Origin of the sequence: Cohnella terricola (assembly GCF_007786475.1) — a bacterium.
GTDB classification, from domain to species: domain Bacteria; phylum Bacillota; class Bacilli; order Paenibacillales; family Paenibacillaceae; genus Cohnella; species Cohnella terricola.
The window spans coordinates 1-115,343 of record NZ_VNJJ01000002.1 but is presented as its reverse complement, the minus strand read 5'-3'; the positions used below and the strand labels follow the sequence as shown (position 1 = coordinate 115,343).

General features: G+C 53.1%; 101 protein-coding genes and 1 pseudogene (1 of these 102 running past the window's edge). 63 read left to right on the top strand and 39 right to left on the bottom strand.

What is annotated here, in order from left to right; translation table 11 throughout:
• Positions 1–1,249, top strand: the end of a protein-coding gene (locus tag FPZ45_RS03795; RefSeq protein ID WP_186438216.1) for a LamG-like jellyroll fold domain-containing protein. It extends 1,880 nt beyond the left edge of the window; the window shows 1,249 of its 3,129 coding nt (coding positions 1,881–3,129); the start codon falls outside the window, past its left edge; it ends in the stop codon at positions 1,247–1,249.
• A 197-nt stretch (positions 1,250–1,446) separates the two neighbouring features.
• The gene (locus tag FPZ45_RS03790) at positions 1,447–2,688 is read left to right on the top strand and encodes a winged helix-turn-helix domain-containing protein (protein WP_144698605.1); all 1,242 of its coding nucleotides are present in this window, start codon (positions 1,447–1,449) and stop codon (positions 2,686–2,688) included.
• 111 nt (positions 2,689–2,799) lie between these two features.
• Here FPZ45_RS03790 and FPZ45_RS03785 read toward each other — a convergent pair whose 3' ends face one another.
• Positions 2,800–3,789: a zinc-dependent alcohol dehydrogenase family protein gene (locus tag FPZ45_RS03785; protein WP_144698603.1), complete on the bottom strand. Its 990-nt coding sequence runs from the start codon at positions 3,787–3,789 to the stop codon at positions 2,800–2,802.
• 741 nt (positions 3,790–4,530) lie between these two features.
• On the opposite strand from FPZ45_RS03785, the gene FPZ45_RS03780 reads away from it, so the two are divergent.
• The 9 genes from FPZ45_RS03780 to FPZ45_RS03740 all read left to right on the top strand — a co-directional run bounded on the left by FPZ45_RS03780 (position 4,531) and on the right by FPZ45_RS03740 (position 15,903).
• A complete protein-coding gene (locus FPZ45_RS03780; RefSeq protein ID WP_144698601.1) occupies positions 4,531–5,571 on the top strand; it encodes an NAD(P)/FAD-dependent oxidoreductase in 1,041 nt (346 codons plus the stop codon).
• Position 5,572: 1 nt separating this feature from the next.
• Positions 5,573–6,631, top strand: a complete 1,059-nt coding sequence (locus FPZ45_RS03775) for a FecCD family ABC transporter permease (protein WP_425456943.1) — start codon at positions 5,573–5,575, stop codon at positions 6,629–6,631.
• A 1-nt stretch (position 6,632) separates the two neighbouring features.
• Complete coding sequence (locus FPZ45_RS03770; RefSeq protein WP_144698599.1) at positions 6,633–7,664, top strand: FecCD family ABC transporter permease; 1,032 nt, start codon at positions 6,633–6,635, stop codon at positions 7,662–7,664.
• A gap of 93 nt (positions 7,665–7,757) precedes the next feature.
• Positions 7,758–9,128 (top strand): RsmF rRNA methyltransferase first C-terminal domain-containing protein, encoded by a 1,371-nt coding sequence (locus tag FPZ45_RS03765; RefSeq protein ID WP_144698597.1) that lies wholly within the window; start codon positions 7,758–7,760, stop codon positions 9,126–9,128.
• A 137-nt stretch (positions 9,129–9,265) separates the two neighbouring features.
• Positions 9,266–11,047 carry a cache domain-containing sensor histidine kinase gene (locus FPZ45_RS03760; protein ID WP_144698595.1) on the top strand — a complete coding sequence of 594 codons (1,782 nt, stop codon included), beginning with the start codon at positions 9,266–9,268 and terminating at the stop codon, positions 11,045–11,047.
• Positions 11,044–12,612, top strand: coding sequence for a response regulator (locus FPZ45_RS03755; RefSeq protein WP_144698593.1), 1,569 nt, complete (start codon positions 11,044–11,046; stop codon positions 12,610–12,612). The genes FPZ45_RS03760 and FPZ45_RS03755 overlap by 4 nt, the downstream gene beginning before the upstream one ends.
• A gap of 91 nt (positions 12,613–12,703) precedes the next feature.
• Positions 12,704–14,041: an extracellular solute-binding protein gene (locus FPZ45_RS03750; protein WP_144698591.1), complete on the top strand. Its 1,338-nt coding sequence runs from the start codon at positions 12,704–12,706 to the stop codon at positions 14,039–14,041.
• A gap of 99 nt (positions 14,042–14,140) precedes the next feature.
• Complete coding sequence (locus FPZ45_RS03745) at positions 14,141–15,016, top strand: carbohydrate ABC transporter permease (protein WP_144698589.1); 876 nt, start codon at positions 14,141–14,143, stop codon at positions 15,014–15,016.
• A 35-nt stretch (positions 15,017–15,051) separates the two neighbouring features.
• A complete protein-coding gene (locus tag FPZ45_RS03740) occupies positions 15,052–15,903 on the top strand; it encodes a carbohydrate ABC transporter permease (protein ID WP_186438238.1) in 852 nt (283 codons plus the stop codon).
• Between the two features lie 26 nt (positions 15,904–15,929).
• Here the strand turns inward: FPZ45_RS03740 and FPZ45_RS03735 are convergent, their stop codons facing one another.
• Positions 15,930–17,042: a polysaccharide deacetylase family protein gene (locus FPZ45_RS03735; protein ID WP_186438215.1), complete on the bottom strand. Its 1,113-nt coding sequence runs from the start codon at positions 17,040–17,042 to the stop codon at positions 15,930–15,932.
• A gap of 248 nt (positions 17,043–17,290) precedes the next feature.
• Between FPZ45_RS03735 and htpG the strand changes: the two genes are divergently transcribed.
• Positions 17,291–19,171: a molecular chaperone HtpG gene (gene htpG / locus FPZ45_RS03730; protein WP_144698582.1), complete on the top strand. Its 1,881-nt coding sequence runs from the start codon at positions 17,291–17,293 to the stop codon at positions 19,169–19,171.
• Between the two features lie 52 nt (positions 19,172–19,223).
• Here htpG and FPZ45_RS03725 read toward each other — a convergent pair whose 3' ends face one another.
• The gene (locus FPZ45_RS03725; protein ID WP_186438214.1) at positions 19,224–20,693 is read right to left on the bottom strand and encodes a GGDEF domain-containing protein; all 1,470 of its coding nucleotides are present in this window, start codon (positions 20,691–20,693) and stop codon (positions 19,224–19,226) included.
• Positions 20,694–20,962: 269 nt separating this feature from the next.
• Here FPZ45_RS03725 and FPZ45_RS03720 point away from each other — a divergent pair, with 269 nt between their 5' ends.
• On the top strand, positions 20,963–21,370 hold the full coding sequence (locus tag FPZ45_RS03720; RefSeq protein WP_144698577.1) for a DUF6855 family protein: 408 nt from the start codon (positions 20,963–20,965) through the stop codon (positions 21,368–21,370).
• A gap of 137 nt (positions 21,371–21,507) precedes the next feature.
• Positions 21,508–21,864, top strand: coding sequence for a DUF1304 domain-containing protein (locus tag FPZ45_RS03715; protein ID WP_425456942.1), 357 nt, complete (start codon positions 21,508–21,510; stop codon positions 21,862–21,864).
• 52 nt (positions 21,865–21,916) lie between these two features.
• On the opposite strand, the gene lplA is transcribed toward FPZ45_RS03715, so the two are convergent.
• The 4 genes from lplA to FPZ45_RS03695 form a co-directional block, all read right to left on the bottom strand.
• Positions 21,917–22,909 (bottom strand): lipoate--protein ligase, encoded by a 993-nt coding sequence (gene lplA / locus FPZ45_RS03710; RefSeq protein ID WP_144698573.1) that lies wholly within the window; start codon positions 22,907–22,909, stop codon positions 21,917–21,919.
• Positions 22,910–23,391: 482 nt separating this feature from the next.
• Positions 23,392–24,342, bottom strand: coding sequence for a helix-turn-helix transcriptional regulator (locus tag FPZ45_RS03705; RefSeq protein ID WP_144698571.1), 951 nt, complete (start codon positions 24,340–24,342; stop codon positions 23,392–23,394).
• Positions 24,343–24,367: 25 nt separating this feature from the next.
• Positions 24,368–25,126, bottom strand: coding sequence for a sugar phosphate isomerase/epimerase family protein (locus FPZ45_RS03700; RefSeq protein WP_144698569.1), 759 nt, complete (start codon positions 25,124–25,126; stop codon positions 24,368–24,370).
• Positions 25,127–25,159: 33 nt separating this feature from the next.
• Positions 25,160–26,284 (bottom strand): Gfo/Idh/MocA family protein, encoded by a 1,125-nt coding sequence (locus FPZ45_RS03695; RefSeq protein ID WP_144698567.1) that lies wholly within the window; start codon positions 26,282–26,284, stop codon positions 25,160–25,162.
• Between the two features lie 185 nt (positions 26,285–26,469).
• On the opposite strand from FPZ45_RS03695, the gene FPZ45_RS03690 reads away from it, so the two are divergent.
• From FPZ45_RS03690 to lspA, 8 genes are all read left to right on the top strand, one after another.
• Positions 26,470–27,051: an SLOG family protein gene (locus FPZ45_RS03690; protein WP_144698565.1), complete on the top strand. Its 582-nt coding sequence runs from the start codon at positions 26,470–26,472 to the stop codon at positions 27,049–27,051.
• 178 nt (positions 27,052–27,229) lie between these two features.
• Positions 27,230–27,835, top strand: a complete 606-nt coding sequence (locus tag FPZ45_RS03685) for a DUF2087 domain-containing protein (RefSeq protein WP_144698562.1) — start codon at positions 27,230–27,232, stop codon at positions 27,833–27,835.
• Between the two features lie 180 nt (positions 27,836–28,015).
• Positions 28,016–29,794 (top strand): sensor histidine kinase, encoded by a 1,779-nt coding sequence (locus FPZ45_RS03680; RefSeq protein ID WP_186438213.1) that lies wholly within the window; start codon positions 28,016–28,018, stop codon positions 29,792–29,794.
• A gap of 19 nt (positions 29,795–29,813) precedes the next feature.
• Positions 29,814–31,139 carry a response regulator transcription factor gene (locus FPZ45_RS03675; RefSeq protein ID WP_144698558.1) on the top strand — a complete coding sequence of 442 codons (1,326 nt, stop codon included), beginning with the start codon at positions 29,814–29,816 and terminating at the stop codon, positions 31,137–31,139.
• 136 nt (positions 31,140–31,275) lie between these two features.
• Entirely contained in the window at positions 31,276–32,727 is a 1,452-nt protein-coding gene (locus tag FPZ45_RS03670; RefSeq protein WP_246120307.1) for an ABC transporter substrate-binding protein, read from the top strand.
• Positions 32,728–32,804: 77 nt separating this feature from the next.
• Positions 32,805–33,710, top strand: a complete 906-nt coding sequence (locus FPZ45_RS03665) for a carbohydrate ABC transporter permease (RefSeq protein ID WP_144698554.1) — start codon at positions 32,805–32,807, stop codon at positions 33,708–33,710.
• The gene (locus tag FPZ45_RS03660; RefSeq protein WP_144698552.1) at positions 33,707–34,582 is read left to right on the top strand and encodes a carbohydrate ABC transporter permease; all 876 of its coding nucleotides are present in this window, start codon (positions 33,707–33,709) and stop codon (positions 34,580–34,582) included. Before FPZ45_RS03665 ends, FPZ45_RS03660 begins: the two co-directional genes overlap by 4 nt.
• A 98-nt stretch (positions 34,583–34,680) precedes the next feature.
• Positions 34,681–35,130, top strand: coding sequence for a signal peptidase II (lspA, locus tag FPZ45_RS03655; RefSeq protein WP_144698550.1), 450 nt, complete (start codon positions 34,681–34,683; stop codon positions 35,128–35,130).
• Positions 35,131–35,202: 72 nt separating this feature from the next.
• Here the strand turns inward: lspA and FPZ45_RS03650 are convergent, their stop codons facing one another.
• On the bottom strand, positions 35,203–35,550 hold the full coding sequence (locus FPZ45_RS03650) for a VOC family protein (protein ID WP_144698548.1): 348 nt from the start codon (positions 35,548–35,550) through the stop codon (positions 35,203–35,205).
• A 162-nt stretch (positions 35,551–35,712) separates the two neighbouring features.
• Positions 35,713–37,170, bottom strand: coding sequence for a catalase KatA (gene katA, locus FPZ45_RS03645; RefSeq protein WP_144698546.1), 1,458 nt, complete (start codon positions 37,168–37,170; stop codon positions 35,713–35,715).
• A 195-nt stretch (positions 37,171–37,365) separates the two neighbouring features.
• On the opposite strand from katA, the gene FPZ45_RS03640 reads away from it, so the two are divergent.
• The 3 genes from FPZ45_RS03640 to FPZ45_RS03630 all read left to right on the top strand — a co-directional run bounded on the left by FPZ45_RS03640 (position 37,366) and on the right by FPZ45_RS03630 (position 39,005).
• Complete coding sequence (locus FPZ45_RS03640; RefSeq protein ID WP_144698544.1) at positions 37,366–37,950, top strand: P-loop nucleotide/nucleoside kinase family protein; 585 nt, start codon at positions 37,366–37,368, stop codon at positions 37,948–37,950.
• Between the two features lie 179 nt (positions 37,951–38,129).
• Entirely contained in the window at positions 38,130–38,735 is a 606-nt protein-coding gene (locus tag FPZ45_RS03635; protein WP_144698542.1) for a YqaA family protein, read from the top strand.
• 57 nt (positions 38,736–38,792) lie between these two features.
• The gene (locus FPZ45_RS03630) at positions 38,793–39,005 is read left to right on the top strand and encodes a hypothetical protein (protein WP_144698540.1); all 213 of its coding nucleotides are present in this window, start codon (positions 38,793–38,795) and stop codon (positions 39,003–39,005) included.
• A 91-nt stretch (positions 39,006–39,096) separates the two neighbouring features.
• Here the strand turns inward: FPZ45_RS03630 and FPZ45_RS03625 are convergent, their stop codons facing one another.
• Positions 39,097–39,951 carry an aldo/keto reductase gene (locus tag FPZ45_RS03625; RefSeq protein ID WP_144698538.1) on the bottom strand — a complete coding sequence of 285 codons (855 nt, stop codon included), beginning with the start codon at positions 39,949–39,951 and terminating at the stop codon, positions 39,097–39,099.
• Positions 39,952–40,179: 228 nt separating this feature from the next.
• On the opposite strand from FPZ45_RS03625, the gene FPZ45_RS03620 reads away from it, so the two are divergent.
• Positions 40,180–41,124 (top strand): ROK family protein, encoded by a 945-nt coding sequence (locus FPZ45_RS03620; RefSeq protein ID WP_144698536.1) that lies wholly within the window; start codon positions 40,180–40,182, stop codon positions 41,122–41,124.
• A 950-nt stretch (positions 41,125–42,074) separates the two neighbouring features.
• Here the strand turns inward: FPZ45_RS03620 and odhB are convergent.
• Together odhB and FPZ45_RS03610 are read right to left on the bottom strand one after the other, a co-directional pair.
• On the bottom strand, positions 42,075–43,325 hold the full coding sequence (gene odhB / locus FPZ45_RS03615; RefSeq protein WP_144698534.1) for a 2-oxoglutarate dehydrogenase complex dihydrolipoyllysine-residue succinyltransferase: 1,251 nt from the start codon (positions 43,323–43,325) through the stop codon (positions 42,075–42,077).
• Positions 43,326–43,330: 5 nt separating this feature from the next.
• Entirely contained in the window at positions 43,331–46,219 is a 2,889-nt protein-coding gene (locus FPZ45_RS03610) for a 2-oxoglutarate dehydrogenase E1 component (RefSeq protein ID WP_144698533.1), read from the bottom strand.
• 299 nt (positions 46,220–46,518) lie between these two features.
• Here FPZ45_RS03610 and FPZ45_RS03605 point away from each other — a divergent pair, with 299 nt between their 5' ends.
• Positions 46,519–46,800, top strand: a complete 282-nt coding sequence (locus FPZ45_RS03605; RefSeq protein ID WP_144698531.1) for a hypothetical protein — start codon at positions 46,519–46,521, stop codon at positions 46,798–46,800.
• Between the two features lie 11 nt (positions 46,801–46,811).
• Here the strand turns inward: FPZ45_RS03605 and FPZ45_RS03600 are convergent, their stop codons facing one another.
• Together FPZ45_RS03600 and FPZ45_RS03595 are read right to left on the bottom strand one after the other, a co-directional pair.
• The gene (locus FPZ45_RS03600; protein ID WP_144699248.1) at positions 46,812–47,657 is read right to left on the bottom strand and encodes a 1,4-dihydroxy-6-naphtoate synthase; all 846 of its coding nucleotides are present in this window, start codon (positions 47,655–47,657) and stop codon (positions 46,812–46,814) included.
• Positions 47,657–48,310, bottom strand: a complete 654-nt coding sequence (locus tag FPZ45_RS03595) for a futalosine hydrolase (protein ID WP_246120306.1) — start codon at positions 48,308–48,310, stop codon at positions 47,657–47,659. Before FPZ45_RS03595 ends, FPZ45_RS03600 begins: the two co-directional genes overlap by 1 nt.
• A 77-nt stretch (positions 48,311–48,387) precedes the next feature.
• On the opposite strand from FPZ45_RS03595, the gene FPZ45_RS03590 reads away from it, so the two are divergent.
• Positions 48,388–49,035, top strand: coding sequence for a ribonuclease H-like YkuK family protein (locus tag FPZ45_RS03590; RefSeq protein WP_342780019.1), 648 nt, complete (start codon positions 48,388–48,390; stop codon positions 49,033–49,035).
• A gap of 27 nt (positions 49,036–49,062) precedes the next feature.
• Here the strand turns inward: FPZ45_RS03590 and FPZ45_RS03585 are convergent, their stop codons facing one another.
• The gene (locus FPZ45_RS03585) at positions 49,063–49,941 is read right to left on the bottom strand and encodes an AraC family transcriptional regulator (RefSeq protein WP_144698527.1); all 879 of its coding nucleotides are present in this window, start codon (positions 49,939–49,941) and stop codon (positions 49,063–49,065) included.
• 163 nt (positions 49,942–50,104) lie between these two features.
• On the opposite strand from FPZ45_RS03585, the gene FPZ45_RS03580 reads away from it, so the two are divergent.
• Genes FPZ45_RS03580 through FPZ45_RS03570 form a run of 3 tightly spaced genes read left to right on the top strand, consistent with a single transcriptional unit; the run spans position 50,105 to position 52,922 of the window.
• Complete coding sequence (locus FPZ45_RS03580) at positions 50,105–51,166, top strand: Gfo/Idh/MocA family protein (protein ID WP_144698525.1); 1,062 nt, start codon at positions 50,105–50,107, stop codon at positions 51,164–51,166.
• Positions 51,163–52,023, top strand: a complete 861-nt coding sequence (locus FPZ45_RS03575; RefSeq protein ID WP_144698523.1) for a sugar phosphate isomerase/epimerase family protein — start codon at positions 51,163–51,165, stop codon at positions 52,021–52,023. The genes FPZ45_RS03580 and FPZ45_RS03575 overlap by 4 nt, the downstream gene beginning before the upstream one ends.
• 14 nt (positions 52,024–52,037) lie before the next feature.
• Entirely contained in the window at positions 52,038–52,922 is an 885-nt protein-coding gene (locus FPZ45_RS03570; protein WP_144698521.1) for a sugar phosphate isomerase/epimerase family protein, read from the top strand.
• Between the two features lie 72 nt (positions 52,923–52,994).
• On the opposite strand, the gene FPZ45_RS03565 is transcribed toward FPZ45_RS03570, so the two are convergent.
• The 5 genes from FPZ45_RS03565 to FPZ45_RS03545 form a co-directional block, all read right to left on the bottom strand.
• Positions 52,995–53,825 (bottom strand): carbohydrate ABC transporter permease, encoded by an 831-nt coding sequence (locus FPZ45_RS03565; protein WP_246120305.1) that lies wholly within the window; start codon positions 53,823–53,825, stop codon positions 52,995–52,997.
• The gene (locus tag FPZ45_RS03560; RefSeq protein ID WP_144698519.1) at positions 53,822–54,685 is read right to left on the bottom strand and encodes a carbohydrate ABC transporter permease; all 864 of its coding nucleotides are present in this window, start codon (positions 54,683–54,685) and stop codon (positions 53,822–53,824) included. The genes FPZ45_RS03565 and FPZ45_RS03560 overlap by 4 nt, the downstream gene beginning before the upstream one ends.
• A 72-nt stretch (positions 54,686–54,757) precedes the next feature.
• A complete protein-coding gene (locus FPZ45_RS03555; RefSeq protein ID WP_144698517.1) occupies positions 54,758–56,050 on the bottom strand; it encodes an ABC transporter substrate-binding protein in 1,293 nt (430 codons plus the stop codon).
• A 102-nt stretch (positions 56,051–56,152) separates the two neighbouring features.
• Positions 56,153–57,706 carry a response regulator gene (locus tag FPZ45_RS03550; protein WP_144698515.1) on the bottom strand — a complete coding sequence of 518 codons (1,554 nt, stop codon included), beginning with the start codon at positions 57,704–57,706 and terminating at the stop codon, positions 56,153–56,155.
• Entirely contained in the window at positions 57,699–59,462 is a 1,764-nt protein-coding gene (locus tag FPZ45_RS03545; RefSeq protein WP_144698513.1) for a cache domain-containing sensor histidine kinase, read from the bottom strand. Before FPZ45_RS03545 ends, FPZ45_RS03550 begins: the two co-directional genes overlap by 8 nt.
• A 114-nt stretch (positions 59,463–59,576) precedes the next feature.
• Between FPZ45_RS03545 and FPZ45_RS03540 the strand changes: the two genes are divergently transcribed.
• Entirely contained in the window at positions 59,577–60,470 is an 894-nt protein-coding gene (locus FPZ45_RS03540) for an AraC family transcriptional regulator (protein ID WP_144698511.1), read from the top strand.
• Positions 60,471–60,565: 95 nt separating this feature from the next.
• Positions 60,566–62,584, top strand: coding sequence for an alpha-amylase family protein (locus FPZ45_RS03535; protein WP_144698510.1), 2,019 nt, complete (start codon positions 60,566–60,568; stop codon positions 62,582–62,584).
• Positions 62,585–62,674: 90 nt separating this feature from the next.
• Here FPZ45_RS03535 and FPZ45_RS03530 read toward each other — a convergent pair whose 3' ends face one another.
• A complete protein-coding gene (locus FPZ45_RS03530) occupies positions 62,675–64,894 on the bottom strand; it encodes a beta-galactosidase trimerization domain-containing protein (RefSeq protein ID WP_144698508.1) in 2,220 nt (739 codons plus the stop codon).
• Between the two features lie 327 nt (positions 64,895–65,221).
• Between FPZ45_RS03530 and FPZ45_RS03525 the strand changes: the two genes are divergently transcribed.
• The 7 genes from FPZ45_RS03525 (at position 65,222) to FPZ45_RS03495 (ending at position 72,244) form a co-directional block, all read left to right on the top strand.
• On the top strand, positions 65,222–65,488 hold the full coding sequence (locus tag FPZ45_RS03525; RefSeq protein WP_144698506.1) for a hypothetical protein: 267 nt from the start codon (positions 65,222–65,224) through the stop codon (positions 65,486–65,488).
• 21 nt (positions 65,489–65,509) lie between these two features.
• A complete protein-coding gene (locus FPZ45_RS03520) occupies positions 65,510–66,196 on the top strand; it encodes a class F sortase (protein ID WP_246120304.1) in 687 nt (228 codons plus the stop codon).
• A 169-nt stretch (positions 66,197–66,365) separates the two neighbouring features.
• Positions 66,366–66,653 carry a late competence development ComFB family protein gene (locus tag FPZ45_RS03515; RefSeq protein WP_186438212.1) on the top strand — a complete coding sequence of 96 codons (288 nt, stop codon included), beginning with the start codon at positions 66,366–66,368 and terminating at the stop codon, positions 66,651–66,653.
• 146 nt (positions 66,654–66,799) lie between these two features.
• A complete protein-coding gene (locus FPZ45_RS03510) occupies positions 66,800–68,575 on the top strand; it encodes a sensor histidine kinase (protein WP_144698502.1) in 1,776 nt (591 codons plus the stop codon).
• Positions 68,550–69,338 (top strand): response regulator transcription factor, encoded by a 789-nt coding sequence (locus FPZ45_RS03505; RefSeq protein WP_144698500.1) that lies wholly within the window; start codon positions 68,550–68,552, stop codon positions 69,336–69,338. The genes FPZ45_RS03510 and FPZ45_RS03505 overlap by 26 nt, the downstream gene beginning before the upstream one ends.
• A gap of 111 nt (positions 69,339–69,449) precedes the next feature.
• Positions 69,450–70,772 carry an extracellular solute-binding protein gene (locus FPZ45_RS03500; protein ID WP_144698498.1) on the top strand — a complete coding sequence of 441 codons (1,323 nt, stop codon included), beginning with the start codon at positions 69,450–69,452 and terminating at the stop codon, positions 70,770–70,772.
• A 77-nt stretch (positions 70,773–70,849) separates the two neighbouring features.
• The gene (locus FPZ45_RS03495; protein ID WP_144698496.1) at positions 70,850–72,244 is read left to right on the top strand and encodes an MDR family MFS transporter; all 1,395 of its coding nucleotides are present in this window, start codon (positions 70,850–70,852) and stop codon (positions 72,242–72,244) included.
• A gap of 507 nt (positions 72,245–72,751) precedes the next feature.
• On the opposite strand, the gene FPZ45_RS03490 is transcribed toward FPZ45_RS03495, so the two are convergent.
• Positions 72,752–73,336 carry a hypothetical protein gene (locus FPZ45_RS03490; protein WP_144698494.1) on the bottom strand — a complete coding sequence of 195 codons (585 nt, stop codon included), beginning with the start codon at positions 73,334–73,336 and terminating at the stop codon, positions 72,752–72,754.
• 103 nt (positions 73,337–73,439) lie between these two features.
• Positions 73,440–73,802, bottom strand: a complete 363-nt coding sequence (locus FPZ45_RS03485; RefSeq protein ID WP_144698492.1) for a hypothetical protein — start codon at positions 73,800–73,802, stop codon at positions 73,440–73,442.
• Between the two features lie 141 nt (positions 73,803–73,943).
• Here FPZ45_RS03485 and hprK point away from each other — a divergent pair, with 141 nt between their 5' ends.
• Positions 73,944–74,858 (top strand): HPr(Ser) kinase/phosphatase, encoded by a 915-nt coding sequence (gene hprK, locus FPZ45_RS03480; protein WP_144699241.1) that lies wholly within the window; start codon positions 73,944–73,946, stop codon positions 74,856–74,858.
• Positions 74,855–75,898 carry a TraB/GumN family protein gene (locus tag FPZ45_RS03475; RefSeq protein WP_144698490.1) on the top strand — a complete coding sequence of 348 codons (1,044 nt, stop codon included), beginning with the start codon at positions 74,855–74,857 and terminating at the stop codon, positions 75,896–75,898. The genes hprK and FPZ45_RS03475 overlap by 4 nt, the downstream gene beginning before the upstream one ends.
• A gap of 62 nt (positions 75,899–75,960) precedes the next feature.
• Here FPZ45_RS03475 and FPZ45_RS03470 read toward each other — a convergent pair whose 3' ends face one another.
• Together FPZ45_RS03470 and FPZ45_RS03465 are read right to left on the bottom strand one after the other, a co-directional pair.
• On the bottom strand, positions 75,961–77,037 hold the full coding sequence (locus FPZ45_RS03470) for a phosphodiester glycosidase family protein (protein WP_144698488.1): 1,077 nt from the start codon (positions 77,035–77,037) through the stop codon (positions 75,961–75,963).
• Complete coding sequence (locus FPZ45_RS03465) at positions 77,034–77,471, bottom strand: hypothetical protein (RefSeq protein ID WP_144698485.1); 438 nt, start codon at positions 77,469–77,471, stop codon at positions 77,034–77,036. Before FPZ45_RS03465 ends, FPZ45_RS03470 begins: the two co-directional genes overlap by 4 nt.
• A 339-nt stretch (positions 77,472–77,810) precedes the next feature.
• On the opposite strand from FPZ45_RS03465, the gene FPZ45_RS03460 reads away from it, so the two are divergent.
• A complete protein-coding gene (locus tag FPZ45_RS03460) occupies positions 77,811–78,674 on the top strand; it encodes a DUF72 domain-containing protein (protein ID WP_144698483.1) in 864 nt (287 codons plus the stop codon).
• 18 nt (positions 78,675–78,692) lie between these two features.
• The gene (locus FPZ45_RS03455; RefSeq protein WP_144698481.1) at positions 78,693–79,682 is read left to right on the top strand and encodes a Gfo/Idh/MocA family protein; all 990 of its coding nucleotides are present in this window, start codon (positions 78,693–78,695) and stop codon (positions 79,680–79,682) included.
• A gap of 250 nt (positions 79,683–79,932) precedes the next feature.
• Here the strand turns inward: FPZ45_RS03455 and FPZ45_RS03450 are convergent, their stop codons facing one another.
• The 5 genes and pseudogenes from FPZ45_RS03450 to murQ all read right to left on the bottom strand — a co-directional run bounded on the left by FPZ45_RS03450 (position 79,933) and on the right by murQ (position 84,128).
• Complete coding sequence (locus tag FPZ45_RS03450) at positions 79,933–80,415, bottom strand: GNAT family N-acetyltransferase (RefSeq protein WP_144698479.1); 483 nt, start codon at positions 80,413–80,415, stop codon at positions 79,933–79,935.
• A gap of 32 nt (positions 80,416–80,447) precedes the next feature.
• A complete protein-coding gene (gene nagZ / locus FPZ45_RS03445; RefSeq protein ID WP_144698477.1) occupies positions 80,448–82,016 on the bottom strand; it encodes a beta-N-acetylhexosaminidase in 1,569 nt (522 codons plus the stop codon).
• Between the two features lie 12 nt (positions 82,017–82,028).
• Positions 82,029–82,538, bottom strand: a complete 510-nt coding sequence (locus tag FPZ45_RS25935) for a DUF1343 domain-containing protein (RefSeq protein WP_342780024.1) — start codon at positions 82,536–82,538, stop codon at positions 82,029–82,031.
• A 33-nt stretch (positions 82,539–82,571) separates the two neighbouring features.
• Positions 82,572–83,083 (bottom strand): annotated as a pseudogene (locus FPZ45_RS25930) (DUF1343 domain-containing protein); the annotation flags it as partial.
• Between the two features lie 103 nt (positions 83,084–83,186).
• Positions 83,187–84,128, bottom strand: coding sequence for an N-acetylmuramic acid 6-phosphate etherase (gene murQ, locus FPZ45_RS03435; RefSeq protein WP_144698475.1), 942 nt, complete (start codon positions 84,126–84,128; stop codon positions 83,187–83,189).
• Between the two features lie 115 nt (positions 84,129–84,243).
• Here murQ and FPZ45_RS03430 point away from each other — a divergent pair, with 115 nt between their 5' ends.
• On the top strand, positions 84,244–85,113 hold the full coding sequence (locus FPZ45_RS03430) for a MurR/RpiR family transcriptional regulator (protein ID WP_144698473.1): 870 nt from the start codon (positions 84,244–84,246) through the stop codon (positions 85,111–85,113).
• Here the strand turns inward: FPZ45_RS03430 and FPZ45_RS03425 are convergent.
• The 3 genes from FPZ45_RS03425 to FPZ45_RS03415 all read right to left on the bottom strand — a co-directional run bounded on the left by FPZ45_RS03425 (position 85,110) and on the right by FPZ45_RS03415 (position 88,740).
• On the bottom strand, positions 85,110–85,982 hold the full coding sequence (locus tag FPZ45_RS03425) for a carbohydrate ABC transporter permease (RefSeq protein ID WP_144698471.1): 873 nt from the start codon (positions 85,980–85,982) through the stop codon (positions 85,110–85,112). The genes FPZ45_RS03430 and FPZ45_RS03425 overlap by 4 nt on opposite strands.
• A gap of 17 nt (positions 85,983–85,999) precedes the next feature.
• Complete coding sequence (locus tag FPZ45_RS03420) at positions 86,000–86,959, bottom strand: ABC transporter permease (protein ID WP_144698469.1); 960 nt, start codon at positions 86,957–86,959, stop codon at positions 86,000–86,002.
• 167 nt (positions 86,960–87,126) lie between these two features.
• Positions 87,127–88,740 carry an extracellular solute-binding protein gene (locus FPZ45_RS03415; RefSeq protein ID WP_144698467.1) on the bottom strand — a complete coding sequence of 538 codons (1,614 nt, stop codon included), beginning with the start codon at positions 88,738–88,740 and terminating at the stop codon, positions 87,127–87,129.
• A gap of 183 nt (positions 88,741–88,923) precedes the next feature.
• On the opposite strand from FPZ45_RS03415, the gene trhA reads away from it, so the two are divergent.
• From trhA to FPZ45_RS03355, 11 genes are all read left to right on the top strand, one after another.
• Complete coding sequence (trhA, locus tag FPZ45_RS03410) at positions 88,924–89,562, top strand: PAQR family membrane homeostasis protein TrhA (RefSeq protein WP_144698465.1); 639 nt, start codon at positions 88,924–88,926, stop codon at positions 89,560–89,562.
• 14 nt (positions 89,563–89,576) lie between these two features.
• On the top strand, positions 89,577–90,245 hold the full coding sequence (locus FPZ45_RS03405) for a pentapeptide repeat-containing protein (protein ID WP_144698463.1): 669 nt from the start codon (positions 89,577–89,579) through the stop codon (positions 90,243–90,245).
• A gap of 67 nt (positions 90,246–90,312) precedes the next feature.
• Positions 90,313–91,329, top strand: a complete 1,017-nt coding sequence (locus tag FPZ45_RS03400) for an ABC transporter substrate-binding protein (protein WP_144698461.1) — start codon at positions 90,313–90,315, stop codon at positions 91,327–91,329.
• Positions 91,330–91,336: 7 nt separating this feature from the next.
• Positions 91,337–92,116: an ABC transporter ATP-binding protein gene (locus FPZ45_RS03395; RefSeq protein WP_144698459.1), complete on the top strand. Its 780-nt coding sequence runs from the start codon at positions 91,337–91,339 to the stop codon at positions 92,114–92,116.
• Positions 92,097–92,897 carry an ABC transporter permease gene (locus FPZ45_RS03390; RefSeq protein WP_144698457.1) on the top strand — a complete coding sequence of 267 codons (801 nt, stop codon included), beginning with the start codon at positions 92,097–92,099 and terminating at the stop codon, positions 92,895–92,897. Before FPZ45_RS03395 ends, FPZ45_RS03390 begins: the two co-directional genes overlap by 20 nt.
• 365 nt (positions 92,898–93,262) lie before the next feature.
• Complete coding sequence (locus FPZ45_RS03380; RefSeq protein WP_144699239.1) at positions 93,263–94,654, top strand: aldehyde dehydrogenase; 1,392 nt, start codon at positions 93,263–93,265, stop codon at positions 94,652–94,654.
• A gap of 29 nt (positions 94,655–94,683) precedes the next feature.
• Positions 94,684–95,937: a D-arabinono-1,4-lactone oxidase gene (locus tag FPZ45_RS03375; protein WP_144698453.1), complete on the top strand. Its 1,254-nt coding sequence runs from the start codon at positions 94,684–94,686 to the stop codon at positions 95,935–95,937.
• A 20-nt stretch (positions 95,938–95,957) separates the two neighbouring features.
• On the top strand, positions 95,958–96,428 hold the full coding sequence (locus FPZ45_RS03370) for a DUF1904 family protein (RefSeq protein WP_144698451.1): 471 nt from the start codon (positions 95,958–95,960) through the stop codon (positions 96,426–96,428).
• Between the two features lie 22 nt (positions 96,429–96,450).
• The gene (locus FPZ45_RS03365; protein WP_144698449.1) at positions 96,451–97,392 is read left to right on the top strand and encodes a metallophosphoesterase family protein; all 942 of its coding nucleotides are present in this window, start codon (positions 96,451–96,453) and stop codon (positions 97,390–97,392) included.
• A gap of 336 nt (positions 97,393–97,728) precedes the next feature.
• Positions 97,729–99,801, top strand: coding sequence for an Ig-like domain-containing domain (locus tag FPZ45_RS03360; protein WP_144698447.1), 2,073 nt, complete (start codon positions 97,729–97,731; stop codon positions 99,799–99,801).
• 148 nt (positions 99,802–99,949) lie between these two features.
• Entirely contained in the window at positions 99,950–100,210 is a 261-nt protein-coding gene (locus FPZ45_RS03355) for a DUF1294 domain-containing protein (RefSeq protein WP_186438211.1), read from the top strand.
• A 65-nt stretch (positions 100,211–100,275) separates the two neighbouring features.
• Here FPZ45_RS03355 and FPZ45_RS03350 read toward each other — a convergent pair whose 3' ends face one another.
• The 3 genes from FPZ45_RS03350 to FPZ45_RS03340 form a co-directional block, all read right to left on the bottom strand.
• Entirely contained in the window at positions 100,276–101,127 is an 852-nt protein-coding gene (locus FPZ45_RS03350; protein WP_144698445.1) for a J domain-containing protein, read from the bottom strand.
• Positions 101,128–101,207: 80 nt separating this feature from the next.
• Complete coding sequence (locus FPZ45_RS03345) at positions 101,208–101,705, bottom strand: bactofilin family protein (RefSeq protein ID WP_144698443.1); 498 nt, start codon at positions 101,703–101,705, stop codon at positions 101,208–101,210.
• A gap of 2 nt (positions 101,706–101,707) precedes the next feature.
• A complete protein-coding gene (locus tag FPZ45_RS03340; protein ID WP_144698441.1) occupies positions 101,708–102,724 on the bottom strand; it encodes a peptidoglycan DD-metalloendopeptidase family protein in 1,017 nt (338 codons plus the stop codon).
• A gap of 185 nt (positions 102,725–102,909) precedes the next feature.
• Here FPZ45_RS03340 and FPZ45_RS03335 point away from each other — a divergent pair, with 185 nt between their 5' ends.
• From FPZ45_RS03335 to FPZ45_RS03325, 3 genes are all read left to right on the top strand, one after another.
• Complete coding sequence (locus tag FPZ45_RS03335) at positions 102,910–104,004, top strand: ParM/StbA family protein (RefSeq protein ID WP_144698439.1); 1,095 nt, start codon at positions 102,910–102,912, stop codon at positions 104,002–104,004.
• Positions 104,005–104,138: 134 nt separating this feature from the next.
• Positions 104,139–105,236, top strand: coding sequence for an L-threonine 3-dehydrogenase (tdh, locus tag FPZ45_RS03330; protein ID WP_425456940.1), 1,098 nt, complete (start codon positions 104,139–104,141; stop codon positions 105,234–105,236).
• The gene (locus FPZ45_RS03325; protein WP_144698435.1) at positions 105,226–106,398 is read left to right on the top strand and encodes a glycine C-acetyltransferase; all 1,173 of its coding nucleotides are present in this window, start codon (positions 105,226–105,228) and stop codon (positions 106,396–106,398) included. The genes tdh and FPZ45_RS03325 overlap by 11 nt, the downstream gene beginning before the upstream one ends.
• Before the next feature lie 76 nt (positions 106,399–106,474).
• Here FPZ45_RS03325 and nagA read toward each other — a convergent pair whose 3' ends face one another.
• The 3 genes from nagA to FPZ45_RS03310 are packed head-to-tail and all read right to left on the bottom strand — an operon-like array spanning position 106,475 to position 109,247.
• The gene (gene nagA, locus FPZ45_RS03320; RefSeq protein ID WP_144698433.1) at positions 106,475–107,656 is read right to left on the bottom strand and encodes an N-acetylglucosamine-6-phosphate deacetylase; all 1,182 of its coding nucleotides are present in this window, start codon (positions 107,654–107,656) and stop codon (positions 106,475–106,477) included.
• A complete protein-coding gene (gene nagB / locus FPZ45_RS03315; RefSeq protein WP_144698431.1) occupies positions 107,653–108,381 on the bottom strand; it encodes a glucosamine-6-phosphate deaminase in 729 nt (242 codons plus the stop codon). Before nagB ends, nagA begins: the two co-directional genes overlap by 4 nt.
• Positions 108,378–109,247 carry a MurR/RpiR family transcriptional regulator gene (locus FPZ45_RS03310; RefSeq protein WP_144698429.1) on the bottom strand — a complete coding sequence of 290 codons (870 nt, stop codon included), beginning with the start codon at positions 109,245–109,247 and terminating at the stop codon, positions 108,378–108,380. The genes nagB and FPZ45_RS03310 overlap by 4 nt, the downstream gene beginning before the upstream one ends.
• Before the next feature lie 326 nt (positions 109,248–109,573).
• Between FPZ45_RS03310 and FPZ45_RS03305 the strand changes: the two genes are divergently transcribed.
• The 4 genes from FPZ45_RS03305 to FPZ45_RS03290 are packed head-to-tail and all read left to right on the top strand — an operon-like array spanning position 109,574 to position 115,127.
• The gene (locus FPZ45_RS03305; protein ID WP_144698427.1) at positions 109,574–110,281 is read left to right on the top strand and encodes an ABC transporter ATP-binding protein; all 708 of its coding nucleotides are present in this window, start codon (positions 109,574–109,576) and stop codon (positions 110,279–110,281) included.
• Complete coding sequence (locus FPZ45_RS03300; protein ID WP_186438210.1) at positions 110,265–111,287, top strand: efflux RND transporter periplasmic adaptor subunit; 1,023 nt, start codon at positions 110,265–110,267, stop codon at positions 111,285–111,287. The genes FPZ45_RS03305 and FPZ45_RS03300 overlap by 17 nt, the downstream gene beginning before the upstream one ends.
• A gap of 36 nt (positions 111,288–111,323) precedes the next feature.
• Positions 111,324–114,218 carry an ABC transporter permease gene (locus FPZ45_RS03295; protein WP_144698423.1) on the top strand — a complete coding sequence of 965 codons (2,895 nt, stop codon included), beginning with the start codon at positions 111,324–111,326 and terminating at the stop codon, positions 114,216–114,218.
• Positions 114,219–114,221: 3 nt separating this feature from the next.
• Positions 114,222–115,127: an ABC transporter ATP-binding protein gene (locus FPZ45_RS03290; RefSeq protein WP_144698421.1), complete on the top strand. Its 906-nt coding sequence runs from the start codon at positions 114,222–114,224 to the stop codon at positions 115,125–115,127.
• Positions 115,128–115,343: the final 216 nt, after the last annotated feature.

Here is a 115,343-nt window from a genome sequence, read left to right as displayed (position 1 = left end):
CAATGGGAATCATGGTGCATTAATCAATCAACCCGGTTGGGCGAAAGGAGTCCGGGAAGGTGCCGTCAGCTTCAATGGCGCTAATAGCTACATTGAAGTTCCTGACAGCAGCTCCCTGGACGGCATGAACGCTTTGACTGTCTCGGTCTGGGTCAATCTCGCCAAGATTCCTGCACCGGGCAAATCCTATGTCCTTGTCGGTAAAGACGCAAGCTCATCGCAAGCTTCCTATCGACTGGCCATCAATGCCTCAGGCGGCGGTCATTTTGTCGTCAATACGGGCGGCAATTGGTATGGAGCGGGAACGAAAGCCGAATTTACTGGATTGGTGCCGGGTGTTTGGCACCATATTGTCGGTGTTTATGACGGAACCAACGTGAAGGTTTATATCAACGGATCTCTTCAAGGCATCGGCACGCAACCCATCTCCGGAGCTATCGTTAACGGAACCTCGCCTCTGAGACTCGGTTTCTCGGCCGCTTCGTCAGCCGATATTCAAGTTTTGAACGGCAGGATGGATGAGGTGCGAATTTATAATCGGGCGCTGAGTGTTACGGAGATCAACGAGTTGTACGAAATTGCCGGGTGCGGCAGCGATAGTTTAATAGGCCATTGGCGAATGGATGAGGCCAGCGGATCGACTGTGACGGACAGCTCTCCCTGCGGGACGAACAGCGGAATTCTCCGGGGAGGTGCCGGGTGGATGAATGGTAAAAGCGGTTCGGCAGTCAGCCTGAACGGCGTGGACGACTATGCGGAAATCCCGAACCACAATTCGCTTGGTGGCATGAGTGCGTTGACCGTTTCCGCCTGGGTCAAGCTCGACCAACTCCCTTCGTCCGGGAAATATTTCACGGTTGTCGGCAAAGATCAGTCGGGCAGCGAGGCGTCTTACCGGATTGCAATCGGTTCTAACGGCGCCGGACATTTTGTCGTGAGCACAACTGACAACTACTGGTACACTGCGGGGACGCAGGCCAACTTCACGACGGCATTGTCTCCCGGCACCTGGTATTACATCACGGGCACCTATGATGGAACGACAGTGAAAGTTTATATCAACGGTTTACTGCAAGGAAGCGGTTCGCAAGCGATCTCGGGTAGGATTGTGAACGGCACCTCGCCGTTACGAATAGGGTATCCGACTTCCTCGAACATTGGTTATTTCAAAGGCGCAGTCGACGATGTCCGAATTTACGATAAGGCGTTAACCGGAGCGGAGATAACGGCCTCCTATCAATCCTATTAATAATGAACAAGCTCTTGAATTTGTCTACGTGACGGTTCAGGAGCTTTTTCTTCGGCAATGGTAGCCATAAGGGATTTGAATGATGTTAACGGCTCTACTCCTTCCGGAGTTTAGAAAAATAAAGGGATGCAGAGCCAGGATATCGAATTCGATAACATACCGATTTGAAAGAGGAAAAGCTATTCGGAGGCGACGGGATGTCAACGATCCAGACGACGAAAAGAGCGCTGCGGCGCTTTCTGCTAGAGACGCAGCTTTTACTTGGCCCTCGGGAGGAAGTCGCGAATTCCGCGGAGGGGCTGACCCACCTCGTGTTGAGAGTGATCAGGCAGTTGGAATGTGTTCAGGTCGATCCGGTGTCCGTCGTGGGGCCGAATCAGCATCTCGTTCTGGCGGCCAGAATCGCCGGTTACGATCATACGGCGTTAAACGCGCTGTTGCGGGAGTACGCTATTTTCGAATACGTCGCCAATGCGGCCTGCATCATTCCAATGGAGGATTATCCGATCTTCGAACCGATTCGCCAGCGCATGCGGATGCATACGGAAGACGGAATCGAGAAACTTCGTCCGGTCGTGGAAGAAGTGCTGCGAAGATTGGAGAGCGAAGGCCCCCTGCCAGCCAAGTCCTTCGAATCCGAACACAGAGTGCACGGGTACTGGGACAACGTCAACGAGAAGACGAAGACGAAAGCCACGTCACATGCTCTGAACCTGTTAATGGATGCGGCCCTTATTCGAATCGTCGGCAGGGAAGGCAATCAACGTTTATTCGATATCGTTCAGAACAGCGTACCGCTCGATTTGCTGCTAACTGCCGAACGGATCGATGCGGCTGACGCTCTGGATACGATGCTGCAGAAATATTTCCGCGCATACCGGGTATTCGAGCCAAGCGATCCGCGTCTCGGCTGGCAGCGTTTGAGCGCGCAAGAGCGGCGGGAGGCAATCGAGTCCCGCGTTCGATCCGGCGACGTCGTGCCGGTCGAAGTCTCCGGCGTGAAACAGCGGTATTACATATTGGCTTCGGATATGGAGCGGTTCTCCAGGCATGCTGAGGAGGATCACATGCGCTTGTCTGGGGCGGATGCCGAGCTTCCGGTCCGGTTTCTTCCTCCGCTGGACAATTTACTCTGGAGCCGCCGAAGGCTGGAAGATTTATTCGACTTCGAATATCGCTGGGAGATCTACACGCCGGCAGTAAAGCGTAAATTTGGACCTTACGCGATGCCGATTCTGGCTGGGGATCGGTTAATCGGCCGTATGGATTCTCGTCTGGATCGGACCAATAAGCATTTAGCTGTTCAACTATTGCAGATCGATTCGGGCATCGAATATACCGCCAATTTGAAAGAGAACGTGCATCGAGAACTGGAGCGGTTCGCCCATTCTCTTGGCGCCGATACCGTGTCGGTCGAACGAAATTCGATCGGGAAGTGAAGATCACAATATTATCTCAATCCCATTATGCTCATTATCATTGCGAATGCCGCTGAACCGTCAAGTACCGCCACTGGATAGACGCAGACGGGACTGATGTCCGTCGGACGGTTAATCCGTCAGCAAGACTTTGCCCGCGGCTCTGCCCGGAGTTTCCGCGATCCCGACCGCATGCCGGAATTCCGCCAGCGGATAACGGATAACCGAATCCATAAGCGTTAATCTGCCGCCTGCAATCATCTCCAGTACATGGTCGAACGTATCGTGCCAGCTCCGTTCCGTCGCTTCGCCATTCCAAAGGCGCAGATGGAACATTTTATAGAGAGTGGAGGTTCCGCTCCTGATCGCTTCCCCATCCAAGGGCCGACCCGACAGAAGTCCTATCCCAAGAAGGGTTTCATAAGGCTTCAGGCAGAAGGCAAGCTCCGTCCCCGGTGCTCCCCCGATGGAATCGATCGCCGCGTCCGCGCCCCTTCCTTGCGTAAGTTCCATGACCGTATGGCGGACGGAAACGTTTGCCGAATGAATGACATGGGCTGCGCCGAGTCGGAGCAGCTCTCGTTCGTTGTCCGCGTTCCCGGTTACGGCAATGAGCCGGTAACCCGCGATGCGGGATAACTGGGCAATCAGGCGCCCCAGCGACGACCCGCATGCATTGACGACTAACGTATCTCCTGCCTGCAGTTCCAACTTTTCAGTACAAGCCAGCCAGGCCGTAATGGGATTGATATATAATTGCGCGGCTATTCCATCCTCCAGAGACGAGGGGACGCGAACGAGCCATTTTGCAGGGGATATGACGTACTCTTGCCAAGTCCCTTCCCCTCTCAGCGGCAGGACCCGCCTTCCGATCCACTCCCGCGAAACGCCGGGACCGGCGTCGACGACAATACCTACGCCTTCATAACCCGGAACCGACGGCAGCGAGATGCGGTGGGCGTAAGCTCCACGGATCGGGATCAAGTCGGATGGATTAATCGGCCTTGCCGTCATGCGGACCATCACTTCGCCTTGCCCGGGGCTGCCGCGCGGAACGTTCTCCACGCTCAGAACGTCAAGGGGATTGCCGAACCGGTAGTATTTAATCGCTTGAGCGGGCAATGAAAGGACCCCTCCTTTTTTTCTTTAACTATCACCATTCTAGTCTTTGCCCTCCATCGATGGAAGTTTGTTTTGAAGGATAAACTCTAAAGATCAGGTTATTTTCTTGAGCCAATAGTTTCCTGCAGTCGGTGAGGCTAAAAGAGATCGACTGGCGTTACGGACTCAGCAGACGTTATTTGGCGATTTGGAGCTTTTTGGCGAGTCTTACGGACACGAATGCTCTTATTTATCCTCAAAAGCGCCGGTAATGACGGATCAGTTGAAGTTAACGGCTGCTCGGTCCGTTAGGTTCACCGAAAGCGGGGAGAGGGTGCAAATAGCGTCTCCTCAGTCCGTTAGCGATCCCGCCTTACTGGCCGGATGGGGTGGTTAGGCCGAGCCTCGAGTTATCTGTGGACCCAATAACAATAGAAATCATCGCTATTGATCCAAACAGGTGGGAGAGGTGAGCGAAAAGCGATTACAAACATCGTTATTGGTGGGCTCTACGGGTGAGCGAAACAAGTTTCCGGCGATTAACGATAAAGATCATCGCTATTAACGATACATGAAAGGTGAACCGGCGGAATAGCGATGTTAAACATCACTATACTCCCCATCAAATCTGGTAAAGATCGCGAAACTGACGCGATCTTTTTTAGTTGCAATTATCATTAAGATTGTCTAAGATTTATAACGAGAATGATTATCACTATCACTAATATGAAAAATACAGAAGCTAATCCATCGGAGGTTAATATGAACGGAGATTTGGAGCTCTACGATGTCACGATTATCGGCGGGGGCCCGGCAGGGTTATACACCGCATTCTATAGCGGTATGAGGGATCTGAAGACAAAGTTGATTGAAGCTCAGGATCGGTTGGGCGGACGAATGCTGATCTACCCCGAGAAAATGATTTGGGACGTCGGGGGCGTTACACCAACCCGCGGCGAGAAGCTGCTCGAGCAGTTGATTCAGCAAGCAAAGACTTTCGACCCGACCATCTTGTTGGGACAGCAAATCGTCGGTTATGAACGGCAAGAAGACGGCACGTTTATCCTGACGTCGTCGACCGGGGAGCGCCATCTGACGCGAACAGTCATTCTGACGATCGGTTACGGGGTGCGAAAGTTGGCGAAGCTCGAGATCGAAGGGGCAGACCGCTACGAGGTAAGCAATCTCCACTACACCGTGCAAGAGCTTGAAGTTTTCCGCGGCAAAAGAGTGCTGATATCCGGCGGAGGCGATTCCGCGGTCGATTGGGCGAACGAACTTGAACCGATCGCCGCAAGCGTCGCAATCGTACATAGACGCGAAGCGTTCGGGGGACATGAGCGCAACGTGGCGAGAATGAAGGCATCATCGGTCAAAGTTCGAACGCCGTATACGGTGCAAGCGCTACATAGCGACGGCGGAGAGACGATCGACAGAGTCTCGATCGTCCATGCAGAGACGGGAGAGATGGAGACGGTCGATGTAGACGCCGTGATCGTTAATCACGGTATGAAAAGCGAATTCGGCCCGATTCGCGAGTGGGGATTGAACATCGGCGAATGGAACGTAACCGTGGGCGAGAGAATGGCGACCAACATTCCGGGAATATTCGCTGCGGGAGATTTCGTCACCCACGGCAGCAAAGTCGGATTAATCGCCGGCGCTTTCACCGACGGCGTCCTCGCGCTTAATAGCGCCAAGCTGTACATGGACCCCGAAGCGCCCAGGATGGCATACGTTTCTTCCCATAACGAACGATTCAAGGAGAAGAACAGACAGCTGGGCGTCGTTGAGGAGGATTAAGGTGGAAAGTATTAATCAAGAGATCAGCCACAAGCAAGCGCCGACAGCCAAAGTCAAAGTTCATAGCCGCCCTTTGGCGGCTACATTGATCTTGTCCGTCGGACTGGCCATGCTTGTGCTTGGCATCGGCGTATCTGTCTCGTTCGGGGTGGCGGATATCCGGTTCGGCGAAGTCTGGGAAGCCATTTTCCGTTTCAATGGCGATATTACGAATCATCAGATTATTCAAGAGTGGCGGCTTCCTCGCGTGCTCGGCGGGGCCATGGTCGGAGCCAGTCTGGCCGTCGCGGGCGCGCTTATGCAAGGAATGACCCGGAATCCGCTCGCGGATACCGGGTTGCTCGGGATTAATGCCGGCTCCGGATTCATGCTCGCGTTATGTTTTGCGTTCTTTCCGGGTTTGCCTTTCATGTATCTAATTCTGTATTCGTTTCTCGGCGCCGGTCTCGGGGTCGTTTTGGTATACGGGATCGGCTCGATCGCCAAAGGCGGGCTGACGCCGGTTCGCCTCGTCTTGGCCGGCGCGGCGTTAAGCGCGTTGCTTAGCGCGCTGAGCGAGGGCATCGCTTTGTACTTCCGCATCGGCCAAGATCTTGCTTTCTGGTACGCGGGAGGGGTGGCCGGAACGAAATGGTATCAGCTCAAAATCATGATTCCTTGGGTCGCCGTCGCGCTGGCCGGGGCGATCGCCATTTCACGTTCGATTACGATGCTAAGTCTCGGAAGCGATGTCGCTCGCGGCTTGGGGCAACGAACGAAGCTCGTTCAACTGGCGAGCACGGTTATCGTGCTTATCTTGGCAGGCTCCGCCGTATCGATCGTTGGCGCGGTCGGGTTCGTGGGCCTGATCATTCCCCATCTGACGCGAAAACTGGTCGGAGTGGACTACCGGTGGATTATTCCGTGCTCCGCCATTCTAGGCGGCTTATTGGTCATATTAGCCGATCTGGCGGCGAGAATGATCAATCCGCCGTACGAGACTCCGCTGGGGGCGCTTATCGCGCTCATCGGGGTTCCGTTCTTTCTCTATTTAGCGCGCAAAGAAAGGAGAGAGCTATAGCATGGAAAATGCGGTTGATTTTTCAATTGAACGGAAAAGACACAAACGCGCGATTGGCGTTATGATCGTCTTAGGCGTTCTGATTCTGGTCGCGTTCCTGATCAGCATGAACACCGGCTATATTCGTCTCTCTCCGGCGGATGTCGTGCGCACGCTGTTCGGCTTCGGCACGAGCAAGCAGAACTTGATCCTATTCGATTTCCGCTTGCCGAGAATCGTGATCTCGATCTTGATCGGTGCCGGATTGGCCGTGTCCGGCTGCGTCATGCAGGCAATTTCGCGAAACGCCTTGGCGGACCCCGGAATACTCGGCATCAATGCGGGCGCGGGCCTTATGGTCATGCTGTTTATTTCTTATTACCCGTCGACGTCCGCCGCGCCGGTCTATCTTTTGCCGGTATTGGCCTTGTGCGGGGCGGGGTTAACGGCCGCTCTGATCTTTTCGCTGACGTTTAAGCGCTATCGCGGCGTCATGCCGACGCGGTTGCTGCTGACTGGAATCGCCGTGGCCGCCGCTATCAGCGCGGCCACGATCGTGCTTACCCTTCGGTTAAGCCCCGAAAAGTATCAATTCGTCGCGACATGGATGGCCGGCAGCATCTGGGGAACCAATTGGAAATTCGTGCTTTCCCTGATGCCCTGGATCTTCGTACTGATTCCTTTCGTTTTCTATAAAGCCAATGTGATGAACGTTTTGAACCTAGGGGATTTAACCGCTAGAGGATTAGGCACTCCGGTGTCCAGAGAGCAGCTCCTATTGCTCGCGGCGGCGGTAGGACTTGCCGCTTCTTCCGTCGCGGTCAGCGGAGGGATCGGATTCGTGGGATTGATCGGACCTCACTTGGCTCGGCGTTTGGTTGGCCCCAAACATCAGTATTTGCTGCCGGCTTCCGCGCTTGCGGGAATGTTGCTCGTCCTCGTCGCGGATACAATCGGACGCTGGATTCTGCAACCGTCGGAAATTCCTACGGGCATTGTCGTCGCCATCATAGGGGCCCCTTATTTCTTATACTTGCTGGCCAAATCCAAGTAACGAGGGCGGTAACAATTGTGACCGATTCCCGAGTATAGTAAAATGTGTTCATTCAACCTTATCGGTAATCAAGCAGAATCTGAGGGAACGCATATGCAACTGCCGCAAGACTTTCTGGCGAAAATGAACAAGCTGCTCCAATCCGAATACGAGGCTTTCGCCCGGAGCTACGAAGAAGAGAGAGCCCATGGACTAAGAGTCAACACGTTAAAAACGTCCGTGGAACAATTTCTGAAGGTCGCTCCGTTCGGGATGAGGCGAATTCCGTGGGCAGAGGAAGGCTTCTATTACGGCAAGGAAGATCGGCCCGGCAAACATCCTTACCATGAAGCGGGGCTATATTACATCCAGGAACCAAGCGCCATGGCCGTCGGAGAACTGCTCGACCCGCAACCGGGCGATACGGTGCTTGATCTGTGCGCGGCTCCGGGCGGCAAGTCGACCCACCTTGCGGCGAAAATGAAAGGCGCTGGACTGTTGATCGCCAACGAGCCCCATCCCGCGCGGGCCAAAATCCTGTCACAGAACGTTGAACGAATGGGCATACGGAACGCCGTCGTCACGAACGAGATGCCGGACCGCCTTGCGGCCAGATTTCCGGTTTTCTTTGATCGCATTCTCGTTGACGCTCCTTGCTCGGGGGAAGGGATGTTCCGGAAGGACCCCGACGCTTGCGCGGAGTGGAGCCTGAGCCATGTGAACATGTGCGCGGCCCGCCAAGATGAGATCCTACTCCAAGCCGCGAAAATGCTGAAACCGGGCGGACGCCTGGTCTATTCGACGTGCACCTTCTCGCCGGAAGAGAACGAAGGAGCGATCAGCCGATTTGTCGAGTCGCATCCGGAGTTCGTCATCGAGGACGTGCGAGCATACGAAGGATTTGATCGAGGACGTGCGGATTGGGTCGATGACCCAGTGGAGAAGATCGGCAACACGTTCAGGCTCTGGCCTCATCGGCTTCAGGGGGAAGGCCACTACATTGCGGTACTGAGAAAAACGGACGGACAGGAGCAGGCCAAGCGCACGTTTGCCAAGCCAATGGGAGATCGGAAGGCGTTAAAGGATTATTTTGCATTCGCGGAGGAAACGCTGATGGATATCCCGTCAGGAGATTTTACCGTATTCGGCGAACAGCTTTACATTTTGCCGCCGGGAATGCTGACGCTCGACCAACTGAAAGTCGTTCGCCCCGGCTGGCATATCGGAACGCTGAAGAAAAATCGGTTCGAGCCTTCTCATGCTCTTGCGCTGTCGTTAAACGGCGAGCAGGCGCGGAAGCGTTGGAATCTATTGCGGGAAACGGCGGAGATCGCCGCTTACCTAAGGGGCGAGTCTTTGCCTGCGACAGGACCGAAAGGCTGGCATCTGGTCGAAGTAGACGGTTTCCCGATCGGGTGGGGGAAGCTGGCGGACGGAACGTTGAAAAACCATTTTCCGAAAGGGCTTAGATGGACTAACATTTAGTTCTGCGGAGAGCTGATCGGTTACGAACGAAGAATTTACCCTCCATTTACGGAGGGATTTTTTGTCTTCAAGGAATTCCTCGCATTATGTCGAATACTACAGTGCTTTAGAATAATGGCTGTTAAGGGGATGAACCGATGAGGCGCTGGCTTGCCAATTCGCTTAAACGAAAACTAACGTTATTGTTGCTATTCGCCATCTTGCTTCCCTTGTTATTCGCGGGTGTCGTCTCTTACCAGATGGCCGCTTCCGTAACGGAAGAGAAAGCCAAGCAGTCGGGAATGAACACGCTAAATCAAATCAAAGATAAGATTGAATTCGTCGTTCAGGACGTGGAAAACATGTCCATTTTCCTAATCGGGGAGAAGGACATCCAATTATACTTGAATAACGAACGAGAAGATATCGCCCGCTATTCGCTCATTATCGGTACGTTGACGAACTTGGCTTTCTCGAAGAAGTACATCTCGAATATTACGATCAAACCAAAGAACGGTAATCCCGAACTGTCGAATTCGACCATCCTTCAATCCGGGTTGCCCCCTCTTCTCGAGAAGATCAAGATGGATTACCGCAAAACTCCGAAACGTTGGACTTCCCTCTACGAGAATCAAACGACGGAGGGGTTGAAACGGGTGATTTCGCTCGTGCGTCCGGTTCGTAATTTTTACAACTTCAAGGAAATGGGATGGATTTCGGTCAGCCTGGATCAGAAAGAAATCGAACGGTTTATCGACGCTGCCGGATGGGAGAAAAGCGGTTACGTCCTCCTATTGGACAAGGACGGCACAATCATTTCCGGAGGAGACCCGTCATGGCTGACACAGCCGTTGTCCGCCATTTTCCCCGACATGGAGAAGTTGGAGGGAACGAACGGCGTGCTGAAATACGGCAGCGGCAAGGAGCAGAAGACGATTCTCTACAATACGATTCCGAGTCTGGGGTGGGAATTGGTCGGTTTTATTCCTACTCAAGTGTACAGGGCGCAGAACAATTACGTGCTGACTGTAACGGCTTTTGCTACGGGGATCGCCTTGTTGCTTGCCGTCGGCTTGATGCTCTATTTCATTCAATGGGTAACCACGCCGCTGACGAAACTGACGAGATCGTTAAAGGAACTGAATCTCGATGAGAAGATCCCGACCTACACGATCAAGAGCGCCGATGAAATCGGACTGCTCGTCCGAAGCTATAACAAGCTGGGCGAGAAGATCGACAGGTTGAAAACCCAGGTCCAGCTTAATGAGGCGAAGAAGAAGGAGGCGGATATTCAGGCGCTTCAGGCCCAGATTAATCCGCATTTCCTCTACAATACGTTATCTTCGATCCATTGGATCGCACTCATGAACAAAGATCGGCAGATTGCCGAGATGGTCGGAGCGCTTAGCGATTTCATGCGTTTCAGTCTGAACAAAGGCGAAGAGTATTGCCAGGTTCGCCAAGAAATCTCCCATGCGCAGAATTACGCCTATATTCAATCGATTCGTTTTCCCGATCAGTTCACGATGGAATTTTTCGTCGACCCGGACATGATGCCGATGCCGATGCTGAAGTTATTGCTGCAGCCCCTAATCGAGAACAGTCTCATTCATGGCATTCAGAAGAAGAAGGAGAAGGGGCAAGTGTTCGTTCACGGGGAGCTGCAAGGCAGCGAGATGAAGTTCGTGGTGGAAGATACGGGAATCGGGATAGAAGAAGGCAGGCTTCGCGAGATCCGGAGGCAGTTATTATCGGCGGTCGATTCGGAGCCTCAGGCGCTGGACCGCAACGTGCCGAAAAGCGGTAGCTACGGTTTGTTGAATGTCCATCGCCGTCTGAAGCTGCACTATGGCAATGATTCGGGATTAACGATCGACAGCGAAGCGGGAAAAGGGACCCGGATTTCGTTTACTATTCCGCTTAGGGAGGAACGGCCATGAAAATCATGATCGTAGACGACGAGGTGATCATTCGTAACGGGTTATGTACGGTGATCGATTGGAAGGAGCTGGGGCTCGAACTGATTCCTCCCGCCGCTTCGGCCGAAGAAGCATTGGAGAGAATACCGACGGAGAAACCCGATATTCTGTTGACCGATATTCGCATGTCGGGCATGGATGGCATCGAGCTGGCCAAGGAAGTCAAAGAGATGCTGCCGGGCACGGAGGTTCTTATTCTAACCGGCTACGATGATTTTTCTTACGCGCAACAGGCTTTGCGGGGCGGAGTCACGGATTATTTATTGAAAACAAGCCGTCCTGAAGAAATTATTAAAGCGGCGATGAAGGCTAAACAAAATATTGTGGAGCGGCAGGAATGGATCAAACAAGAAATGCTTCAGCAGACCGCGTTGAACAAGCAGGCGCTACTCAATGTTTTAAACGGCGGGCTTGACGATGAACGGGGGGCCGATCTCGACCGTGTTCGGGAATGGTTCCGCAAACAGGGGATGAACAAGCCGGGCGATGATTTATCGTTGCGAGTCATGCTGCTGTCCGCCTCCGGTTGGGGGGAGAAGCCTTTCGACGATCTGCTTCATGGGGCCGTAGACAATATATTGTGCGAATTGCTGCCTTGCATGACGCTCGTGGGAAAAGATCGCTTGGTCTTGGTGGCGAGAGAGGAGACGGGAGTATCAGATCGTCCTGCTCTGGAGCGGATACAGAACCGCGTCGAAGAAATTCTGAAATGCACCGTCTTCTCGGCGCTTGGCAGCTTGGCGACGAGTTACGAGGGACTGAAGCAATCTTATCAGGACGCTTTGGAGGTTTATGCGTATAAGGGGCTGATCGGATCGCGGGGATTGTTCGCGGCGGAAGATATTAAGGGGCGCGCCGGCGGTCGTACCTTGTGCACGGAGAAAGAAGAGGCGGAGCTGTCGGCAATTCTGATGAACAATGACGCCACCGCGCTTAGACATTGGGTGAATCAGACGGTACGGAACCAACTGGAGGACCCGGCGGTTACGCCGGTTACGCTTCGCGCGTTTCTTCATTCGCTGGTCGTCGCGGGTTATCGGTGGGCGGAACGAACCCGAGCCGGCCTTGGCGATCCGTCGCCGAATCTTGCGATCCCAGCCTCGCTTAGCTTCGAATGGGACGCACGCCCCGAAGACGAGGTATTCAAGCAGCTATCGGCGGCAATGGCGGTCTATCATCAGTCGATGGATCAGACCAGGTTCTCTTATATTCATAAAGCGATTGCCTACATCAAGGATCACCTCGATCAACCTCTATCCTTGAATCAAGTCGCCGGGATTGTCCATTCGAACCCGAATCATTTCAGCGAGGTGTTCAAACGGGAAACGGGCATGACTTATCTGGAATTCGTCACCCGCGAGCGGATGCGCAAAGCCGCCGAGATTTTGCAGTGTACCCCGAGCAAGGTCGCTGACGTGGCGAAGCGGGTAGGGTATGTGGATATTAAATATTTCACGCAGCAGTTCAAGAAACATACGGGTAAAACGCCTTCGGAATTTCGTCAGCATCCCAAAGAAGCTGAATAATGACCCCCCTCTCTCCGAAGTTTCTCCCGTTATCCGCAGCGATTTCGCCCTTTATACTGAGAAAGCAAACAGAGACGAGGAGGGCAAACGAATGAAAAAAACTTGGTTAATCGCGTTATTGACGGTCATGACCATATCGATGGTCGCATGCGGCAACAGCGGAAGTAAAGACGCTTCGCAAGAAAACGGCAGCACAGCAGGAACGAAAACCGAGAAAGTGAAGCTGTCTATATGGCATAACTATACGGGGGACGATCTTAGAGCCCAGACGATGAGGGCGACTTTGGAGCAATTCCAGAAAGATAACCCGGATATCCAGCTTGATATTCAGGGAATCCCTCCCGATGGGTATCGGGCACGGCTAAAAACGGTAGCCGCGGCTAACGAAATGCCCGACTTGTTCGTGATGTGGCCGGGGATTATGACGAAAGAATTCGATGGCGGAGGATTGCTCCAACCGATCAACGAACTGCTCGATAGCAAACCTGAATGGAAAGAGGGATTCCTCCCTAACTCCTTCTCCGATTTTACGATCGACGGCAATACCTATGCTGTGCCGATGGCCATGTCGCCAACGTCGATTTTATATTACAACAAAAAAATGTTCTCCGAGAATAATGTGGAGCCTCCGAAAACTTGGGACGATATGATGCATCTCGTCGAGACGTTTAATAAGGCGAAAATTACACCGATCGCACTGGGCAACAAAGCGGCTTGGTTGGCACAGTCCAGCATTCTCAGCTCGCTTGGAGACCGGGTAACGGGAACGGAATGGTTCCTCAAGGCGATTGCCGGAGAAGGTGCGAAATTCACCGATCCCGAGTTCGTGCAAGCGCTTGCGTACTTGAAACAGCTTTCCGATGCTAAGGCGTTCCAAGACGGCTTTAACAGCATCGACAACACGCAGATGGAGCAGATGTTCGCGCAAGGGAAAGCGGCCATGATGATCGACGGCGGTTGGGCGTTGACGAACTTGGCTGCCAACGCTTCGCCCGAAGCGATGGCGGACATGGGAGCAACGGTGCTTCCAACGGTGCCGGGCGGCAAGGGCGATCCGGATTCGCTGTCCGGGGTCGTCGGAACGGGACTCGGTCTCAGCAAAAACGTAGATGGTGCCCGCAGAGACGCCGCGTTTAAGCTGATTTATACGATGGCAAGTCCGGAAGTTCAGAAAAAAACGCTCGAAGGCAATCAGCTTGTCAGTTATAAAGTCGAACTGGATACGTCCAAAGTCAGTCCGATCTTCGCCGAAGTCTACAAGCTTCTCGGCACCGTGCATACTACACCGGTATATGACGGCCGACTCAGCTCCGCCGTTGCGGATGTCATGAACAACGGATTGCAGGAACTGTTGATGGGCGGAAATCCAGAGAACATCGCCAAGAAAATCCAAGATGCGCAGGATAAAGAGTTGGCAGCGAGCAAATAGAGGAGGCAAAGCGATTCCAGTTTCCAGTCAACTATGGGGCTGGAATCGGCTTTTTTACTCGAAGACGGCATTGCCGTTCTACTTGCCAAGGAGGGAACTATGACAACATCGGCGCGAGTGAAAGGATTTATTGTCGCCGGGATACTCCCGGCTTTGATTCTCTATTTGTTTTTCGTCGTCGTTCCGGTTTTCTGGTCCGCTTATTACGGATTTTTCGATTGGAAAGGGATCGGAGCCGCCAAATTTATCGGCTTAGCCAATTATGCGGAAGTCGTTAAGGACCCGATCTTCTGGAAGGGTTTCAAGAATAACATGCTGATCGTTGCCGCTTCGGTCTTCGGACAAGTGCCGATCGCCATGATTCTAGCGCTTCTACTGACGAAGAGCGGTCTGTTTCAACGGCTGATCCGAGCCTCGGTATTCATGCCGATGGTGTTATCTTCCGTAGTCGTCGGGATTATCTGGAGTTACATTTATCATCCGCAGATCGGCGTCCTGAATTTCCTGCTCGATTCCGCGGGATTGGAAAACTTAAAGAGAGCCTGGCTCTCCGAGCCGAGCATATCTATGTATGCGATTATGATCCCGATTATCTGGAATTATATCGGGCCGTATATGATCATTTTTATTGCCGCGCTGCAAAATATCCCGTCCGAGATCAACGATGCCGCCCAGATCGACGGGGTCGGCGCATCACGCAAGCTGTTTACGATCACGTTGCCGATGATCTGGGATACGATCAAGGTCGTCATCGTGTTATGCATCTCGGGAAGTTTGAAAGCATTCGATCTGATCTACGTAATGACCGGAGGAGGTCCCGCCCATACGACGGAGGTGCTTGCCTCATACATGTACAACAGCACCTTTAATGTCTATAGGTTCGGTTACGGAAGCGCGATATCTACGGCGATCATCATTCTCAGCTTGCTGTTAATCTTGGGAAGTCAGTACCTCATGAAAAGGGATTACCGTTAGGAGGCGGGAATATGCAGATGGAACAAAAGCTTCCTATGGCAAAGATTCAGGTGGAGGGCAAAAGCAAACGAGGCTTGGGGAGAGCACTTATCCAGCTCGGATTGACTCTGTACGCACTTGTTACCTTATATCCGTTGTTTTGGCTATTCACCAGCGCTTTTAAGACGAACGAGGAATTCGATTCTCGTCCGTTCTACTTGCCGAAGGTTTGGCACTGGGACAACTTGACCCGCGCTTGGGACGTATCGGCAATGGGCACTTCATTGATCAACTCGACGATCGTGACGGTGACGGCCCTTGCTTTTACTCTTGTGATGGGCGCTTTGGCAGCTTACGTGCTCGCCCGTTTTCAATTCCGGTTCAAAGCGTTTTTTATGGGGTTGTTTCTGCTCGGGATGCTCATCCCGATTCATAGCACATTAGTTCCGCTCTTCATCATGCTCAAGCAAGTTAAGTTGTTGGATACGTATTGGGCGCTTATCTTGCCTTATACGGCTTTCGAACTGCCGCTCGCGATCTTCGTGACGGCGGCGTTCCTGACGGCGATTCCGAAAGAAATCGAGGAAGCCGCGCTGATCGATGGCACTGGTTATTGGGGCATCTTCTTCCGCATGATGCTGCCTCTAAGTCTGCCGGCGCTGTCCACGGTAGCGATCTTGGGTTTTCTGCGGTTCTGGAACGACTTCGCCTTCGCGCTTATTTTTATCAGCAAACCGGCCCTGAAGACGGTCCCGTTAAGCTTATCCGTCTTCGCTACGGGATACTCGACGGACTATAAACTGACGATGGCCGCGATGACGATCGCCGTCATCCCGACGATCATCGCCTTTTTAATGTTCCAAGAGCAGATCATGAAGGGAATGACGGCCGGGGCGGTCAAAGGATAGAGTTCCAATATGGGGTGGCGCAGATTCTAAGCGGCCACCCTTTTTTTGCTTCTGATCAGTCTCCAGCCAGTCCATAACCAGAAAATACCGGTAAGTACGAATAAAACGGAAAGCGCCAGAAAAGCGTATTGACGGGTTTGAGGTTGCTTGAACTCATGATCGGCGAGCCGTGTCTCCGCTTGTTTCATCAGGGCGATCTGAAGATCGGGATTGTTGTCTTCGCCCCCGGCGTTTAACCGGAAGCCGTTCGTTTGACCGGGTGCGTTCAGCCCGCTTTTGACGGTAAACGTAATATCCATGCCCAACTTGCCGGAGATGTTCAGAAGCGAGTCCGAGAAAGCGCCGTAAGGAAACGCGAACGCATAATTCCGAATGCCAATTTCCCGTTCCAGAATTTCGTTGGCTTTTCTCAGATCGGCGGTCACCCGAGTTTCGTATTCCTCTTCCGTCTCTTGGCGCTGCTTGTCCTTTAAGTAGAGCCGCCGGGCGATCATGGACATCGGCTTGCCTCCGGACGCCTCTGTCGGCGCATAACGGTGGGAGTCATACGTATGGTTGAAGAAATCGATGCCGTTCTGATGCATCTCGCGCACTTGGTCCCAGGTCACCCTTGGAAAAGGATCCGAAGGATCTCCCACCGTCTTGACGATCAAGAACGCGGATGCCGGCGCGCCGTATTTCTTGAGCGACGGATAGGCCTGATCGTATAACGACTCGTAACCGTCATCGAACGTAAGCAGCACAGCGTTGTCCGGAACGGGGGCGGAATGAAGAATAAAGTCGCGATATTGCTCCATCGTAATCCAATGAAAATTGTTGGCTTTCATTAACTCTAACTGCTTATCGAAGCTGGCGAGAGGCAGCGATTTATCGTTCTCCGGATTCGGGCTGACGTCATGATACATGAGCACGAGAACATTGTCGCGATAGTAAACGCCGTTCGGCTCGTTCGTAGTCGGAACTAAATTGTCGTACGCAGAAGAGGATTTGTATTCGGCAATCGCGGAGACGATAGACGGGAATGCGGACGCGAGCCGCGGAAAGTGGGACGAATACCAACGGATTCCCAAGGTGCAGAGCGCCAACGCGGCGATCGCCAGAACGAGCGTCGAAAGCGCGAATTTTGTTTTTATATTCATCTTGTTCACTCCATATAACGGCTTGTCGCCGCAAGTCATTTTTATCATATCATGCTTTGAAGCCAATTGCCCGTATGGATAAACGAGCTAAAGGGAACCTTTGGAACTTTTCGCTGCGGTTGTCTTGACATCAAAAAGGGATAATGTGAAAATAATGATGTGTTGGCACTCGGTAACTTAGAGTGCTAATTGTTTTCGACAAACTTCATTTCCTACCATGATCCGATATCCCGAAAGGAGACTCATCCGTGGCCAAAAAACAATTCAAAGCGGAGTCCAAACGCCTGCTCGAAATGATGATCAACTCGATCTACACGCAGCGGGAGATTTTCCTAAGAGAGCTGGTCTCCAATGCCAGCGACGCGGTGGACAAAATCTACTACAAAGCGCTGACCGACGAGAATCTCACGTTCAACAAAGAAGATTACTACATTAAAATCACCGCCGACAAAACGTCTCGCACGCTCACGATAACCGATACCGGCATCGGGATGACGAAGGAAGAACTGGAAAACAACCTCGGCGTCATCGCCAAGAGCGGATCGCTTGCGTTTAAGAAAGAGAACGAAGCGCAAGACGGTCATAACATTATCGGACAGTTCGGCGTCGGTTTCTATTCGGCTTTCATGGTCGCGGACGTCGTAACCGCAACGAGCAAAGCACTCGGCAGCGACGAAGCGTACAAGTGGGAATCCACAGGAGCGGACGGATATACGATCGAACCTGCCGCGAAGGAAACCGTAGGCACGGAGATCGTATTAAAAATTAAGCCGAACACGGACGAAGACCAATACGACGAGTACCTTGAGCCTTATCGCCTGAAAGCGATCATTAAGAAGTATTCCGACTTCATCCGTTATCCGATCAAGATGGATATGACGAGCAGCCGTCCCAAGGAAGGCAGCGACAACGAATTCGAGGAGTTCACCGAAGAGGAAACCGTCAACAGCATGGTGCCGATCTGGCGCAAAAACAAAAACGAGCTGACGGACGCGGATTACGATAATTTCTACAACGAGAAGCGTTACGGCTGGGATAAGCCTCTGAAGCATCTTCATCTCAGCGTCGACGGTGCGGTGCGTTACCAGGCGATTCTATACATTCCGGAAAGCACGCCTTTCGACTATTACACGAAAGAATTCGAGAAGGGACTCGAGCTTTACTCGAACGGCGTGCTCATTATGGAGAAATGCGCCGACTTGCTGCCGGATTATTTCAGCTTCGTGAAGGGTATGGTCGATTCCGAGGACCTGTCGCTGAACATTTCCCGTGAGATGCTGCAGCACGACCGCCAGCTTAAGCAAATCGCGAAGAACATCCAAAGCAAGATCAAAAGCCAGCTCCAAAGTCTGCTCAAGGAAGAGAGAGAGAAGTACGAGAAGTTCTACGAGAGCTTCAGCCGTCAGCTCAAATTCGGCGTCTACAACGACTATGGCGCGAATAAGGAAGTGCTGCAGGATCTGCTTCTGTTCTACTCTTCCAAAGAGAAAAAGCTCGCGACGCTGGACGAATACGTGTCGCGGATGCCGGAAGAGCAGAAGTTCATCTATTATGCGACCGGCGAGTCGAACGAGAGAATCGAGAAGCTGCCGCAGACGGAGCTCGTCGCCGACAAAGGCTACGAAATTCTGTATTTGACAGACGATATCGATGAATTCGCGATCAAGATCATCGCGAAGTATAAGGACAAGGAATTCAAATCCGTCTCGAGCGGCGATCTGGGCATCGAAGCGGACGAGAAGGATAAAGAGACGGAAGCTGAAGCGAACGAGAGCAAAGAGCTGTTTGACGCGATGAAGGAATTCCTCGGCGATAAAGTAATGGGCGTTCGCGCATCGAAACGGCTCAAGAGCCATCCGGTCTGCTTGACGACTGAAGGCGAGCTGACGATCGAGATGGAGAAAGTGCTGAACGCGATGCCGAGCAGCCCGGGTGTCAAAGCCGAGAAAATTCTCGAGATCAACGTCAACCATGCGGTATTCCAATCGCTCAAGGACGCGCAGGCCAAGGACAAAGAGAAGCTGAATCTGTACACGAGCTTGTTGTACAATCAAGCGCTGCTGATCGAAGGTTTGCCGATCTCCGACCCAGTCGAGTTCACGAACGATATTTGCAAAGTGATGGTATAAAAACGAATAAGCTATCCCTACCGCATGAGCAGAAGGGATAGCTTATTTCGTTTCACTCATAGAAACCATAACGGTTCTTTCCTTTTTCCTTCGAACGGTACAGAGCCGCGTCGGCGTTCCTGCACAATGTCTCGGGATCCATTCCGTGTTCGGGGGCAAGCGCGATTCCGATGCTGACCGTCACTTCTTCGTCCAAGGAATCGGTCTCGTTGTCGATGGAGTCGCGGACGGCATTCAGTACGCGGATGGCCATATCTTCCACCGCTTCGCGAGTCGTTGCGGGCATGACGATGACGAATTCGTCGCCACCCAAGCGAATCGTCATATCCGCGTCACCGGCGGCGGAACGAATTCCGTGGGCGACGCTGCGAAGCAGATGATCGCCTTTGCTGTGTCCGAGACGGTCGTTAACGAATTTAAAGTTGTCCAGATCGATCATGAGCAATGCAAGCGTGCCTTTATTGTCTGCAAGCGCGGAAGCGAGCAGTTCGTCGAAAGCCGCCCGATTTTTTAACCCCGTAAGGCTGTCGTGGAAAGCCATATGCATGGGTTTGGCGGCCCATCTCGTGATCACGAGGGACAGCCCGGCGGCAATAATCAGAATCGCAATCAATTGAATGAGAAACACTTCCAGGTTTTCATTCAGAACTTTCTTTAACTCGCGATCATTGTAGATGATTTCCAGAACCTTATGTTTCGTGGTGCCCACGTCGTATTTGGACTCGTACTGCACGTAACGGAATATCGCGGATTCCCCGTTCCGTTTTCCTCTGAATTCGGTTGTTTTGCCGGTCCTCAGCGTTTGTTCGAACGCTTTCCTCCGATCTCCGCTCAGTTGCTCGTCGGAGGGCGATTTCCTCAATGGAAGTCCTCCGATATTAAGAATGTTAATCTCGTCGATGGAAGGATTGTTTCGTTTCAGGTCATCGATCGTATCGAGAAAGTTAAATACCCGGAAGATCGCGCTGTCCTCAAGAAAATAGCTCAACTGAATGATATATTTCTTATCTTTCGTTGCGACATAGCTGTATTTCTTCAACATGCCGGTACCTTGCTCGATATCGATTCCGTCGTGGTAAAACTTGCCCGTCGCTCGTCTTTCGTCGAGCACCTTCGCCAGCTTCCCGCAGCATACAGCAAAATCTAGTCCGATGTCCCGGGCCAGGCTGCTGTATTGGATTTTGTTGTATTCGTCAATCATATAAATGTCGAATTGCAGCTGTTCCTTAAGTTGGTCGAAGTCCCATTCATCCAACGATGGAAGATCGTCGTACTTTTGCAGGAGCACGTCGGAGGTTTTTTTCATGCGAGCGGCAACGTTCTCTCCGAACAAGTAATAGGCTTTATCGATCGATTCCAATGCATACTGAACCATTTTTTCGTTGAGCTGGATTTGCGTTAACGTATTATCGAAGGCTTGGTGTCGCATTCTGTGATGGTCGGTCGTCGCCAAAATAATCGAAATCAGCATTGCGAAAAGGAGCAAACTCCAAGTCAGTTTAAGCTGAAAGCGAGATTTCATTTGATACACCTCTTCGAAGTCAACCATCTGAGAATGAAATCCCGTCCACGGTTCGACACTATTCGCTAGTGTTATTCAACGCGAAGAGGGGAAAAACCTCTACTCCGGATGAAATTTCCCGGGAAATTGCAAGAAATGGAACTCCATGTCGCTCCTTGCCATATCTGTCGTCGGGAAATCAAGCTATAATGAAGGCGAACGAGCGACCGATATCGTGATGAAGCGATCGGGCAGGAAAACGATAATTATCGCGTAAAGGGGCAATTGCATTGACAGCCGTAATCGGAACGAAAGATCATCCATGGAAACTGAAAACTCCGCCGCAAACTTCAGAATACGAAATGTACAAGGACGAGAAAGACGGAAAGGAAATCTTGGTTTGTACAGTAGGGAAAACGGTTCTGCATTACGATTATCGCTGTATCGAGGACTTGCGGCAGATGCTTGCCGCTCATGGGGACTGGATCGAGTTGGGCAGCGCGGACGAGCAAAAGCCGGCCAAGGAGGGGACGGTAGAAGCATGGGGACGTTCTCCGGACAATCCGATCGGGGGCTGGTACGGTCTGAAGAAAGGTTTCCGCGGGCGATTCGGCATGTACATTCCGCCTTTGATGGAACAATTGGGTTTGGCCGAGGTTGAGCATAACCCCAGAAACAATCGGATGAGGGCTAAGTAAGGCTGACGAGAAACCCCGGTCATTGTATAATGGCCGGGGTTTACTATGTCTATCTAAGATAAACACCTTACAACCATTGGTTTTTCCACCGATAATAAAAGGCGAAGGTATTTCTAGTCTGTAATAGGAGGATAAACATGATCGCCAATATTTTGATTGGTTTAGTCGCGCTGGAGCATGTGTACATACTCATAATGGAAATGTTCCTATGGACGACTCCCCGGACAAGAAAGACGTTTGGACTGACTGCTGAACTGGCGAACTCAACCCGTTCGATGGCTGCGAATCAGGGGCTGTATAACGGATTTCTGGCAGCGGGACTTCTATGGAGCCTCATTCACCCGGATGCGGATATGAGTCGGCAAATCGGCTTCTTCTTTCTTGGCTGCGTGCTTGTAGCCGCCTTGTTCGGCGGTGTGACTGCCAAGCGCTCCATTTTGCTCATTCAAGGGCTGCCGGCCTTGATCGCTTTGGCTGCCCTGCTGTGGTTGTAACACTGTTAGTCTGCGCCAAAAAGCCCGCTCAGCGGGCTTTTTGTGTGTTTTGTTATAACATTAACTGAAGCCACTGCTCCTTGGTAACGGGACCGCAATAGTACGTTAAGTCGATGTCATCCAGCAAGCGGCTTAGCGCGGCCGACTCGTAGCGGGTACCGACGAATTGAGCGGCCAGTTCAGCGCTGTCTCCGCGGCCGAAGAAGTCGCCATAGATCGTTGCGCCGGCGATGACGCCGTCCTCGACTTGCAGCCGGACGTCGAACGTGCCGGCTCCTTCGATCCGCTTCGTCTGGCGCACGTTAAACGCAGGGGAACGGCCATAGTTCCATTCCCAGCTCCGGTAACGCTCATCCGCCAGCTTGCGTACGTTCTCCCAATCTTGCTCGCTAAGCTCGTAATAAGGGATATCGGCTTCCCCTTCGAAAAGCGACGTAAGCAGATTCGTTCTGAATTGCTCGACGGTCATCGGTTCTTTCAGGAATTCGGATATGTTCGCGACCCGGCTGCGGATCGACTTTGTCGCTTTGGAAACGTATTTCTCGGCGTTCGCCTTCAGCGCGGAGACGACGTTCTCGATTTCCGAGTCGAACAGAAGCGTGCCGTGGCTGAACATTTTGCCTTTCGTCGAGAATTGGGCATTTCCCGAGATTTTCCGTTCTCCAACCTGAAGGTCATTGCGTCCGGTCAGCTCGGCGTCGACGCCCATTTTACGGAGAGCTCGCACGACCGGCTCGGTGAATTTCTTGAAGTTGTGGAACGACTGTCCGTCGTCTTTCATGATAAAGCTGAAGTTCAGATTGCCTAGATCGTGGTAGACGGCGCCGCCGCCGGAAAGCCTGCGTACGACATGGATGCCATTCTCCTCCACGTATTCCGCGTTGATCTCCTCGACGGTGTTTTGGTTTTTGCCGATAATGATCGATGGTTCATTGATATAGAAGAGCAGGTAATCGTCCGTGTCCGGAAGCGAACGCAGAACGTACTCTTCGAGCGCCAAGTTCAGCGTTGGATCGGTGATGTTGCGGTTGCTGATGAATTTCATGACTGTTCCTCCGGTATGATATTGCCTGGTGGCAGGGTTGTTTCTCGTATTTCTTCTCATTTTACAACTCTCAAGCGGCCCTGTCACTGTCCGTCGATTCGTGAGGGGAGAGCGACGAATGGGGAGGCGCGGGGCTCTAGTCCGGCGAAACCTGATTAGATTGCGGGAAACGGGAGTGCGAGGGGTTGTAGTTCGGCGAAACCTGATTAGATTGCGGGAAACGGGAGTGCGAGGGTCAGTAGTCCGGCGAAACCTGATTAGATTGCGGGAAACGGGAGTGCGAGGGCCTGTAGTCCGGCGAAACCTGATTAGATTGCGGGAAACGGGAGTGCGAGGGGCTCTAGTCCGGCGAAACCTGATTAGATTGCGGGAAACGGGAGTGCGAGGGTCTGTAGTCCGGCGAAACCTGATTAGATTGCGGGAAACGGGAGTGCGAGGGTCTGTAGTCCGGCGAAAAAGGACGGCCTGTGCGGCCGTCCCGGTTACGGTTCACCGAAAAAAATGCGATTGGAAGGATACAGAGCTTCTCCGTCGTTCACCGGGGCGAGGTCTCCGTGTCTGGGATTATAGTATTTGACGCGGTAATCCGTAGCCGTAATGGCTTTCATCGCCTTGAATACCCGGCAGAAATAATTCTCGTCCGTGAAGCCGACCTCGAAGGCGATTTCTTTGACGCTTTGCTGCCCGTACAGAAGGAGCTGGCAAGCGCGCTCGATTCTTCTGCGCATGATCGTTTCCTTAGGCGTCATTCCGAGAAACCGCGCGAAGGAACGGGACAGATGTTCCGGCGTCCAGCCGACCCGTTTCGCCAGAATCTCGACGGTAAGGGAAGAGGATAGGGACAGTTCGATGATGTCGAGCGCTTTCGTAAGCTGCGGCGGGAGACGATTCAAAGATTGCTTAGACGGCTCGTTCGCGGCAAGGGAATCGATCTCCGACAGCAAGGAGAGCAGAAGTAGGCTTCCCCTATCCTGCAGCCGATCCGGATTCAAATAAGCGATTGCGTTGATCTGCTTCATAAGAGAGTAGAGCAGCTCGCCTTGGTAAGGTATGACGGCGGGCCCGTTCGGGAGCAGCATGGGCAGCATATCCCCGGGGAATGATTTTAACCAGAAATGGATGAACAGATGCCTAGTCGGTTTATGGGCATCGTAAGTGTAACTATGAATTTCTCCGGGTCTGGTCAGAACGAAGCATGGCTGCGAAAGAACATACTCCCGCTGGCCGACTCGGTATACCGAATCCGTTCCTTCGGGAAAATAAAGCACCTCGTAATCGGGAATTTCCCGCTCAACGAGCCCCGTGCCCGGCTTCTTAATAAAGTCTCCCAACACTCGGATCGCGGGAAGATTCAAAGCGGAACGAAGCGCGGACGTCGCCTGCGTCTGCTCGCCGAGCTCAATATTCGCGCCGCCAGCAACGGGTATTCGCATCGCACGCTCTCCTCTCGCCGTTAATCTACGCCTTGCGAATCAAATCCATCCGCTGAAGATTGCGATAACTGATCGCGAGACTCTCGAAAGGGTCGCGCCGGCTAAAATCCTGTTCGACGACGAGCCATTCGGTGCCGACGCTTGCCGCTGCCTCCGCGATCGCGGGGAAGTCGAGAATACCTTCGCCGATCTCGGCGAAAAACTGCTCCTCGCCTGGCTCCATGTCTTTGATGTGCAGCAGCGGGCAACGCCCTTGCAACTTGCGAATGAAAGATGCGGGGTCTTCTCCGCCTTTGCGAACCCAGTACGTATCGATTTCGTACTTCACGAGTTGCGGATCGGTCTCGCGCAGAAGCAGATCGAGGACGCTTTCCCCGTCGAAACGCTCAAACTCCCAATCGTGATTATGATAGACGAACGTCGCGTTGCCCTCTCTGCAGATTTCCCCGATCCGGTTGAATTGTTCGGCTTTGCGAAGCGCGTCGTCCTTGGAATCGAAGCGCATCGATACGGCAATGTATTGACCGCCTGTCTGCTGCAGGTAATCCGTTAAACGGCGAAAGTCGACGTCGAGGTTATCGAACGAAGCGTGCGCGCCGACGACCTGAAGATGAAGGCGGTCCAGAAGGGCCTTCTGCTGACCGAGCGTCATCCCCTCCGGCGGAAGGCCAAGCTCGATCCCTTCAAAACCGATGGCGGCAAGCTTCTCGAGCGTACCGACGTAGTCTATACTCATGGCTTCTCGGACGGTATAAGGCTGGACGGCGATCGGAAAACGCGGCATCGGCGATCTCTCCTTATTCTATTATCGAATGGATTAATTGGCGTCGTCGGCTTCCAGCCGGTTATATTGCAATCCTAACGGCAGAGGGTCGGGACGTTCCGCGGAGGAATCGATAGCGATATGCCGACCTTCGCGCGACGATTCGAAAATGCCGAGGGAAATATCGAGCACGTGCCGGGCCAATCGCCCGCTTGCGCGATGGGGACGTCCGCGGCGTATGGCATAAGCCATATCCGCAAGCCCGATTCCCCGGCTATCCTCGGTAAAACCGTGGGAGACGGGGAATTCCTTCGTTTCCCCGTTCGGAAACTCGATCGCGATTCGTCCGCCGAACATATTCGGGTCGGGCAGCGTCAAGTTGCCTTCCGTTCCGAAGATTTCCAGCCGAGGGAAGTAGCCGAAGCTCTCCTTGGCGGCTTGCAGACTGCCGACGGCGCCGCTCGCGAATTCGAGCACCGCGGATACGTTCGTCGGCGCTTCGATCGCGGCTTTCTGCCCATAAGAAGGGGATTTCGGGTTTAGTATCGTTATTTCGCTTCGCAGCTGGCGCGCCGTTCCGGTTACCCGGCTTACTGGGCCGAGAAGGAACACGAGAGCGGTTAAGTAGTAGGGGGCCATATCCATCACCGGATCGCCGCCCAGTTTGAGGAAGTTGCGGAAATTCGGGTGCATGCCGCCCCAAGCGTTGCCCATGACGATCGTTCCGTTCGCGGAATACGGCGTTCCGATCCAGCCGTCGTCGATCAGTTTGCGGCACGTTTGCAGACCGCCGCCGAGGATGGTATCCGGCGCGCAGCCGACAAGCAATCCCTTCTCTTCGGCAAGCGCCAGTACTTCGTCCGCGTCTTTCCTGGTCAGGGCAAACGGCTTTTCCGTATAGACATGTTTGCCTGCTCGCAAAGCCATCATGTTCAACGAAGCGTGCGCGATCGGCGCCGTCAGGTTTAGCACGATTTCGATCTCGGGATCGGCCAACAGTTGCTCTACCGTCCATACGTTCGGAATGCCGTATTGCTCCGCCCGTATCGCCGCAAGCTCCGGCATCTGGTCTGAAACCGCTTTCACTTCGATGATGCTGTCGAACGTTTCGGTCAAATTCTTGAGATAGATTCCGCTGATCTGCCCTGTTCCGACGACTCCCGCCACGACTTTGCGCATGCGCGACTCCTCCTTTGGCCAATAGCATGACTTGCTCTCATTATTGCTCAGGGTTCGCGTTTCCACAATAGAGAAAGCAGGCGCTGAACTGGACAAATCTGATATTTTCTTTCCTCTCGTGCAGGGGTGAGCTTTGCGGCGAGTTCTGTTAAGATAAAGCTATTCCAACACTGCAAGGAGCTTCGATGAAAAATCTGCTGATTACCGGTTACCGCGCTCACGAGCTGGGCATTTTCGATCAGAAGCATAAAGGTATTCCCTATATCCGCAAAGCGATCGAGTCGAAGCTTATTCCGCTCGTCGAAGAGGGGCTTGAGTGGGTGATTACGCCAGGGCAATACGGCGTCGATCTGTGGGCGTGCGAGACGGCGATCGAATTGAAAAAGCATTATCCCAGGCTTCGCTTGTCGATCGTTACAGCTTTTGCCGGGCAAGAAGAGAAATGGAAAGTGGACAAGCAGGAATATTATCGCGAAATTATTAAAGGCGTGGATTATATCGGATCCGTCAGCAAGCAGCCCTACAGCGGCGCATGGCAGTTCCGGGCGAGGGATGAGCTGCTGCTTCGCAAGACGGACGGAATCTTACTCGTATACGACGAGGAAGCCGGGGATGGCAGTCCGAAGTTCATGAAAGAGAAGGCGCTACGTAAAAATGCCGAGGAAGGTTACGGATACATAGCCATCGGAGCGGAGGAAATCCAAAGTATGGCGAACGAGGAAACGTTCGAACACTTTTATGATGTCGACGATCTTCATCAAAACTAACGATTGAAAATGGCGGAAGATTGCTGAGAGGAGGCTGTCCATCGGGACAGCCTCCTCTTTTTTCACGCTGGATGACATATCGCTTATTGACAGGAACGAGATGATTGTATATTCTTTGTTTTAACAACCATCTAATTAGATAAATGTTAAATTTGATAGTGACAAGGAGTGAGAGCGGGTGCAATTGGATAAAGTCGTCGCCTACCATAAAGCGCTCGCCGATCCGACGCGGATCAGGATGATGATCCTGCTCGCGGGCGGCGAACTGAACGGGCAAACGTTGGCGGATAAACTGTCGGTTACACCCGCGACGATTACGCATCATGCGGCGAAGCTGCGGGAGGCGAGTCTCATTAACGAACGCCGGGACAAAAATACGATTTATTTTTCGCTGAACGATTATTTCCTCAAAAGCAATGCGGAAGCTTCGCTCCGGTTGATCTATCGCGGAACCGAGGAAGGGAAGGGGGAAGAAGGAATGGAAGAGGAACGGGGGCGTACGAAGGACACGGTTATCCGCCATTTTTTCACGAAGCAGGGCAGGTTAAAGCAATTGCCTTCGCAGTTGAAGAAAAAATTGATCGTCCTGGAGCATATCGTCTCCGGTCTGGAGATGGGCCGCAAATATGCCGAGAAAGAGATCAACGAATACATTGGCCAGTACCACGAGGATTTCGCTACGATTCGCAGGGAGTTCATCATGCATCAATTCATGTACCGTGAGGATGGAATCTACGAAATGAATCCATCGGAAATGTGGGCCAAGTGGTACCAATTGGCTTAACGATCGACCTTGGACAGCCTCGTCCCGTTAACGGGCGGGGTTAGCCGCGCCTGCGTAACATCCCGCCGAAATTTCGTGAAATCAAACCTCGCGCGTTTAACCATTTCCACTTAGAATAAAAGAAGAAATAACAGTCATTCGCAAAGCACACCAATAATGATCGGGACGGATGGTTCATCGATGCCAAGATGGCTTTCGAGAATGAATTTGATTCAGAAATTGATCGTGTTCATCGTTTTCCTTATCGTAATTCCGATACTGCTTGCTTACTGGATCGTCTCGGTCAAAGTCGCGGACATTACCGAGGAGCAAATGGGAGAGACGCTCTTTCAGCTCGTCAAGACGAACCATCTGACGTTGGATAGGGATATTTTGTCTGTCGATGGCACGACGGAGAAATTGATGTTCACTCCGGAAACCCAGCTCATGTTCGAGACGACGGTATTGAGCGAATACGATCGGCTGCAGAAATACCTCGTCCTGGATAAGCTGCTTGCGGGTTACTCCAAGAACGATATCAACTTCTCGGTGTATATTCCCGAGATTCTGAACGATTATCCTTTCGCGCCTCCTTCAGACGTTAAGCCGAACGGGGTGTTTTTCGCGTGCGATACTTCCGCGTTCAGCTGGTTTCAGGACGCGCGGAACGCCAGGGGCACGGGCATTATCCGCATTATGAACCAGACGGGGAATAACCCGCAGGGGATCAAGACGGCGGCTTATATCCGCAGCATGAACAACGACATGGACGGCCGAAAGCCGAGCGGAGTGATCGTCATGACGGGACTCGACTCGCTTCTGCGCAAAGATCTGGAATCGCTCAAAATCCCGAAGGACGGGCAGATCGTTCTGTTGAACAAAGCGGGGGAAGTGCTTGCCAATACGGCGGGGCTCGATATCGGCTCCGTCTTTCGGCTGCCTCCGCCCGTGTTCCGCGCGCCGGACGGCGTGACGATCGACCGCGGCGCGGAAGGCGCGTGGCTCTATGCGATTCACCGCAGCGTAGACAGCGATACGAAGCTGTTGTTCAAAATCCCGGTCAGCTCGATTATCGGCGAACACGAAGCGGTCAGGCAGCTCGTTAACTATTTGATGATCGTCTACTTCTGCGCGCTATTGATCGCCAGTATTTATTTCTTCAGGCATATTTTAAGCCCGTTGTCGAAGCTGTCGCGGCTAAGCCGTTCGTTCGAACCGGGAAGACCGCTTTCGAGCGACCTGAAGGCGAAAAGGGGTGACGAGATCGGCCAACTGAACAACGCCTTTATCGAGATGACCCAAAGGCTGAACCAGACGATCCACGATAAGTATGAGTTGGAGCTTCGACATAAGGAAGCCGAATTGACGATTCTGCATTCCCAGATCAATCCTCATCTGCTATACAACACATTGGAGTCGATCTTCTGGCGGACGACGATAGAAGGCAACGCGGAGTCGGCCGAGATGATTCGAGATTTGTCCATGCTGATGCGAATAGGCCTCAGCCGCGGCAAAACGTTGATTCCGATCGCGGAGGAACTCGATCATATCGAGGCATACATCCGGCTGCAGCTCAAACGCAACAACTATTCGTTCTCGGTCCAATGGGAGATCGACGAAGAGGCCAAGATTTTCTTAATTCCGAAAGTCGTCCTCCAGCCGCTCGTCGAGAACGCGATCATCCACGGCATCCGCAAGATGGACAGCGAAGGCAAGTTATGGATCTCGATCAAGCATGAAGAGCAGGGAGTGACCGTGATGGTCGAAGACAACGGCTACAGGCCAGCCGACATCGTCAAACTGAACGAGATCGTGGATGGCACCCGCACGGGCGAAGGTTTCGGCATTCGAAACGTCAACAAGCGGATTAAGCTGCATTTTGGAGAAAGCTACGGTCTTCTATACGAACGGCGGCGGGAAGGCGGAACGAAGGTCACAATGAATTTACCAGCCCTTCGGGAAGAACGTTCGGATCGCTAGCAAGCGGAGGAGGTAACGTATGTATCAGGTACTGGTCGTGGACGATGAGCCGATGATCTGCACGGGGGTAGCTACCGTGCTCATGAACGCAGGGATCGGCGTCTCGGAAGTGTTCGTTGCGAATAACGGATTCGAGGCATTGGATTATATACGCATGGACAAAATCGATCTCATCATAACCGATATTCAAATGGAGCAGATGAGCGGGATCGAATTAATCGAGACGGTCTTCGCCGAGAATCCGATGATTCCGATGATCGTGCTCTCCGCGCACGGAGAATTCGAGTATGCGCAGAAAGCGCTTCGGTTCGGCGTCAAAGAGTATATCGTGAAGCCCGTCGTTCCCTCCGAGCTGCTGCGGGTCGTCCAGTCTTTGCTGACGGATCGGGACGCGCAGCTGCGTTCCGTAGCCGACGCAGCTCCCGACCGCGTCTTCGTGCTGGAGGACATGGTGTCGAAGCGCAGCCATATTCTGAACGAGATCGCCACCGAAGGCGTCGCGGAGGACGAACTTGACGAGCTGTTCGAATGCTTGGGCTGCCGACTCGAAGGTCCGTTCTTCTGCGCGCTTACCGTGAAGCTGGATCTGGCGAAAGCGGGACTGCACGAGACGGATATTCGTACTTTCCGAGACCGGAATCTGCTCCGGTACGCGGCGCTGAACATCGTCGAAGAGACGCTTAACCGTTGGAACCGTGTCGTGTTCTACAGCGGCAGCCGCTCGATCTCAATCGTTCTGCAGTACGAGGAAAGAGAGATAGACAGCAAGACGCTGCTGAACGAGCAGACGATGATCGCCCAGCTGATCCATCACAATTTGTTCAAATATATTCATTTGAGAAGCGTGATCGGGATCAGCCGCGTGCGGGAAGGCATGATGAGCTGGGTGGAACTGTTCGCCGAAGCGGGCGAGGCCATTCGGTGGAGCGAGATCCATAAGGATCATCCCATATTTTATATCGGTGACTTCGGCAGGCATGAGAGTCCTCCGTCATCCGGCGATGTTCCCGTCCCGAGCCGCATTCTCGAAGACAACAATTCATTTATTCAGAGCGCCGTTCAATATATCGAGAGCAACTACAAGCAGAAAGGCTTGAAGCTTCAAGAGATTGCCGAGTATACGTACCTAAGCCCGAACTATTTAAGCTACTTGTTCAAGAAAACGGTCGGCATCAATCTATGGGATTACGTCACGGAGCTAAGAATGAAAGAAGCGAAACGACTGCTCCTGACTACGGATATGCGCAGGTACGAGATCGCGGACGAGATCGGGTACGAGTCCCCTGAACATTTTGGGAAAATATTCAAAAAATATTTCGGCGTCAATCCTTCGGAGATCAAATAAATGGCGGTGCGATGCCTCCGCGAGCCAGCATAATATATCCCTTCTCAAACGATATATCGCACATCGACGTGGGATATAGTGGGGTTTTACAATAAAAATGTAAATCAAACAGATGTCGAGAGGGGATAGATTTCGAGTGAAAAAAAGTTTCTTGTTAAGCGCATTAGCTTTGATCATCGTATTGGCAGGCTGCGGGGGCGGCAACAATGGAACCTCGAGTCCATCGAAGGAAACCGACTCGGGAGCGAAGCCGACGTCTTCAGCAGAAGCAACGTCGCCGGAAAGCCCTTCGGCTTCCCCGGCGAATGCGGATCCGGTCAGCATTGTCGCTTATGCGTATCCGGCGGATAAGACGGAAGAGAACGCGACCTTGAACGCGAAGATCAAACGTTTCGTAGATAAGCATCCGAACGTGACGATCACCCCGAAATACTGGAAGTACGAAAATACGGAGATCGCGATCAAGATGGCATCCAACAGCGCGCAGACGGAGTTCACGACGTGGGCGACGGAAGCCAAGTTGCTGTCGGACAAGAAATGGATCATCGATCTGACCGATAAGCTGGCGAATTGGCAGTATGCCAAAGACCTGAACGAATTCGCGCTGGCGCCTTTCGTTATCGAAGGCAAAACGTACGGCATTCCGATCGACGCTTACGGCATGACGATTACGATCAACAAGAAGCTTTTCGAGAAAAAAGGAGTTCCATTGCCTCCGCTTGACTGGACTTGGGACGATCTGATCGAGGCGGCCAAGGCGGTCAACGATCCGGCCAAAGGCATTGCCGGTTTCATCCCGATGGGCAAGGGCACGGAAGCGGGCTGGAACTGGACGAATTTCCTGTACGCCGCAGGCGGTGAAGTGCAATCGGTGGCGGACGGCAAAGTGACGGCGACCTTCAATTCGGAAGCGGGCTTAAAGGCGTTGCAATTCTATAAAGATCTGAAAGACGCGAACGTCATTCCGAAAAACTGGGCTCTCGGCTACGGTGACGCGCTGACGTTGTTCAACCAAGGCCGCGGGGCGATGGTCATGTGCGGCAGCGGGAATGCGCTCGACGGCGCGATCAACCAGGGCAAAATCAACAAGGACGACGTATTGCTGTACCCGATCCCGTCCATGACAAAGGGCGGCAAGCACACCGGCGTGGCCGGCGGCAACTATAAAGTCATTAACGGTCTGGCTACGCCGGATCAACAGCAGGCAGCGTTCGATTTCGTCGTGGACGAATATTTCACGGATGCGTACCTCGATTCGATCGACGCCCAGATCACGTCCCAGAAAGCTAAAAACCAAGTGTACGTTCCGCAATTGATCAATTACTGGAACGACAGCTCGGAATACGGCAAGAAGTACGAAGAGATTCTAGCGAAGCACGACAACGTCTACAATTACTCCCCGGAGCTTAGCAAGCTGATGGAATCCAAGCCTGAAGCGACTTACGAGACACAAGCCTACTACGGCGAGATGGCCAATGCGATTCAGAAAGTATTCACGAGCAAGGGCGACCTGGACCTGCAGAAGCTTCTTGACGATACGGCAGCCAAAGTCCAGAAGGGTTCCTTCGATAAAGTGAACATCGAGTAGCAGCGAAGAGCGCGGTCGGGGTCTATGCGGCGAATATGCGGCATAGACCCCGATCGATAGACGGGGAGGAATTAGGCATGGAGCTGCGTATGGATACGCCGGTCGCGAAACCGGGCTTGCGCAGAAAAACGCGTTGGTACTTCTGGGGGTTGCTTTTCCTGGTTCCGGAGATCGTTATCTTTTTTATTTTCCTATGGGTACCGATAGCCAAGGGCATATCATACAGCTTCTACAACGTGGATTTCGTGGACGGCAACGCGTTCGTGGGCTGGCAAAATTACGCCGACGTGCTCGGCAATCCGGATTTCTATACGGCGATCCGCAACACGCTCGTCTATATGGGGTTGGCGTTGTTAATCGGCTTTTGGGTACCGATCGCGATGGCGATCGCCGTCTCGGAGCTGAAATGGTTCAAAGGGTTTGCGCGCATCGTCGGCTACTTGCCGAGCATCATTCCGGCGATCGTACTGTACGGAATGTGGCAATGGTTCTACGATCCGGTGGGCCCGATCAATTCGTTCCTGAATTTCGTGGGCTTGCCCGAGTTCGATTTTTACAGTAAAGAACATGCGATGTTTTCCTTGATCATTCTCGAAACATGGCAAAATTTCGGAAGCGCGACGCTTATCTACGTTGCGGGTCTTGCCGCCGTTCCCAGAGAGCTGTACGAAGCTTCAGAATTGGACGGAGCTGGCGTATGGGCAAGGATTCGCTACGTGACGCTGCCTAGCCTGAAGGGTCTGATCCTGCTGCTTCTCGTGCTGCAACTGATCGCCACTTCTCAGGCGTTCCAGTCTCAACTGCTGATGTTCGGCGGCGGACCGGACAACGCGACGCTGACGTACCTGCTGCTGACGACAAGGGAAGCCTTCACATTCTTTAACTTCGGCAAGGCGAGCGCGATGGGCGTGCTCATGTTCATCGTACTGGTCGTGTTCTCGGTGGCAACCCTTAAGCTGAGGAAAGGGGGCGACGAGGCATGAAAACCGCTCAAGACCGCGCGATCATGTCGCGGTACGACTTCCGCAAACCCGGCGTGAAGGTCGTCTATGCATTCATGGTCCTCTGCATTATTCTGATCTCGCTGTCGATGCTGTACCCGTTCGCGAATACGTTCATGAACTCGCTCAAATCGACGGAGGAATTTTTCGCCTTTCCCGCGCCTTTTTTCCCAAGCCATTGGTTATGGGGCAATTACAAGGAATCGCTTGATTATCTGAATATCGCGTTGCACTTCAAGAACACGGTTCTGATCTTTGCGGGTAATACGTTCATCTCCTTGACGTTTCTCGGGCTCGCGGCATTCAGCTTGGCGCATCTTCGCGTGCCGGCCAAGAAGTGGATCACGCTCTATTTCATGTCGACGCTGCTCATTCCCGCGAACTCGTATCTGATTCCGAACTTTTTGAATTTGAAGGGCCTAGGTTTGCTGAACAGCTTCTGGGCGTTCTGGCTGCCAGCAGGTGCGAACGCGTTCTACCTGCTGCTGCTGAAAAATTTCTTCGACGGCATCCACAAGGAATTGTTTGAGTCGGCGCGAATAGACGGGGCGTCGGAATTCCGCTCTTTCCTCAGCATCGCCGTGCCGTTGTCGGCCCCGATTCTGGTCACGCTCGTGCTGCTCGGGTTCTCGACGACCTGGAACGACTTCTATTGGTCCAGCCTGGTTATGCAGGAAGATAAGCTTCCGCTCGCCGCCGCGATCTATACGAAGATCATCTATCCGGGCTCAACGATCAACTGGAACGTGCGCTTCGCGATTCTGAGCATGACGCTGTTGCCGCCGCTTATCGTGTTTTTATTTTTCCAGCGATACATTATTAGCGGTTTAAGCCTCGGCGCGGTTAAAGGCTAACCGGTTTGAAGCCAGAAAACATCCTGCTTGCGGGATGTTTTTTTGTTGTTATACTGAGAGGATTAAGACAAGCATGGAACAAGGAAGAAGGTAGGAACATGCCGTTTTACATCATCGCATTTCTCGTCATCGTCGCAGATCAGGCTACGAAAGCCGCAGTTCGGGTGCATCTAGAAGTCGGCGAATCCGCGAGATTATGGGGGATCGAGCTTACGCGCTTCGAGAACAGCGGCATGGCCGGCAGCATGCTGCAGGGCTACGGGAGGTTATTCGGAATCGTAGCCGTTCTATTCGTGCTGGGCGTTCTGTATTACCGAAAGTACGGTAAAGCGAAGGGGGCGCTGCTCGATTGCGGATTAGGTTTTCTTGTCGGAGGAGCGGTCGGCAACGGCATCGATCGTCTGCTATTCGGCCGGGTGACGGACTTTATCGTCCGTAAGGGCGGCATTCTGAATGTCGCGGACCACGCGATCGAGATCGGCGCTCTGCTGCTCATCGTCTACACGGTAACGATATGGATCAAGGGCAGGAAGCCGGCAAAACCGTAGAAGATAATAAATCCCGACCGATTGTTGCTCTCGGTCGGGCTTTTCGTTGAACTTATACGCCTTGCGGAACCGCTATTTCTCCCAAAGCTCGACCAGTCGACCTTCAGGATCTTTAATCCAAATAAACTTTCCAAACTCGCTAATCTCTTCTTTCTTTGCAAGAGGTACACCAACATGTTCAAGATGCTTCATCATCTCGTTAAGATTATGTACTTGGAAATTTAACATCACTTGTTGTTCCGTTGGAAAATAACTGTCATTCTCGGTAAAGAAAGAAAAGATAGTCTCATTTCCTGATTGGGGTTTTATCACAGTCCCATTCCAATTTTCTATTTCAAGCTGCAACACTTCACTGTACCATTTTTTTATCGCTTCAAGATCCTTAGTTCTCCAAAATACTCCTCCGAAACCTTTAATCATCGTATCTAACTCCTGTCTGTCATCAAATTTTACACTATCCGATTACATTAGATTTTCGGGAATTTAATTTTAGTTCCTTTTTCAACTATAATGCCCGATTGTTAAATTAGCACTATAAAAAGCCCGACCGAATGTTGCTCTCGGTCGGGCTTTTCGCGGAACTTATACGCCTTGCGGAACCGCTAAGCCGAGGCCTTGCGCGACCCGCTCGCCATATTCGGGATCGGCCTTGTAGAAGTGGCCGATCTGGCGCAGCTTGATTTCGTCCTTCTCGACGGGTTTCATGGCACCGACGACGTTCTGCACGAGGCGCGTGCGCTCTTCTTCGCTTAGGAGGCGATAGAGATCGCCGGCTTGCGTGTAGTGATCGTCATGATCGTAGGCGACGCTGTCGGCTTCGCCCGACACCTCGTAAGCCGCCGTCTTGTATTGCGGCGATTGCGTCGGCCCGCCGTAGCTGTTCGGCTCGTAGTAGACGGAGCCGCCGCCGTTATTGTCGGAACGCATCGCTCCGTCCCGCTGGTAGTGATTCACTTCCGAATGCGGACGGTTGATCGGCAGCGAGTTATGGTTGGCTCCCACCCGGTAGCGATGGGCGTCGGAGTAGGCGAACAGGCGCCCTTGCAGCATTTTGTCCGGAGAAGCTTCGATGCCCGGCACGAACGATCCCGGGGAGAACGTCGCTTGCTCGACTTCGGCGAAGTAATTTTCCGGATTCCGGTTCAGTACCATTTTGCCGACCTCGATCAGCGGATAATCTTTCTGGGACCAGACTTTCGTCACGTCGAACGGATCGAATCGGTACGTATTCGCGTCGGCGATAGGCATGATCTGCACGTACAGCGTCCAGGAAGGATGGTCTCCCTTATCGATGGCATTGAACAGATCTTCAGTATGATAATCCGGATTATCTCCTGCCAGCTTGGCAGCGAGATCGACGTCAAGGTTTTTGACGCCTTGATCTGTCTTGAAGTGGTATTTTACCCAGACGCCTTCGCCTTGAGCGTTCACCCACTTGAACGTATGGCTGCCGTAGCCGTTCATATGCCGAAGCGTCGCCGGAATGCCGCGGTCGGACATCAGGATCGTCACTTGATGCAGCGATTCGGGAGAGAGGGACCAGAAATCCCATATCGCGTTTGGATTTTTCAGATGGGTTTGCGGGTGGCGCTTCTGGGTATGAATGAAGTCCGGGAATTTAATGGCGTCGCGAATGAAAAAGACGGGCGTATTATTGCCGACCAGATCGTAGTTTCCCTCTTCGGTGTAGAACTTCACGGCGAATCCGCGCGGGTCGCGTACCGTATCGGCCGAACCAAGCTCGCCTGCCACCGTTGAGAAGCGGATGAACATCGGGGTGCGTTTGCCTACTTCCGAGAGGAAAGCGGCTTTCGTATACAAGGATAGATCGTTCGTGACTTCGAAGTAACCGTGGGCTCCGGCGCCTTTGGCATGTACGACACGCTCGGGAACGCGTTCCCGGTTGAAGTGCGCGAGCTTCTCAAGAAGGTGTACATCTTGAATCAGCGTAGGGCCTCGCGAGCCGGCAGTCATCGAATTTTGGTTGTCTCCGACGGGAGCCCCCCAGCTTGTCGTCAATTTGTTGTTAGGCGTACTCATCACGTAATCACTCCTATAGATTAGAATTGGTCTAAATATAATGATAACAATTATCAAGGAATAATCAATACTATTTTATAATTATTATAATTTAAGATTAAATCTCGTATATTTCGACGGCGAAAATCGAGTTCATTCGCGGTAAAATAGATGTAACCAATAAATGCAATATCAAACCGTATGGGGGTCGGAAACATGGCGAAGCTGGTCTTCTTCATCGGAGGAGCGGGAGCTGGAAAAACGACGCTAGCAAAGGCGCTAGCCGCAAGACGAGGTGTGGCCTTGCTCGATATGGACACGCTGCTGCGCCCAGCCGCGGAGGCAATCATGACACTCGCAGGTCTTGATCCGAGCGATCGGGATTCCGCGGACTACAAAAGGTTATGCCGGGACCTGGGCTACCGGATTACGATGGATGCCGCGCTGGAGAACTTGGAGCTCGGAATAGACGCTTACGTGATCGGGCCATTCACGAAGGAGACTGAAGACCCGAATTGGATTCGTTCCGAACTGTCGCGAATCGGGGCAGCCGCGGGGCAAGTGGAAGTGAAGGTCATCGTCGCGTATTTGGCGGATTTGGAGTCATACCGCGAGCGAATCCGGCGACGGGATACGGTTCTGGACAGGTGGAAGCTGGAACATTGGGACGAGTTCAGCCGCTCCTTGACGGTCAGGGAGCCGAAGTGGCCGCTGCCTGAAAACGCCGTATTATTTTACGATAACTCGTTACCGCTATCCGAAGAAAAGCTCACGGCGCTCGATCGTTTTCTAAACGGTTGAGCGCCGTTTTATTTCCGACTGGGGGATGGGAAAAAAATAGCCTTAAGTCTAATTTGAAACTAGACTCGAACGAATTGAGTATATAGTCATATAGAGATAGCATGAAGATGAGGAGGAATGGAATAGAAGGGCTTTACGACCGCTAATACAGAGACCGTTTCAGATAGGAGCAAGCACTCATGTTTCAACACTTTATCGATGGTTTAATGGAGTTCGGCATTTGGGGATTATTCATCCATTCGTTTATCGACGCGATCTTTTTTCCGATTCCCGCTTTTTTCTTGCAAGTGTCATTGAGTCTGCTCGATCCTTCCAACGCGTTGTGGCTGGCCACGGCCGGATATGTTGCGTGTCTTCTCGGCACGCCGATCGGCTACCTCATCGGCAAACTTCTCGGACATTCCGTACTTCATAAGCTGCTTAAGAAAAGCTGGGTCGACTCCGCGACGCGAATGTTCCAGAAGAACGGAGAGGCCGCCATACTGATCGGTTCCTTCACGCCGATTCCCTTCAAAGTGTTCACCATTCTCTCGGGTTGCTTGAACTATCCGTTATGGAGACTGCTCGCTTATGCCGCCGTCGGCAGGGCAGTCAAATTCTACGCAGTAGGTTTGCTATTCTATATTTACGGCCGCTCGGCCGAAGGTATGGTAAAAGAAGTCTCGCTGTATATTGCAGCGATCGCGATTCCTCTGGTTATTCTGTTCTTGATATTCAAGAAAAAGCTGGGCAAGAAAAAAGCCGTTCCGGAAGAGACTGCCGACGTCCCCGGCCAATCTGACTGATTACTTCGTCGCTCAAATATTGTAGAATAGACGAGTAATCTGATATGAGGTGATCTAATGAGCGATAATCACGAGAATTCCGCGGATACGGGGACAGGCGAAGACCAGCCGAAGAAGCTCAGCCAGGCCGATGCGATCAAACGCATTCTGGAGAAAAAGAAACAAGCGAGGCAAGGCGCCGGAAAGGGCGGCTATTCGACTGACACGAAAAAAATGAAGACGCAGATCCATAAGGTGCAAAATAACCAAAAGCGACGTACGGGAGTGTAGGGATTGATCGGACGGTCCGTTAATCGCAGAAGGCTCTGCCGCCGGTTTCATTCCGGAGGGCAGAGCCTTCTTTGTCGTTGGACGCGGGAATTTAGAAGTTAAAATTGTCCGGGTCCGGGCCGACGCGCCGATCTTGGTTAAGCTCGTCGATCGCTTTCATATCCTCAGCGCTGAGCTCAAAGCCGAAGATGTCCGCGTTAGCGATGATCCGCGATTCTTGCACTGACTTCGGAATCGTGACGATTCCGCTCTGCAAGTTCCAACGGAGAACGATCTGCGCCGGGGATTTGCCGTGTTTGGAAGCAAGCGCTTCGATAACCGGATCCTTCAGCACGAGCCCTTGTCCGAGCGGCGACCAGGCTTCGATCTGAATGCCCTTGGAACGGGCGAAATCGCGCAATCCGACCTGCGACAAGTACGGGTGAAGCTCCACTTGGTCTACGGCCGGAACGACTTCCGCGTCCGCAAGGATGTCTTCCAGATGGTGAACGTGGAAATTGCTGACGCCGATCGCGCGGACTTTGCCCGATTTGTAGATCTGCTCGAGCGCTTTCCAAGTTTCTTTATATTTCCCTTTCACGGGCCAGTGAACGAGATAGAGGTCCAAGTAGTCCAGGCCCAGCTTCTTCAGGCTGAGGTCGAACGCATCAAGCGTCGTTTGGAAGCCTTGATCGGCATTCCATACTTTGGACGTGATGAACAGATCCTCGCGCGGAACGGAGTATTCGCGGATCGATTCGGCGATCGCTTGACCGACGCCTTCTTCGTTTTTGTAGATAGCGGCGGTATCGATGCTGCGATAGCCGTTCTTGATGGCGTTTTTCACGGAATCGATGACTTCGCTGCCTTCCTCTACTTTGAACACGCCTAGTCCAAACCAGGGCATTTGGACCCCGTTGTTCAGCGTGACGGTATCTTGCAGACGGGTAGGTACGGTATGGCTCATAGCTAATCTCCTCTCGATTACCGATATGCTATCGGAAAACTTTGATTCGTCTCCTATTATAGAACAATCGAAGTTGCAGTTCAAAGAACGGCGCCGGCTCCTAGAGAAAATTCCCCCTCTATATGCTTAAAGCTACTTGTTCGGGCGGCCGAGCACAGCTATAATAGCCAGAGATTGGTTCGTTACGGTGTGGTTGGCCGATTTCTTGCATAGTACGGAGGTACTTCAATGAAGAAGCAAGTGTACGCGGGCATCGATCTCGGAGGGACGAAGATTCTGGCTTTGATCCTGGACGAGAATGGAACGGTTCTGAAAAAAACCGAGGCGGCCACGCATGCCCAAGAAGGGGCGGACGCGGTTATCGGGCGTATGATTGAATTGATTCGCGAAGGCTTGGACGAGTCCTATCAACTGGCCAGCATCGGTGTGGCGACGGCTGGGACGCTGAATTCCGGGGAAGGTGTCGTCGCGTACGCCTCGAATCTGGGGTGGACGAACGTACCGCTCGGAACGAAGCTGAGGGAGGCGTTCGGCGTTCCCGTTAACCTGGAGAATGACGCGAATGCTGCGGCTTACGGCGAATGGGCCGCGGGAGCTGGGCGAGGAACGAAGGATTGTGTATATGTGACGGTATCCACGGGTATCGGCGCGGGGATCGTGAGCGGCGGGAAATTAGTGCGGGGAAGAGATTCCAGCGCCGGGGAATTGGGCCATATTACGATCGATTGGAAAGGCCCTAAATGTCTTTGCGGCAACGTAGGATGTTTGGAAACGTATGCGTCCGGCACGGCGATCGGTAGACGCGCCAATCAGATGGCCGCCGATCTCCCCGATCAAGCTGCATTATTGATAGAGAAAGCGGGCGGCGAAGCGATTACTTCCCGCCATGTCGCCGAAGCGGCAGCAGAAGGCGACGAGCTGTCCGTGCGGATTCTGGAAGAGGCTGGGCAGGCGCTTGGAGCGGGGATGGTAAGCATCATCCATGCGATGAATCCGGAGGTTGTCATCATCGGGGGAGGCGCTTCGAGCATAGGCGCGCCACTGCTGGAGCCGATGCATCGGTATATCGCCGATCACGGAATCGGCACGATGGCTCGCGGAGTCAAATTCGTCTCGCCGCTGCTGGGTAAGGAAGCGGGCGCGATTGGCGCGGCTTTGTTGGTCAGAGAGTAAGGTAGTTTCGATAAAGCAAAGCCGCTCCGATTGCCGGAGCGGCTTTTTGAGCATAGCTGACCATGAACGAACCAATAGCGCACTGACTGTTCTCTATCGCTATCCAATGCAACACTAACTGACCAATAACACACTGACAGTACTCTACTACCACCCGACGTGACATTAACGAACCAATAGGGCACTAAAAGTACTCTATCCCCAACCGACGTGACACCAACGAACCAATAGCGCACTGACTGTGCTCTATCACTATCCAACGCAACCCAACCCAACTAACTAATAACGCACTGACAGTCCGGCGAAACCGAGCTACATCGTGCGAAATGAGGGTACGGGCGTCTGCAGTCCGGCGAAACCGAGTTATATCGTGCGAGAAGGGGGTACGGTCGTCAGTAGTCCGGCTAAACCGAGTTACATCGGGCGAGAAGGGGGTACGGGCGACAGTAGTCCGGTGAAACCGAGTTAAATCGTGCGAGATGGGGGAACGGTCGTCAGTAGTACGGCTAAACCGAGTTACATCGTGCGAGATGGGGGTACGGGCGACAGTAGTCCGGCGAAACCGAGTTATATCATGCGAGATGGGGGTACGGGCGACAGTAGTCCGGCGAAACCGAGTTACATCGTGCGAAATGGGGGTACGGGCGACAGTAGTCCGGCGAAACCGAGTTGTATCGTGCGAAATGAGGATACGGGCGCCAGTAGTCCGGCGAAACCGAGTTACATCGTGCGAGATGGGGGGACGGGCGTCAGTAGTCCGGCGAAACCGAGTTACATCGTGCGAGATGGGGGTACGGGCGTCAGTAGTCCGGCGAAACAGAGTTACATCGTGCGAGATGGGGGTACGGGAGTCAGTAGTCCGGCGAAACCGGACTAGGTGACTCTAATCAAAAAAACAATCCGCCTTCATGCGCGCGGGGCGCAAGCGGCGGATTGTTTTTTGTTTCATATTAGCCTTCAAGAAGCAGCGTTTCCGGATCTTCGAGCATTTCCTTGATCTTGACGAGGAATTGCACGGCTTCCGCGCCGTCGACGATTCTGTGGTCGTACGACAGAGCGATGTACATCATCGGACGGTTCTCCATGCGCTCTGCGTCGATCGCGACCGGACGAAGCTGGATCTTGTGCATGCCAAGGATGCCGACTTGAGGCGCGTTCAGAATCGGCGTGGACAGCAGGGAGCCGAATACGCCGCCATTCGTGATCGTGAACGTGCCGCCTTGTAGCTCGGACAATTCAAGCGTGTTGTTGCGCGCTTTGCCGGCCAATTGCACGATCGTGCGTTCGATTTCCGCGAAGCCGAGTCGGTCCGCATCGCGCAGAACCGGAACGACAAGGCCTTCTTTCGCGGATACCGCGATGCCGATGTCGTAATATTTCTTAACGATGATATCTTCGCCGCTAATCTCTGCGTTCAGATGCGGGAACGCCTTAAGCGCGCCGACGACCGCTTTGGTGAAGAAGGACATGAAGCCCAGTCCGACATCGTGCTTTTCTTTGAAAGAATCTTTGCGGCGCTTGCGGACCTCGAGAATCGCGGTCATGTCGACTTCGTTAAAGGTCGTTAGCATGGCAGCCGTATGCTGCGCTTCAACCAGACGCTTCGCGATCGTCAGACGACGGCGGGACATGCGCTTGCGTTCTTCCGGTTTGTTCGTGTTCGAGGTCGGTTTGTCGATCGCAGCCGGTTTGGACGCGGCAGCGGCTTGCGGAGCCGCTGCGGGAGCCGTTCCCGCGGAAGCGACATCGCTCGCGTGAATGCGGCCGATCGGATCGCGGGCAGGCACGGCGCTGAGGTCGATGCCTTTCTCGCGAGCGAGCTTCCTGGCGGCTGGGGTCGCCAGAGCGGCCCCGTCGCCGTTAGCAGGCGTAGGAGCAGGCGCTGCGGCGGCTGGAGCTGCAGGTTGAGCCGGAGCTTCAGCCTTCTGAGGCGCAACCGGAGCGGCCGGAGCAGCAGCAGCTGCACCCGCTGCGCCGATTCTGCCGACGGCTTCGCCGATCTTGACCGTATCTCCTTCTTGGGCAAGAATTTCGGCAACGACGCCATCTTGCTCCGCGCTAATTTCCAAGTTTACTTTGTCGGTTTCCAGCTCGAGCAGAAGATCGCCTTGTTTGACGCTGTCTCCTACTTTGACGATCCATTTGGAAATCGTTCCTTCCGTAATGGACTCACCCATCGCTGGTACAATAATGTCATGCATTGCCGTTACCTCCCGGATTTAACTGCGGATTTCTTTTTCTGAACCAAGGTCTGATTGATGATGAACTGCTGCTCGAAAGTATGGATCTGTTGGTAACCGCTCGCCGGGCTCGAACGTTTCGGACGTCCGTTATAAGTGACGGTCGTTTTCGACAAGTCGACAAGATCGCGAATGCGTGGTTCCATATAACTCCATGCTCCCATGTTCTTTGGTTCTTCTTGAACCCATACAATCTCGGAGAGATTCGGGAAGCGGTCGATGATCGCTTGGACTTCTTGCCGCGGGAACGGATAAAGCTGTTCGATCCGGGCGATATGAAGCCAATCGCGATTGACTTCCGAAGTCTTGTCGAGTTCTTCCGCAAGATCAATGGAGACTTTGCCTGTGCAAAGCACGAGTCTCTCCACACGGGCAGGCTTTTCGCCGAGACCCGGCTGTTCGAGAACGGTCTGGAACGTGCCTTCCCCTAATAAGGACGCAGGCGATGCGACATACGGATTGCGGATCATGCTCTTCGGCGCCATCACGATCAGCGGGCGGGCTTTGTCCGTCTTCAAGATGGAAGCTTGACGGCGGAGCAAGTGGAAGTATTGCGCCGCGCTGGACAGATAAGCGACGGTCCAGTTTTCTTCGCCCGACATTTGCAGGAACCGTTCCAGTCTTGCGCTGGAATGCTCGGGACCTTGGCCTTCGTAACCGTGCGGAAGAAGCATCATCAAGCCGGAACGCTGCGTCCATTTGGATTGGCCGGCAGAGATGAATTGATCGATCAGTACTTGCGCTGCGTTGGCGAAGTCGCCGAATTGCGCTTCCCAGATGACCATGGCCTCCGGAGAGAAGACGTTATAGCCGTATTCGAGTCCGAGCACGCCAGCTTCCGACAGCGGGCTGTTATGAACTGCGAAGGAAGCATTTGCTTCAGGCAGGGCATGCAGCGGGCAGAACGTTGCGCCCGTCTCGTTATCGTGCAGCACAAGGTTGCGGTGAGCGAATGTCGCCCGTTCCGCGTCTTGCCCGCTTAAGCGGATCGGCGTGCCGTCGGCCAGAATCGAAGCGAATGCTAGCGTCTCCGCATGGCTCCAGTCTACCTTCTCGCCGTCGTTAAGCGCGTCTGCGCGGCGTTCGAGAATGCGTTTGAGCTTGCCGTAGACGTTAAACGATTCCGGCCATTGCAGAAGTCCTTTGTTCATGCTGCGGAGCTTCTCGATCGGCACGGCCGTTACCGGCTTCGCGGCATCCGGCGAGAATGCGGCCGGATGTCCTTGATGGACGGGGCTCTTGCCTTCTTTGCCTTTGACTTCATCGTATGCGTCTTTTAATTTGTTTTGAACGTCGCGTTTGATTTGTTCGACCGCGTCTTCGGAAAGAACGCCCTCGCGGACCAGCGTTTCCCCGTAGAGGCGCGCAACCGTCGAGTGGGCTCTGACTTTCTTGTAGATCAGCGGTTGTGTCGTTTCCGGATCGTCCGTCTCGTTATGGCCGTAGCGGCGATAGCCGACCAGATCGATTAGAATGTCTTTCTTGAATAACGTCCGGTATTCGCCGGCCATTCGAGCCGCGGCGACAACCGCATCGGGACTGTCTGCGTTGACGTGAAGGATCGGAATCTCGAAGCCTTTGGCAAGGTCGCTCGCGTAATGTGTAGAGCGCGAATCCTGGCTTTCCGTCGTGAAGCCGATCCGGTTGTTGGCGATGATGTGGATGGTTCCGCCGCTCGTGTAACCTTTAATATTGTTCAAGTTCAGCGTCTCGGCCACGATGCCTTCTCCGATAAAGGCTGCATCGCCATGGATGACGATGGACGCGGCCAGATCGAAGTTCTGCACGGGATATCCGGGATTGCTGCGGTCTTCCTGCGCCGCGCGAGCGAAGCCTTGCACGACGGGGTTGACGTATTCCAAGTGGCTCGGGTTGTTCGCGAGCGTAATCCGGGTTTCCGCCGTTTCACCGGATGGGATCGAACGATTCGCCCCGAGATGATATTTGACGTCTCCGGTCCAACCGTAGTTGATGCCGATCGAGCCTTCGGATGGGATCAGGTTCTTGTTCGGCGAATGATGGAATTCCGAGAAAATGGCTCCGTACGGCTTGCCCAACACGTGAGCAAGCACGTTAAGGCGTCCGCGATGCGCCATTCCCACGGCAATGTGGCGGGCGCCGGCGTTCGTTAACTCATGTACGATCTCGTCAGTTAACGGAATGAGCGATTCGATGCCTTCGGCGGAGAATCGCTTCTGTCCCACGAACGTACGCTGCAAGAAATCTTCGAATTGCTCCGCTTCGAACAGCTTTCTCAGCAAAGACTCCCGCTCTGAAGCCAACAGCTTCGAAGAAGGAATGACCGATTCAGCTTGATTGTTCAGCCATTTGCGCTCTTCTTCTACGTGAACGTGCCCGAATTCGTACGCGATCGGACCCGTATACACTTGAAGAAGTTTCTGAACGGCTTCCCAGGCGTTGTTAAGAGGAGTAGGCGCGTCTTCCCATACGCATTCCGGAGGCAATTGTTTCAAATCGGATTCGGTTAATCCATAAGTACCGGGTTCGATCATCTCCGTGCTTGCTTTGGGGCTAAGCCCGAGAGGATCGATGTCAGCGGCTAGATGGCCGAAAGAACGTATATTCCAAGCCAATTGGCCTGCTGCTATTGCTTTCTTAAGCAAGTTGTTATCGGTCGTAAAAGTCGCTCCGCCGCTCGTCCGGTTGGGAGCCGCGTTCATCGTTCCTGTTTCTACGCGAGGCGGCGCGCCGTATTGCGCGAACAGCTCGCGGTATTGCGGGCTAACCGCTTCCGCATTTTCTAAGTAAATGTCGTACTGTTCTTGGACGTATCCAAGGTTGGGGCCGAAAAACTGCTGCCATAGTTCTTGCATTTTTTCATTGTCTGCTGACATTGTGCATCCCTCTGCATTCATGTTAGTCATACCCGGGTGGCGCCGACGAAACCGCACGCACCTGATACCATTCTAATTCATTTTTATGTTCGGAAATAGACATTATTCAGCATTGGAATGATCTAGAAAATAGATCGATCCGCATTTTTCTTCAATATAGGTTAGATTACGCCATTTTCACGAATTTGAATCCTCAAATTTACCATAAATTGATACTTGATTCCCTTTAGAATGGATAATTGTGCAAAAAAAGGCTTGGTGTTATATTGAAAACAAATGAGTCTCGGAGGCGAGAATCGATGATCTATATTGCGCGAGCAACGAATAAAACCGTATCTCCTGTTTCTCCGTTCATTTATTCTCCGCTTCAACAAGGGACTTACCGGCAGCCGCAGAGAACCTGGGTCAAAAACGATCCACGTTCTTACGAGCGGTCATCGATAGAGGTAACGGGGGAAGGCGTATCCGCCGCGCAAGCCGAAGAAACTTACGAACGAGTTCGTAAGTTGATCGGTACTTATCATGGTAACCCGCGCATGCAGCTTCCTGCGAAGGGACTGCTACTGAACGTCTTCATCTGAATGTCTTCATTTTAACGAAGTGAAGCCAAGTCCATTCTCGGGACGAGCTGCTCGTCCATAGCTCGCCGCAGCAAGGTTTCGATAGCCGCATAACCGTCCTCGCCTAGGTCGGCCGTAAATTCGTTAACGTACAGGTCGATGTGGGAACGGGCCACGCCAGGGTCCATTTCCTGCGCGTGCTCCATGACGTAACTCCTCGACGATTCGGGATGTTTCCATGCATATGCGACGGAAGCTCGAATCCATTCGCGAATCTTCTCCAAATCAAGAGAGCGGCGGGCAATGATCGCGCCGAGCGGGATCGGCAGCCCCGTATCGATCTCCCACCAATTGCCCAGATCGACGATCTGGGATAACCCGTAGTCCTGATAAGTAAACCGTGCTTCGTGGATGACCAGTCCGGCATCAATTTTCCCGTCTCGAACGGCCGGCATGATTTCGTGAAAAGGCATGACGACGATCTCGCCTACACCGCCCGGAACATTCTGCGCGGCCCATAGGCGGAATAGCAAATAAGCGGTGGAGCGTTCGCTTGGCACGGCTACCTTTTTGCCCGACAGGGCGGAAGCATCGGCAGCAGATCCTTCGGAGCCGTTCCCGGCCCGCAAAACCAACGGTCCGCAGCCTCGTCCAAGCGCTCCTCCGCACGGGACGAGCTTATACTCGGGGCGTATCCAAGGAAGCGCCGCGTAAGATATTTTCAATATGTCGAGCTCGTCCGAATTGGCGGCAAGATTGTTCGTAATATCGATATCGGCGTAAGTGACGTCGAACGTTGGCGTTCCGGGAATCAACCCGTGGACAAGAGCATGAAACACAAAAGTATCATTGGGACAAGGAGAGTAAGCGATTTTCATCATGCGAGGACCTCCGATAAGTAAGTGCTGGCTTTTTCCAAGGCGGCAAGCGCTTCGCCGATTCGCCAAGCGGATTTGTCGCGCGGTCCGACCGCGTTCGATATGGCGCGTATTTCAATGAAGGGAATGCCTTTGCGATGAGCCGCCTCGGCAACTCCGAAGCCTTCCATCGCTTCGGCGGAGGCACCCGGAACCCGTTCGGTCAGTAGCGAAGCGGTTTCCGCGGATCCCGTTACGGTAGCTAAAGTCAGTATGGGGCCGAGATGCGACTGCATCCCTCCCGAACGGAGAGCTTCGGCGAGTTTGACGGAGAGATGATGATCGACTTCCAGCCGATTCGATCCGAAGCCGAGCTTGTCCACTCCCGCGAAGCCTTCCGGAGTTTCCGCCCCGAGATCCGCAGCGATCGACTCGCTCCCTACGACAATCGAGCCGATTGGCGCAATCCCCGCGAACCCCCCGCCGATTCCGGCGCTCACGACCAAGTCGTAATTCGCGCCGTCCTCTGCCAGAGCCATCGCCGTGCTGACGGCCGCGGATACGGGGCCGACTCCGGCGGTCGCGACGCGGAATTTCGCGTTCCCTCCAACACCTCTTAATACCGCTTCCCGCTCGATTTCGACGGCGGTCATGACCAATATATGATGGTACATATTCGATCTCCTTCTGTTCGTCATCCGTGCTTGCTTACTTTATTAATTATAGTGCTCATTGCGCGGAGAGTAAAATCATGGAGCTTATTCGGTTCGACTCCGGCAAGTCGCGCCATACAATAACAATAGTTCGCAGCGGCGCAGAGGTGATCGACATGACCATGATGAGCACCATCTCCAAGTGGGATGATCTTTACTTTCAGAATTTGTCGGAATGCGGCATGTCTCTTGACCTGGTATTGGAACGAATTCTTCGTTTTATCTCCATCGATCCGAAAGGTTCTTATCAATTCATCATCGGTACGGATAGCCAAGTACATCCAGGATATACGAAATTCGTAACAGGCATCGTCATTCGCCGTGTCGGCAGAGGGGCTTGGGCCTGTTATCGGCAATTGGCGATACCGCGGCAGCTCGCATCTGTCCGGGAAAAACTGACGCTGGAAACGTCTTTTTCCCAGAGAGTCGCCGGTTATTTCGAGGAAAACGCGCTTCGCAATATGGGTGAGATCATTTTGCCTTATGCGCATCAAGGCGCGACGCTTGAAACCTATATCGACATCGACGCGGGAATGGAGCCGGTGATCAGCAAAACGGCAAGTTACGTTCATGAGATGATGGAAAAAGTGGAAGGGATGGGGAGTTACGCCCCCAGAGTCAAACCGGAGGCGTACGTTGCTTCATCCTACGCGAATCGCTATACGAAGCAACGGATGGTTTTATAGCGCGGAGCTCGAATTCCTCGTGTACATTCAGTATTGGCTGTTCCTCCACTCCGTGGGGGACATGTTCTTCAGCTTTTTGAACGTGCGGCTAAAATAGTAGATGTCGCTAAAGCCCGTCGCGTGGGCGATCTCGGAGATATTCATCGTTTTGTTCCGCAGCAGGCTCTCGGCTTTATTGACCCGGATCAGGTTCACGAATTCGACCAGCGACTTGTCGGTCATCTGCTTAAACAGGCGGCTAAAATGAAACCGGCTTAATCCGGCGATGTCGGCAAGCCGCTGTACGGTAAGCTTGTCCCGGTAATGCTCGTCGATATAGGAGAATACCGGCGCTAGACGTTCAAGCTCTCTCAGCCGATGACGATAATCGTCCAACTCGGTCAGCGTCGCAACATATTTGCGGACGAGCAGGGCAAGCAACCCGTATAGGTGGGACTTCACGGAAAGCTCGTATCCCAATTCCTGCTGCTCCAGCTCGCGAACGATGGCAAGCAGGTAACGGGTGATTTCTTCGTCGCCGGCGATCCGGTTCTGAAATAAAATCCGATTGCGGGTGATCGGCGTAATGAACTTCGTCTCGACCGCATCCACGGCATGGCTATGCAGTAAAGCGATGTCCACGATCATCGTATAATAGGACAAATCCTCGGACGTGCCGATTCCGTAATGAAGCTCATTGCTGTTCACGACGCACAGATCGCCTTGGTGAAACGCGGTTCGATTGGAACCGCATTCGACGATTGCGCTTCCCGATACGAAATATAAAAATTCCAAATGCTCATGCCAGTGGTGCGGGAATAAGGTTTGTCCCACGACCGTCTTGTGGGTGTGAAGAGGATGCACTTTAATCGGGAACGACGGATTGGGCATCGGCATCGGTTCCCGCAAAGCTGAGATTTTATCCATCGTTCGCCTCCGATAGCACAATCGTACAAATAATGAGCATGCTTTTGCATGGTAACGCAAGTTATTCCCATTATAATACGAATTGATAAGCAAAATCGACCTGGGCGAATAAGCCGTTAACAGGCGCGACTTTGCCTAAAAGTGATGAAGGAGTGTTGGAGCCGTGTCAAAAGTTCGCATTGGCGTTATCGGAACCGGATCGATCTCTGAAATGCACCTTAATTCGTACAAGCGCAATCCGAATGTTACGATCGTCGCGATATGCGACGTGAACGAGGCAAGAGCACGTCAAGTCGCGGATAAATACGGCGCGACGAAAACCTTTACGGATTACCGGGAACTGGTCGCGGATTCGGATATTGACGCGGTCAGCATTTGCACTTGGAATAACACGCACGCACCGATCAGCATCGCGGCTCTGCAAGCCGGCAAGCATGTGCTTGTAGAAAAACCGCTATGCCGAACCGTGGAAGAGGCTGTTGAAGTCGAACGCGTCGTACGCGAGTCGGGCAAGCTGCTCCAGGTCGGCTTCGTGCGCAGATACGATCCTAACGTAAAAATGCTGCGCGAGTTCGTCGATCAAGGCGAATTCGGAGAGTTGTATTATGCCAAGGCTTCGTCTATTCGTCGTCTAGGCAACCCAGGCGGTTGGTTCGCGGACGTCGAGCGGTCCGGCGGCGGTCCTCTGATCGACATCGGCGTTCATGTCATCGATCTTTGCTGGTATTTGATGGGACGGCCGAAAGCGACGTCGGTAAGCGCCAATACGTATCGCAAGCTAGGCAACCGCTCTAATGTTCAGCATTTGTCTTTCTATAAAGCGGCAGACTATGACGCTTCGAAAAACACCGTCGAGGATATGGCCAACGCGATTATTCGATTCGAGAACGGCGCTTCGATTATGGTCGACGCTAGTTTTACGCTTCACGCCAAGAAGGATGAGGGCAGCGTTAAGCTGTTCGGGGATAAGGGCGGATTCGAAATCGATCCCGAGATCCTTATGGTTACCGAGAAAAATAATACGATCCTCAACATTCAACCACAGACGGACAACAAAGGCGGTTTTTCCGCCGACGCCGCGTTTCAAAACGAGATCGATCATTTTATCTCGTGTATCGTAAACGGGGATCAGCAGATCAGCCCAGTTGCGGACGGCGTCGAAATCATGAAAATATTGTGCGGTATTTATGAATCGGCAGCGAAAGGCGAGGAGATCCGGCTATGAAACTCGGGGTCAGTTCGTACAGCCTGTGGCAGAACATTCAAAGCGGCGAGCTTGATCTTGTCGGAGCGGTAGCCAAGATAGCCGAATTAGGCGGTGAGCATGTCGAGATCGTTCCGCTCGACTGCGATCTTGTCGGCAACCCGCACCTCGTGGAAGCAATCAAAAGCAAAGCCGCGGAAGTCGGCATCGAGATTTCCAACTATGCGATCGGCGCGAACTTCTCCGGATTAAACGACGAAGAGTTCGAGAAAGAGATCGAGCGGGTGAAAAGAGAAGTCGATGTCGCTGCTGCGCTTGGAGCCAAGCTGATGCGGCATGACGTTGCAAACTCCAAAGATACGTCGATTCGCCGCTTCATGGCGGATTTGCCCAAGCTTGCCGAGGCATGCCGCAGAATCGCCGATTATGCGGCGCAATTCGGCATTACGACGAGCATCGAAAATCACGGGTACTATGTTCAAGCAAGTGACCGGGTGCAGGCGATCGTTAACGAAGTCGCTCGAGACAATTTCCGCACGACGCTCGATATCGGCAATTTCGTATGCGTCGACGAGAATCCGCTAGTCGGCATCCGCAACAATATTAAGATCGCATCCATCGTACATGTTAAAGATTTCTACATCCGATCCGAATCTAACAATCCCGGGGAAGGCTGGTTTAGATCCGCCAACGGCGCCTACTTGCGAGGCGCGATCGCGGGACAAGGGGATCTCGATACCCGTGGCGCGCTGCGCGTCATCAAGGAAGCGGGCTTCGATGGATACTTGTCCATCGAATTCGAAGGCATGGAGCCGTGCGAGAGGGCGACGAAGATCGCGCTGAATCATGTGCGGCAGCTATGGGAAGAAATTCAGTAAGGGAGCGAATCGGAATGTCGACAATCGTTAAGCCATGGAAAATCGGAGTTATCGTGGACAGCTTTAAGGTAGGCGTACGCGAAGGTCTGGTCAAAGCGAAGAACGTCGGAGCTGACGGCGTGCAAATCTATGCCGTATCCGGAGAAATGGATCCCGCGAACTTATCGGCTGCAGCACGTAAAGAGTGGAAATCCGATATTGAATCGTTGGGATTGGAAATATCCGCATTGGTCGGCGATCTCGGCGGCCACGGCTTCCAGGACAAGAATGCCAATGCGGCAAAGATCGAAAAGTCTAAACGGATTTTGGACTTGGCCGTAGAGCTCGGCACGAATGTCGTGACCACGCACATCGGGATCGTACCGGAAAGTCGCGACAGCGAGGTATACGAATCGATGCACCTGGCATGCGAGGAGCTTAGCCGCTATGCGACGAGCATGAACGCTTATTTCGCGATCGAGACGGGACCGGAAACTTCGGCGCATCTGAAAAGCTTCCTCGACGGGCTTGGCTCCAAAGGCGTATCCGTTAACTTCGATCCGGCCAATATGGTCATGGTTACCGGAGACGATCCAGCTCTAGGGGTACATCATTTGAAGGATTATATCGTCCATACGCACGCCAAAGACGGAATCCGCTTGCGCGAAGTCGATCCTAGGCTTGTCTACGGGGCACTCGGCTTCGAGCCAATGGACCATCAGAAAATCGCGCAAGATGCCGAGTCCGGAGACGTTTTCCGCGAAGTGCCGCTCGGAGAGGGCGGCGTCGATTGGGACGCATACTTGAAGGCGCTTCGCGACATCGGTTACGGTGGTTACTTGACGATCGAGCGCGAGGTCGGAGCCAATCCGGAAGCGGATATCGCCGCGGCGGTGAAGTTCCTTAAAGCTAGAATTTAGCAGAGAAAAGGGTGTCTCTCAGGTCTCTTTCGTGACCTTTTGGGACACCCTCTTTTGTCTTGTTGCAGATGTCTAGCCCTTCACCGCTCCGCCCATCATGCCTCCGATAATGTACCGTTGAGCGGCAAAATAGAAGATCAGAACGGGGATAACCGACAACGTAAAGGCTGCAAAAGCGAGATTCACCTCGACGGAATATTGTCCGATAAAGTAAAACTGCGTCAGCGGCAGCGTACGAACCGCTTCCTTCTGAACGACGATCAGTGAAGTCTGGAAGTCGTTCCAGGCCGCCAGGGCGTTCAGAATAAAGGTAGTTGAGGTGATCGGCTTCAACACCGGGAAAATAACGCTCCAAAACGTACGGTAAGCTCCGGCGCCGTCGATATAGGCCGCTTCCTCCAAATCGCGAGGCACGGACTTGATGAATCCGGTCATCACGAAGATATTGTATGGAATCTGGAATGCAATCAGAGCCAGTGACAAGCCTCCCAGCGTATTAAGCAACCCCCAGTCCTTCAGGTTGATGTAAAGCGGCAGCATAATGACTTGGAAAGGAATTAGAACTGCTGCCAGAAATACGTAGTAGACCGAGTTGTAGAAGCGATTGCGACTGTTGCGGGCGATGATGTAGGAAGCCATGGAGCAGACGATAAGCAGCACGACCGTGACAACCAGCGTTACAATGCTGCTGTTCTTGAGCGCGTGTCCGAAGTTCGAGATTTCCATGGCCCGCGAGTAGTTCTCCCAATGGAAGACGGAAGGGAAACGAATGCCGGAAGCGGTAATTTCTTCACGGCTCTTTAACGAATAAACGATGCTAATATAGAACGGAATGAGGAAAAGGAGCGCCAGAGCCAGTAGCAGCACGTTCCGCAACATCAGCGGCCATTTTCGGTTACTCACATTTCCACCTCTTTCCGGCGAAGAAGACCGGCCACCACGGCCGTTATCGCAAAGACAAGCACCAGCAGCATGATAGCCGCCGCTTGCCCATAACCTGCTTGATTATAAGGGAACGTATAATTGTACACATAGATGGCGAGCGTCTCCGATGCATTGCCAGGTCCGCCGCCAGTTGCGGTCATCGGGTAATCGAACACTTTGAGCCCCCAGCCGGTAAGCAGGGTTATGTTGGCCGTCAGTGCCGGCACGATCATCGGAAGGGTGACGGAGATGAAGCGGCGGAATAGGCCGGCGCCTTCCACCTTGGCTGCTTCGTAATATTCCGCAGGCACGAGCTGTAACGCTGCAAGGTAGATGACCATGCAGTATCCGGCATCCTTCCATATCGCCATAATTGAAATGCCCCACATCACGGTATGCGGATTGCCTAGCAAGCTTTTAACGCCAAAGTAAGGATACAAAATTTCGCTGTACAAATACGTCCAAAGAAACGCGACCAATACGAGCGAGAGGACGAACGGCAGAAAAAAAACGGTACGAAGCGCTCGGTTGAAACGTCCTGAACCGTTGACGGCAAGAGCCATCATCAAGCCGATTCCGTTCGTTCCAATCAGCGTAACGACCCAGAAGAACAAGGTGTTCTTTAGCGGCTTCAGAAGATTGTGGTCTTGGAAGAGCAGCGAGTAGTTTTTGAAGCCGATGAAGTTGCGGCTTTCGGAGATGCCATCCCAATCTGTAAAGGAGTATGAAAGTCCCTTGACGAAGGGCAGCACGATGATGACGACAAAGAACAGAACGGCGGGAATCAGGAAGGATAGCTTGATCAGTTCCCTTTTGATGCGGTGCTTGGCTAGAGCCATGGTTCTCTTCACTCCTATAAGAGAGGGGTCATGCCTCTGCGGATAACAGGGGAATGACCCACTCTCGTTTCTTTATTTCAGTAATCTGGAGATGTCGGTGTCAAGATGTGAGATCAATTTGTCCACGTTCGCGCTCTGATCCAGGCCGACGGTTTCCTGGAACTTGCGGAAGATGGCATCCATCTGGCCGGTCAGCGTGTAGGCTTTGCCGAAGCTGTACGTTCGGCTGGATTGAATGTACTCGAAAATATCGGACGTGATCGGATCGGCTCCGCTGATCGTGAAATTTTTGTTGGCGCTGATCGTTTTGCTGTGGTCGCTCCAAGCCTTCGCCCCTTCGGCCGAATTCATCGAATCGAAGAACTTGAGCACTTCGTCCTTATGCTTGGTCTGAGCGCTGGCCATGAAGGCGTCACCGGCGCTGATGCCCAGAATGTTGTCGCTTGCAGTCTCGGAGAACGGCAGGGCGAAGAAGCCGAAGTTCCCTTGGGGATTGTTCTTGCGGATCTCGCTAATCGACCAGTCTCCTTCGATCAACATCGCCGTTTTGCCGCCGGCAAACATTTGCACGGACTTCGCGTAGTCGGTTCCAAGATCGTCGCCGCTGGAATAGGACAGACGTTTCTTGTACCGCTCAACCGAAGCCTTGAATTCCGGGCTGTCGGCGAACTTCTGAGAGCCGTCCTGCACTTTGTCGAAGAAATCCGGGAACTTGCTGACGTTGCCGTACCAGTCCGCTTGGAAGTCAGCCTGGGCGGTCCAGGAGTCTTTGAATCCGTGAGCGAACGGAATGATCTTCTGAGCTTGAAGGGCGTCGGCCACCTTGATAAGCTCGCTGAACGTCGTCGGAATTTGCAGTCCTTGCTCTTGGAAGATGTCTTTGTTGTAGTAGATGCCCATGGCTCCGATATCAAGCGGAACGCCATACGTCTTGCCATCGATCGTCATCTCGTCGAGCGCAGACGGGTTGAGCTCCTGAAAGAACGACTCGCCTGTTAAGTCCAGAATTTGGCCGGCTTTGATCATATCCCGATAAGCAATCGGATTTCCGAAGACAATGTCGGGCGCGTCTCCGGCTGCGATCTTCGTCTTCAGGATGTTGTTGTAGGAATTGTAATCGATCGCCTGAATATTGAATTTGATGTTCGGGTACTTTTCGGTTGTCATATCCGTAATCGCTTTCAATCCATTCCGCTTGGCTTCCTCACCAAGGTGATGGAAGATGTTGATCGTGACTTCCTTCTCCGAGGCGGACGAAGAAGCCGAAGCGGGAGACGAAGATAAATCGTTTCCGGTGGATCCGCAACCGGCCAAGCTGGCGGTCGCCACTGCCGTTATGGCCAACAAACTAAGATTCTTTTTCAATGCTTATCCCTCCTGTGTTAAGAGCGCTTACATTAATACTTTAGAAGATCGCAGCTTCGCGAACCATATCGCAAATTTGACAATAATAGAGGTATTTTGACCTTACCGGGGTTTTTTCTTCACTTCGGAAGGGGAGATGCCCTCATACTTTTTGAATACTTGATAGAAATACGAGTAATCGCCGTAGCCGACCAGAGAAGCAACCTGCTGCACGGATATGGCGGGATCGGCCAGCCACTTTTTGGCGGCCTGGATTCTCGCCTTTGTCAGCAGATCGACGAAGTTATGGCCCGTTTCTTTTTTAAGCAGCCGGCTGAGATAAGCCGAACTGATCCGATATCGCTCCGCCAGGTCCGTCAACGTCATATTTTCCGCGTATTGCGTTTGGATTTGGGATAGAACGCTCCGGACGATGAGCGAGTAGCCGGAGGCGGCTTGCCGCGATTTGTCGTTGAACTGGCGAACAACCCCCTCCAGAAGCGCTCGCCCCTCGGCCATGTCCCGCAGGCGGGCGATTTGCTTGAGACTCGACTGCACATCATCCTCCATAGGCGTCTCCGTGCCGGTTCGATCGGACTTGATGCCGTACCGCACGAGGGACAGAAATATTTCCGTCAGCCATGCAATCGCCAATTGGATATCGCCGTCCGCATGCCGCTCCACTTGTTCGAGCAGTCGGCTTAATCCGTCCAGAGACAAGGAATCGTCGTCGTCGGCGGTCTCCAACCACGCATCGATTTCTCGAAGAAAAGATTCATGGAGGACGGTTCGGGGCTCATGCCAAACAGGGGTGGCAATAGCGAGCGTCTCGGCGGGCTTGAAAAACAGGCTCTGGAGAGCGGCCATTGCGGCCGAATTCATGTCGGGCAAGTCTCCGAGGTCCGTAAACATCGGGCTGGCCGCCAAGGAAAAGGCGACCCCTAGCTTGTCCCGCAGCCCTTCATGGATCGTCCGTTTTAACGATGTCCATGATGACGGATCGGATGCAGACTTCGAACTTGCAATGGCGAGCAGCGCCTGGCATCCCTCGTAATGAGTCTCGAGAACAAGGAACCGTCCGCTCCCTAGCAGAGGCGAATCTTTCACATAGTCAAGCAGGCTGAACGGTTCCGTCTCAACTTCTTCTTTGCGCCTTCCCAGCAGCAGAAGCTTGGGGTGGCCTTCGAAGCCGCGAATCCGCAGATGTTCCCGGAATTCCTCTGTCCCGTTCGCCTCGCCACGCAGAGCGGACAGGAACAAGTGACCTTCGTAGCCTGGCAGCGTCTTCTCCTTCTCGCGGCTGATGCGGATAGCTTGAACGGCTTTGCGAATGGCTTCCTCGAGCTCGGCGTTTTTGATCGGCTTCACGATAAAATCGATGACGCCAAGCTTGAGCGCTCGCCGTGCGTACTCAAAATCCTGGTAGCCCGTTATCAGAATGATTTGATTGTCCGGTAGCCGTTTGCGGATGAATTCGGACAATTCGATCCCATCTGCTCCCGGCAGGCGGATGTCGGAAATGACAAGGTCGGGGCGGTGCTCCATAATGACGCGTTTTCCCTCATCGCCATCCGATGCCGTCGCGACTACGCAGCATTGAAGACGTTCCCAATTGACGGTGCGGACAAGCGCATCGCGGACAAATGGCTGATCGTCGATCACGACGACTTTATACATAATTTTTCTCCTCCGATTTCCAAGGCAAAGTGATCGTAACTTCGGTCGATACTCCTGGCTCGCTGGCCAGCCGTACGCCGTAATCTACTCCGTACATCAGCTTGATTCGACGGTTGACATTGTAAATGCCGACCCGGGTTCGCGATCCGGTACCTGAATGACCGCGATCGCTTTCCAACAACTGCCGAAGCTGACGTTCGTCCATGCCTAGGCCGTTATCCCGCACGCGGATGAGAAGACAAGCGTCTTCCTGAACGCAATCGATCTCGATCAGCCCTTTTCCCGGTTTTTTTTCAATCCCGTGAATGACAGCGTTCTCAACAATGGGCTGGATGATAAATTTAGGAATTAGGCAATCACGAACGGAAGAATCGATTCGGAAGCGGGTCTCGATACGTTCCCCGTAGATTTTCTTAAGGATGTCCAAATACTTGCCGACGTAAGAGAGCTCGGACGAGAGAGGAATCCGTTCGTCCTTTAAGCTCAAGCTTTCCTTGAGCAGATCGCCCAGAAGACAGACGAGCTCGCTGATCTCTTCTTCCCCCCGCAGCTTCGCCACGCTGTTGATGCATTCAAGCGTGTTGTATAGGAAATGGGGGTTCATCTGGGAGTGGAGGGCGCTGTACTCGGATTGCAAAGCGCGATATTCCGCCTCCTGCTTCAAGATCTGCTCCTCGTAGATCCGATCCGACATCTGGTTGAATTTCTCCGCGAGCACGCCGATCTCGTCCCGGCTCTTGTGCGCGATGCGGACCGAGAAATTGCCTTCCCCGAATCGTTTGAGATGCTGCATCAACACCTTGAGTCCGGCTGTAATGCTGTTGGACAAATAAAAGGCAAAGGCAAACGCGATGCCCAGCGCCGTCAGGCAAGTGATCGCCATCCAAATCTTCATCGGCACGGCCACCTTGGTAAGTTCCTTGATTGGAACGACATGCGCAAGCTTCCATTTGGCTTCTCCAAAGGTGACGATAGAGGATAAATAGTTCTCCCCGTTCAGTTTCACCGTTTTCTCAATCGTTCCGTCGCTGCCGATGCCGGAAATCAATGATTTAAGGGGAGCGTAGAGATCGCTCGGTGGCCCAATCAGCTCGTTGTCCGAGTTGAGCAAGATTAGCTGTCCGTTGGAGATTTCCTGAATGCCGGAGAACAGGCTGGTGACGTAATTTAGATCGACGCCGATAATCAAATTGCCTAGATATTCTGTCGTATTGGAGTCGTAGATGGCTCTCTCCATATACACTTGCTTGTCATCTCCGGCTACCCAGAGCACTTTGCCCCACATCTTCTTCATCAGCTCCGCGTTCCGCCTCGATTGCTCCAGGACATCGTCCAAATTGAACAGCGACTCGTCCCGAGCTGAACTGAACAGGCGTCCGTCGGCTTCCGTCACCGCCACAAAGGTGAAATATTGCTGGGAGTACAGCATATCAAATAAAAAATTGCGGATCCCGGATTGCTTGACGAAGTCGTAGCCTGGCCTCGCAAGCGCGTTGCCGATATCCGAATGCTGGTACTGAAAAAAAACGAAGTCCTCGATCGCGCTGATCTTGGAATCAAAGTTGATGCTGACCTGACCGGTCAAATAATTGGAGTATGCGGAAGTGTTGTTCTTCATGGCATTGGCCGAAATTCGATAATTGGCGGCGGTTACCGTTACAACGGTCACGAAGATGACGAGCAAATACGAGAGGAGGAACTTGGTTCGCAATTTCAACGGTCTCGACGTTGATTTCCGATACGGATTGATGTTCATTATGAACTGCCTCCCAGGGTGATATTCAGTATGCTGGATTTAGGTCATGTTGTTCTCGTATAGTGGAACATAAGCAACTATAAACCGTTTACAAACGAAAAGCGAGGGATCGCCTTGAGGGATTCAGGAACGAATATCCGACTTTCGGATATATGTCCGGTCATTTACCGCGCCGATTATTACCCTTTTCATCCGAATGAACGAGTCAGTCCTCGAAGGTCGTTCGTTCATACTTTTCTTTATATCGTCAATGGAACGGGTACGATCACGATTGGGCAAAACCATTATTCTTGCGCCGGCGACGAGCTCTTTTATATCCCGCCGGGGGTCTCGCATACGTTCCATGCGAACCCGTCGGATCCGATGACCCACGCTTCGGTCTATTTCGATTGGACGGGCTCTAGATCCCATCCGGGGGATATGTCTTTGTTTAGCTTCAAGGGAGATGAATTGTCTCAGTCGGAATGCTCGACTTCAATTATCTTCCAAGGCGGACCGCAGCTTCCCGCCAAAGTCCATGCACCGCACTATACGAGATGGATGCAGTCTTTTCTCTATATCATCGATACGATGGACCAACAAGACGAAGAAACCTTGCTGGATCGGCGCGCTTCTTTCGAGTTATTCGCGGCAGGGTTGGCTCAAGCGATCCGACAACCGTTGCCCGTAAGGGACCAAAGAGTACTCAAGATCATGGCCCAAATGGAGAATTCACCCATGTCCAATCTGTCGGTTCGGGAGTGGGCCGACCAGGTCGGAGTCAGTACATCGTTCCTCCATCGGTTGTTTGTGCAAGTGACCGGTATGGGACCTCATGCTTACGCTTTGCAGTGCAAGCTGGAACGGGCCCGCAAGCGGATAAGGGAAACGAACGACTTGATATCGGCCGTAGCGGAAGAGCTTGGGTTCGGCTCCATTCACTATTTTTCCAGGTTATTTCGAGCCCGCTTCGGCGAATCGCCAACCGCTTACCGACATCGAATACGTAACCGGTACATTCAAGATTAGGATAGAATCGTACAACTGATGGACGATTCTCCAAAGACGGTTCGCTCCCATTCTGCTACAATCTCAACTAAATAGCGAGGTTGGAGGAGTATACGATGAGACAAGAATGGTTTAAGGAACATATCCGTCAGGTTCATGTAGATTTTCATATGCCCGAATTTCCAACGGATGCGATTAATGAGTTCGACGCCAAGTCCTTTGTCGCAGAATTTGTGCGGGCAGACGTGAATGTCATTGGCGTCTTTACGAAATGTCACTTCGGCAACGCCTACTATCCGACGAAAGTCGGGCATAAACATTCCGGGCTGGAGGGCGATTTTTTCGGCGAGGTGCTGCAAGAGGCTCACCGTTCGGGTATTAAAGTCATCGCTTATTATTCCCTTGGCACGGACGCATACGCCGTTCAGCAAAACCCGGACTGGTACCAGATCAACGAAGACGGACAAGTTCGGGGATCGGCAGGCACGGTATGGGAACTTCCTTGCTTGAACAGCCCTTACCGCGAGGAATTGGTCATTCCGCAAGTGCTGGAAATCATGAACAGCTACGATATGGACGGATGGCTATTCGATATTCCATATATCGATGGGCATCGTTGCTTCTGCCCTTATTGCAAGAAAAAGTTCAAAGAAGAGAACGGCTTGGAATTAACGGTTGAGTTGTATAGGGACAACCCGAAGATCGTTCATGACTTCGCCCGAAATTCGGCCGAGCGCTGCATGCAGGAACTGTACGACTTGATCAAAAGCATTCGGCCTCATGTCATGGTCAACTGCAACGGAGCTTGGAAAATGGGCGAGTCAGATGCCATTAACGCGACAAGCGATTACGGCCTTTGGGAATCTCAGCCGGCATCCGGAAGTTATCTTTGCCATTCGATCAAAGCCCGCTACACCCGGAACCTGGATGTACCCGTGCAAATCATGACGGTTCGGTTCACCGAAGACTGGGGGATGATGTCCTGCAAAACGCCGGAGCAATTGAAGTATGAATTTGCTTCTATTCTGGCGAACGGAGGCATCATCAACATCGGCGATCAGGTGCTGCCAAACGGGCGGCTGCAGAGCGGCGTGTACGACGTTATCGGTGAGGCGTTCCACTTCGTGAAGGAACGCGAAACTTTTTGTATCGGAACGAGAAGCGTACCTCATATCGCCGTAATTTCCAACAACACATCCAGTTGGTATTGGGACTCGGGAGATGCCGCCATGCTCGGCGCATCCAAAGTGCTTATCGAAGGGCACCATCAATACGATATGTTCTACAACGACGCTTTCCCCGATCTATCCGCGTACCGGGTTGTCATCTTGCCGGAAACGGTAAGCCTCTCGGACGAATCCTTGTCCAGAATCCGCGCGTTCGTCAAGGCGGGCGGTGTGCTGCTGGCGGCCGGGGAAGCGTCCCTAAACAGAACCTCCAAGCGCTTTGAACTTGCAGACGTTCTGGGCGTGGACTATTTGGACAGGTCTCCCTATGAATTCGGCTACTTTACGGAAAATGAATCGTTGTGGAAAGGCATCACGGCAATCCCGCAGCTGTTGGAAGCTCCGTTCCTCAAAGTCCGGGCGTCGACAGCCCAGCCTTTGAGCTGGATTCAGTGGCCGCTTACCGTTCCGGCGCCCAACCGCGCGTTCCGTTACCGGATCCCGCCGGCAGGCAACGTCAGCGCATTCCCTTCCATCTCCGTTAATGATTACGGACAAGGGAAAGCCATCTATATCGCGGCGCCTGTGTTCTCTACTTATTGGAACACCAATCACTACTGGATTCGATCCATCGTGGACGCTTTGCTCGATAAATACGATCTGAGCAAACCGTTCCGAGTCGATGCGCCGACTCATATGGAAGCGAATCTCATGCGCAGCGACGACACAACCTACCTGCACTTGATCAACTTTCAGAATAACCATACTGGCAGCCGCAGCGCTTCGTCGTATGATCCGATTGAACGGATCTGGCCTATCCACGACATCGTCGTACAATACTTCGATGATTCCGTACAAGAGGCGACGCTGCTGCCAGAGAACGTATCGCTCCCGTTCCGTCGGCTGGAACACGGCATCGAGCTCATCGTGCCGAGCGTACACATTCATTCGACGATCGCGTTCAAATAAATCGACTTTGCATCCTTCGAATCGACTACGAAAACGAGCCATCCCGGCAGGGATGGCTTATTCGTTCTCGATTCATTCGTTATAGGTTATTTACTCTTCCTTTGACAGTTGAACGCACAGCATGGCGTGTATATCAAGCTGAGGAACCACGATATCGATCGAACCATCCTTTTGTTTATAACTGAGTTCGAGTCCTTCTGGTTCAAGCGTTACGCGTTCGACTTGACGGTTGCCTAAGGTTAAGGAAACTTTTATGTTGTTCACGGGAAGAATTTCTTCATTATGAACCGTATTGCCGGGCCTTTTCTGCGAGAAGAAGTTCGTAAGATGTACGATCTGCCGATCAAGGTGCGGTTGCTCCATTAAGGACACTTCCACATGCAGCGGCTTCTGTACGGCTACCTTGCGCTGCTCGTCCGCATACAGCCGATCGACAATGGCCAATATCCATTGACGAATCAAGCGATGTCCTTCCTGGTAATACAGTGCAAACAGGTCAACGTTCAAATACACAGCCGTCCCTAACCCGTAACGATGTTGGGTCAAAGCCGGGCCCTCGCGATCGTCTCCAATCGGCGCCGCGCCGAACACCGTATAATGCTGCCAGTTCGCTTTAGACTTCACGCCGTCTTTCCATACATCCGTCACCGGTCCCCAACTGTCCGCCAATACCTCCGCGCCCTGAAGGTTGACCTCAGATGCGGCTCCCCACGCTTGCAGGGGGATATCGGCCCAAGGGGAACCTCCGCTTAGCGAATGACCGGCTTTTAAGTAATGAATAGGAGACACTTGTTCAGCCGTACGTTCCAGTCCAAGCACATCGGCTAGCGGATCCGATTCCCGAATCGTTCCGTCGGCGCGATAGAGCCCGGATCGACCCGTCACAAGCAGCCGGCCGCCATTCTTTACGTAATCTTTCAAAGCATGGATCGTCTCATCGTCAAGCAGCAGTTGATCTGGTACGACAATCAGACGTTGACGATCCATCGCTTTCTTGAGATTGATCTCGTCGTAGATCAAATGCTGCAAACCAAGCTCGACGAACATTAAATGCGCTCCGTCGACTCGATCCACTCGTTGCTCGCCCATGTCGGCCCAAGCCGAAACTCTTCCCCATAATGCCCCGCCTGCAGGTCCTACCGTGTTTGCTCCCAGACTGGCGAGAATCGCTACATCGGGTACGGGGACGGCTCCTTTGACAAACGGCTCCCGCTCCTCGACAAAGCTGTACACTTCCCTTAAATCTTCGTATACGCGAGGCTCGACCAAGCCATTGGGGTAAGGTTGATCGGCAAATACACACCGCGCTCCGACGGAGATCATGGTTGCCGCCTCCAGTTTCCAATCGAGCAGAGGTCGACACTGCCATTCGCCCCACGCATGAAACCGTTCGTTCATGTATTCATACGGCAATCCGATGGTCGATTGGTATCTGCCCTCTCTGCTGAGCACCACTTCATGATTGCCGCCCATCGCGACAGGATCGCACGATAGGTAATCAACCCCGAAGTCTTGAGGCGAGAGCCATCGTTCAACTTTGCCTTCCTTCCATTGCGGCACTCCGGTAAAATATTTACCCAAATTATTGTCGGCGATTAGCGTTTTCGGTGAAGCCTCCCTAACAGCTGCAACCAACTTATTAATGTAGACATTAATTCGGCTTCTCTTCCACAACCGCCATTTTAACCACGATTCGTCCGCCAGTTCGTCGTTAGGCTTAGGCGCTGGCGAAGACGGAAGGTTCAGACCGGTATCCGCCCGATATCGTTCTTGGCAGTGGACGCACCAGCAGGGCGTATCGATCATCCAAGCGCCGGCATCGATCCAGACGGCATCCGGCTGATGCCGCTCGATGGTTTCCTTAATTAGCGGAACCATAAATTCATCAACGAATGGCGAATTTACGCAAAGATGCGATGCCTCCTCTTGAAGCCAGGCTCCTTTGGGCGCATGATTCGTCTCAGTCCTTACAAGCCAGTCTTCATGCGTAGCATGCAAGTGCGCGGAAGTAAGAGCGGCCAGGTATAAAGTTACTCTGAGCCCCGCTTCTCTGAGGGCTTCGGTCATCAGACCCGTATAATCTCCCTTTAAGCCGGGGTGGATCGGTGCGATTCGGGAGGGATAGAACGCTTGCCCATAATGATCGTAAGCAAAAAAACTGACCGCTTCGATCTTCGCCTTTTGGAACAGGGCAACCTGTTTCTGCGCTTCTTCCTTTGTAAAAGCGCCTGCCACATTACCCATCCAGGGCGGCTGGTGATAGTCTAAATGGAGTTTCCGGTAAGTGTCTCGCATCCAATTGTCTGTCATCTTCTTCCCCCTGCCTGAAATATAACTTCAACATTCATTTTCGCTGTTATTCGCGGACCAAACAGAAATGGACATTAACCTCGCGAAGGTTAACGGTTTTATTCAATTGTAAGCCCTTACGAGGGTGTTTGACATATTGTTAAATTGTCAAAACATTAGAGATTTTGTCCACTTCGTTTGATCGCGGCCACCCGAAAGTGTTTTGCTTTTGAAATACGAAAGCCTCCCCAAGGTTGGGACTTTCTTTCACTCATGAAGACGGTTCGATAAGGACATCATGAGAGAGGGGAAAACCCCACACATCTTATTTATTTAGGAGGCAACAAAATGAAGAAAGTGGCCGTAGCGATCGTTTCCGCTTGTTTGCTCTTATCCGCTAGCTCCGCGGCATACGCGTCCGCACCGGTGGCGGATAAGAAACATGAACATAAAGTTCATGAGAAGAAAATGCACGCCAAGTCCAAACATGGCCACAAACTTCATGCGAAGAGCCACCACGCGAAAAAAAGCCTTCATGCGAAAAGCTTGAAAGCAAAAGACGTTACCGAATTACCGAAAACCGGCTTCGGCGGCGCCAGCGAGCAAACCGAATAAAGGGAGAAGGAGGGGCCTCCCATGGCCCTTCTTTTCTTTAATATGAAGAAAAAGGCATGGATTCTGCTCGCTTTTATCGTCATTTTCGCGTGTATCGGGTGCTCTCGCGCTTCGAAGACGAACGACATCTCCAGGGAGTATGCCATACCTGAAGCCCCCAAACAGCAAGAGCAAACGAATGAATATAGCCGCATGCCCGAGAAGCTGCCTCAAACAACGACGAAAAAGCGGCCGTCAGCCGTCGCGAAAAACGTCAAAGGAATCGTCCCATCGCGATTGTACATTCCTTCGATCGGCCTTCATGCCGACATTGAGCCGGTAGGCGTGCTGGAGAACGGGCAAATGGGCGTTCCCAATAACACCGACAAAGTGGGCTACCTGGCGAGCGGGATTTTGCCCGGCGCCGTCGGTAACGCGGTCATGGATGGTCATGTCGATCATTACAAAGGCCCGGCCATTTTCTTTCGTTTAAGGACGCTGAAGAAGGGCGACGAGGTCATCGTCAAGAACGATAAAGGCCATTTCGTCTCGTTCGTGGTGGAGTCGGTGGAAGCCTACAAGACGTCGGAAGCTCCGATCCCCCGAATATTCGGCCCTTCCGCGGACCCGAGGCTGAATCTGATTACGTGCGCGGGAAAGTACAGCAGAAAAAAGAAGGAACATCAGGAGAGACTTGTCGTGTATACGAAAAGAAGCGTGGAAACGTAAGATTGAACGGGGAAGGGTGGCGCACCTTGCTCCGTTCTTTTTTTGTTATCGAATAAATAATGACCTATTGATCCGCGGATTGAAAACCGATATAAAAAAGGACCGGACCGGAGCGCGAATGTCCGATGCGGAACGGGAAATCGTTAATGCAGATGGAGAGTGTACACACATGTTTTTTTCTCGAGAGCTATCCATATTCAATGCGATGGAACCGATCGTAAGCGATCTGTTCGAAGATCATTACGTCAAAACGGGAATTCTTGCATGCGATTGCGAGAAATGTCAGATGGATATCATATTGCTCGCTTTAAACCATATTCCTCCGCATTATACGTCGAGCCAAACTGGGGAAGCTTATATCAAAGCGCTGTATCAGGAGCCGCAGCTTCAATCCGACGTTCTTCGCGAGCTGACGAAAGCGGTGCAAGTCATTAAGATAAGCCCACGGCATTCATAAGTTGACCTAATCGTGCGCGAGAAGGTCCTTGGCGGGAGCCAAGGGCCTTTTGTCGTTGGGATCACATTCATAAGCGCGAAACCGTTTCCAATGGTAAAATTGATTTTGCGATACGATAAAGTTCTTTAAGGAAGGTGAGGCGCGACTTGGTCAAGCTTGGACGGCTTAACACGCTTCGCAATCAAATATTCATCGGTTTCCTGCTCGTTATGCTGATCGTGTTGGCCTTGGCCGGCTTTTTCATGTACGATCGAGTCTCTGTCCTGCTTCGTAATAGCGCGGAGCGTCACATCCAGCAGATCGCCGTGCAGACGACGGGCAAACTGGAGGCGCTCCTGCGCCAGATCGATATGTTGGCGACGCAAGTGGCAACGAACGGCTCGGTGCAGCGGATGCTCTCCCAGGAGCAAGCCGGACAACGGACAAGCTTCGACGAGCGCCAGTCGCTGCAGCAAATCGCAAGCAATTATCAAGCATACGTGACGGGGATTCGTTCGCTTGAGCTATACACGACCGACTATCGGCGGCTGTTCCCGCTAGACGACGCCAGCTTGAATAGCCGAATCCCCGAGGAATGGATCGCCCAAGCCGATCGCGAGCAAGGACGGCTAGTCTGGATCGGGCTCGATCCGCACGATTCGGACGTCGTTATCGCTATCCGCAGGGTTCGGCTAATGGATCGCTCGTATTCGCACGGCGGTTACTTAACGGTGCGGATCGAAAGGAACTACTTCGAATTAACCGAATCGTCCGAGCGGGAAGACGGCTTGCGGGAAGCGATGGTGCTGTTGGATGGGGAAGGGAGGGCGATCGCTTCGAACTTCTCGCCCGCATCTGGCGTGCAAGACAAGCTGGCGCGCGGGGAAGAGACGATTTCCGTCGACGGGTCATCCTATCTCGTCATTCGGCAGCAATCGGAAACGACGGGTTGGATGCTGGCGATTCTGATGCCGGTCGATTATTCGACGGAAGGAATATCCGTTCTTCGTACGGCGATCGTCGTATCGGGAGTGGTCGGGGGGTTATTGTTCCTCGTCCTGACGTTTATATTGTCGACAATGATTACGCGTCCGATCCTGAATCTGATGAAAGCGATGCGCGGCGCCCGATTCGGCTCACTGAAACCCAATCAAAACACGTCGGCGACAATGGAAATCGATGAGTTGAACAATACGTACAATCAGATGGTCGCTCATTTGAACGAATTAATCGAAGTTGTCTATCAGAAGGAGATCACGCAGAGCAGGACGGAGCTTAAAGCGTTGCAGGCACAGATTAATCCGCACTTCCTGTTCAATACGTTGGAAGCCTTCTATTGGGCCCTCGAAGACAAAGGCGAGGAGGAACTGGCGCAGATCGTAGTAGCCATGTCCGGATTATTTCGTTATGTCATCGGCCGGCCGGACGAGGAATGGGTATCGATCCGGGACGAGCTCGAACATGCTGAGAGGTACTTGCAAATTATGGGGATGCGCATGGTCGATCGGCTTTCGTGGCGGATCGAGATCGAGGAAGCATGCCGTAATGTCCCTATTCCGAAGTTGCTTATTCAACCTCTTGTCGAGAACGCGATTCTGCACGGCGTCGAACAGAAGATCGGGCAGGGCGAGGTTGTCCTCCGCGTGCAGGCCGCGGAACGTTCGGGATATACGAGCGTTATGGTGACCGATGATGGGCCGGGTTTGGATGAATCAACGATCCGGGAATTGACGAAAGCGATCGCGGAAGGGCGTTCTTTATCTTCTAAAGGATCGGGCATCGGACTCGCGAACGTCGAGCGAAGATTGAGGCTTTACTACGAATCGCGGACGACGGGACTGCGCACGTATAGCAGGGAGGGAGAAGGGGCTTCCTTCGGCTTTGAGATACCGAACGAATACGGGGGAGAGAAAAACGATGAAAACGATATTGATCGTGGATGACGAGCCGAGAACTAGACAAGGGGTGCGCAAGACGCTGGAAGCGTGGTCGTCCGGAAAGCTTCGGATTGAAACCGCGTCAAGCGGAATCGAGGCGTTTGAATGGCTGGAGCGGTACGAGGCTAATCTTCTTATTACTGATATCCGCATGCCGGAGATCGGAGGTCTGGATCTGGTCGAGAAGCTGAACGAAATGGACAATCCCCCGGTCGTCATCGTGATCTCCGGGCATCCCGAGTTCGACTACGCACAGAAGGCCCTTAAGCTCGGCGTCGTCGAATACTTGCTGAAACCACTGGACAAAATGATGCTTGTCCGCGCCGTAGAACAGGCGCTTAAACGTGAGGAAGACCGCCATAGAATCGGTCGAATGGAGAAACTGGTCGATCCGAAGTTGCTCGAAGCGGGAGAACATGAACAAAAGTACAGCGCCTCCGTTCGGGACGCGTTACGCTATATCGACGATAATCTGCAGGAATCGGTATCGTTGCGAGACGTCGCCGAGTTTCTGCACATGAACGCCAGTTATTTCAGCGTCTTGTTCAAGGAGCAGACGGGACTTACCTTCAGCGATTACGTCACCCGCAGAAGAATTCAACGGGCGAAGGAATTGCTGGCAAGCACCCACATTCCGATCGCCGAGATTGCCGAGAAGGTCGGTTATCAGACTTCCAAGTATTTCGTGAAAGTGTTCCGCTCGCACGAGTCCGTAAGTCCCGGTAAATATCGCAACAATGTTTCCGATGCCGGGGAAATGATCCAATAATAGTGGTAATAGTTCCAATCCCCAGTACCTTAATCTGATGTCAGGCCGGTGGTAAAATGAAAAAAAGCGGTTGCAAACCACCGGATCAATAAAGAAAAAGGGGATGTAAACGTGTTTGGCAAAAAATCGACAGTTTTGTTGTTAGCGCTTTCTCTGGCTCTAGTTGTCGCAAGCTGCGAAGGCAAGAACAATAACGAACGACAGAACAGCGGCAGTGGTCTCGGCGGCGGTGAGAAAGTCAAGATCAACTTCATGCATCTGTGGCCTGAAGGCGTTGCCGCGGGACAGAACAAAATCGTTAATCAAATCATCGACTCCTACACGTCGGAGCATCCGAACGTAACGATCAAACAAGAAGTGCTTGATAATGAACCCTATAAAAGTAAGTTGAAAATATTGTCCACCTCCAACGAGTTGCCGGACGTCGGCGTCACTTGGGCTGCCGGATTCCTGCAACCTTACGTTGAAGGCAAGCTGTTTACACCGGTCGACGATCTGCTCAGCGGCGAGCTTAACGGCAAATTCGTCTCGGGTACAACGGAAGCTTACGCTATCGACGGAAAAGCGTATGCGCTTCCACTCGAGTTCAACATCGCCCCCGTGTATTATAACAAAACAATTTTCGAAAAATACAACCTGCAAGTTCCGACGACGTACGACCAATTCAAGGAAGTCGTCAATACGTTGGCCGATAACGGCGTAGCTCCGATTGCTCTCGGCAACAAAGACCGTTGGACCGGTTCACTCTGGTACATATATTTGGCCGACCGTATCGCGGGACAAGAAACGCTGGCTGGCGCAATCACCGGCGCCAACTCGTTCTCGGACGAAGGTCTTGTCAAAGCGGCTACGGAAATCCAAGCGTTGGTCGACGCGAACGCGTTCGTAAAAGGCTTTAATGGTTTGTCCAACGAAGAAGCGAAATCCGAATTCCTGAATGGCAAAGCGGCGATGTTCTTGATGGGAACTTGGGAGCTCCCTAACTTCACGACGAACGAAGACATTCCGAAGGAATTCCGCGACAGCGTCGGCTTCTTCAAATTCCCGACGGTAGAAGGCGGCAAAGGCAACATCGACAGCTGGGTAGGCGGACCGGGCGTGGGCCTGTTCGTTTCCGAGAACTCCAAAGTCAAAGAAGAAGCGAAGAAATTCGTCGAATATTTCGTCACCAAATGGGGCGAGCAATCCGTAACCGGCGCGGGTGTTATCCCGGCGACCAAGGTGGACACGTCCAAGCTTGATCTGCCGCAATTGTATATCGATCTGTTTAACGAAATGAACAAAGCGAGCAGTATTACTTTGTTCGCAGACGTACAAATGAAAGCCAATGCAGCAGAAACCCACCTCAATATGATCCAGGCGCTATTCGGCAAAGCCGTTACGCCAGAGAAGTTCGCGTCTGAGCATGACGCGGCGATTTCCAAAGGAAACTAACGTTGACAAAGAAGGGAGAAGAAAACTATGCTTTTAAGGGCATAGTCGGCATTTTATATTGAGAGAAGGATTGGATAATGTCTCATAAAAAAACGAATCGAGCTTTCGTGACGGTTGGTCTTCTGACGGCTTTGTTCATCGGGGCGCTGGATTCCACGGTCGTCACGACCGCCACGACCAGCATTGCCAATGACTTGAACGGGCTTAGTCTGATTAGCTGGATATTTTCGATTTATACTCTAACGATGTGCGTCACGACCCCGATCTTCGGAAAACTCGCGGATTTGTTCGGTCGCAAATCGATCTTTACGATCGGTCTTGTCTTGTTCCTGGTCGGATCGGTGTTGTGCGGAGCGGCGCAATCGATGACCGAGCTGATCTGGTTCCGGGCGATCCAAGGTATCGGAGCGGGTGCGCTTACGCCGGTCACGTTTACCATTATCGGCGATTTGTACACGGGGGAACAACGCGGCAAAGTTCAGGGCGTGCTTTCTTCGATGTGGTCGATCGCGGGGCTGATCGGACCGTTCGTCGGCGGGTATTTCGTAGACACGATTTCTTGGCGCTGGATTTTCTTTATCAATGCGCCGATCAGCGTCATCTCGTTCGTGCTCGTCTTTGGTTTCTTACATGAACGTTTCGCCAAAGTCTCGAAGAGCAGCATCGATTATATCGGCGCTCTTACGTTTACGATCAGTATTTCCAGCTTGCTGCTCGCTTTGCTTACCGGCGGGGAAACGTACGCCTGGAATTCGCCGTTCATCCTTTCGATGTTCGCCGTCGCGGCTGTATTTTTGATCGTGTTCCTGCGAGTGGAAGTGAGTGTCAAAGAACCGATGCTGCCTCTCGCTCTGTTGCGCGACAGACGGCTCTCTGTTCCGTACGTGCTCGGCTTTTTCGGATTCTGCATCGTGGCCGGGGTGACGATCTATATTCCGCTATGGGTACAGAACGTCATGGAATTCAGCGCCACGACCTCGGGGCTGATGTTGATGCCGATGTCGCTTGCTTGGCCGCTGGCTTCGAATTTGTCGGGACGGTATATGTTCCGAATCGGCTCCAAGAAGTTTATGATGCTCGGCACGGTTCTCGTCCTCGGCGGCGCTGCGTGGCTAGCGACTCTGAATACGGGATCGACGTCTTGGCATGTGATTGGCGCGGTCGTGCTTGTCGGATTCGGCATGGGCTGCATCAGCACGCCGGCGATCGTTACGATCCAGAACTCCGTAGCCGGCAATATGCGCGGAGTGGCGACGTCCACGAACTCGCTCATGGGCACGTTGGGGCAGACGGTCGCGGTCGCTGTATTCGGAATGCTGTTCAACAGCGTCGTTGTGGAGAATACGCCAACGCAAATGGCGGATGGAATGCATATGATCTTTATCCTGATGATTGCTATCGCGATCGTGAAGATTGGCGTGGTCAATTGGCTGCCTTCTTCGAAGAAGGCAGAGGAGATTCAAGCTTCATAATAGGAGCAACAGTCCGCTTCCCGGCTAGGGGGCGGACTGTTTTTTTTACCTGTGCGTATTAGTTCCTCTGTCGTGGCCGCATTCAGCGCGAGTAGTACATTATTTCGAGTTACTCCTTCTTTGTGGCCCCATTCAGCGCGAGTAGTATGATTATTTCGAGTTACTTCTTCTTCGTGGCCCCAATCAGCGCGAGTAGTACGATTATTTCGAGTTACTCCTTCTTCGTGGCCCCATTCAGCGCGAGTAGTACGATTATTTCGAGTTACTCCTTCTTTGTGGCCCCATTCAGCGCGAGTAGTACGATTATTTCGAGTTACTCCTTCTTCGTTGCCCCACTCAGCGCGAGTAGTACGATTATTTCGAGTTACTCCTTCTTCGTGGCCCCATTCAGCGCGAGTAGTACGATTATTTCGAGTTACTCCTTCTTCGTGGCCCCATTCAGCGCGAGTAGTACGATTATTTCGAGTTACTCCTTCTTCGTGGCCGCATCCAGTGTCAGTAGTACGATTATTTCTGCACGTTAGACGGAGCTTCGCCTTGCTGCTGGGCTCTTCGGCCTCCGCCCATGCCGCCCATACCACCGAATCCGCTGCCCATACTTAACGTGATCGTCGTCGCGTTCTGAGTGTCGTCCTCTAGGTCGACGCTCACGATGTCATCCGCTTTAAGATCGGTCAGCACGATTTCGGTTTCTTGGCGATCTCCGTTTTCGAAGGTCGTTTTGAGGATTTGCGTATTTTCCGTCACTTGAACGTCGACGGTTTCGTCCGAGAACATATCTTGCATATTCGGTCGCTCGCGTTGTTCCCCGGTCGGCGGCCGCCTGCCTCCACCTTCGCCCCGGGCTCCCGGCGTAAAGGACGATTTGTACAACGTAATCGTATTTCCGTCCACGCTTTTGATTTTGCCGAACAGATCGGCGGCCATCATCGCCTCTTGTCCGAACCCGGGGCCGTGCTGGCCTTGGTTCTGCCATTGTCCTTGCCCGTTATCCTCGCTTTGCCCTGCGGCCTGATTGTCCTTGGCCCCGCATCCGGACAAGACCAGGGCTGCCGCAAGTGTTGCAATCATCGCCTGACGGATCTTTTTCATGCTTGATTCCCCCTTTCGCACTATGCCTGATCTAACTACGAATAGGGGACAGCAAAAGTATCACTTGGTGTGCGCCGTGGGAGAGACGGGAACGGGTCGCGCCCTACGACTGAGCCTCGCGAACGACGGGAGTTACGTACAGGTACGGGATACGGGCGGTCGTGTATGTGCCTGTCAGCGACTTTTCGTTGAGCAGGTCTGCTTTTACGAGCGCGGAAATTTTGGCCGGGTCGGCTTTGAACAGTACTTTCCATAGTTCGGGATCCGGGAGCGCGTCGATAAGCAGCCGATCGTTGTAATGGCGTTTCTCTTGGTAAATGAGTTTGAGCGTGTAATCGTGAAGGCTGAATTCGGCATCTTGGGCAAATTCGCCCGTGATGTCGCGGCGAAGTTGCTCCAGCTCGTCCTCCCATTGTTTGATCTGAGTTTTCAATTGACAATAACGGTTAAGTTTGTCGATGTTCATTTGATAACCTCCATGAATTTCGATAGATATAGGTATGTGCGTATGAAAGCAATTATGAAAACAGGGCGACAATTCATTCTGGATGCGACTCCGTTTTTTGCTATAATGAAGGCACTAGATGAGGCTCGGAGGGGGAGAATGATGAAATCCATTACCGTGAAACAATTGCAGAAGAGATTTAATCTTGAAATCCTGGCGGGAGAAGAACATATGGATAGGGAGATCACGCGGCCGAGAGCGCATCGCCCGGGCTTGGAGTTCGTCGGCTATTTCGACTTTTTCCCGATGAACCGCGTACAGGTGCTCGGCCGCAAAGAAATCAACTATTTACATAAGCAGACGGAAGAGGAACGGAATCTGCACATCGGCAATGTCGTGAAGTATCATCCGCCATGCTTTATCGTGACGGCGAACCAGGAAGGACTTAAATACTTGATGATTTATTGTCAGCAGGAAGGCATTCCGCTTCTGCGGACGGGAGATACGACGACGGAGTTTCTCGGCAAGCTGGACGCTTACCTGACTCAGGCGTTGGCGCCTGAGATCGCCGTGCATGGGGTATGCGTCAACGTGTCGGGCATCGGAGTTCTGCTCCGAGGGAAATCCGGGATCGGCAAGAGCGAGACGGCGCACACGCTGATCCGCAGAGGACATCGGCTCGTCGCGGATGATATCGTCGTAATGAAGAAGTTAAGCTCGCAGACGATTCTGGGGACGCATAACGAGACGACAAGGGAGTTTCTGGCGCTTCGCAGCATCGGTCTGATTAACGTCGTGCGATTATATGGTAGAAAAGCGTTCCAGGACGAGACGCGGATCGTCCTCGATATCGAGCTTAGCCCGTGGCAGGATAAGGCGCTCAATAACGACTTGGAGCTGGAGCCGAAAACGACGGAATATATGGGCGTTCGCATCCCTCACATCGAAATTCAGCTTCAGCCCGGGCGAGACGTCGCGGGTATGATCGAGGCGGCGGCGAACAGTTGGTATTTGAAACAGCAAGGCTATAGCGCCGCCGAGGAATTTATGAAACGGATCGAAGGAGAAATGAAATGAGTAAACGTCTTGCCAGAATCGGATTCGCATGGCTGCTTGCGGCGGCCGTAACGGCTCTTCCTGCCTGCAGCTCCCATTCAACGAACGGGGCGGAAACCGCCTCGTCACCTGCGGCGACTGCAGTGACCGCCGAACCGCCTGTAGAGGGGGACTCCGCCGGTTCGAAAGAGGCGATTGCCTCGGTCGATCCGTCTGCGCCAGGTTCGAAAGGATACTTGTGGAAAGTAACCGGCGGCGGCAATTCCGGATATTTGATCGGAACGATTCATGTCGCGAAGAAGAATATGTATCCTCTTGATCCGAATGTGGAACAGGCGATCGAGGAAGCGAATTATATCGCTTTGGAATTGGACTTGACCAAAGTCGACCAGAAGAAAATGCTGGAGCTGGTCAACGAAAAGGCGTTGCTGACGGACGGAACGACGCTCAAGGACCATGTGGACGAGAAGGACTACGAGAAATTCCAGGCGATTTTGAAAAAGTCGATTCTGGCCGCGGCCGCTCCGACATTCGATCAGTATGAGCCGTGGTATGCGGCGATGAATCTTGAGAGCCTGTCCGCCATGAAATATATGTTGAATGACGGAATCGACCAATATCTCGCGAAGAAAGCCCATAAGGAAGGGAAGACGATCATCGAGCTGGAGAGCATGGAATCGCAGCTCGACATTTTCGACGGATTCTCGAAAGAACTTCAGAAGCAGTATTTCCATGAGTCCGTCGAGAACATGAAAAACGCTGCGAAGGGAATGGAAGACCTGCTAGAAATGTGGACGGCGGGAGATTTGAAGAAGCTGGAACAAATGCATGAAGAGTACGAGAAGGAAGGCCGGAAATCGATGGGCGACGAATTCGAAGACTACAACGGCGCTTTCCTCGATGACCGCAACGCCGAGATGGCGAAGAAAATCGACGGTTACTTGCGAGAAGGCGACAAAGGCACCTATTTGGTCGCGGTCGGCTCCTTGCATATGGTCGGGGATCAGGGACTGGTGTCGCTGCTTCGGAAAAAGGGTTATCAGGTGGAATTTGTGAAATAGATACGTGAAAACGGAAAAGGCAGCGAAAGGGATCTTCTCCCCTACGCTGCCTTTTCGCCGATTTATTTGAAAAATAAAAAGTTCGTCGGAAGCTTGCGAAGCTGTCCGTCGGAAGGATTGTTGATGACTCGTCCGTTCCATACGAGAGACGTCGATCCGCCGCCGTCGAGATTGTAGCCGTTGACCGCTCCGTAACGCTGAAGCAGGATCTGCATCTCGGCGAGCGTAGCTCCGGAGCTGCCTTTCTCGTTGTAGCCGTCGACGACCAGGAAGAGCAGTTGATCGTCTTTGTAGTTGGCGATGACGGTGCGCGGCGCGCGTTTCGGGCTGGTCTGCCACTTGGACGGAATTTCCGTCTTTCGGCCGTTCTGCAGCAGTACAGGTACGAAGGAGGCGCCGAATTTCGGGCTTTGCTCATCCAATTGCGCCTTGCTCGTGAATTTTCCGCCGATCAGCTTGTTGTTCTCGCTCATACCAACGAAGAACAAATCTTTGAACGTCGCCTGGAATCCGCCGACATATTCGCCTTCCACGATCGTCGTGCTCAGCGGATATCTCTTCCCGGCGCTGTCCGCGAAACCGCCGGCGTTAACGCCGATCGCGGCGTTATTTCGCTTGACGGCTTCCAGCGTCGTTTCCGCGCCGCCCTGCACGTCCTTGCCGAGCACAAGCTTCATGGCGTCGTCTTTTTTCAGCTTGACCTTAAGCGCATACGCGCGGAAGTTCTGCGTGTCCAAATGAAATAACTGCGCCTGCAGCTTGTCCGATTGGATGGTGCCGGAAGGACTGCCGAGCTTGTTCGTGATGCGACGATCGTAGATCTGGTAAGGCCGCGCGGCTTGCTTGGAGGCGATCGTGGCTATCTCTTTCATATTCGCGTTCGTTTTGTTGTAGAGCGTGATTTGTTTTTTGATCGATTGTCCGGTTCCTTTGGCCAACAGTTCGGCTTGGCCTAATCCGTCGATCGACGTGGCGGAGTGAAGAGCGGGATTCGGCTGCGCGATTTCATGGGACGGGAAAGCCTCATCGGACAACTTGAGCTCGACCTGTGAAATATATAGACAGATCAGCAAGCCAACGAACGGGGCGCAAGCGAGCAGCAGCGTTCGGTTGAACGATCTGATGGTTGCCGCGGTCATTTGAGCACGTCCAAGCTTTTCTTCAGCTCGCTCAGCTGCTTTTTTACTTCCGCCAGTTGCGTATACAGCTTGTTGCTGTTGTCCGTCTTCGTGTCCGCGTTATCTTTGGCAAAGGTCAGCAGTTCGTTCAACGCTTGAATCTTGCTCTCCATCTGCGCTAGCTGCACTTGATAATCGGTTTCCATTTTTGTAATTCGCGCATCGAAATCCTGCTGCATCAACGCGATTTGGCCGGCCGTTTGGCGCTCCAAGTCGGAAGATACTTGCTGCTGAATGCGATCGGAGTACCATTTGGCTCCGTATACGCCTCCGGCGATAAGTACAAGCCATAATATGGCGAAAAAGAGCGCTGGCCCGCGGCGCTTACGTCTGGGCCTCTCTCGGTAAGTATCGGGAAGTGCGGATGGGTTGGTTTCTACTCCTGTATCTCTCATTTCTCTAAAACTAACACCTCTTTGTTGTCTTTTGAACGCGGAATATCAGAATCTCCTGTCGAACTATGAACGCGATTGGGCGAATAAAGTTGCACCCACTATCGGATTGTATCATACTTTGCGTCGAAAAATGTTGTAATAGGGAGAAAAGGAACTGTTTACCAGTTGGGGAGGGGGCTAGTTAGGTTTCGCCGGATTAGAGCTGCTCGAACCGCCATTTCGCACAATATAAGTAGGTTTCGCCGGACTAGAACAGTTGTGCGGGACAGCGTTGATGACGCGACTTATGATATGATTATAGAAGGAATGTGCAAACGAGGGAAAGAAGGGGACACGATAATGATTACCGTCGGGCTGGCGGGTTGGGGCGATCACGATACGATCTATCCGTCCGGAACCGCGGCGAAGGACAAGCTGAAGAAGTATGCCGCGCAGTTCGCCATCGTGGAGATGGACAGTTCGTTCTATGCCGTGCAGCCGCCGGAGAGGATGGCCCGCTATGCGGGGGAGACGCCGGACGGTTTCGGATTCGTCGTCAAAGCCTATCAAGGAATGACGGGACATTTACGCGGCAAGCCGTATTACGAGAGCGACGACGAGATGTACGGCGCGTTTCGCGACAGCCTGGCTCCGCTTCGGGAGGCCGGGAAACTGACCGCGGCGCTATTCCAATACCCCCCTTGGTTCGATTGCACGAAGGAAAACGTTCGCCTGCTGCGAGAAACGAAAAGGCGGATGGAAGACTTTCCATGCGTGTTGGAGTTCCGCCATCAGAGTTGGTACGCGCCGGAATTTCGGGAGAAGACGCTTGCGTTCATGAGGGACGAAGGCTGGAGCCACAGCGTCTGCGACGAGCCCCAGGCCGGATCGGGATCGATCCCGATCGTTCCTGAAGCGACCTCCGAGGATTTCACGCTTGTGCGATTTCACGGCAGGAACATCGGCGGATGGAATCAGAGCGGCAACGCGAATTGGCGCGAGGTCCGCTATTTGTATGATTACGCCGAGGACGAGCTGGAAGAATGGCAGACGATACTGGCAGGATTATCGGAACAGAGCGCGTCGGTGGGCGTGATTTTTAACAACAACTCCGGCGGACATGCGGCAGGGAACGCCAAACGTTTCATGAGCATGCTGGGATTGACGGTATACGAACCGCCGGTGGAAGAGACGCCCGAGCAGCTTGATTTGTTTAATTTATAGAGAGAAAGGAATGCGCTTATGATCAGATTAGGCATCATTGGAACGAATTGGATCACGAACGATTTTATCGATGCGGCGAGAAGGAACGAAGGCATTGAGATCGTCGCCGTCTATTCCCGCAAGGAGGAGACGGGACGGACTTTCGCGGAGAAGCACGGCATTGCCCGCGTGTATACGGACTTGGCGGAATTTGCGGCCAACACAGAAATGGACGGCGTCTATATTGCCAGCCCCAATTCCCTCCACATGGAGCAGGCCATCGTATGTATGAACGCAGGGAAACACGTATTATGCGAAAAGCCGCTCGCTTCCAATGCGAGGGAAGTTCGTCGGATGATCGATGCGGCTAAAGCGAATAGCGTGCTATTAATGGAAGCGATGAAATCGACGTTTACGCCGACCTTCCTGGCGATCCGCGACAATCTGAACAAGATCGGTCAGGTCAGGAGGTATTCCGGCAGCTACTGCCAATACTCTTCTCGTTACGATCTCTATAAGCAGGGGGAATTGCCTAACGCCTTTAACCCGGAATTCTCGAATGGCGCGTTAATGGATTTGGGCATCTATTGCATTTATCCGTTGATCGTTCTTTTCGGTGCTCCAGAACGGATCCAGGCGAGCGCGTTCATGCTCGATTCCGGAGCGGATGGCGCGGGCAGCCTGTTGCTTGGTTACAACGGCATGGATGCGGTCATCCATTATTCGAAAATCGTCGACTCCTATGCCAGCGCGGAGATTCAGGGGGAGAACGGAACGCTTATATTCGATAAGATCAGCCGCCCGGACAAAGCGTACATCCGTTACCGGAACGGTACAGAAGAGGAACTCACTCGTCCGCAAGAAGATAACACGATGTATTACGAGGTAAAAGAATTCGCCGATCTGATCCGGAGCGGAAAAAGAGAATCCGAGTTGAATTCGTTCGCCAATTCGCTAGCGGTGATGGAAGTAATGGATGCAGCGCGCAGGCAAATGGGTCTCGTTTATCCGGCGGATAAACAATCCTAATCCTGATCTATCAATCGACTAGTTGTAAAACATGCAACTAATTGTTCAACCTATAATGGAAATACGAGACTAATTGTAAAAAGTACAACTAATTCGGCGTTAAAGCGGACCAAACCGCTAATAGCTCGAGATTAGTTGTACTTTTTACATCTAATTATCCTTTAGCCGCTGGATTGCCGAGATTAGTTGTACAATCTGCAACTACTACTTACCAATAACAATTACCTGTCGAGTTCCCCGTACATAACCTCTATCTATTTCTTTTTCCGATAAAATCCCGGTATATTCCCGGAGTAGAATCCGGGATAAGGAAAGCCCCGACGGTTTTCTCGTAAAACTCGGCAGGCCCGACGCCTCCGATGATCGCATAGACGTAACCTGCTTCTCTCATGCTGTGAAGGCTTTTGAGCAGCAGCGCTTTGCCGATGCCTTTGCCTTGCTCCGAATCGAGGACGCGCGTCGGCCCGAAGAAATTCGGAGCGGTCGCATCGTAGCAGGCGAAACCGAGGATGTCCGGGCCGCGGGTGGCGAGATAACAGGTAACCGGCAAACGCGCGAAGCAAACGTCGGCTTCGCCGGAGGCGTTGCGGGTGGAGTGCTGCGCCACCCACTCGACGACACGGTGCTTGTCCGGGGCGAGCGCCCGATGAATACGAATGCCTTCCTGCTCCAGCCGGGATAGAAGCTCCTCGTGGGGAGGCAGATTAAGCAAGTTAACCAACATGTCGGCCATATTCGTTCACTCCTTCATCATGATCCGATAAACTACTCTGTTAGAAGCGTGACGGTCGGTTTGCCGTTGGCCGTCTCCTTACCCTGAAGCACATCGGCGATCGCGTCGAAGGCTTGCTCGGAATATTCGTAAGCGGCAAGAGACCAAATCGAGGGGTCCATATCTTTTAGATCGTACGGATTCCTCAAGGCGACCGCGATGATCGGGACGCTGCCATCGGCTAATCTGCGAACAAGCTCCAACTGCCCCGGATATAAATGGCCGTTATAGGTACCCACGACGATGCAGCTCGCGACGGTTGTACGCGCGGCGATCTCCGCGATCTCCTCCTCCGTCGGATTGGATGGTGTGACGGTTGCCTTGGCGTTGCCCCCGAGCTTCTCCGCCATGTAGACGGGAAAAGACAGCGGATCGTCGGCCAAGTTGGAGACGAGCGTAGGGCGGAAAGCTTTGCATCCGAGAAAATGAGGACATTCCCCCAAAGGCGGGAAACTTCCGCCGGGTACCCGTACTGGCGTTAATGTCTGCGCAAGTATCTTGCGGTTCTCTTCTTTGTGGGAGACGCAGCCGACGATGGACGGATCTTCCGTCGGGCGGGACAGGTAGTCCGCTTTGAGCCCGGCAATCCGGGCGAGCGACTGTTCCCACTCGGTCGCGTCGATCTCACCTGCCAGGAAGGCTTCCCGGATGGCTTGCGCCGCGGCGGAAGCCACGGAAGAGGAGTGGGAGATGAGTACGAGATCGGCTCCGGCTTTGATCGCTTCCACCGTGCCTGGGACAGTGCCGAAGGAATGCTGGACAGCTTTCATCTCCAGACAGTCCGTCATAACCAAGCCCTGGAAACCCATTTCTTCCCGAAGCAGATCGGTAAGAATAGTCCGCGACATCGTTGCCGGTCGCTCCGGGTCGAACTGCGGGAACACGATATGGGAGGTCATAATGGCAGGAATGTCCGCCTGGATCGCAGCCTGGAAGGGAGCAAGTTCGACAGCCCGTAGCTCAGCCTGGGTTTTGCCAACGAACGGGAGCGCCAGATGCGAGTCGGTGTTCGTGTCCCCGTGCCCTGGGAAGTGTTTGCCGCAGCTCAACGTGCCGCCGTCTTCCAATCCTTTCATCATCGGGATTGCGTATTGCGCGACCGTCTCCGGTTTTTCCCCGTAGCTGCGCACGCCGATGACCGGGTTCTGGTCGTTGGAATTGACGTCCAGCACCGGAGCGAGGTTGAAGTTGATGCCGAGCGCCCGAAGCTCGCGGGCGGTCAATCGTCCCGCCGCGTACGCGTTCTCCGGATTGCCGGTGGAGGCGATCGCCATCGCTCCCGGCACGCGGGTGGCGTCTCCGGGTAACCGGGACACCGCGCCGCCTTCCTGATCGACGGCGATAAATGCTGGCCGGCCGGTCTCTCGCAGCACCAGCTCTTGAATCTCCCGGCAAAGCTCAAGCACTTGCTCTTTGCTGGTCATGTTCCAAGCGAACAGGATGACGTTGCCGACTTTCCAAGTTTTCACCAGCTCTATGAATTTCTCGTCCAGATAGGGGCCATCGAAACCGGCCATCATCCGCTGACCGATCTGATGGGTCAAGGACAAGTTCGTATCCATCTCGAGTACCTCCTAATCGTACAGATGATATTGCCGTTTGAATGCCGCGAACGCTTGGCTTTCCCGGTCGTAGCCGTTCAAGAGATCTTCCGGCCGGACGGTCGGGTTCTCCACGCGCGGGTCGCCGGACAACAGCTGGATGAAAGATCGTCCGCCTTCTTTAATGGGCGGGAGGAAGATGAAGTCGTCGGGATAAAGCTCTCGAATCGCGTGGAGCAAATGAATGCCTACGTCCAGAGCCGCATAACGCTCTCGGTCCGTGATATGAACGTGTACTCCGCCGCACAGCGCTCCTTGATGTTTGGACGCTGTCGGGCGGAAGTAGGCCGGCGAGAATTGCGCACCGTCGACTTTTCTGGCGCGCATCGCTTCAGTCAAACGCTCGGCATGGATATACGGAGCGCCGATCAACTCGAAGGGAGCGGCCGTTCCCCGACCTTCCGAGACGTTAGTGCCTTCGAACAGGCAAGTTCCAGCGTAGATCAGTGCCGTCTCGAAACGCGGAATGTTGGGACTCGGCATGATCCACAGATGGCCGGTATCCGGGAATTGCATGGATCGCTTCCATCCCTCGCAAGGCACGACGGCCAGCTCGCAGCCTGTGCCGCTCTCCTGGTTGAACAGAAGCGCAAGTTCGCCTACGGTAAGGGAGTGACGATTGGGTAGAGTCCAAGCGCCTACGAAGCTGCGGTATTCCTTCGGCAGTAGATTCCCTTCAACGCGCTCGCCGAGCGGATTCAACCGGTCGAGCACAACGACCGATTTCCCTTGTCGAGCGCTTCTTCCATAGCGTAGAAGAGGGTGGATACATACGTATAATAACGCGATCCGATATCTTGAATATCGAAGACGACGGTGTCCACGTCCTGCAGCATTTCCGGAGTTAGCCGGCGGGACTCGGCGGAATAGAGACTGTGCACGACTACGCCGGTCTCCGGATCTCGGCTGGAAGCAACATGCTCGCCGGCAGCAATGTCTCCTCGCACACCGTGTTCCGGGCTGAAGAGCGCGGACAAGCCGTATCGTTCGTGGAGCGCTCCGATCGTTGAATTTAGATCTTTCGTCATCCCGGACACCGACGTAATCAATCCTAGTCGGCGTCCTTTGAATAGATGTGAATAGTTAGCGATGCAATCGATGCCGTTCAGAACCATAAGCTTGTACTCCTCCTCAAGGCTGCGCGACGGAGGCGGACTCGCTCGAACCACCCTCGGCACCGTGAATCGCCATCTTGAGCATGCCATCGTAACGCTCCAGCAGCGTCGTCGCTTCTTCGGCGTCTTTGCCGGTCTCGAGCATCAGAATGGCAGTTTTCACATGAAGACCTGCTTTTTGCAGCGTTTCCTTGGCTTCGGCCTCGGATACGCCGGTTACCTCGCTCACGATGCGGATCGAACGATCGTACAGCTTGCTGTTGCTGGCCTTCAGATCGACCATCAAATTGTTGTATACTTTGCCGAGCTTGATCATGACGCCGGTGGACAGCATGTTCAGCACCAGCTTCTGGGCGGAACCGCTTTTCAGCCGCGTCGAGCCGGAGATGACTTCCGGACCGACCAGCGGGGCGATGCAGATGTCGGAAATTTCGCTCAGCCGAGAATCTTTGTTCGTGACAACGCCGATCGTACCCGCGCCGTTCTCCCGGGCTTGGCGAACGGCACCGAGCACGTAAGGGGTCGAGCCGCTGGCGGTAATGCCGATAACGACGTCGTTCGGTCCGATGCCCTTCTCCCGGATGAGCGCCGCACCGCTATCCGAATCGTCCTCGCATCCTTCCACCGCGGTGCGGAGGGCGATGTCGCCGCCGGCAATATAGCCTTGAACCAGCTCAGGATCGGTCCCGAAGGTAGGCGGGCATTCGCTGGCGTCCAGCACGCCGAGCCTTCCCGATGTGCCGGCTCCTACGTAGAACATCCGTCCCCCTTTTTTGAGCGAAGCGACCAACAGGTCCACCGCGTCGGCGATCTTGTCGATTTCCTGACGAACCGAAATAGGAACGCGCTGATCCTCCTGATTCATGAGAAGAAGCATTTCCCGAGTGTCGGATTCGTCGATCGAAACGGTAGCGGGGTTGTTCATTTCCGTAGTCAATTGCGAGTAATAGGAAGCCATCCATCATCCATCCTTTACGCGACAGAGGTTTGATTCTGCCGAACGCTCTGCGTATAATAAGAATAATTTTCATTTTCTGTTAATTGTTTGTCCAAAAGGAGAGTCGTTGCTAGATATGACCAACATCGAAATTCGCGTACGCAATGTCTATAACGACCTAAGCAACTCGGAGAAAAAAGCGGCCGATTACTTCCTGGCGGACGTCCAGCGTCTTTTTCGCCAACCGATCGCCCAATTGGCCGAAAGCGCCGGCGTTAGTCAGGTGGCCTGGGTCAGACTCGCCAAGGCGATAGGCTTTGACGGCCTGAAAGACATGAAGCGCAGTCTGATCGGAGAGTTGAACAACGGCACTGCCGAAGACCAGGACCAAGGACGCCACATTTTCACCGACATTAAAGATTATTCCGGGCTTTCCGACGTGTTTATGGCGATCAAGAGCAGCAGCATGCGATCGATCGAAGATACGATCAGCCTTCTGAACGCTGATACGGTAGACGAGGTCGTGCAGAGGCTGATCGAAGCGCGTTCCGTCAAGCTGTTCGGCGTCGGCGCTTCCGCTCTCGTAGCCGAAGACTTCTACAACAAGCTGCTGCGCATCGGCAGCAACGTCTGCTTCAGTCATGACGGACACATTCAATTGACCTACGCGGCCAACGCCCGGGATGGGGACGTGTGCTTCTTTATCAGCCATTCCGGAATGACCAGGGAAGTGAATGAAGCATTCGACATTGCCTCTCAAGCTGCTGGGGCGACGATGGTTTCGTTAACCCGGTTGGGTAAAAATCCGCTGGCCGCTAAAGCCGACTTCGAGCTGTATACGTCCTCCCCGGAAGTCGATCATCGCAGCGGAGCGATGAGCAGCCGGATATCGCAATTGATCGTCATCGACGTGTTGTTCACGGCAATGGCGAGCCGGGATTACGATAATGTTATTCGCAATCTGTTCCGCAGCTCCGAATCCTGCCGAACGTACCGGAAGGTTTAACCTTTGACCGAGCCGACCGTCAAGCCGGCGACGAAGAAGCGCTGGAGCATCGGATACAAAATGATAATGGGCAGCGTCGAAGTGATGATGACGGCCGATTTGATGGACATGGCGATCGTGCTCTTGTCCGCGGCTCCCGCGCCGTCTCCGATCATTGCCGTTCCGTTAACGATGTTGCGCAGGAACAGCATCACTGGATATTGGTTCGTATTCAGATAGATCATGCCGTTAAACCAATCGTTCCAGAAAAAGACGGCGGTATAGAGGCCGATCGTCGCCAGCGCCGGAGTGGACAAGGGCAGAATGACCCGCTGAAGAATGCCGAAATAACTGAGGCCGTCGATTATGGCGGCTTCTTCGATTTCCGCCGGGATGGCCCGGAAGAAATTGATTAGTATAATCAAGTTAAATTGGTTAAGCGCGAACGGCAACAGCATCGCCCACACCGTATTGGTCAAATGCAGGCTGGAGATTAATAGATAAGTCGGAATCAGTCCTCCCGAGAAAAACATGGAGAACACGATCAACATCATGACCAGCTTATGGCCCTTGAGGAACCGCTTCGACATTGCATAAGCAAACATCGCCGACATGAACAATGCGATGAGCGTCCCTCCGGCGGTGTAGAAGATGGTATTGCCGTACGCTTTGAAGAAATTAGGATAGGTGAAAATCTGCTTATAGGCTTCGAAATTCAGCCCGACCGGAAATAGAGAAACTTCGTTGTTAATGATCGCTTTGGGGCTGGACAGGGACAACGCCAGCATATAAAGAAACGGCACGAAGCAAATCAAGACAACAAAAAACATAAAAGCATTTATGAGCACGTCGGCGAACGTCAGGGAACGAAGCTTTGGCTGCTTGAACATGATCTTTCGCTCCTTTCCTAGTAGATGCTTTCGCCGGACATTTTTTTACTGAGCCAGTTGGTCGTGGACACGAGAATGATTCCGACTACGCCGCTGAATAAGCCGATGGCCGTCGCGTAAGAGTAATTCTGGTTGGCAAGGCCGGTGCGGTACACAAGGGTGTCGATAATGTCGCTCACCATCGCATTGGACGGCGTATACAAGAGCAACACCTTCTCGAAGCCCAGACTGAGGAGCGAACCGACATTCAAGATGAGCATGACCATGATCGTCGACATTATCGAAGGTATGGTCACGTAGATTATTTTCTGGAACCGGTTGGCGCCGTCGATATCCGCCGCTTCGAACAATTCCCGGTTGACGCCGGTAATGGCGGCCAAGTAAATAATGGCGGTCCAGCCCGTGAATTGCCAGGTATCGGTAAGAATATAGATCGGTCGGAAAAATTGTGGTTCGTTGGTGAAATAGATCGGATCCATGCCGAACAGTTGGCCGAGCACGCGATTAAAAAGACCGGTGCTGGGAGACAACAGCTCGCTCAATATCGCGATGACGACCACCGTGGATATGAAACGAGGCATATAGGAAATCGTTTGGACAAATTTGCGAAACCGTTTGGAACGCACTTCATTCAGAAGCAAAGCGAAAATAATCGGAATCGGAAAGTTGATCAGGATATTCCCGAAAGATAAAATAATTGTGTTGTTGAATGCGCGCCAGAATGCCGGATCTTGCATAAATCGCTCGAAATAGGCCAGACCGACCCACTCTGTTCCGTACGGTCCCATGGCGGGCCGGTAACGCCTGTATGCGAGGACGTTGCCGATCAGCGGCGCGTACTTGAACAGAAGAAAATGACATAGCGGCAGAAACATCATGATGTAGAGCTGCCAGTAGCGTTGAAAGTGCCGTCTTCCCGAAGAACGGGGTGTCGGACTTTCGCGGCGGGAATGAGAGAGCATCGTCGAATCGGCCATTTCCTTCACCTTCTTCGCTGGGTTGAATCGTTTTCGCCATAAACGCGTCCCGCCGTCCCTTGCGGGACAAACCTCTCTGCGCCGAGCGCTTGCGGTTTGTCGTCGCCAAGACGGCGGGGACCGTTCATGTTGGTTTTGGATTTCCGGTCATTCCGGAAACTCGTGCATTATTTCAAGTTGTCGTTGTAGAGTTGGGTAAACTTATCGATTTGCAAAGTTTTCATTTCCTTGACGTATTTATCCCAATCGTTCGTCAAGCTCTTCTTGCCCGTAATGAAACCGTCTGCCCATACTTCGAACGCATCGTAAAGCGGTGTCTGCAGGGAAGCAGCTTCTTCTGCGATCATATCGTCGAACATCGGCGTCGGAGGAATCGCTTGAATCGCATTGTCCATAGCGGCAACCGTGGCATTGATCTGGCCGTAATTTTCGTCGTATTTCGTCATTTCGCGAGCATTTACCCATACCAATTGGGTAACGTCGTTACCGGCGCCGTACTTCAGTTGCATTTCCTTATAGATGCCGTTAGGCGAGTTGACGATATCGTCGGCGTACTTGATCTTGTCGCCATCCATTGTGTACGACTGGCCTTCTACGCCCAGACACCATAATTTGGCGCCTTCTTCGGAGAAGAAGATTTCGTCGATCGTCTTCACCAGACGTTCGAAGTCCGGACGATTCGCCGTCTTCTTAGGGAAGATAATGCCGGATCCGGTGCTGCTCTTCTGCTGATGGTGCGCTCCAGCGGGACCTGCGAGCGGTGGATACATTTGCAATTTGAAGCCATCTTCCGTCGCCGCGCCTGCCACGCCGCCGATTTGGTCGTAATAGGCATAGGAAGCGAAGGATTTGCCGGTGGCCAGCTTCTGCGACCATTTGTCGCCGTCGATCGGGTCGGCCATCTCCGGATCAAGCAAGCCTTCTGCGTAGAGCTTGGAGAAGAACGTCATATATTCCTTGTATTGGTCGCTGATGGCGCCAGGGAAATAGGTCTGGTTGGCGTAATCCCAGCTCAGCGTTCTGGAACCGTCGGCTCCGTTCTTGCCGACGCTGATGCCGAAGGAAGGCATCGTCATACGGTAGAGCACTCGTGGGCCGGCGAGAATCGTCAGCGGGTAGGAATCCGGATTTTCCTGCTTGAATTTCTTCAGCACGGTATACAGATCATCAAATGTTTTAGGCGCTGGCAGCTGGTATTTTTCCAGCAGATCCTGTCTGAGGATAAGACCGCCGTCATAGAACGGTTTGTCGTATAGGGAAGGCAGATTGTAGCGTTTGCCGTCCTTCAATTTAAGGCTATCCACTTGGTTTTCCAGTCCGAACTCCTTAACCCGGGCGTTGAAGTTAGGCGTCCAGTCAGAATAATCGCTGATCGGCACGATCGCCCCATTTAGAGCAAGAGAGGCGTTCTCGCCTTTGATTTGTTGATACAGAATAACGTCTGGGGCGTTGTTGCCGGTGTTCAGGGCGAGAGAAACTTTCGTCAAATAGTCAGCGATCGGAATAGGTTCAAATGTGATATCGACGTTATAGCGTTTCTTGACTTCCTGGATGACAGGCCAATCCTCTTTGAAGGGCAGCGTCGCGTTATCCGCATAGTACATGCTGAACTTAAGCGGATCTTCTTTCTTCTCTGGCGACGAGGATCCTTCCGAGCTTGGGCTTGCGCTCGAGGACGGTGAAGCGGTTCCATTGTTTTTGTTGTTGGAGCTGCATGCCGAAAGGACGGACAAACTCATAACGGATGCGAGGGCGATAAAAGCGATTTTCTTTTTAATCATACGTGCGGGGACCTCCCTATTTTGTGAATGAGAAGCAAGTGCGGAGGAACAGTTTTCGGCTGTCAGACGGGTCTGACGCGCCATCCGCTGTCGACCTATGAGCGAATCATAACATTTTTTATTTCCAGTGTAAACGTTATCTTTTGAAATTTTATTTCAAAAATTGAAAGGTGGAACACAACGATGGCGGATACTCACGTGTATACGAAGAAAGAGGAAATCGCCAATGCGATTACGCACGGAATCGGGACGCTGCTCAGTATCGCAGGACTCGTGCTGCTGATCGTGTTTGCAAGCCTTGAAGGAACTGCATGGCACGTCGTCAGCTTTACGATCTATGGAATAACGATGCTGCTGCTTTATACGGCGTCGACGCTCGTGCATTCTTTTCCCGAAGGCAAAGTCAAAGATCTGTTCGAGACGTTCGATCATTCTTGCATCTACTTGTTCATCGCCGGGACGTATACGCCTCTGCTGCTCGTGACGCTGCGCAGTCCGCTCGGCTGGACGTTATTCGGAGTCGTGTGGGGGCTGGCGATCGCCGGAGTCGTGTTCAAAGCTTTCTTTACGAAAAAATTTCTAGTGCTGTCCACGCTGTTCTACGTTCTGATGGGGTGGCTGATCGTCTTCGCTTGGAAACCGCTCAATGCGTTGCTCGTGCCGGAAGGACTAAAGCTGCTCATTATCGGCGGCTTGCTCTATACGGTCGGTTCGGTGTTCTATGTGTGGCGCGGCTTTCCTTACCATCATGCCGTCTGGCACTTGTTTGTCGTCGCCGGCTCGGTGATGCATTTCTTCGCGATCTTGTTGTACGTACTCTAATCCAGGGGGAATGAATGTTGGCAACGAAAAAAAGTAAAGATGCGGTCGAGGCCCCGAGGCTTCTTGAACCGTACGCGTTATCCGATGTGATAGCCGAAGACTGCGAGATCGAAGATAAGATGCCGTTCGAGACGTGCAGATTCGTTCCGGGGACGCTTGCGAACCAATCCGCGCACAGAGCGTTGTTCGATTGCGTCGTTTTCGATCATGTCGCCTTCGAGAACGTCGCGCTCGAGAACGCCGAATTCGTCGACGTCGTCTTCGATCATTGCGACCTGTCGAACGCCGACTTTCGAGATTCCGTTCTGCACCGCGTCGAGTTCAGGCATTGCAAAATGCTCGGTTTGGATTTGTCCAATACAACGTTGCGGAACGTGAAATTCGACGAGTGCAACGGTCAATATTCCGTTTTTCGGTTCGCGGACATGAAGCAGGTCGCCTTTGCCGGCAGCAACTTCGATAAAGCCGATTATTACGAGGCCAAGCTGTCCAAGGTCGAGTTCTCCGGGACCGATCTCGATCAGGCTCAATTCTCGGGCGCCAAGCTGGCGGGAATCGATCTAAGCAGCTGCGAGTTCCAGAGCCTCGGCGTGACACTGGAAGGGCTGCGGGGCTGCATTGTCCGGCCCGATCAAGTGCGCGGGCTTGCCCATTTGCTGGGCGTCGTCATGAAGGAAGATTAGGGGATGAACGCCCGCCCTCGGATTTGAATAGGATAATACCTATTTTTAATGAGGGAGAGAGCGATTAATGAAAAATGCCAGAAAAACGGCTTTGCTGCTCCTTGTCGCCGCGCTTCTGATCCTGACCGCATCCGCATGTGGCGATAAAGGCAAGAAATCCGGCGAATTGACGACCGTGAAGTTCTCTGAGGTCATCCGCTCGATTTTCTATGCGCCGCATTACGTAGCGATGTCGGAGGGGTTCTTCAAGGATGAGGGGCTGAACGTCGACATGAATACGGCGCAAGGCTCCGACAAGGGAGCGGCCGCCTTGATAGCCGGTACGGCGGACATTTCCTTGGTCGGACCGGAGACAACGATCTATATTTTTAATCAAAAAGGCGAGAAGACGCTGAAGGTTTTCCACCAGCTCACGGCCAAAGACGGCTCTTTCCTGCTGTCCCGGGAGAAGCTTGACGGCTTCGCGTGGAGCGATCTAAGCGGCAAGACGGTCATCGGATGGAGACCCGGCAGCGCGCCGCAGATGGTGCTGAATTCCACGCTGATCAAGGAAGGCGTCAAGGACGTCAACGTCGTCACCAATATCGCCTCTCCGGCGATGGCAGGCGCGTTCACGAGCGGGCAGGGGGACTTCATTCAACTGTTCGAGCCGGTCGCTTCCACCCTTGTGCAGGGGGGCAAAGCCTATTACGTGGCTTCGCTGGGAGAAGCCTACGGAGCGTTCCCGGAAACCTCCTATGTCGCGACGTCCGACTATATTAAGAAAAATCCGGACGTGATCCAGAAGTTCGCCAGCGCGGTCGCCCGCGGCGCGGCATGGTTAAACACCGCATCGGACGATGAGATCGCGACGGCGCTGTCTCCGTTCTTCGAAGGCACCTCCAAGGAGTTGATTCTGCAATCGGTTAATCGCTATAAGAGCCAAGGAACGTGGCCGACGAAACCGGAGCTGACGCAGGATCAATTCGATACGCTTCAGAGCGTGCTGGTCGAGAACGGCGTGTTGAAGGCGGAAGACAAGATCGCGAATATGAGCGACGTCGTCGACATGAGTTTCGTGCACAAAATCGGAAAAACGGATTGATGAGCGTATGGCGCAGATCGAACTGAAGGACGTTGGACTGAGCTATTTTACCCCGAAGCAGGAGACGGAAGCGCTGCGCGGCATCAATCTGTCGATCCGGCACGGAGAGTTCGTCAGCATCGTGGGACCGAGCGGCTGCGGGAAGAGCACGCTGCTCTCCCTCGTATCCGGCATGCTGAAGCCGACGAAAGGAAACGTTCTGATCGACGGGGAGGAAGTCACGGGCACATCGCGGAAAGTCGGATATATGCTGCAGCATGACCATTTGTTCGAATGGCGGAACGTATTCAACAATCTGCTAGTCGGGGCGGAGATTCGCAAAATGGACCTGAACCGGGCCAAGCGCAAAGCTTCGGAGCTGCTTGAGCGCTACGGCTTGGGGGAATTCGCCCAGCACGGCCCGTCGCAATTGTCCGGGGGAATGCGGCAGCGGGTCGCCCTGATCCGCACGCTCGTGGCGGAGCCGGATATTTTGCTGCTCGACGAGCCGTTCTCGGCGTTGGATTATCAGACGAGGCTGAAGCTGTCCGACGAAGTGTTCCATATTATCAAGGAGCAAGGGAAAACGGCCTTGCTCGTTACGCACGATTTGTCGGAGGCGATCAGCATGGCCGACAGGGTCATGGTCATGTCGAAACGGCCGAGCACGATCTCGTCGATGCACGACATTCGGTTCGAGGAAGGCGGCGGCTTGTCTCCTTGGAAGAAAAGGGAGGCGGGCCTGTACAACCGCTACTTCAACGCGATCTGGAAGGAGTTGGAGGGCCATGTCGTCCCGATTATATGACAACTACCTCAAGGTCCAGAAGCGCAGGCAAAGGCTGATCGTCTTATCGCGTTTATCGGTGTTGGCGGCGTTCCTCCTGCTGTGGGAACTTGCGGCCAGATGGGGCTGGGTCGATCCGATGCTGACGAGCAAACCATCGCAGTTGTTGTCTTCGTTTCGCGAGTTGGCGTTCGAAGGCAATCTGCTGAGGCATACGTGGATTACGGGTTTGGAGACGCTCGTCGGCATCATCATTTCGATGTTGATCGGTACGGTCATCGCCGTTCTGTTCTGGTGGTCGACCTTCGCCTCGAAGGTGTTGGAACCTTACATCGTCGTTCTGAACGCGCTGCCCAAAGTGGCGCTCGGTCCGATTTTCTATATCTGGCTAGGAGATCGCTATTCGATCTACGGGATGGCGGTGGCCATCTCGATCATCGTGACGATTATTATGGTAGAGAGCGGGTTCAAGGAAATCAGCAAAACAAAGCTGAAGCTGATGGAGTCATTCGGAGCGTCGAAAATCCAAATGCTGCGTATGGTTCTGCTTCCGGCCAGCATTCCGCATTTTATCGCTACGTTGAAGGTGAACGTCGGACTGACGCTCGTCGGCGTCGTGATGGGCGAATTTCTGTCTTCCAAAGCGGGGCTCGGCTACTTGATCATCTACGGCGGTCAAGTGTTCCAGATGACGCTCGTGATGGTTAGCATTACGATGCTGGCGCTGCTGTCGGCGATTCTGTACGGCGTTGTGAACTTGTTGGAGAGATATGCCAGGAGGAAGTATCATTACGAAGGGTAACGCGCGGGCTTAGCCCGCAAAAAAAATCAGCGCCTTCGCGGCTGCCCTTACGGCGGCACAGCGTTCGGCGCTGTTCTGCTTTCTTGTTCGAAACGACTTGCGTTTGCGGCTTTCTCTGCCATTGAAGCCGATTAATCTCCGGATTGTTCCGGCCGTCTCTTTCGGCCTTCAGCCTGACTTTCTTGGATTGCGATTTTCCCATTCGATATATCCCTCCGTTCGTGCTACGATCATACCTCATCCGCTTCCCGGGAAGCAAGGGAGTTTTCAGAAAACTCTTTACAACAGGGTCTATTTACCTAGATAATCTAATTGTATCCTAAGCGTCTAGGCCTATAAAGGAGCGTTACGTTTTGAATGGGATCATGATCGAACATCCGCCCGGTGCGGAGAAGATAGATGCTGTCGTCAGCCGCCAGCAGGTGTACTACCAGAGCGGGGAGACGAGGCCGGTCGCTTTCCGCAAGGAACAATTGAATAAGCTGAGAGAAGCGGTCCAGCGGCGAGAACCGGAATTGCTTGCCGCGCTCAAGCAAGATCTGAACAAATCGGAACAAGAGGCGTACACGACGGAGATCGGAATCGTGCTGAAGGAGATCAGCACCGCTTTGCGCGGCGTCCGCCGCTGGGCCAAGCCGCGCAAGGTGCGTACGCCGATTACCCATTTGGGTGCGAGCAGCCGGATCGTGCCCGAACCGTACGGCACGACTTTAATTATCGGCCCTTGGAATTATCCCGTTAACCTGATTCTTGTCCCGCTCGTATCCGCGATCGCCGCGGGCAACACGATCGTCGTCAAACCTTCGGAGCTCGCGCCCGCCGCCTCCAAGGCGGTCGCCTCGCTGCTCCGCGACACGTTCCCGGCCGAATACGTCGCCGTGTTCGAAGGAGAGACGAGCGTCAGCACGGAATTGCTGAAGCGCCCGTTCGATCATATTTTCTTCACCGGCAGCCCGGCGGTCGGCCGGATCGTCATGGAGGCCGCCGCCAAGCAGCTCATACCGGTGACGTTGGAGCTGGGAGGGAAAAGTCCCTGCATCGTCCACAAAGACGCGAATATCCCGCTTGCGGCCAAGCGGATCGTTTTCGGCAAACTGACGAACGCGGGACAAACGTGCGTCGCGCCCGATTACCTGCTCGTCCATAAGGAAGCGAAGCCGAAGCTGATGCAGGAAATCGCCGCAGCGATCGAATCCTTCTACGGGAAAGAGCCGATCCGCGATCCGGACTATGGCAAGATCGTCAATGAACGCCATTTCCGCAGATTGATCGGATATCTCGACAACGGCAAGATCACGCTCGGCGGACAATACGACGCGACGGCGCTGAAGATCGCCCCGACCCTCATGGAAGACGTGCCGTCGGATTCTCCCGCGATGCGGGAGGAGATTTTCGGACCGATCCTTCCTGTGCTCGAATACGACACGATCGAGGGCGTACTGGCGATCGTGCAAGCGAACCCGAAGCCTCTCGCGTTATACGTGTTCTCGGAAAGCGTTGAATTCCAAGACTTGATCGCGGAGCGCGTATCTTTCGGCGGCGGATGCATAAACGATACGATCGTACACCTCGGCACTCCGTATTTGCCTTTCGGCGGAGTCGGAACGAGCGGCATCGGCAGTTACCACGGCGAGTACGGATTCAAAGCGTTCTCCCATTATAAAAGCATTCTCAAGCAAACGAACCGAATCGACTTTCCTTTCCGTTATCCGAAATCCAAGAGGGGATTAAGCATTATCCGCAAACTGCTCCGATAAACCGACGACGAAGGGACGATTCTCCGGATATGATCAAGCGCGGACGAAAATGGCGGAATTGGTCGGGGAGCGTTAGCGCCACCCCCAGAACCGTATTTAATCCGATTCATATTGAAGAAGTCGTAGAAGCGGTCAACTTGTGCCGCAAGGAGAACCGAACGTTAAGGGTGCTCGGTTCGGGCTATTCGTTCACACCGATCGCCGCTTCCGACGACGCATTGCTGTCGCTCGATCGAATGCAGGGTATCCTGCATGTCGATCGGGAAGCCAATACGGCGACCATATGGGCGGGAACGAAGCTGAAGATGCTCGGCGAACTTCTGCACTCCGAGGGTATGGCGCAAGAGAATCTGGGAGATGTCGATGCGCATTCGATCGCGGGAGCCATTGGCACGGGAACCCATGGGAGCGGGCTCGCCTTCGGGAATATATCTACGCAGGTGATCGGCCTAACCGTCGTAACCGGTTCGGGCGAAGTGATCGACTGCACAGAGCGATCTCATCCCGAGCTATTTAAAGCGCTGCAATTGTCGCTAGGGGTGTTAGGCGTCATCGTTCAGGTCACATTGCGCCTAAGGCCCTCGTATAGGCTGCGTTGCGAGAGTGAAAGAGCGCCGTTGTCGACGTGCCTGGAGAAGATGGAAGCTCTGGCCTCAACCAATCGCAACTTCGAGTTTCATTGGTTTCCTTTTGCGGAATCGTGTTATATCTATACGATGAACGAAACGGAGGAGCACGCGGCCGAGAGGAGTATCTCCGGCTATCTGAAAGATGTATGGTTAGGGAATTCCTTGTTCGGGACGCTGCCGACGCTTGGAGAGCGGGTGGATCAAAGCCATCTTGCATTCGCGAAGAAGCGGCTTGTTCGCTGTTACGAAATGGAGTACAATCTTCCGGTCGAATCTTTACGGATTGTCATTAAGGAAATGCGCGAGCGGATGGCGCTGGAAAATTACGGTGCTCATCTTCCGATTAAATGCGGTTTCGTCAAAGGGGATTCCATCTGGTTAAGTCCCGCATACGGTAGAGACTCCGCCTATATTGCCGTACGTCTGCCCCGTGGCAAACTGAACGAGCGGTATGTCGAGGACATGGAGCGTATTTTCTTGCGGCACGGCGGGCGGCCGCACTGGGGGAAGCTGCATTCTTTAAGGGCAAGGCAATTCAAAATCGCATACCCGATGTGGAACAGCTTCTTGGAGACGAGGAAGTGGATGGACCCTGACGGTATTTTTCTGAGCCCTTACTTGCGGGAACTTTTTTTTGATGAATTGGAAGATTGAAAGATGAAGGAGGGCGTAATATGCCTCACTTGCTTATCCGGGGAGTACCGCCGGAACGGATTCGCGCGATCAGCGGATCGTTGGTGACGGAGCTGGCTGCATTTTGCAGTTGCCCAGAGGACTATTTTCTATTAGAAGTTTTGAATACGACCGCAGTGTTCGGAGGGGAATTCGTACCTTCGTATCCTTTCGTTGAGGTCAATTGGTTCGATCGGGGCCAGGACGTTCGCGACCAGGTCGCGGAGAGCATCGACCGCCATATCCGATCTCAGGGAATCGAGGAAGTCGAAATCGCTTTTCGCGCGTACGCCGAGGACAGTTACTACGCGAACGGGAAGAAACTTGCCGCAGAGAGCGCCAAAGAGAGCGAACTGAAGGCGCTCAGGTCGGAAAATCAAAGATTGAAAGATGAATTGCAGCGGGCAAGAAAGGCGAGCCAAGCCGCCGGATCGACGATGTCCAGCAAACTCTACGACGCGTTAAGAGAGTAGCGTCGGATTGCGAGGTCATACCATGAGCAGAAGTTTGAGTTACCGTCCGGACGGCACGTTTAAGATCGTGCAATTTACCGATCTTCATTGGACGAACGGAGGGGAGAAAGACAAACGAACGCGCGCGCTGATGGAGCGGGTCTTAGAGGAAGAGCGACCGGACTTCATCGTTCTCACCGGGGACGTCATCGAGAGTCTTCGCTGCAACGATCCGCTGCAATCCTATCGGGACGTGTTGTCGGTTGTCGCGCAAAAAGGAATTCCGTGGGCGTCCATCTTCGGAAATCACGATTGCGAAGGAAACGTGTCAAAGGAACAGCTGATGGATATTCAGTTGGGGCTTCCGGGAACGGTGGCAGAAACGGGACCGGCGAACATCGCGGGAGTCGGCAACTTCGTTGTGCCGATCGCGGATTCCTCGAGCAAGACGGGAGCGGCGCTATATTTCCTCGATAGCGGGGCATATTCCGAATTGACGGCCGTGCCGGGGTACGATTGGATCCGCCCCAGTCAGATCGAATGGTTCCGCGAACAGGCTGCCAGGCTGAAAGAGGGCAACGGAGGAGTCGGCGTGCCCGGACTCGTCTTCTTCCACATCCCGCTGCCCGAATACCGCGAAGTATGGGATCACGTCGTTTGCCACGGCCATCGTTACGAGAGGGTGCAATCGCCGAAGCTGAACTCGGGTTTCTTCGCGGCGATGGTCCAGTCGGGGAGCGTGATGGGTACGTTCTGCGGCCACGATCACATCAACGACTACGTCGGAACGTTGCGAGGCATCAAACTATGCTACGGCCGGGCTACCGGATACAACACTTACGGCAGATGGCTGTATCGCAGAGGGGCGAGAGTGATTCAGCTTCGTCGGGGGGAGCCGGGATTCGAGACCTGGCTGCGTCTTGCCGGGGGCAAGAAAGTCGTTCACGCCCGCAAGCACTCCCCGAATTATTTCTCGCGAGCCTAATCGGCGAAATGCCGCTACAACCCGTGCTTTGTGCTCGGGTTTTTTGTTTTCGCCGAACTACCGACGCCCGTTCCCCCATTTCGCACGATATAACTCGGTTTCGCCGGACTACAGCCTCACGCGCTCCTGCGCCACTGCACATGAAAGTCTCCACACAGACCGTAAACTGCTCCGACGTCTCTCGTCCGTTTATTGGACGAGTTGTTACCGAATGTATCTTTTCTCAAAATATTTTGCGATATTACGAAACAAAATGTATCTCAATTGCGTTAAATCCTATACTACCGTAACGAATCCCAGGCCATGGGAGACGCGAGGAGATGAGGAGGTAGCGGGATGAGGAAAATCGTATTGGCTGGACTTAGCTTGTTGCTGCTGCTCAGCTTGCCGTTTACCGCTTGGGGAGCATCGAATTTATCCACCGAGCAGAAGTTCGAAGCGCTGAAGCAAAAAAATATTTTTACCGGATTCGCGGATGGCAGCTCCCGTCTGTACGAGCCGATGTCGCGAGAGCAACTGGCCGCTGTTTTATTCCGATTGATGGAGCTGCCTGCGGGAAACGCGGCGCCGAGTTACAACGATGTTCTGAAGACGCGCTGGTCTTTCAAAGAGATCGAGGCGGTTACGCGCGCTCAGCTCATGAACGGGACGAAGACGAGGATATTCTCGCCTGAAGCGAACGTGACGGTCGAACAGCTTGCCGTCATACTCGTCAGAAGTTATGGATTGTCCGGCGGGGGCTCCACCCCGGTAACCGGCCGAGTGTCCAAGTGGGCGAGAGGGGCCGTCAGCCTGGCTCTGGACCGTAAGCTGATTCCCCAACTCGGAGACTATACAGTAGATGCGAATCGGGGACTACTGGTCGAGGCGGCTTATACCGTATACGAGGATACGCACGTTGAACCCCTGAAAGTCCGCTCAGTCGAGCAGATCTCCAACCAATCCGTGCGGATCAATCTGCTGCAATGGGTAAATAGTTACGACACGAGTATTGATACGAGCAGGTTTGTTTTGAAAGACGGATACGGAAATTCGAGAACTGTATATCAAGCAACTATCAGCCAGGACGGCATGTCGATCGTGCTATGGACGGACCGGCAGATCGCCGGATTATTCCATACGCTTTCGATAGACGGCAACGTCTGGAGCTACACGTCCGCTTCCGATGATACGACGAAACCGACGATCGTGTCGCAGCCGGTCAAATTGCCGAACCGGGCTTATGAGCTTAGGTTCTCCGAGCCGGTCGACCAGAGCAGCGCGACGAACGCCAATAACTATCAGTTCAATAATGGGCTTAAAATCAAAACCTTGCAGCTTTCGCCCGATCAACGCGTCGTCACGTTCACAACTTCGGATCAAGCCGAGGACAAGACGTACCAATTGACGGTCCGTAACGTCAAGGATTTGGCGGGCAATGTGATGGACACGCGCAGCGATCTGTACATTAACAATGTGAAGCCCAAGGTTACGGAAGTGAAGATTGACGTCACGACAGCGATCGTCAGTGTCGTATTCAAAGAGAAAATCGATCCGCAGCAAGCCGTGCAGACTTATCATTACAGTATCGATAAAGGTTTGGTCGTCACCCAGGCTGTGCTGGAGAACGACGGGAAGACGGTCACGTTGCGAACGTCTCCGCAGCAGGACGGGAGTTATTACACATTAACAATAAGCGGCATTCCCGATCTCGCAGGCAACGTCATGGATCCTTCGACGAACTGGAAATTCGGCGCCGTTTCTAATCCGGTGATCCAAGCGACCGTTCAAAGCATTTCCGCAGTAAATCAAAATACGCTGGAAATCGTCTTTAACCGGGCTTTGTCCGATGCCGACGTAAAAAACGTCAAGATCACCAATCTCACCGATAATGGACCCGGAGCATCGATGTCGGACTGGAGCGCTTTCGTGCAGCGCACTCCGGGAAGCGACAGGGCGGTAACGATCCAATATCGCACGAGATCGTCCGGCAATCCGGCATTGTTCACCAGCGGACACGTCTACACCGCACGCGTTACCGGAGTAGCGGGATTAAACGCTTCTGGAGGCGCGGATACGACCGCATTCGGCGGAACTGTCGTAAGCAATCCGGTACCGTACGCGACCCAAGCGATCGTGTTGGACGGCAATACGATCAAAGTGATGTTCAGCGAACCGATTAAAAACGCGAGCAGATTTGCATTTTACATCAATGAAAAAGATGGCGGCGAGTTACGCATTGATAGCATCGATCCGGACGATAAAGGGAATATTGTCACCGAGGTTATTCTGAGGCTTAAGGACGGGCTACAACCTAGAAAGCAATACGCGGTTTCATTCCGCCCGGATACGATTACGGATGCGGCGGGATGGAACGGATGGAAGACGGCGGAAGGAAACCAACCGTTCTTCGTATACTTCAACACGTAGCGAACGTAACGACGGCCGAGGGCGGATAACGCCTTCGGCTGTTGTTCGCCTTGCGTCCCGCATGTAAAATAAACAAGGGAGCGCTCGCAGCCTGCAGCTTGATCTGCGAGCCGATCCGAGAGACTTATCGGCGCGGGAGGTTCGATTATTGTACGTACTCATCGGTTATTATATCGTCGTGAACTTGATTACGATCTACTTAATGGCGCATGACAAAAATCTGGCAAGAAGGCACGGAAGAAGGGTGCCGGAGAGAACGTTATTCTTATGGGCGGCGATCGGAGGGGCGGCCGGAGGAATAATAGCTATGCGGGTATGGCGGCACAAAACGAAACATCTCTCGTTCGTGATCGGCATGCCGGCCATTCTGGTTCTGCAAGCGATACTGGTTTACCTGAACTGGGATTAACGAGCCGCAGTTCTAGCAAAAAGGCGGATGCCGGGGAATAATCCCTGCGCATCCGCCTTTTTTCGTTAAGGGGTCGTTTGAACCAACTTCTTCAATAATACACTCGCGTCGGCCCATTTTTCTTCGGTGGCCCGAATGGCGACGATCTCGCGCTCGCCTGTCATCTCGACGCCGTGAAATACGGGATTGCCCGTAATGTCGATGCCGTAAGCAAACTCGGAAGGCTCATCATTGTCTTGAGCATTCTTGATTTTATTATCCGGGATGCGTAAGCCCGTCTTCGCAACGAAATCGTCCAGTTTAACGAAAGCGCCTTGGCCGGCGAGGGTTTTGAAGTTTTTCTCGTCCGTAATGTACAGGTCGCTTTTCTCTGTGATCAGCATAAGAACGCTCTTCTGCTGCAAGGCCATGTCTTGCTCGCTTCTCACTTCGGGAGGATTGTAGACGAGGGAAGTGGCGATCCGCTGCCATTCCGGAACAAGCTTGAGCATATTCTGCTCAAGCAAATTCGTGTCCGCGAAGTAAAAGTTGCCGAAGACGCTCACAGTCAGATTGGCAGGGGGCGTATTGGCGGCTTCCCTTCTTTTGTCGATGCCTTCTTTTATGCTAAATCCGGCAACCAGGAGGACGATAATGCCGATAATGACATGCACCTTATAGTAATAAAAGAAGTGCCCGAGTTTCGTCTGTTTCTCGACCGTGCTAATCTTCTCCGACTCGATGCCGATGACGATATTGTAGGCGCGATTGATTTCCTTCAGGTCGAGCGTGTCCTCGTCGTCTTCTCCGGAGTCCGTGCGCGATTTTTCCGAACGGGCTCTTTTCAGCAAAATGAAATAACGATTTTCCACTTGTTCGCGCGTCGCGTCTTCCGGTAAACCTAATGTTTCATAAGCTTTTTTTAATTCATCATTCATGTTGGATCACTCCATTCCGCAATGCCGCTGCTGTCTACCTTCATATGAATCATACACGAATAGCGGAAGAGTGCGCAAACTTACCAAGGCTTGAGAACCGATTCCCCTTCTTTGTAAGCAGGTGCGGGAGTGGGAGCAGGTGCGGAATTGGCCGATGGGGCGGGAGCGCTTGGTTCCGGTTCGTTCGCAACGGCGTTGACGCTCGTTTGTTCTTCGGCGGCGACTGCCACGTCCATATTGCTGGATCCTTGGAATACGCCTCCCGATTCGATGGACAGCTCATGCGCCGATAAGTTCCCGTGCAGTTGCCCCGTCGCTTTGATCGTTAATTTGGCGGAAGCGGAGACGTTGCCCATCACCTGTCCGGCGATGACGACGTTGCGTGCTTTGACATGGGAGCGTGCGATCCCGTTCTCACCGATCGTGATGTCCCCGGCGCAATCGATGTCTCCGATCATTTGCCCCTCTATGCGCAAGCCGGCTTCCGATTTGATCTTGCCTTCGAAAGTTGTTCCTTCGCCGATTAGCGTATCCGTCGTATTCGGGTCGATCTTCGCTTTTTTCTTGCCCTTGAACATGTTCATTTACTCCTTCTCGTTGCTTTAAGATAAGGTTGAGGATCCACGTGCTCACCGTTGACGAAGACTTCGTAATGAAGATGCGGACCAGTGCTTCTTCCTGTCGATCCAAGTTCGCCGATAATATCGCCTTTGCTTACTTTCGTACCGACTGTGGTCAATATTTTGCTCATATGAGAGTAATGCGTTTTGACTCCGTTGGAGTGGCTGATCATCACGTTGTTGCCGTGGGAAGTGCTGCGTCCCGCCTCGATGACGGTTCCGTCCGCCGCCGCATAGATCGGATCGCCGATGTCGCCTCCGATGTCCAGACCGGCATGATACGTAGCCCGCCTCGTAAAAGGATCTTTGCGTATGCCGAAGGTAGAGGTGATTCGCCGCGAATCCGTCGGCCAGATCGTCGGAGTTACCGCGATTAGCTTCTGTTGCTTGGCTACGGCGTCTTTCGTCAGTTCGAGCTCCGGCTTCATGATCTCGATCCATTCACCGAGAGATGTGAACTCGTCCCTAGTTTTCTCAATCAGGTCATTCATCTCTTGATCCGTAACCGGGAGTTCTTCGCCGCCCGTTCCGCCGTCCATCGCGAACTGGTCGGATTCGTCGATCGTGCCTTCGATGGACATCTTGTTCGACGATCGGGATTTGTCGGTGTCCGTCTCCAGACCTACCATTTCTTTCAGCTGCGATTCCAACGCTTTGATGTCCTTCATGCGGGTATCGATCTCTTTGGCATGACCCGACAATTCGGCAAGATCGGTCTGGAGCTCGTTAATATGCTCGTTTTTGTCCTCGATCGTTTTCTTGTACTCTCCGACCGATGAGGACAATTCCTGCTTGAGTTGGTCGATCTGGCTGATATTTCCGCGATAGAGCAGGAAAGCAGCAATGCATCCGACCAGAAGCGCCAGAATCAGAAAGGCGCCGACTACGAGAAATACCGCCGACAGTTGGAAACGTTTAACCGTGCTGTTAGCATCAGGGATCACCATGAAGGTGAACCGCTTATTCCGCCATTTCATGACTTTCCTCCTGCGTGTACTCCATCTTCACCTAAAGGTAATTCGACCCAATTTGCCATATTCCTTGTTTTACTGAAAAAAAGGAAAAGAATCAATAGTGGAAAAGGAGGAATTTGTCGGACAAAGGCGAATCCATTAATAATATCGAGCAATCGGACAAGGCTTGAGCCAGTAGGAGGGTATTCATGTTCAGATTAGCGGGAATCGACATCGGCAACGACAGCGTTAAGCTTGTCGTCAATGAAACGAGTGAGCCGATCATTATTCCGAATATCGTGTCACCGGGATATGAAAGGCATATTCTTCAAGAGGAAGACGCTCCTCTCAAGGCGTTGGATGTAATGGTTTACAGTCCGAGTCTAAAGAAAAAGGGCCAACGTTATTTCGTTGGTCAACTGGCTTCCGAAGATCAGGATAATGCTGAGCTCGAAGAGACCGACAATAAAGCGACCAGCGATCAATCGCTCATCGTTGCGCTCACCGCGCTCGCCTATGCGAGCATCACGAACGCGGCGAACACGCTCCAACCCGGGCAAACGATCGATCAAGCGGAATACGTGATCGGAACCGGGCTGCCCGTGCGCGCATATGCGCGTTATCATCAAATCTTCGAAGAGAGATTGGTCGGCGAGCATGAAGTGACTTTCCTGTCCACGCCAAAGCTGCGCGGGCGCACGATTCGCATCAACATCCGCCGGGCGATTATCTCGATCGAGGGCGCTGCCGCTTTGTTCCATATGGCCACGCACGAGAACTTGCAGGTGAGAGACGAGGAACTTTATTACGGGTGCATCGGCATCTGCGAGATGGGCGCATTAACGACGGATTTCCCTGTCGTTAAACGCATGAGCATCGACAACCAGTTCAGCACAGGGGAGCAATTGGGTCTTGCCTCCTATTTGGATTCGATCATTCGCGATGTCGAAGACCAATTCGGGTATCGCTTCGCGAGCCGGACGAAACTGATCCAGCGCATTCGCAAGCAGGAATTCATTATCCAGCGCGTAGGCGAAGGGCAAGCGGATATTCGTCCGATCGTGCAAAACTACTTCGGCCGCGCCGCGCAGAAAATCGTGGATCTAATCCGCAAACGTTGGAAGAAATACCCGGACATTCAATGCTTCTACGTGCTTGGCGGAGGAGCCGCGGCTTTGAAACCGTACATACTGGACGTTGCCGAGAATATGCGTTTGCGTTTCGTGGATAACAGCGAGCTGCAGAACGTATACGGCTATTTGAAGCTGGCGAAGAACAAAACTTCGCAAGCGGAAATGATTTAATTGAGTCAAAACCATATGCAAGATCAAAAAAGCGATGGCACGGGGAGTATCCCCAAGCCGTCGCTTTGTTTTTGCCGCCGCATCTGTATCCGTAAATCGTCCAGATAACATCCGCGACTATATCGAATAGGATAATGCAGCGGATATGGAGGAGATGGACGTCCATGAATGGGAAAATGATCGCCCTTGTCAAGGAAACGCGGGGACCCGGCGCCGTTCTGCGATCCGTTGACGTTCCCGACCCGGGTTCCGACGAAGTATTGGTGCGGATTAAAACGACTTCGATATGCGGGACGGACTTGCATATTTATGATTGGGACGATTGGGCCGAGAAAACGGTCGTCACGCCCAACGTATTCGGTCACGAATTTTGCGGGATTGTGGAGGTCGTAGGCGAACGGGTAACGAACGTCAAGGTCGGCGACTACGTTTCCGCGGAAGGCCATATCGTTTGCGGAGTTTGCAAGATGTGCCGGACGGGCAATGCCCACGTCTGTCCAAACACCAAAAGCTTCGGCATCACCGTTCCGGGTTGTTTTGCCGAATACGCGTTGGTCAAATCATCCAACGTTATTCACAATGCCCCCAATCTGCCCTACGAGTTTGCCTGTCTACAGGATCCTCTCGGCAACGCCGTGCAGACCGTATTGTCGGGAGAGATCGTCGGCAAAACGGTACTGATCACGGGGGTTGGATCGATCGGATTGATGGCCACGGCGGTGGCGAAAGCCTGCGGCGCCGGAACGGTCTTGGCTGCGGACGTGAATCGTTACCGGCTGGACATGGCGGGCAAGATGGGCGCCGATGTGCTGATCGACAGCTCGCATTGTTCTTTACAAGAGGAAGTTAGGAAACATACCGCGGGATTGGGAGCGGAAGTCGTTCTCGAGATGTCGGGCCATCCTCAAGCGATCCGGGACAGCCTCGATGCCGCCGCCAATGCCGGCAGGGTATCGCTGCTCGGCATTCCTTCCAAGGACGTATCGCTAGACCTGTCCAGCCAGATTATTTTCAAAGGCTTGCAGGTGCATGGAATTACGGGCAGAAAAATGTACGAGACATGGTATCAGGTAAAAGGATTGCTCGAATCCGGCCGGCTCGACCTGCGCGGGCTGGTTACCCATAAATTGAGACTCGAACAATACGAGGAGGCTTTCGAGCTGATGCGCTCCGGCCAATGCGGGAAAATCGTGTTCGTTCATGATGAAGGCGGTGAATCGTATGGAGATTAAAGGTTTGAAAGATGAGCTTGCGGGACTTAAAAACGAGGGTAGATACCAATCGCTGAAAATATGGGAGACGGGATCCGGCACGTGGATGGAACTGAACGGACGCAAAGTGTTGCAGATGTGTTCCAATAACTATTTGGGTTTGACCAACCATCCCGAGCTGAAACAAGCCGCGACCGAAGCGATCACCAAGTACGGGGTTGGCAGCGGATCCGTCCGCACGATCGTCGGGACGCTGGATATCCATGATCGCTTGGAAAACGAACTTGCCAGGTTCAAGAATACGGAAGCCGCCTTGGTCTTCCCGTCCGGATTTACGGCCAATCAGGGAATTCTATCCTCGATTCTCGGCGAAGAGGACGCGGTGATCAGTGACGAACTTAATCATGCTAGCATTATCGACGGCATTCGTTTAACCAAAGCCATACGTAAAGTTTTCAAACACAAAGACATGGACCAATTGGAGGCGGCACTAAAGGAGAGTGCGGATTGCCGCAGAAGGGTCGTCGTCACGGACGGGGTATTCAGCATGGACGGCGATATCGCCCCGTTGCCGGATATCGTGGCCTTGTGCGAACGGTACGATGCGATCGTATACGTCGACGACGCGCATGCCAGCGGAGTCCTTGGCAAGAACGGGAAGGGCTCCGCAGATCATTACGGCTTGCACGGCAGGATCCATGTCCAGGTGGGGACGTTATCCAAAGCGATCGGAGCGGTGGGCGGTTATATGGCCGGCTCGCAGTCGTTAAAAGATTATTTGATTCATAAAGCGCGTCCTTTCCTGTTCAGCACGTCCCAACCGCCTTCGGTTGCGGCGACTTGCCTGGCGGCTATCCAAGTTCTCTCTTTCTCGCAGCATCTGCTCGACCGGATGTGGAATAATACGGCGTATTTCCGCGATCGATTAAAAGAAATCGGCTTCGACACGGGTATCAGCGAAACGCCGATCATTCCGGTAATCATCGGCGACCCCGCCCGAACGTCCCGGTTCTCCGAAGAACTTCTGGAAGAAGGCGTGAGCGCGACCGGAATTGTCTACCCGACGGTGGCGATGGACAAAGGCCGGATTCGGATGATCGTGACCGCTTCGCATACGACGGGTGATCTCGATTTTGCGCTGGACAGATTAACGGAGGTAGGGCGACGCTTCGGTCTTGTCTAGTGCGGGACTCCATTTTGGAATTGCAAAACGGCGGAACAGGTACGTGCCTATTCCGCCGTTTTTTTGGCGCATCCGATTATTGTTTTCTGCCGCCGATCCAAGCCGATTGAATCTCCAAGGAAACGTCGAGCTGCAGGAAGTCCGCTTTCTTGCCGACTTCGAGCGTTCCGATCTGGCCGTCTAGACCAAGCTGGCGCGCAGGGTTGGCGCTGGCCATGCGGCTCGCTTCTTCAAGCGGTACGCCGATGACGTTCACCAAGTAGCGCACGGCGCTGATCATCGTCAGCGTGCTTCCGGCGAGGCTATCGTTTTCCTTCAGGCGGGCGACTCCGCACTTCATGTAGACGGGAAGTCCTCCGAGATCGTAATCGCCGTCCGGCATTCCAGCCGCGGCCATCGCATCGGTGACGAGAATGACGTTATGCGTGCCTTTGGCGCGAGTAATAAGCTTGACGCCGGCGGGATGAACGTGGTGCCCGTCGGCGATGACTTCCGCGGTAATCCGGTCGTCCGTCAGCACCGCGCCGACCGTTCCGGGATTACGATGGTGCAGCGGCGTCATCGCGTTAAACGTATGGACCGCGTGGCGCAAGCCGTGGTCCGCGGCGGCGACGATCTGATCGTAAGTCGCATCGGTGTGGCCGCAGCTAGGGACAATACCGTTGCTTGCCAGTTTCTCGATATATTCAAGCGAACCTTCAATCTCGGGCGCGAGCGTCTGAATCTTGATGACGCCCGGGAATCGGCTTACCCATTCGTCCAACCATTCCGGTTGGGGAGGAAGGATGTAGGCGGGATTTTGCGCGCCTTTCCATTTGACGTTAACGAATGGTCCTTCCAGATGGACGCCGACGATTTGCGCGTAATCCATCGGTTGGGACATATAGGAGCTGACTCTCTCCAAAACCGCTGTCAAATCTTCGCGGGAAGCCGTTAACGTCGTCGCCAGCAAACTTGTCGTACCGTTCGAGGCGTGGAATTTCGTAATTGCTTTAATGCCTTCTTCGTCGGCGTCCATAAAATCGTGATTGGCGCCTCCGTGAACGTGAACGTCGATAAATCCGGGGACCAGCCAGTTGCCTCTCGCATCGATCCGTTCAGCGGAAGATGCGAGAGGCTCGCTTCCGTCTAGATCGGTCACTGCACCGATCGCCGCGATCAATCCGTCCTTTATCCGGATATAACCTTGCTCGATGACTCCGGACGGGGTAACGACACGTCCGCCTACGACGAGAAATTCTCCGCTCGCGTCGCTCATGCCAATTTACCCGCAGCAGCGGTATCCAACAGCACGATCAGATTCGGGTGCGTTTGCAGCAAGGAAGCCGGGACATCCGTCGTAATCGGACCTTGTAGAGCTTGCTTGATAATGTCCGCTTTGTCCGCGCCTTTGACGACGAGCAGAATCTTTTTGGCTTTCAGGATCGTGCCGACGCCCATCGTCAACGCTTGTTTCGGAACTTCGTCGATCGATGCGAAGAAGCGGGCGTTCGCTTCGAGCGTTTGCTCGGCGAGGTCGACGGTATGCGTCCCTTTGATCAAAGCGTGCGAAGGCTCGTTAAAGCCGATGTGCCCGTTATGCCCTAATCCGAGCAACTGCAGGTCGATCTGGCCGGACAGCTCGATCGCTTCGTCATAACGGCGGCATTCGTCGTCGAGATTGGAGGCGTTGCCGTTCGGAATGAAGCGCTGCGATTCGGGCAGGTCGATATGATCGAAGAGATGGGACTTCATATAGGAATGATAGCTTTCCGGATGATCGACCGGAATGTTGACGTATTCGTCCAAGTTAAACGTGGTTACGTTGCGGAAGCTGACCATGCCTCTCTCATAATCGCGCACAATCTGCTTATAGATGCCGACCGGAGTTCCGCCTGTGGCCAACCCGAGCACTGCGCGTGGAATCGTCTGAACCTGCCCGACGATAATATTGGCCGCCGCTTCGTTAAGCTTTTCATCGCTGTCGAACGTAATTATATTCATTTCGTTTTTCTCTCCTCTTTGCCTGATGTGTACAGTTCTACGGTTTGGTAAGATTCTCTCAGCCGGGGGACATAGAGCTCGAAGTGCTCGCTAACGAGTCCGGTGAAAAGCACGTCGATCACATGCAGCGTTGCCATGCGCGAGGCCATGTCCCCGCGACGCATTCCGACTTCCGCGGAAGACGTGAACAGCTTGATGGCCGCATGCTCCGTCAGCGTGTTCGCGCCGAACCGGGTAATCGACAGCGTCGTCGCTCCCCGTTCGGCGGCGCACCGCAGCGCATGAATCGTCTCCGGCGTCTCTCCGGAGTACGAGATGCCGATCGCCACGTCGTTCCGCGTTATCGATGCGGCCGACGTTAGTTGAAGATGGGGATCGGAGAACGCCGCGGCCGCTTTGCCGATCTGAATCAGCTTGTGAAAGAAATCCTGAGCGACGATGCCGGAAGTCGCGGAACCGTACAGATCGATGCGGGATGCATGGTGCAGCGCTTCGATTGCGAGCCGCAACTGCGCCTGATCGAGCACCTGGGTCGTATCCGTGATCGATCGCAAATGGTTTGCCGTAATCGCCGCCACGATCTCGTGCAGGGGATTGCCTGCGACGATGTCCTGATACTGATTGGGCGTGGACGTCATCTGGACGAGCTCGGTGGCGAGCTTCTGTTTGAATTCGGGAAAGTTGTGCGAGTGGAACGTTTTGCAGAACCGCGAGATCGTCGCCGGACTGCTTCCGGATTGGGCAGCAAGCTCGGTAATCGTCATCTGTACGGCTTGCCGAGGATGGTTGAGCAAGTATTCCGCCAAAGCCCGTTCCTTCTGGTGCAGGCTGTCTAGTTTTTCTTGAATGGCGTTCAGAATACTCATGGCATCACCCTTATTGAGTAAAATTAGTTTCTTATTAATTGCAAATTTCAAGAAAACTATTTTCATGATCGACTTTATTGTACCGTAGAGGCTATGAACTTGCAATCCGCGGTTTTATCGATCCAAACGAACTTTTTCGACGGGGCCATTTATATCTAACTTGGAATAGGGCGTATATTTATTTGAATCGTAGCGAATATTATCCAGTTTACGGAAATGAATTGACAGTCATTTACCCACGCCCTTATATTGGTAACAGAAAATAGAAAACGCTTTCAAAAAAGCGATGTTCTTACGTGAGTGATCGAAGGGAGACGGCAGTATCGATGCAGACGGTTGAGAAACAATCCGCGAGCGGGGCGATCATCCGCGCGGATGGCGTTACACGCGTCTTCGGCAAGGGAAGCGGCGCGGTTACGGTGTTGAAAGGCGTTGATTTCGAACTGCCGGCAGGCAAACTCGTCGCCATGAAAGGCCGTTCCGGTTCCGGCAAAACGACGCTGATCAACTTGCTCGGGGCGTTGGACCGTCCGACGGATGGGACGATTACGTTCGATGGCCGAGATATGACTTCGATGTCGGGCAAGCGGCGCGACGAAGTCAGGCGCAAGGAAATGGGGCTAATTTTCCAATCGTTCGCCTTGATTCCGCTAATGTCCGCCTATGAGAACGTTGAGTTCGTCTTGCGAATATCCGGTTACCCGAAGCAGGGGCGAAAAGAGGCGGCCGTTCAGGCGTTAGATCGCGTCGGCCTTAAAGCCCGGATGCATCACCGCCCGTTCGAGATGTCGGGTGGAGAGCAGCAGAGAACGGCCATCGCCAGAGCGATCGCCCATAAACCTAAGCTGATCTTGGCGGACGAACCGACCGCGGAGCTAGACAGCCGGACGGGGCTGCACATTATTAAGCTGTTTCGGGATTTAGTTGAGCAAAGCGGCGTGACGATCGCCTTGACGACGCACGATCCGGCCATCATGGAGATCGTCGACCTTGTATACGAACTGGAGGATGGACAAATTGTCTCGCACTCTTAATCGAACGGCGGCAGCGGCGCTTTCGCTCCTTCTCGGGAGCACACTAGCGGGCTGCTCGTTATTGCCTAAGGAAGAAGAGGCGCTTAAGCCGCCTTTGGTCAAGCCCGTACAAGAAAACTATTCGACCGTGACCGCGGAGAAAGGCTCGATCGTTAAGGCGATCACGGGAAGCGCGACGTTCGAATCCGTCGCGACGGAGATTGCTCAATATTCGGGCAAAGGCGGACGGATAGACAAAATTCTGGTGAAATCCGGGGACCAGGTCAAAAAGGGCGATATTCTCGTCCAATTGATATTGGATGGACTCGACATACAACTAAAAGAGCAGCAACTCGCGCTCGAGAAAGCGAAATACGCAGTTCGGCAAGCTCGGAATGCGGACGATCAAGCGCTTAAAATCGCTGAGCTTCAGTTCGAAGTCGAGCAAATGAAATACGATCGGCTGTCCGAGCAATTCAATTCCAAGCAACTTAAGGCGAAGATGGATGGCGAAGTCGTGTTCGCGGAGTCGCTGAATGAAGGCGATTATGTTGAGGCCTATCAAACGCTCGTCACTGTTGCGGACCCGACCAAGCTGCGGCTCGCCCTGCGCGTCGAGGATCCGAAAGATATTCACGATGTGGCAGTCGGCGTCCCGGCGGAAATTACCCTCAAAGGGGAGAAAGTGTCGGGCAAAGTCACGCAAACACCGGCTTCCTCTCCGGAGACGGCGAACAAAGATTTGATGGAGAAATATAACAGAACGCTATATATCGAAGTTCCCAATTTGCCGAAGGATGCCGAAATCGGCTTGATCGCCAGCGTAAAGATCATTACGGAGCAACGCGAAGACGTGATCAAGATTCCGCGGAGCGGATTGCGTTCTTATCTCGGACGTAATTTCGTTAGGGTTCTGGAGGACGGCACACGGCTTCGCGAGATCGACGTCGAGCCGGGAATTGTCGGGTCTACGGAAATCGAGATCGTCAAAGGGCTCACAGAAGGTCAAGTGGTCGTAATGCAATAATAATTAACGCATCTCTAGGTTCAGGGAGGCTTCAGCGTGGCCTTATTGGTGATGATTTTACGTAAAATGGTTCAGAACAAATGGCTCGTATCGAGCCTGTTCTTCGGAATATTGCTGAGCGTTGCGGTTGTAGGCACGATGCCCATCTACTCCGAAGCGATTCTAACCCGCATGTTGGTTAAGGATCTGGAGACCTTCCAGAAAGATAAGGGAATTTACCCGGGGCAGCATTGGTCGTTGATGGGGTTCTATAATGAAGCTCCGGACCAACGCGCTTCCAAGATCGATGAGATGGATCGATTCATGGCCGATAATGTCGGACCGGGATTCGGGGTTCCGATCCAAGAATTCGTCAGGGAAAGACGGACGAGATCGGTGAAGTTCGTTCAAGAAGGCGGAACCGTTTTGAAAAAAAATCCGCCGACCGCCACGCTCCGCTCCCTTACAGGCCTGGAGCAGCATATCCGGTTAGTGGACGGGAGGCTTCCGTCCGGGGTGCCCGTGAACGGGATCTACGAGACGTTAGTGACACAGCAGGCGCTTTCCAATTTTAAGATCGTATTGAATCAAGTATTTACGCTGAACGATGACAGTATTGTCGGCACGGTCAAGATAAAACCCGTCGGAGTGTTCAGTAAACGGCAGGACGACGATCCGTATTTCCGCACCCCGAGCCTGGTTGATCTGAATACCGCGTTCATCGTCGACGAAGATTTGTTCGATCGCGAATTCATTAGAGGAAATAAAGTTCCGGTTGCCTCGAGCGGTTGGTATTTCGTCCTCGATTATTCGAAGATGGAGCTTGGGAACGTGAAGGGTTTTCTCGAGACGGATAAAGAGATTCGGGCCAAGATCAAATCCATGGTCATCAGTACGCAAATCGAATTCGGAGCTCCGGCGATCGATACGATCCAGAAATATTTCGAACGCTCCAAGCAATTAAGCAAGCTGATGTGGTCGTTAAACGTACCGGTATTGATTATGCTCGGTTTTTACATGTTCATGGTATCGAACTTGATCGTCGACCGACAGAAGAACGAGATTGCCATCCTGCGAAGCAGGGGGGCGGCAAGATGGCAGATCGTCGCTTCTTTCGCGATCGAAGGGGCGCTGCTCTGCGCCGTCGCCTGGATCTCGGGACCGTTCATCGGGGTGGGGCTGACGAAAGTGCTAGGCGCGTCCAACGGTTTTCTGGAGTTCGTACAACGCTCGCGAATGACGGTACATCTTAACGATCAAGCTTTCTTGTATGGAGGCGTTGCCGCAGCGGTCTCGTTCTTGATGATGCTCGTTCCGGTCATGCTAGCGACCCGGGTGTCCATCGTCGGCCATAAGCAGCAGTTGGCTCGAATGCAGCGTACGCCATTTTGGCACAAAGCTTATCTCGACGTGCTCGCGCTAGCGGTATCCTTATACGGGCTGTATACGTTCCGAAATCGGCTAAAGGATCTGCAAAGTCTTGGATTAAACTCGGACGATTTGAATCTCGATCCGCTGCAATTCGTCATGCCGGCTTTGTTCGTTATCGGGTCGGGTTTGTTGCTGCTAAGGTTATACCCGTATGCATTAAGGCTGATTTACTGGGTCGGGCGCAAATGGTGGCCGCCATCCCTGTACGCGACGCTGATTCAGGTCGGGCGTTCAAACGGCCAATATCAATTTCTGATGGTATTCCTGATCATGACAATCGCGATCGGCGTATTCAGCGCGGGCGCCGCCCGCACGATAAACGCCAACAATGAAGACAGAATCCGGTACAGCCATGGGGCGGAATTCATTTTGCAATCGCAATGGGCGAACGATAAGCCGGCGTCTTGGAGTCCAAGCGGGCCTCCGGTGTTCGGCGGCTCGCCCGGGAACGATGAGGCGTCAACTTCGAAAGTGATTCATTATTTGGAGCCTTCGTTTGAACCGTATCGAAAGCTTGACGGTGTCGAAGAAGCGGCCAAAGTATTCGTCAAACCGAAAGCGGTGTTCTCCGTGGGCAACGAGCAAGGAACGGCTACGCTGATCGGTATCGAAAGCGACGATTTCGGGCGAACGGCTTGGTTTCCGAATCATCTACTGGATTACCCTTTGTACGAATACATGAACTTGATCGCATCCGATTCTCGCGCGGTGCTTATCTCTAGAACGCTAGCGGAGCAACGGAACTTGAAGAAGGGCGATACGATCAATGTCGGATGGGATAAAGTCAATTCCCAACCGTTCGTCGTTTTCGGTATCATCGATTATTTTCCAACCTTTAATCCGAACCCTCCGATCGGTTCGATTAACGCGTCCGACAAGAACGCGAAAAACAATGCGCCAATGCTGATCGTCGGGAACTTGGGACGCATTCAGTTCCAACTTGCTCTCGAGCCGTACCAAGTATGGCTGAAGATGAAGCCGGGGTACTCTACGGAAGAACTTTACGAGAGCATCGAGAAGCAGAAGCTGCCGATAACGAGCATCGTGAATACGAAAGAGGATTTGGTTAAAGCCAAGAACGATCCGTTTCTGCTGGCGCTGAACGGGATATTGACGCTTGGCTTCATCATCTCGATCACGGTCAGCTTTATTGGTTTCCTGCTCTATTGGATTTTGTCGTTGAAAGGACGGACGCTGCAGAACGGGATCATGAGGGCGATCGGCTTGTCGCTGCGGCAATTAATTGCCATGCTGACGCTCGAGCAGTTGCTTACTTCGGGAACGGCGATCCTAATCGGGGTGACGGTCGGCAATCTGGCGAGCAGGCTATTCGTGCCGAACTTCCAGATTGCCTTTAATCCGGGCAGTCTCGTTCCGCCGTTTAAGGTTGCGTTCGCGGCGATCGATTTTATCCGGCTATATTCCATCGTCGGGTTCATGCTGGCGATCGGGCTAGCCATTCTAAGCTTCATGCTCTCCCGGATCCGTGTCCATCAAGCGCTCAAGTTGGGGGAGGATTAACCGATGATTACGTGCGAAGGCTTGGTCAAAATCTACAAAGCGGCCGATCTGGAAGTGTTCGCGCTGCAAGGATTGGACTTGCAGATCGATGCCGGAGAACTGATGGCGATTATCGGCAACAGCGGAAGCGGCAAATCCACGCTGCTTAACATGCTTGGGGGGCTGGACCGGCCGTCGGCGGGCAGGCTGGAGATCGACGGCAAGAACATGCTGAAGATGAGCGAGCGGGATTTAGTTCGTTATAAACGAGAGAGCGTCGGTTTCGTCTGGCAGAACAATGCGCGGAATCTCATTCCGTATCTGAGCGCGCTCGAGAACGTGGAGCTGCCGATTCTGCTCAAGGGCAAGCGCAAGCGGCTTCGCGCCTTGGAATTGCTCGAGGCGGTCGGGCTCACCCACCGCAAAAACAACAAGCTTCACCAGTTGTCCGGCGGCGAGCAGCAGCGCGTGGCAATTGCTATCGCGCTCGCTAACCACCCCAAGCTGCTGCTCGCAGACGAACCGACCGGCTCGGTCGATTCGCGGATGGCCGATCAGATTCTGGATCTGTTCCGCGAATTGAACCGGACGATCGGTATTACCATCGTCATCGTCACGCACGATCCGCTGCTCGCGAAGAAAGTGGACCGCGTCGTCGCGATCCGCGACGGCAAGATTTCTTCGGAGATGCTGCGGCGCAAATCCTACGCCGAGGAGCTTGCCGAGCTCGAACTGGGCATCGCGCAGGCGGAGGAGGACTCGCACGTCGAGTTCGCGGTGCTCGATAAAGCCGGCCGTCTGCAAGTTCCGGCCGCGTATCTCGAATCGATCGGCGTCAAAGATTCGAACAAGGTCAAGCTCGAGCTCGCCGACGGCAAGATCGTGCTGACGTCTCCGGAAGCACCAAGTTCTCCTGAGGAAGCTTCATAGGCGGGGATAGCGGCTGAGAATGGACATTTCCCGGCGTGGCCTGGAAGTAGCACGATATAATCGAGTAACTCTTGTCGGTTTCCGCCGCGGTCTGGTCAAGTCCATTTTTATGTGTATATTCTCTTTAGATGAGGTTAGCCGGATGCAGTTAAACACGGCTACCTTTTTCTTTTTTCCATACTAGGTATGTCCGCATGTCAATAAATCGTTTTTCTT

Excerpts from the sequence above, each read along its gene's own strand:
- FPZ45_RS03790 (WP_144698605.1), top strand. The coding sequence starts at position 1,447 with ATGTCAACGATCCAGACGACGAAAAGAGCGCTGCGGCGCTTTCTGCTA.
- FPZ45_RS03780 (WP_144698601.1), top strand. The coding sequence starts at position 4,531 with ATGAACGGAGATTTGGAGCTCTACGATGTCACGATTATCGGCGGGGGC.
- FPZ45_RS03770 (WP_144698599.1), top strand. The coding sequence starts at position 6,633 with ATGGAAAATGCGGTTGATTTTTCAATTGAACGGAAAAGACACAAACGC.
- FPZ45_RS03765 (WP_144698597.1), top strand. The coding sequence starts at position 7,758 with ATGCAACTGCCGCAAGACTTTCTGGCGAAAATGAACAAGCTGCTCCAA.
- FPZ45_RS03760 (WP_144698595.1), top strand. The coding sequence starts at position 9,266 with ATGAGGCGCTGGCTTGCCAATTCGCTTAAACGAAAACTAACGTTATTG.
- FPZ45_RS03755 (WP_144698593.1), top strand. The coding sequence starts at position 11,044 with ATGAAAATCATGATCGTAGACGACGAGGTGATCATTCGTAACGGGTTA.
- FPZ45_RS03750 (WP_144698591.1), top strand. The coding sequence starts at position 12,704 with ATGAAAAAAACTTGGTTAATCGCGTTATTGACGGTCATGACCATATCG.
- FPZ45_RS03745 (WP_144698589.1), top strand. The coding sequence starts at position 14,141 with ATGACAACATCGGCGCGAGTGAAAGGATTTATTGTCGCCGGGATACTC.
- FPZ45_RS03740 (WP_186438238.1), top strand. The coding sequence starts at position 15,052 with ATGGCAAAGATTCAGGTGGAGGGCAAAAGCAAACGAGGCTTGGGGAGA.
- FPZ45_RS03735 (WP_186438215.1), bottom strand. The coding sequence starts at position 17,042 with ATGAATATAAAAACAAAATTCGCGCTTTCGACGCTCGTTCTGGCGATC.
- FPZ45_RS03725 (WP_186438214.1), bottom strand. The coding sequence starts at position 20,693 with ATGAAATCTCGCTTTCAGCTTAAACTGACTTGGAGTTTGCTCCTTTTC.
- FPZ45_RS03715 (WP_425456942.1), top strand. The coding sequence starts at position 21,508 with ATGATCGCCAATATTTTGATTGGTTTAGTCGCGCTGGAGCATGTGTAC.
- lplA (WP_144698573.1), bottom strand. The coding sequence starts at position 22,909 with ATGAAATTCATCAGCAACCGCAACATCACCGATCCAACGCTGAACTTG.
- FPZ45_RS03705 (WP_144698571.1), bottom strand. The coding sequence starts at position 24,342 with ATGCGAATACCCGTTGCTGGCGGCGCGAATATTGAGCTCGGCGAGCAG.
- FPZ45_RS03700 (WP_144698569.1), bottom strand. The coding sequence starts at position 25,126 with ATGCCGCGTTTTCCGATCGCCGTCCAGCCTTATACCGTCCGAGAAGCC.
- FPZ45_RS03695 (WP_144698567.1), bottom strand. The coding sequence starts at position 26,284 with ATGCGCAAAGTCGTGGCGGGAGTCGTCGGAACAGGGCAGATCAGCGGA.
- FPZ45_RS03690 (WP_144698565.1), top strand. The coding sequence starts at position 26,470 with ATGAAAAATCTGCTGATTACCGGTTACCGCGCTCACGAGCTGGGCATT.
- FPZ45_RS03680 (WP_186438213.1), top strand. The coding sequence starts at position 28,016 with ATGCCAAGATGGCTTTCGAGAATGAATTTGATTCAGAAATTGATCGTG.
- FPZ45_RS03675 (WP_144698558.1), top strand. The coding sequence starts at position 29,814 with ATGTATCAGGTACTGGTCGTGGACGATGAGCCGATGATCTGCACGGGG.
- FPZ45_RS03665 (WP_144698554.1), top strand. The coding sequence starts at position 32,805 with ATGGAGCTGCGTATGGATACGCCGGTCGCGAAACCGGGCTTGCGCAGA.
- FPZ45_RS03660 (WP_144698552.1), top strand. The coding sequence starts at position 33,707 with ATGAAAACCGCTCAAGACCGCGCGATCATGTCGCGGTACGACTTCCGC.
- lspA (WP_144698550.1), top strand. The coding sequence starts at position 34,681 with ATGCCGTTTTACATCATCGCATTTCTCGTCATCGTCGCAGATCAGGCT.
- FPZ45_RS03650 (WP_144698548.1), bottom strand. The coding sequence starts at position 35,550 with ATGATTAAAGGTTTCGGAGGAGTATTTTGGAGAACTAAGGATCTTGAA.
- katA (WP_144698546.1), bottom strand. The coding sequence starts at position 37,170 with ATGAGTACGCCTAACAACAAATTGACGACAAGCTGGGGGGCTCCCGTC.
- FPZ45_RS03640 (WP_144698544.1), top strand. The coding sequence starts at position 37,366 with ATGGCGAAGCTGGTCTTCTTCATCGGAGGAGCGGGAGCTGGAAAAACG.
- FPZ45_RS03635 (WP_144698542.1), top strand. The coding sequence starts at position 38,130 with ATGTTTCAACACTTTATCGATGGTTTAATGGAGTTCGGCATTTGGGGA.
- FPZ45_RS03630 (WP_144698540.1), top strand. The coding sequence starts at position 38,793 with ATGAGCGATAATCACGAGAATTCCGCGGATACGGGGACAGGCGAAGAC.
- FPZ45_RS03625 (WP_144698538.1), bottom strand. The coding sequence starts at position 39,951 with ATGAGCCATACCGTACCTACCCGTCTGCAAGATACCGTCACGCTGAAC.
- FPZ45_RS03620 (WP_144698536.1), top strand. The coding sequence starts at position 40,180 with ATGAAGAAGCAAGTGTACGCGGGCATCGATCTCGGAGGGACGAAGATT.
- odhB (WP_144698534.1), bottom strand. The coding sequence starts at position 43,325 with ATGCATGACATTATTGTACCAGCGATGGGTGAGTCCATTACGGAAGGA.
- FPZ45_RS03610 (WP_144698533.1), bottom strand. The coding sequence starts at position 46,219 with ATGTCAGCAGACAATGAAAAAATGCAAGAACTATGGCAGCAGTTTTTC.
- FPZ45_RS03605 (WP_144698531.1), top strand. The coding sequence starts at position 46,519 with ATGATCTATATTGCGCGAGCAACGAATAAAACCGTATCTCCTGTTTCT.
- FPZ45_RS03600 (WP_144699248.1), bottom strand. The coding sequence starts at position 47,657 with ATGAAAATCGCTTACTCTCCTTGTCCCAATGATACTTTTGTGTTTCAT.
- FPZ45_RS03595 (WP_246120306.1), bottom strand. The coding sequence starts at position 48,310 with ATGTACCATCATATATTGGTCATGACCGCCGTCGAAATCGAGCGGGAA.
- FPZ45_RS03590 (WP_342780019.1), top strand. The coding sequence starts at position 48,388 with ATGGAGCTTATTCGGTTCGACTCCGGCAAGTCGCGCCATACAATAACA.
- FPZ45_RS03585 (WP_144698527.1), bottom strand. The coding sequence starts at position 49,941 with ATGGATAAAATCTCAGCTTTGCGGGAACCGATGCCGATGCCCAATCCG.
- FPZ45_RS03575 (WP_144698523.1), top strand. The coding sequence starts at position 51,163 with ATGAAACTCGGGGTCAGTTCGTACAGCCTGTGGCAGAACATTCAAAGC.
- FPZ45_RS03570 (WP_144698521.1), top strand. The coding sequence starts at position 52,038 with ATGTCGACAATCGTTAAGCCATGGAAAATCGGAGTTATCGTGGACAGC.
- FPZ45_RS03560 (WP_144698519.1), bottom strand. The coding sequence starts at position 54,685 with ATGGCTCTAGCCAAGCACCGCATCAAAAGGGAACTGATCAAGCTATCC.
- FPZ45_RS03550 (WP_144698515.1), bottom strand. The coding sequence starts at position 57,706 with ATGTATAAAGTCGTCGTGATCGACGATCAGCCATTTGTCCGCGATGCG.
- FPZ45_RS03545 (WP_144698513.1), bottom strand. The coding sequence starts at position 59,462 with ATGAACATCAATCCGTATCGGAAATCAACGTCGAGACCGTTGAAATTG.
- FPZ45_RS03535 (WP_144698510.1), top strand. The coding sequence starts at position 60,566 with ATGAGACAAGAATGGTTTAAGGAACATATCCGTCAGGTTCATGTAGAT.
- FPZ45_RS03530 (WP_144698508.1), bottom strand. The coding sequence starts at position 64,894 with ATGACAGACAATTGGATGCGAGACACTTACCGGAAACTCCATTTAGAC.
- FPZ45_RS03525 (WP_144698506.1), top strand. The coding sequence starts at position 65,222 with ATGAAGAAAGTGGCCGTAGCGATCGTTTCCGCTTGTTTGCTCTTATCC.
- FPZ45_RS03520 (WP_246120304.1), top strand. The coding sequence starts at position 65,510 with ATGGCCCTTCTTTTCTTTAATATGAAGAAAAAGGCATGGATTCTGCTC.
- FPZ45_RS03515 (WP_186438212.1), top strand. The coding sequence starts at position 66,366 with ATGTTTTTTTCTCGAGAGCTATCCATATTCAATGCGATGGAACCGATC.
- FPZ45_RS03505 (WP_144698500.1), top strand. The coding sequence starts at position 68,550 with ATGAAAACGATATTGATCGTGGATGACGAGCCGAGAACTAGACAAGGG.
- FPZ45_RS03495 (WP_144698496.1), top strand. The coding sequence starts at position 70,850 with ATGTCTCATAAAAAAACGAATCGAGCTTTCGTGACGGTTGGTCTTCTG.
- FPZ45_RS03490 (WP_144698494.1), bottom strand. The coding sequence starts at position 73,336 with ATGAAAAAGATCCGTCAGGCGATGATTGCAACACTTGCGGCAGCCCTG.
- FPZ45_RS03485 (WP_144698492.1), bottom strand. The coding sequence starts at position 73,802 with ATGAACATCGACAAACTTAACCGTTATTGTCAATTGAAAACTCAGATC.
- hprK (WP_144699241.1), top strand. The coding sequence starts at position 73,944 with ATGAAATCCATTACCGTGAAACAATTGCAGAAGAGATTTAATCTTGAA.
- FPZ45_RS03475 (WP_144698490.1), top strand. The coding sequence starts at position 74,855 with ATGAGTAAACGTCTTGCCAGAATCGGATTCGCATGGCTGCTTGCGGCG.
- FPZ45_RS03470 (WP_144698488.1), bottom strand. The coding sequence starts at position 77,037 with ATGACCGCGGCAACCATCAGATCGTTCAACCGAACGCTGCTGCTCGCT.
- FPZ45_RS03465 (WP_144698485.1), bottom strand. The coding sequence starts at position 77,471 with ATGAGAGATACAGGAGTAGAAACCAACCCATCCGCACTTCCCGATACT.
- FPZ45_RS03460 (WP_144698483.1), top strand. The coding sequence starts at position 77,811 with ATGATTACCGTCGGGCTGGCGGGTTGGGGCGATCACGATACGATCTAT.
- FPZ45_RS03455 (WP_144698481.1), top strand. The coding sequence starts at position 78,693 with ATGATCAGATTAGGCATCATTGGAACGAATTGGATCACGAACGATTTT.
- FPZ45_RS03450 (WP_144698479.1), bottom strand. The coding sequence starts at position 80,415 with ATGGCCGACATGTTGGTTAACTTGCTTAATCTGCCTCCCCACGAGGAG.
- nagZ (WP_144698477.1), bottom strand. The coding sequence starts at position 82,016 with ATGGATACGAACTTGTCCTTGACCCATCAGATCGGTCAGCGGATGATG.
- FPZ45_RS25935 (WP_342780024.1), bottom strand. The coding sequence starts at position 82,538 with ATGCCGAGTCCCAACATTCCGCGTTTCGAGACGGCACTGATCTACGCT.
- murQ (WP_144698475.1), bottom strand. The coding sequence starts at position 84,128 with ATGGCTTCCTATTACTCGCAATTGACTACGGAAATGAACAACCCCGCT.
- FPZ45_RS03430 (WP_144698473.1), top strand. The coding sequence starts at position 84,244 with ATGACCAACATCGAAATTCGCGTACGCAATGTCTATAACGACCTAAGC.
- FPZ45_RS03425 (WP_144698471.1), bottom strand. The coding sequence starts at position 85,982 with ATGTTCAAGCAGCCAAAGCTTCGTTCCCTGACGTTCGCCGACGTGCTC.
- FPZ45_RS03420 (WP_144698469.1), bottom strand. The coding sequence starts at position 86,959 with ATGGCCGATTCGACGATGCTCTCTCATTCCCGCCGCGAAAGTCCGACA.
- FPZ45_RS03415 (WP_144698467.1), bottom strand. The coding sequence starts at position 88,740 with ATGATTAAAAAGAAAATCGCTTTTATCGCCCTCGCATCCGTTATGAGT.
- trhA (WP_144698465.1), top strand. The coding sequence starts at position 88,924 with ATGGCGGATACTCACGTGTATACGAAGAAAGAGGAAATCGCCAATGCG.
- FPZ45_RS03405 (WP_144698463.1), top strand. The coding sequence starts at position 89,577 with ATGTTGGCAACGAAAAAAAGTAAAGATGCGGTCGAGGCCCCGAGGCTT.
- FPZ45_RS03400 (WP_144698461.1), top strand. The coding sequence starts at position 90,313 with ATGAAAAATGCCAGAAAAACGGCTTTGCTGCTCCTTGTCGCCGCGCTT.
- FPZ45_RS03395 (WP_144698459.1), top strand. The coding sequence starts at position 91,337 with ATGGCGCAGATCGAACTGAAGGACGTTGGACTGAGCTATTTTACCCCG.
- FPZ45_RS03390 (WP_144698457.1), top strand. The coding sequence starts at position 92,097 with ATGTCGTCCCGATTATATGACAACTACCTCAAGGTCCAGAAGCGCAGG.
- FPZ45_RS03380 (WP_144699239.1), top strand. The coding sequence starts at position 93,263 with ATGATCGAACATCCGCCCGGTGCGGAGAAGATAGATGCTGTCGTCAGC.
- FPZ45_RS03375 (WP_144698453.1), top strand. The coding sequence starts at position 94,684 with ATGATCAAGCGCGGACGAAAATGGCGGAATTGGTCGGGGAGCGTTAGC.
- FPZ45_RS03370 (WP_144698451.1), top strand. The coding sequence starts at position 95,958 with ATGCCTCACTTGCTTATCCGGGGAGTACCGCCGGAACGGATTCGCGCG.
- FPZ45_RS03365 (WP_144698449.1), top strand. The coding sequence starts at position 96,451 with ATGAGCAGAAGTTTGAGTTACCGTCCGGACGGCACGTTTAAGATCGTG.
- FPZ45_RS03360 (WP_144698447.1), top strand. The coding sequence starts at position 97,729 with ATGAGGAAAATCGTATTGGCTGGACTTAGCTTGTTGCTGCTGCTCAGC.
- FPZ45_RS03350 (WP_144698445.1), bottom strand. The coding sequence starts at position 101,127 with ATGAATGATGAATTAAAAAAAGCTTATGAAACATTAGGTTTACCGGAA.
- FPZ45_RS03345 (WP_144698443.1), bottom strand. The coding sequence starts at position 101,705 with ATGTTCAAGGGCAAGAAAAAAGCGAAGATCGACCCGAATACGACGGAT.
- FPZ45_RS03340 (WP_144698441.1), bottom strand. The coding sequence starts at position 102,724 with ATGAAATGGCGGAATAAGCGGTTCACCTTCATGGTGATCCCTGATGCT.
- FPZ45_RS03335 (WP_144698439.1), top strand. The coding sequence starts at position 102,910 with ATGTTCAGATTAGCGGGAATCGACATCGGCAACGACAGCGTTAAGCTT.
- tdh (WP_425456940.1), top strand. The coding sequence starts at position 104,139 with ATGCAGCGGATATGGAGGAGATGGACGTCCATGAATGGGAAAATGATC.
- FPZ45_RS03325 (WP_144698435.1), top strand. The coding sequence starts at position 105,226 with ATGGAGATTAAAGGTTTGAAAGATGAGCTTGCGGGACTTAAAAACGAG.
- nagA (WP_144698433.1), bottom strand. The coding sequence starts at position 107,656 with ATGAGCGACGCGAGCGGAGAATTTCTCGTCGTAGGCGGACGTGTCGTT.
- nagB (WP_144698431.1), bottom strand. The coding sequence starts at position 108,381 with ATGAATATAATTACGTTCGACAGCGATGAAAAGCTTAACGAAGCGGCG.
- FPZ45_RS03310 (WP_144698429.1), bottom strand. The coding sequence starts at position 109,247 with ATGAGTATTCTGAACGCCATTCAAGAAAAACTAGACAGCCTGCACCAG.
- FPZ45_RS03305 (WP_144698427.1), top strand. The coding sequence starts at position 109,574 with ATGCAGACGGTTGAGAAACAATCCGCGAGCGGGGCGATCATCCGCGCG.
- FPZ45_RS03290 (WP_144698421.1), top strand. The coding sequence starts at position 114,222 with ATGATTACGTGCGAAGGCTTGGTCAAAATCTACAAAGCGGCCGATCTG.